This is a genomic window from Syntrophomonas curvata (genome assembly GCF_052976825.1).
The window spans coordinates 1,499,456-1,614,798 of record NZ_CM129641.1 but is presented as its reverse complement, the minus strand read 5'-3'; the positions used below and the strand labels follow the sequence as shown (position 1 = coordinate 1,614,798).

Annotated in this window: 105 protein-coding genes, 2 tRNA genes, 2 pseudogenes and 1 other annotated feature (2 of these 110 running past the window's edge); of the genes and pseudogenes, 34 read left to right on the top strand and 75 right to left on the bottom strand. The window is 46.8% G+C overall.

Annotated elements, in window-relative coordinates:
• From rlmD to ACU70B_RS07155, 13 genes are all read right to left on the bottom strand, one after another.
• On the bottom strand, window positions 1-624 hold the 5' end (the start) of the coding sequence (gene rlmD / locus ACU70B_RS07215; protein ID WP_447182898.1) for a 23S rRNA (uracil(1939)-C(5))-methyltransferase RlmD. It extends 642 nt beyond the left edge of the window; 624 of the gene's 1,266 nt are visible here — the first part of the coding sequence; its start codon is at window positions 622-624; its stop codon lies off the left edge, out of view.
• A 63-nt stretch (window positions 625-687) separates the two neighbouring features.
• Window positions 688-1,281 (bottom strand): indolepyruvate oxidoreductase subunit beta, encoded by a 594-nt coding sequence (locus tag ACU70B_RS07210; RefSeq protein WP_447185668.1) that lies wholly within the window; start codon window positions 1,279-1,281, stop codon window positions 688-690.
• Between the two features lie 2 nt (window positions 1,282-1,283).
• A complete protein-coding gene (gene iorA, locus ACU70B_RS07205) occupies window positions 1,284-3,026 on the bottom strand; it encodes an indolepyruvate ferredoxin oxidoreductase subunit alpha (RefSeq protein ID WP_447185667.1) in 1,743 nt (580 codons plus the stop codon).
• 206 nt (window positions 3,027-3,232) lie between these two features.
• Window positions 3,233-3,763, bottom strand: coding sequence for a spore protease YyaC (gene yyaC, locus ACU70B_RS07200; RefSeq protein WP_447185666.1), 531 nt, complete (start codon window positions 3,761-3,763; stop codon window positions 3,233-3,235).
• A 10-nt stretch (window positions 3,764-3,773) separates the two neighbouring features.
• Entirely contained in the window at window positions 3,774-4,877 is a 1,104-nt protein-coding gene (gene hisC, locus ACU70B_RS07195; protein ID WP_447185665.1) for a histidinol-phosphate transaminase, read from the bottom strand.
• Window positions 4,878-4,912: 35 nt separating this feature from the next.
• Window positions 4,913-5,746 (bottom strand): polyamine aminopropyltransferase, encoded by an 834-nt coding sequence (gene speE / locus ACU70B_RS07190; protein ID WP_447185664.1) that lies wholly within the window; start codon window positions 5,744-5,746, stop codon window positions 4,913-4,915.
• Between the two features lie 95 nt (window positions 5,747-5,841).
• Complete coding sequence (locus tag ACU70B_RS07185) at window positions 5,842-6,147, bottom strand: hypothetical protein (protein ID WP_447185663.1); 306 nt, start codon at window positions 6,145-6,147, stop codon at window positions 5,842-5,844.
• Window positions 6,147-7,502 carry a replicative DNA helicase gene (locus tag ACU70B_RS07180; protein ID WP_447185662.1) on the bottom strand — a complete coding sequence of 452 codons (1,356 nt, stop codon included), beginning with the start codon at window positions 7,500-7,502 and terminating at the stop codon, window positions 6,147-6,149. Before ACU70B_RS07180 ends, ACU70B_RS07185 begins: the two co-directional genes overlap by 1 nt.
• Window positions 7,503-7,552: 50 nt before the next feature.
• Window positions 7,553-8,734, bottom strand: coding sequence for a DnaD domain-containing protein (locus ACU70B_RS07175; RefSeq protein ID WP_447185661.1), 1,182 nt, complete (start codon window positions 8,732-8,734; stop codon window positions 7,553-7,555).
• 247 nt (window positions 8,735-8,981) lie between these two features.
• Window positions 8,982-10,556 (bottom strand): MBL fold metallo-hydrolase RNA specificity domain-containing protein, encoded by a 1,575-nt coding sequence (locus tag ACU70B_RS07170; RefSeq protein WP_447185660.1) that lies wholly within the window; start codon window positions 10,554-10,556, stop codon window positions 8,982-8,984.
• 34 nt (window positions 10,557-10,590) lie between these two features.
• Window positions 10,591-11,067: a hypothetical protein gene (locus ACU70B_RS07165; RefSeq protein ID WP_447185659.1), complete on the bottom strand. Its 477-nt coding sequence runs from the start codon at window positions 11,065-11,067 to the stop codon at window positions 10,591-10,593.
• A gap of 141 nt (window positions 11,068-11,208) precedes the next feature.
• Window positions 11,209-12,375 carry an aminotransferase class I/II-fold pyridoxal phosphate-dependent enzyme gene (locus ACU70B_RS07160; RefSeq protein ID WP_447185723.1) on the bottom strand — a complete coding sequence of 389 codons (1,167 nt, stop codon included), beginning with the start codon at window positions 12,373-12,375 and terminating at the stop codon, window positions 11,209-11,211.
• Between the two features lie 14 nt (window positions 12,376-12,389).
• Window positions 12,390-12,878, bottom strand: coding sequence for an Lrp/AsnC family transcriptional regulator (locus tag ACU70B_RS07155; RefSeq protein ID WP_447185658.1), 489 nt, complete (start codon window positions 12,876-12,878; stop codon window positions 12,390-12,392).
• A 171-nt stretch (window positions 12,879-13,049) separates the two neighbouring features.
• Window positions 13,050-13,249: a binding site (T-box leader), on the bottom strand.
• Between the two features lie 174 nt (window positions 13,250-13,423).
• On the opposite strand from ACU70B_RS07155, the gene ACU70B_RS07150 reads away from it, so the two are divergent.
• Window positions 13,424-13,645: a hypothetical protein gene (locus ACU70B_RS07150; RefSeq protein ID WP_447185657.1), complete on the top strand. Its 222-nt coding sequence runs from the start codon at window positions 13,424-13,426 to the stop codon at window positions 13,643-13,645.
• Between the two features lies 1 nt (window position 13,646).
• Here ACU70B_RS07150 and ACU70B_RS07145 read toward each other — a convergent pair whose 3' ends face one another.
• The 3 genes from ACU70B_RS07145 to ACU70B_RS07135 form a co-directional block, all read right to left on the bottom strand.
• Complete coding sequence (locus ACU70B_RS07145) at window positions 13,647-14,783, bottom strand: sulfatase-like hydrolase/transferase (protein WP_447185656.1); 1,137 nt, start codon at window positions 14,781-14,783, stop codon at window positions 13,647-13,649.
• 86 nt (window positions 14,784-14,869) lie between these two features.
• A complete protein-coding gene (locus tag ACU70B_RS07140; protein WP_447185655.1) occupies window positions 14,870-16,528 on the bottom strand; it encodes an ABC1 kinase family protein in 1,659 nt (552 codons plus the stop codon).
• A gap of 80 nt (window positions 16,529-16,608) precedes the next feature.
• Entirely contained in the window at window positions 16,609-16,899 is a 291-nt protein-coding gene (locus ACU70B_RS07135) for a phasin family protein (RefSeq protein WP_447185654.1), read from the bottom strand.
• 203 nt (window positions 16,900-17,102) lie between these two features.
• On the opposite strand from ACU70B_RS07135, the gene ACU70B_RS07130 reads away from it, so the two are divergent.
• Window positions 17,103-17,179: transfer RNA gene (locus tag ACU70B_RS07130), tRNA-Lys, on the top strand.
• Window positions 17,180-17,461: 282 nt separating this feature from the next.
• Here the strand turns inward: ACU70B_RS07130 and ACU70B_RS07125 are convergent.
• On the bottom strand, window positions 17,462-17,659 hold the full coding sequence (locus tag ACU70B_RS07125) for a hypothetical protein (RefSeq protein ID WP_447185653.1): 198 nt from the start codon (window positions 17,657-17,659) through the stop codon (window positions 17,462-17,464).
• A 149-nt stretch (window positions 17,660-17,808) separates the two neighbouring features.
• The gene (locus tag ACU70B_RS07120) at window positions 17,809-18,423 is read right to left on the bottom strand and encodes a hypothetical protein (protein ID WP_447185652.1); all 615 of its coding nucleotides are present in this window, start codon (window positions 18,421-18,423) and stop codon (window positions 17,809-17,811) included.
• 303 nt (window positions 18,424-18,726) lie between these two features.
• Between ACU70B_RS07120 and ACU70B_RS07115 the strand changes: the two genes are divergently transcribed.
• Both ACU70B_RS07115 and ACU70B_RS07110 read left to right on the top strand, forming a co-directional pair.
• Window positions 18,727-19,950: an IS110 family RNA-guided transposase gene (locus ACU70B_RS07115; protein WP_447182946.1), complete on the top strand. Its 1,224-nt coding sequence runs from the start codon at window positions 18,727-18,729 to the stop codon at window positions 19,948-19,950.
• A 345-nt stretch (window positions 19,951-20,295) separates the two neighbouring features.
• On the top strand, window positions 20,296-21,828 hold the full coding sequence (locus tag ACU70B_RS07110; protein WP_447185651.1) for an IS3 family transposase: 1,533 nt from the start codon (window positions 20,296-20,298) through the stop codon (window positions 21,826-21,828).
• Window positions 21,829-21,879: 51 nt separating this feature from the next.
• On the opposite strand, the gene ACU70B_RS07105 is transcribed toward ACU70B_RS07110, so the two are convergent.
• From ACU70B_RS07105 to ACU70B_RS07085, 5 genes and pseudogenes are all read right to left on the bottom strand, one after another.
• Window positions 21,880-21,972: a hypothetical protein gene (locus tag ACU70B_RS07105; protein ID WP_447185722.1), complete on the bottom strand. Its 93-nt coding sequence runs from the start codon at window positions 21,970-21,972 to the stop codon at window positions 21,880-21,882.
• A gap of 93 nt (window positions 21,973-22,065) precedes the next feature.
• Window positions 22,066-22,629: pseudogene (locus ACU70B_RS07100) on the bottom strand (IS3 family transposase); the annotation flags it as partial.
• Window positions 22,630-22,831: 202 nt separating this feature from the next.
• Window positions 22,832-23,035: a DUF1657 domain-containing protein gene (locus ACU70B_RS07095; RefSeq protein ID WP_447185650.1), complete on the bottom strand. Its 204-nt coding sequence runs from the start codon at window positions 23,033-23,035 to the stop codon at window positions 22,832-22,834.
• A gap of 63 nt (window positions 23,036-23,098) precedes the next feature.
• Window positions 23,099-23,263, bottom strand: coding sequence for a hypothetical protein (locus tag ACU70B_RS07090; protein WP_447185649.1), 165 nt, complete (start codon window positions 23,261-23,263; stop codon window positions 23,099-23,101).
• 124 nt (window positions 23,264-23,387) lie between these two features.
• A complete protein-coding gene (locus ACU70B_RS07085; RefSeq protein WP_447185648.1) occupies window positions 23,388-24,476 on the bottom strand; it encodes a mechanosensitive ion channel family protein in 1,089 nt (362 codons plus the stop codon).
• Window positions 24,477-24,582: 106 nt separating this feature from the next.
• Here ACU70B_RS07085 and ACU70B_RS07080 point away from each other — a divergent pair, with 106 nt between their 5' ends.
• Window positions 24,583-24,852 (top strand): hypothetical protein, encoded by a 270-nt coding sequence (locus tag ACU70B_RS07080; protein ID WP_447185647.1) that lies wholly within the window; start codon window positions 24,583-24,585, stop codon window positions 24,850-24,852.
• Window positions 24,853-24,927: 75 nt separating this feature from the next.
• On the opposite strand, the gene ACU70B_RS07075 is transcribed toward ACU70B_RS07080, so the two are convergent.
• From ACU70B_RS07075 to ACU70B_RS07045, 7 genes are all read right to left on the bottom strand, one after another.
• Entirely contained in the window at window positions 24,928-26,106 is a 1,179-nt protein-coding gene (locus tag ACU70B_RS07075) for a hypothetical protein (RefSeq protein ID WP_447185646.1), read from the bottom strand.
• A 295-nt stretch (window positions 26,107-26,401) separates the two neighbouring features.
• On the bottom strand, window positions 26,402-28,444 hold the full coding sequence (gene fusA / locus ACU70B_RS07070) for an elongation factor G (protein ID WP_447185645.1): 2,043 nt from the start codon (window positions 28,442-28,444) through the stop codon (window positions 26,402-26,404).
• Between the two features lie 74 nt (window positions 28,445-28,518).
• The gene (locus tag ACU70B_RS07065; protein ID WP_447185644.1) at window positions 28,519-28,782 is read right to left on the bottom strand and encodes a hypothetical protein; all 264 of its coding nucleotides are present in this window, start codon (window positions 28,780-28,782) and stop codon (window positions 28,519-28,521) included.
• Window positions 28,779-29,564 carry a 5'/3'-nucleotidase SurE gene (surE, locus tag ACU70B_RS07060; protein ID WP_447185643.1) on the bottom strand — a complete coding sequence of 262 codons (786 nt, stop codon included), beginning with the start codon at window positions 29,562-29,564 and terminating at the stop codon, window positions 28,779-28,781. Before surE ends, ACU70B_RS07065 begins: the two co-directional genes overlap by 4 nt.
• Window positions 29,561-30,106, bottom strand: coding sequence for a signal peptidase I (gene lepB, locus ACU70B_RS07055; protein WP_447185642.1), 546 nt, complete (start codon window positions 30,104-30,106; stop codon window positions 29,561-29,563). Before lepB ends, surE begins: the two co-directional genes overlap by 4 nt.
• Window positions 30,107-30,118: 12 nt before the next feature.
• The gene (locus ACU70B_RS07050; RefSeq protein ID WP_447185641.1) at window positions 30,119-30,295 is read right to left on the bottom strand and encodes a YpmA family protein; all 177 of its coding nucleotides are present in this window, start codon (window positions 30,293-30,295) and stop codon (window positions 30,119-30,121) included.
• A gap of 81 nt (window positions 30,296-30,376) precedes the next feature.
• Window positions 30,377-30,964 (bottom strand): DUF366 family protein, encoded by a 588-nt coding sequence (locus tag ACU70B_RS07045; RefSeq protein WP_447185640.1) that lies wholly within the window; start codon window positions 30,962-30,964, stop codon window positions 30,377-30,379.
• A 612-nt stretch (window positions 30,965-31,576) separates the two neighbouring features.
• On the opposite strand from ACU70B_RS07045, the gene ACU70B_RS07040 reads away from it, so the two are divergent.
• Window positions 31,577-32,944: an acetyl-CoA hydrolase/transferase family protein gene (locus ACU70B_RS07040; RefSeq protein WP_447185639.1), complete on the top strand. Its 1,368-nt coding sequence runs from the start codon at window positions 31,577-31,579 to the stop codon at window positions 32,942-32,944.
• A gap of 85 nt (window positions 32,945-33,029) precedes the next feature.
• Here the strand turns inward: ACU70B_RS07040 and ACU70B_RS07035 are convergent, their stop codons facing one another.
• Window positions 33,030-35,129 carry a sigma 54-interacting transcriptional regulator gene (locus ACU70B_RS07035; RefSeq protein ID WP_447185638.1) on the bottom strand — a complete coding sequence of 700 codons (2,100 nt, stop codon included), beginning with the start codon at window positions 35,127-35,129 and terminating at the stop codon, window positions 33,030-33,032.
• 124 nt (window positions 35,130-35,253) lie between these two features.
• On the opposite strand from ACU70B_RS07035, the gene ACU70B_RS07030 reads away from it, so the two are divergent.
• The gene (locus ACU70B_RS07030) at window positions 35,254-36,405 is read left to right on the top strand and encodes a DUF2225 domain-containing protein (protein WP_447185637.1); all 1,152 of its coding nucleotides are present in this window, start codon (window positions 35,254-35,256) and stop codon (window positions 36,403-36,405) included.
• A gap of 46 nt (window positions 36,406-36,451) precedes the next feature.
• Here the strand turns inward: ACU70B_RS07030 and addA are convergent, their stop codons facing one another.
• The gene (gene addA / locus ACU70B_RS07025; protein WP_447185636.1) at window positions 36,452-40,018 is read right to left on the bottom strand and encodes a helicase-exonuclease AddAB subunit AddA; all 3,567 of its coding nucleotides are present in this window, start codon (window positions 40,016-40,018) and stop codon (window positions 36,452-36,454) included.
• Window positions 40,005-43,409, bottom strand: coding sequence for a helicase-exonuclease AddAB subunit AddB (addB, locus tag ACU70B_RS07020; RefSeq protein ID WP_447185635.1), 3,405 nt, complete (start codon window positions 43,407-43,409; stop codon window positions 40,005-40,007). Before addB ends, addA begins: the two co-directional genes overlap by 14 nt.
• Before the next feature lie 128 nt (window positions 43,410-43,537).
• On the opposite strand from addB, the gene ACU70B_RS07015 reads away from it, so the two are divergent.
• Entirely contained in the window at window positions 43,538-43,774 is a 237-nt protein-coding gene (locus ACU70B_RS07015) for a hypothetical protein (protein ID WP_447185634.1), read from the top strand.
• 130 nt (window positions 43,775-43,904) lie between these two features.
• Here the strand turns inward: ACU70B_RS07015 and ACU70B_RS07010 are convergent, their stop codons facing one another.
• Window positions 43,905-44,789, bottom strand: coding sequence for an MBL fold metallo-hydrolase (locus ACU70B_RS07010; protein ID WP_447185633.1), 885 nt, complete (start codon window positions 44,787-44,789; stop codon window positions 43,905-43,907).
• A 229-nt stretch (window positions 44,790-45,018) separates the two neighbouring features.
• Here ACU70B_RS07010 and ACU70B_RS07005 point away from each other — a divergent pair, with 229 nt between their 5' ends.
• Genes ACU70B_RS07005 through ACU70B_RS06995 form a run of 3 tightly spaced genes read left to right on the top strand, consistent with a single transcriptional unit; the run spans window position 45,019 to window position 48,366 of the window.
• A complete protein-coding gene (locus ACU70B_RS07005; protein WP_447185632.1) occupies window positions 45,019-45,396 on the top strand; it encodes a GntR family transcriptional regulator in 378 nt (125 codons plus the stop codon).
• A gap of 5 nt (window positions 45,397-45,401) precedes the next feature.
• Window positions 45,402-46,301, top strand: a complete 900-nt coding sequence (locus ACU70B_RS07000) for an ABC transporter ATP-binding protein (protein WP_447185631.1) — start codon at window positions 45,402-45,404, stop codon at window positions 46,299-46,301.
• On the top strand, window positions 46,276-48,366 hold the full coding sequence (locus ACU70B_RS06995; RefSeq protein ID WP_447185630.1) for a DUF6449 domain-containing protein: 2,091 nt from the start codon (window positions 46,276-46,278) through the stop codon (window positions 48,364-48,366). Before ACU70B_RS07000 ends, ACU70B_RS06995 begins: the two co-directional genes overlap by 26 nt.
• A gap of 61 nt (window positions 48,367-48,427) precedes the next feature.
• Here the strand turns inward: ACU70B_RS06995 and ACU70B_RS06990 are convergent, their stop codons facing one another.
• From ACU70B_RS06990 to ACU70B_RS06980, 3 genes are all read right to left on the bottom strand, one after another.
• Window positions 48,428-52,102 carry an SbcC/MukB-like Walker B domain-containing protein gene (locus ACU70B_RS06990; protein WP_447185629.1) on the bottom strand — a complete coding sequence of 1,225 codons (3,675 nt, stop codon included), beginning with the start codon at window positions 52,100-52,102 and terminating at the stop codon, window positions 48,428-48,430.
• 10 nt (window positions 52,103-52,112) lie between these two features.
• On the bottom strand, window positions 52,113-53,342 hold the full coding sequence (locus ACU70B_RS06985; RefSeq protein WP_447185628.1) for an exonuclease SbcCD subunit D C-terminal domain-containing protein: 1,230 nt from the start codon (window positions 53,340-53,342) through the stop codon (window positions 52,113-52,115).
• 205 nt (window positions 53,343-53,547) lie between these two features.
• Window positions 53,548-53,943, bottom strand: a complete 396-nt coding sequence (locus ACU70B_RS06980; protein ID WP_447185721.1) for a DMT family transporter — start codon at window positions 53,941-53,943, stop codon at window positions 53,548-53,550.
• Window positions 53,944-54,248: 305 nt separating this feature from the next.
• Between ACU70B_RS06980 and ACU70B_RS06975 the strand changes: the two genes are divergently transcribed.
• A protein-coding gene (locus ACU70B_RS06975) for an IS3 family transposase (protein ID WP_447185627.1) occupies window positions 54,249-55,348 on the top strand; the annotation gives its coding sequence in 2 pieces (ribosomal slippage) (window positions 54,249-54,501 and window positions 54,501-55,348; 1,101 coding nt in all).
• Window positions 55,349-55,357: 9 nt separating this feature from the next.
• On the opposite strand, the gene ACU70B_RS06970 is transcribed toward ACU70B_RS06975, so the two are convergent.
• The 3 genes from ACU70B_RS06970 to relB form a co-directional block, all read right to left on the bottom strand.
• Window positions 55,358-56,023: an RHS repeat-associated core domain-containing protein gene (locus tag ACU70B_RS06970; RefSeq protein ID WP_447185626.1), complete on the bottom strand. Its 666-nt coding sequence runs from the start codon at window positions 56,021-56,023 to the stop codon at window positions 55,358-55,360.
• Between the two features lie 24 nt (window positions 56,024-56,047).
• Window positions 56,048-57,280 (bottom strand): IS110 family RNA-guided transposase, encoded by a 1,233-nt coding sequence (locus tag ACU70B_RS06965; RefSeq protein WP_447185625.1) that lies wholly within the window; start codon window positions 57,278-57,280, stop codon window positions 56,048-56,050.
• 628 nt (window positions 57,281-57,908) lie between these two features.
• Window positions 57,909-58,352: a type II toxin-antitoxin system RelB family anti-toxin gene (relB, locus tag ACU70B_RS06960; protein WP_447185624.1), complete on the bottom strand. Its 444-nt coding sequence runs from the start codon at window positions 58,350-58,352 to the stop codon at window positions 57,909-57,911.
• Between the two features lie 184 nt (window positions 58,353-58,536).
• Between relB and ACU70B_RS06955 the strand changes: the two genes are divergently transcribed.
• From ACU70B_RS06955 to ACU70B_RS06935, 5 genes are all read left to right on the top strand, one after another.
• Window positions 58,537-58,665, top strand: coding sequence for a hypothetical protein (locus ACU70B_RS06955; RefSeq protein ID WP_447185623.1), 129 nt, complete (start codon window positions 58,537-58,539; stop codon window positions 58,663-58,665).
• A gap of 72 nt (window positions 58,666-58,737) precedes the next feature.
• Entirely contained in the window at window positions 58,738-58,905 is a 168-nt protein-coding gene (locus tag ACU70B_RS06950; RefSeq protein WP_447185622.1) for a hypothetical protein, read from the top strand.
• Between the two features lie 39 nt (window positions 58,906-58,944).
• Window positions 58,945-61,263, top strand: a complete 2,319-nt coding sequence (locus ACU70B_RS06945; RefSeq protein WP_447185621.1) for a phage/plasmid primase, P4 family — start codon at window positions 58,945-58,947, stop codon at window positions 61,261-61,263.
• Between the two features lie 164 nt (window positions 61,264-61,427).
• Complete coding sequence (locus ACU70B_RS06940; protein ID WP_447185620.1) at window positions 61,428-61,718, top strand: hypothetical protein; 291 nt, start codon at window positions 61,428-61,430, stop codon at window positions 61,716-61,718.
• 122 nt (window positions 61,719-61,840) lie between these two features.
• Complete coding sequence (locus ACU70B_RS06935) at window positions 61,841-62,743, top strand: phage major capsid protein (protein WP_447185619.1); 903 nt, start codon at window positions 61,841-61,843, stop codon at window positions 62,741-62,743.
• 83 nt (window positions 62,744-62,826) lie between these two features.
• On the opposite strand, the gene ACU70B_RS06930 is transcribed toward ACU70B_RS06935, so the two are convergent.
• The 5 genes from ACU70B_RS06930 to ACU70B_RS06910 form a co-directional block, all read right to left on the bottom strand.
• On the bottom strand, window positions 62,827-63,486 hold the full coding sequence (locus ACU70B_RS06930; RefSeq protein WP_447185618.1) for a virulence protein: 660 nt from the start codon (window positions 63,484-63,486) through the stop codon (window positions 62,827-62,829).
• A gap of 113 nt (window positions 63,487-63,599) precedes the next feature.
• Window positions 63,600-64,106 (bottom strand): hypothetical protein, encoded by a 507-nt coding sequence (locus ACU70B_RS06925; RefSeq protein ID WP_447185617.1) that lies wholly within the window; start codon window positions 64,104-64,106, stop codon window positions 63,600-63,602.
• A gap of 490 nt (window positions 64,107-64,596) precedes the next feature.
• A complete protein-coding gene (locus ACU70B_RS06920; protein ID WP_447185616.1) occupies window positions 64,597-64,869 on the bottom strand; it encodes a hypothetical protein in 273 nt (90 codons plus the stop codon).
• A 17-nt stretch (window positions 64,870-64,886) separates the two neighbouring features.
• On the bottom strand, window positions 64,887-70,280 hold the full coding sequence (locus ACU70B_RS06915) for an RHS repeat-associated core domain-containing protein (RefSeq protein WP_447185615.1): 5,394 nt from the start codon (window positions 70,278-70,280) through the stop codon (window positions 64,887-64,889).
• 66 nt (window positions 70,281-70,346) lie between these two features.
• A complete protein-coding gene (locus ACU70B_RS06910; RefSeq protein ID WP_447185614.1) occupies window positions 70,347-70,949 on the bottom strand; it encodes an Ig-like domain-containing protein in 603 nt (200 codons plus the stop codon).
• A gap of 36 nt (window positions 70,950-70,985) precedes the next feature.
• On the opposite strand from ACU70B_RS06910, the gene ACU70B_RS06905 reads away from it, so the two are divergent.
• From ACU70B_RS06905 to ACU70B_RS06895, 3 genes are all read left to right on the top strand, one after another.
• Window positions 70,986-72,517 (top strand): IS3 family transposase gene (locus tag ACU70B_RS06905; RefSeq protein WP_447185613.1). Its coding sequence is split into 2 segments (ribosomal slippage): window positions 70,986-71,910 and window positions 71,910-72,517, totalling 1,533 coding nucleotides; the frame shifts between segments, so codons are not numbered across the junction.
• 1 nt (window position 72,518) lies between these two features.
• Entirely contained in the window at window positions 72,519-72,698 is a 180-nt protein-coding gene (locus tag ACU70B_RS06900; RefSeq protein ID WP_447185612.1) for a DUF4367 domain-containing protein, read from the top strand.
• A gap of 1 nt (window position 72,699) precedes the next feature.
• A complete protein-coding gene (locus tag ACU70B_RS06895) occupies window positions 72,700-73,134 on the top strand; it encodes a hypothetical protein (RefSeq protein ID WP_447185611.1) in 435 nt (144 codons plus the stop codon).
• Window positions 73,135-73,285: 151 nt separating this feature from the next.
• On the opposite strand, the gene ACU70B_RS06890 is transcribed toward ACU70B_RS06895, so the two are convergent.
• Window positions 73,286-73,999, bottom strand: coding sequence for a ZIP family metal transporter (locus tag ACU70B_RS06890; protein WP_447185610.1), 714 nt, complete (start codon window positions 73,997-73,999; stop codon window positions 73,286-73,288).
• Window positions 74,000-74,166: 167 nt separating this feature from the next.
• Here ACU70B_RS06890 and ACU70B_RS06885 point away from each other — a divergent pair, with 167 nt between their 5' ends.
• Window positions 74,167-74,538 carry a TIGR04086 family membrane protein gene (locus ACU70B_RS06885; RefSeq protein WP_447185609.1) on the top strand — a complete coding sequence of 124 codons (372 nt, stop codon included), beginning with the start codon at window positions 74,167-74,169 and terminating at the stop codon, window positions 74,536-74,538.
• A 481-nt stretch (window positions 74,539-75,019) separates the two neighbouring features.
• On the opposite strand, the gene ACU70B_RS06880 is transcribed toward ACU70B_RS06885, so the two are convergent.
• Together ACU70B_RS06880 and ACU70B_RS06875 are read right to left on the bottom strand one after the other, a co-directional pair.
• A complete protein-coding gene (locus tag ACU70B_RS06880) occupies window positions 75,020-77,101 on the bottom strand; it encodes an ATP-dependent DNA helicase (protein ID WP_447185608.1) in 2,082 nt (693 codons plus the stop codon).
• A gap of 104 nt (window positions 77,102-77,205) precedes the next feature.
• Window positions 77,206-77,493 (bottom strand): putative Se/S carrier protein, encoded by a 288-nt coding sequence (locus ACU70B_RS06875; protein ID WP_447185607.1) that lies wholly within the window; start codon window positions 77,491-77,493, stop codon window positions 77,206-77,208.
• 253 nt (window positions 77,494-77,746) lie between these two features.
• Here ACU70B_RS06875 and ACU70B_RS06870 point away from each other — a divergent pair, with 253 nt between their 5' ends.
• Together ACU70B_RS06870 and ACU70B_RS06865 are read left to right on the top strand one after the other, a co-directional pair.
• On the top strand, window positions 77,747-78,817 hold the full coding sequence (locus ACU70B_RS06870) for a pyridoxal-phosphate-dependent aminotransferase family protein (protein ID WP_447185606.1): 1,071 nt from the start codon (window positions 77,747-77,749) through the stop codon (window positions 78,815-78,817).
• A 26-nt stretch (window positions 78,818-78,843) separates the two neighbouring features.
• Window positions 78,844-80,085, top strand: a complete 1,242-nt coding sequence (locus tag ACU70B_RS06865) for a DUF1015 domain-containing protein (protein ID WP_447185605.1) — start codon at window positions 78,844-78,846, stop codon at window positions 80,083-80,085.
• 206 nt (window positions 80,086-80,291) lie between these two features.
• Here ACU70B_RS06865 and ACU70B_RS06860 read toward each other — a convergent pair whose 3' ends face one another.
• The 5 genes from ACU70B_RS06860 to ACU70B_RS06840 all read right to left on the bottom strand — a co-directional run bounded on the left by ACU70B_RS06860 (window position 80,292) and on the right by ACU70B_RS06840 (window position 85,827).
• Complete coding sequence (locus ACU70B_RS06860) at window positions 80,292-82,184, bottom strand: ABC transporter ATP-binding protein (protein ID WP_447185604.1); 1,893 nt, start codon at window positions 82,182-82,184, stop codon at window positions 80,292-80,294.
• A complete protein-coding gene (locus ACU70B_RS06855) occupies window positions 82,181-83,908 on the bottom strand; it encodes an ABC transporter ATP-binding protein (protein ID WP_447185603.1) in 1,728 nt (575 codons plus the stop codon). The genes ACU70B_RS06860 and ACU70B_RS06855 overlap by 4 nt, the downstream gene beginning before the upstream one ends.
• A gap of 3 nt (window positions 83,909-83,911) precedes the next feature.
• The gene (locus tag ACU70B_RS06850; protein ID WP_447185602.1) at window positions 83,912-84,379 is read right to left on the bottom strand and encodes a MarR family winged helix-turn-helix transcriptional regulator; all 468 of its coding nucleotides are present in this window, start codon (window positions 84,377-84,379) and stop codon (window positions 83,912-83,914) included.
• Window positions 84,380-84,715: 336 nt separating this feature from the next.
• A complete protein-coding gene (locus ACU70B_RS06845; RefSeq protein WP_447185720.1) occupies window positions 84,716-85,540 on the bottom strand; it encodes an MATE family efflux transporter in 825 nt (274 codons plus the stop codon).
• 71 nt (window positions 85,541-85,611) lie between these two features.
• A complete protein-coding gene (locus ACU70B_RS06840) occupies window positions 85,612-85,827 on the bottom strand; it encodes a hypothetical protein (RefSeq protein ID WP_447185601.1) in 216 nt (71 codons plus the stop codon).
• Between the two features lie 330 nt (window positions 85,828-86,157).
• Here ACU70B_RS06840 and ACU70B_RS06835 point away from each other — a divergent pair, with 330 nt between their 5' ends.
• Window positions 86,158-86,688, top strand: coding sequence for a DUF8837 domain-containing protein (locus ACU70B_RS06835; protein WP_447185600.1), 531 nt, complete (start codon window positions 86,158-86,160; stop codon window positions 86,686-86,688).
• Between the two features lies 1 nt (window position 86,689).
• Here the strand turns inward: ACU70B_RS06835 and ACU70B_RS06830 are convergent, their stop codons facing one another.
• Genes ACU70B_RS06830 through ACU70B_RS06810 form a run of 5 tightly spaced genes read right to left on the bottom strand, consistent with a single transcriptional unit; the run spans window position 86,690 to window position 93,979 of the window.
• A complete protein-coding gene (locus ACU70B_RS06830; protein WP_447185599.1) occupies window positions 86,690-87,376 on the bottom strand; it encodes an MBL fold metallo-hydrolase in 687 nt (228 codons plus the stop codon).
• Between the two features lie 27 nt (window positions 87,377-87,403).
• The gene (locus ACU70B_RS06825; RefSeq protein WP_447185598.1) at window positions 87,404-88,612 is read right to left on the bottom strand and encodes a class I SAM-dependent methyltransferase; all 1,209 of its coding nucleotides are present in this window, start codon (window positions 88,610-88,612) and stop codon (window positions 87,404-87,406) included.
• Between the two features lie 41 nt (window positions 88,613-88,653).
• The gene (locus tag ACU70B_RS06820) at window positions 88,654-91,173 is read right to left on the bottom strand and encodes a polysaccharide deacetylase family protein (RefSeq protein WP_447185597.1); all 2,520 of its coding nucleotides are present in this window, start codon (window positions 91,171-91,173) and stop codon (window positions 88,654-88,656) included.
• Window positions 91,170-92,747, bottom strand: a complete 1,578-nt coding sequence (locus ACU70B_RS06815; protein WP_447185596.1) for a 1,4-alpha-glucan branching protein domain-containing protein — start codon at window positions 92,745-92,747, stop codon at window positions 91,170-91,172. The genes ACU70B_RS06820 and ACU70B_RS06815 overlap by 4 nt, the downstream gene beginning before the upstream one ends.
• Before the next feature lie 44 nt (window positions 92,748-92,791).
• Window positions 92,792-93,979 carry a glycosyltransferase family 4 protein gene (locus tag ACU70B_RS06810; RefSeq protein ID WP_447185595.1) on the bottom strand — a complete coding sequence of 396 codons (1,188 nt, stop codon included), beginning with the start codon at window positions 93,977-93,979 and terminating at the stop codon, window positions 92,792-92,794.
• 144 nt (window positions 93,980-94,123) lie between these two features.
• On the opposite strand from ACU70B_RS06810, the gene ACU70B_RS06805 reads away from it, so the two are divergent.
• Together ACU70B_RS06805 and spoIIP are read left to right on the top strand one after the other, a co-directional pair.
• Window positions 94,124-95,407 (top strand): adenosylhomocysteinase, encoded by a 1,284-nt coding sequence (locus tag ACU70B_RS06805; RefSeq protein WP_447185594.1) that lies wholly within the window; start codon window positions 94,124-94,126, stop codon window positions 95,405-95,407.
• A 74-nt stretch (window positions 95,408-95,481) separates the two neighbouring features.
• Window positions 95,482-96,429, top strand: coding sequence for a stage II sporulation protein P (gene spoIIP, locus ACU70B_RS06800; RefSeq protein WP_447185593.1), 948 nt, complete (start codon window positions 95,482-95,484; stop codon window positions 96,427-96,429).
• Window position 96,430: 1 nt separating this feature from the next.
• On the opposite strand, the gene ACU70B_RS06795 is transcribed toward spoIIP, so the two are convergent.
• On the bottom strand, window positions 96,431-96,733 hold the full coding sequence (locus tag ACU70B_RS06795) for a hypothetical protein (protein ID WP_447185592.1): 303 nt from the start codon (window positions 96,731-96,733) through the stop codon (window positions 96,431-96,433).
• 212 nt (window positions 96,734-96,945) lie between these two features.
• Here ACU70B_RS06795 and ACU70B_RS06790 point away from each other — a divergent pair, with 212 nt between their 5' ends.
• Together ACU70B_RS06790 and ACU70B_RS06785 are read left to right on the top strand one after the other, a co-directional pair.
• Window positions 96,946-98,328, top strand: coding sequence for an MFS transporter (locus ACU70B_RS06790; protein ID WP_447185591.1), 1,383 nt, complete (start codon window positions 96,946-96,948; stop codon window positions 98,326-98,328).
• 51 nt (window positions 98,329-98,379) lie between these two features.
• A tRNA-Arg gene (locus ACU70B_RS06785) sits at window positions 98,380-98,454 on the top strand.
• A 176-nt stretch (window positions 98,455-98,630) separates the two neighbouring features.
• On the opposite strand, the gene ACU70B_RS06780 is transcribed toward ACU70B_RS06785, so the two are convergent.
• Window positions 98,631-99,275, bottom strand: a complete 645-nt coding sequence (locus tag ACU70B_RS06780; RefSeq protein ID WP_447185590.1) for a GNAT family N-acetyltransferase — start codon at window positions 99,273-99,275, stop codon at window positions 98,631-98,633.
• A gap of 344 nt (window positions 99,276-99,619) precedes the next feature.
• Window positions 99,620-99,778 (bottom strand): hypothetical protein, encoded by a 159-nt coding sequence (locus ACU70B_RS06775; protein ID WP_447185589.1) that lies wholly within the window; start codon window positions 99,776-99,778, stop codon window positions 99,620-99,622.
• On the opposite strand from ACU70B_RS06775, the gene ACU70B_RS06770 reads away from it, so the two are divergent.
• Window positions 99,765-100,049: a Mu transposase C-terminal domain-containing protein gene (locus ACU70B_RS06770; RefSeq protein ID WP_447185588.1), complete on the top strand. Its 285-nt coding sequence runs from the start codon at window positions 99,765-99,767 to the stop codon at window positions 100,047-100,049. The genes ACU70B_RS06775 and ACU70B_RS06770 overlap by 14 nt on opposite strands.
• A gap of 529 nt (window positions 100,050-100,578) precedes the next feature.
• Here ACU70B_RS06770 and ACU70B_RS15065 read toward each other — a convergent pair.
• A complete protein-coding gene (locus tag ACU70B_RS15065) occupies window positions 100,579-100,920 on the bottom strand; it encodes a four-helix bundle copper-binding protein (RefSeq protein WP_514393153.1) in 342 nt (113 codons plus the stop codon).
• Window positions 100,921-101,080: 160 nt separating this feature from the next.
• Window positions 101,081-101,332, bottom strand: a complete 252-nt coding sequence (locus tag ACU70B_RS06765) for a DUF2935 domain-containing protein (protein ID WP_447185587.1) — start codon at window positions 101,330-101,332, stop codon at window positions 101,081-101,083.
• 336 nt (window positions 101,333-101,668) lie between these two features.
• On the opposite strand from ACU70B_RS06765, the gene ACU70B_RS06760 reads away from it, so the two are divergent.
• From ACU70B_RS06760 to ACU70B_RS06745, 4 genes and pseudogenes are all read left to right on the top strand, one after another.
• A complete protein-coding gene (locus tag ACU70B_RS06760) occupies window positions 101,669-101,881 on the top strand; it encodes a spore coat associated protein CotJA (RefSeq protein WP_447185586.1) in 213 nt (70 codons plus the stop codon).
• Window positions 101,854-102,132, top strand: a complete 279-nt coding sequence (locus tag ACU70B_RS06755) for a spore coat protein CotJB (protein WP_447185585.1) — start codon at window positions 101,854-101,856, stop codon at window positions 102,130-102,132. Before ACU70B_RS06760 ends, ACU70B_RS06755 begins: the two co-directional genes overlap by 28 nt.
• The gene (locus tag ACU70B_RS06750) at window positions 102,133-102,720 is read left to right on the top strand and encodes a manganese catalase family protein (protein WP_447185584.1); all 588 of its coding nucleotides are present in this window, start codon (window positions 102,133-102,135) and stop codon (window positions 102,718-102,720) included.
• A 171-nt stretch (window positions 102,721-102,891) separates the two neighbouring features.
• Window positions 102,892-103,176: pseudogene (locus ACU70B_RS06745) on the top strand (IS66 family transposase); the annotation flags it as partial.
• Window positions 103,177-103,453: 277 nt separating this feature from the next.
• Here ACU70B_RS06745 and ACU70B_RS06740 read toward each other — a convergent pair.
• The 3 genes from ACU70B_RS06740 to ACU70B_RS06730 form a co-directional block, all read right to left on the bottom strand.
• Complete coding sequence (locus tag ACU70B_RS06740; protein ID WP_447185583.1) at window positions 103,454-104,203, bottom strand: N-acetyltransferase; 750 nt, start codon at window positions 104,201-104,203, stop codon at window positions 103,454-103,456.
• 67 nt (window positions 104,204-104,270) lie between these two features.
• Window positions 104,271-104,483, bottom strand: coding sequence for a WCX domain-containing protein (locus ACU70B_RS06735; protein WP_447185582.1), 213 nt, complete (start codon window positions 104,481-104,483; stop codon window positions 104,271-104,273).
• Window positions 104,484-104,672, bottom strand: a complete 189-nt coding sequence (locus ACU70B_RS06730; RefSeq protein WP_447185581.1) for a WYL domain-containing protein — start codon at window positions 104,670-104,672, stop codon at window positions 104,484-104,486.
• A 77-nt stretch (window positions 104,673-104,749) separates the two neighbouring features.
• Between ACU70B_RS06730 and ACU70B_RS06725 the strand changes: the two genes are divergently transcribed.
• Complete coding sequence (locus tag ACU70B_RS06725; RefSeq protein WP_447185580.1) at window positions 104,750-105,034, top strand: hypothetical protein; 285 nt, start codon at window positions 104,750-104,752, stop codon at window positions 105,032-105,034.
• Window positions 105,035-105,252: 218 nt separating this feature from the next.
• Here ACU70B_RS06725 and ACU70B_RS06720 read toward each other — a convergent pair whose 3' ends face one another.
• The 9 genes from ACU70B_RS06720 to ACU70B_RS06680 form a co-directional block, all read right to left on the bottom strand.
• The gene (locus ACU70B_RS06720; protein WP_447185579.1) at window positions 105,253-105,579 is read right to left on the bottom strand and encodes a DUF3870 domain-containing protein; all 327 of its coding nucleotides are present in this window, start codon (window positions 105,577-105,579) and stop codon (window positions 105,253-105,255) included.
• 522 nt (window positions 105,580-106,101) lie between these two features.
• Window positions 106,102-107,088, bottom strand: a complete 987-nt coding sequence (locus ACU70B_RS06715) for a xanthine dehydrogenase family protein molybdopterin-binding subunit (RefSeq protein WP_447185578.1) — start codon at window positions 107,086-107,088, stop codon at window positions 106,102-106,104.
• 17 nt (window positions 107,089-107,105) lie between these two features.
• A complete protein-coding gene (locus tag ACU70B_RS06710) occupies window positions 107,106-108,860 on the bottom strand; it encodes a molybdopterin cofactor-binding domain-containing protein (RefSeq protein ID WP_447185577.1) in 1,755 nt (584 codons plus the stop codon).
• Window positions 108,853-109,737, bottom strand: a complete 885-nt coding sequence (locus ACU70B_RS06705) for an FAD binding domain-containing protein (protein WP_447185576.1) — start codon at window positions 109,735-109,737, stop codon at window positions 108,853-108,855. Before ACU70B_RS06705 ends, ACU70B_RS06710 begins: the two co-directional genes overlap by 8 nt.
• 401 nt (window positions 109,738-110,138) lie before the next feature.
• Window positions 110,139-112,430: a xanthine dehydrogenase family protein molybdopterin-binding subunit gene (locus ACU70B_RS06700; protein ID WP_447185575.1), complete on the bottom strand. Its 2,292-nt coding sequence runs from the start codon at window positions 112,428-112,430 to the stop codon at window positions 110,139-110,141.
• The gene (locus tag ACU70B_RS06695) at window positions 112,430-112,915 is read right to left on the bottom strand and encodes a (2Fe-2S)-binding protein (RefSeq protein ID WP_447185574.1); all 486 of its coding nucleotides are present in this window, start codon (window positions 112,913-112,915) and stop codon (window positions 112,430-112,432) included. The genes ACU70B_RS06700 and ACU70B_RS06695 overlap by 1 nt, the downstream gene beginning before the upstream one ends.
• 66 nt (window positions 112,916-112,981) lie before the next feature.
• Window positions 112,982-114,250 (bottom strand): TRAP transporter large permease, encoded by a 1,269-nt coding sequence (locus ACU70B_RS06690; RefSeq protein WP_447185573.1) that lies wholly within the window; start codon window positions 114,248-114,250, stop codon window positions 112,982-112,984.
• Window positions 114,251-114,278: 28 nt separating this feature from the next.
• Window positions 114,279-114,782, bottom strand: coding sequence for a TRAP transporter small permease (locus tag ACU70B_RS06685; RefSeq protein ID WP_447185572.1), 504 nt, complete (start codon window positions 114,780-114,782; stop codon window positions 114,279-114,281).
• 67 nt (window positions 114,783-114,849) lie between these two features.
• Window positions 114,850-115,343, bottom strand: the 3' end of a protein-coding gene (locus ACU70B_RS06680; protein WP_447185571.1) for a TRAP transporter substrate-binding protein. 553 nt of this gene lie beyond the right edge of the window; 494 of the gene's 1,047 nt are visible here — the last part of the coding sequence; the start codon falls outside the window, past its right edge; the stop codon is at window positions 114,850-114,852.

Below are 115,343 nucleotides of genomic sequence, written 5' to 3'. Positions count from 1 at the left end.
GTCGATGGCCGAACTGGCAGGAGCAGCCTGAAGCCCATAAAGAATGAGCATGAGGCTGTGATCAACGGCTGATTGCCTTATTACAGCCGTTGCCCCCGGCTTGAATTGGATTTCGGGAAGTATTTGCTCCAGATAATGGCTGGCTTCCTGCATGCGACGGGAGATAATCCGGCAGTCATTGATTTTTACCCAATCGTGGCTGCTGCCCCGGTAGTAAGCAAGGCGAGGACGATCGCTGTCCCTGGTTATGTGCCAGCTTACTTTGTTGCGGTAGCGCCAGGGTGACTGCATACCCGCTACCGGTTTAACTTCTGTTTCAATATGGCCAATTCGAAGCAGATCATCCTGGACTACCTGTCTCTTAAGTTCCAGTTCCCGGCTGTATTCCACATGCTGATAGGCACAACCGCCGCAGTCATAGTAGTGAGGGCAGCAAGCCTCAGCCCGTTCCGGTGATCTTTCAATAATCCGCTGAATTCGCCCTCGGCTGTAGCGGGAACGTTCTTCCGTTATTTCTATTTCCAGTTCTTCACCGGGCAGGGCGTTGGGGATAAATACCGCCTTGCCACCGATGTGAGCTACCCCCTCGCCCTGGTGGCTGATTCCATCAACTGTGCAGCGCACCTTCTTCTCCTTTTTAAAAAAGCGGAAAGCATAAATACTTCCCGCCCCGTTTCTAAAATTAGATTAGGCAATATTGCTATACTTTTTTTGCCCTTCTTTAAAAGCCTTGATATTGATCTCCAATGCTTTGGCGGGAACCATTTCCCGGATAGCCTTTTCCACTTCGTCTCCCGGCAAGCCGGTGGCCGCTGCCAGAACTCCCACCAGCACTACATTAGCAGCCCGTACATTGCCGCATGCCACTGCTATATCGCTGGCATCCACGATCAGGGTACGCTCTACCAGCCCGGCCACACGCCGGTCAATATCCTGCGGATACTTGACCTTGCCGCTCATGACCGGGAGCGGGTCAACCCGGTCATTATTTATGATAACCATTCCCCCGGGTTTCAAGTAATCCAACCAGCGGGCCGCTTCCAGTTTTTCAAATGCCAGTATAATGTCGGCATCACCTTTTTTAATAATAGGTGAATATATCTTTTCACCATATCTGACCTCGGAAACTACACTCCCGCCGCGCTGGGCCATACCGTGTATCTCCGACACCTTTACATCATGTCCCAGCTGCACTGCTACCTGGGCCAGTATCCGGCTGGTAAGCAGCGTACCCTGACCACCAACACCAACAATAAGAATGTTCGTCACTTTGCCTGCCATAACTAACCCTCCATTATCTTAATCGCATCGAAGGTGCAAACCTGGGCGCAAAGGCCACAGTTAACACAGGTATTGGGATTGATAACCGCCAGTTTTGTATCTTCAACAAAATAGATACCGGTACAGCCAATACGGACGCAGAGCTTGCAACCCTTGCACAGTTCATTTTCAATAACCATTTTCTTGCCGGCGGGCGGTTTCTCAAGCAAGGCACAGGGGCGTTTGGCTATGATAACCGAGGGTTCCCGCCGCTGCAGTTCCTCTTCCAATGCCTGCTCCAATTCATCCAGTTGCAGCGGGTCAACCACCCGGACATTTTTTATTCCTATGGCCTTTACCAGTGCCTCCAAATCCAGTTTGGCGGTAGGCTCCCCCTTGATGGTAAACCCGGTGGCAGGGTGATCCTGGTGACCGGTCATGGCTGTGGTGCTGTTATCCAGTATCACTACCGTAGAAGTCCCCTGGTTGTATACGATGTCGATAAGCGGAGTTATCCCGGAATGGACAAAGGTAGAATCACCGATTACTGCCACTACTTTGCCGGCATACTCACTGCCCCGGGCCTTCTCCATTCCCATCGCGGTGCCAATACTGGCACCCATGCAAACACAGGCATCCATACCGTCCAGGGGACTTAAGGCACCCAGGGTATAGCAGCCTATATCACCCATTACCGTCAGACGCATTTTTTTCAAGGTATGGAAAACGCCGCGGTGGGGACAACCGGGGCACATCAGGGGAGGCCGCCCCGGAATCTCTTTATCCAGACCAAAGCCGGCATTTTGAACTGCCCCACCCAGTCGTTCTTCTATAAATTCGGGACTGTATTCGCCCAGGAGAGTAAACAGTTCCTTGCCTTCTACGGCAATTCCCCAGGATTTCACCTGTTCTTCGATTACTGGTTCCAGTTCCTCCACTATTACCAGGCGCTCAACCCCGGCGGCAAATTCACGGATAATTTTATCCGGCAGAGGGTTTACCATACCCAGTTTCAGCACTGATATATCAGGCAGAACCTCTTTAACATACTGGTAGCATACGCCGCTGGTAATAACGCCCAGGCTGCGATCGCCCCACTCTATCCGGTTTAGCTCACTGGTATGGGCATATTCCTTCAGCCGCAGCAGTCTTTTTTCGACTTCCACATGTCGCTCCCGGGCAAAACCCGGCAGCATAACATTCTTGGGAGCATTCTTTTTATAGTCCTTTATTCCAACTTCCTGACGCTCCCCTTCTTCCACCAGGGTCTGGGAATGAGCCAGGCGAGTGGTGATGCGCAGCATAACCGGGGTATCAAACTCTTCGCTGATAGCAAAGGCCAGACGGGTAAAATCCTTGGCTTCCTGGCTGTCGGAGGGCTCTATAACCGGCAGTTTGGCAAAGCGCCCATAGCCCCGGTTGTCCTGCTCGTTCTGCGACGAATGCATACCCGGGTCGTCAGCCGAGACGATAACCAGTCCACCGTTAACACCGGTATAGACGAAGGTATATAGCGGGTCAGCCGCAACATTGACCCCAACATGCTTCATAGCTACCAGGGTTCTGGCTCCACCCATCGACGCCCCGGCGCCGACTTCCATAGCCACCTTTTCATTAGGCGACCATTCGGCATAAACGCCGGGGTAACGGGCAAAACTGCTGACTATTTCCGTACTGGGTGTGCCAGGATAGGCGGTAGCCACAGTAGCGCCAGCTTCATAGGCCCCTCTGGCAATAGCATCATTGCCTATCATAAGTTTCTTCATAATAATTGTTCTTCCCTGCCCCTCATTTCAGAATAAACAAAGAGCCTTCCATCCTTAATAAGGACGAAAGGCTACACCATATACGAAATACGCATAACCTTTAAGTCGTCGTCCAATTAATCACGGCTATTTCACCAAGATAATAGCACATCTAGAGGGATTATGTAAACGGTTGAGTAATCCGGAACAAATGCTTGCCGCTTTTTTTAAAAGCGGGAGTTATGCCAAATACCTATGGCATCGCTGATCAATCGCGCCATATGGTATACATGGCTGATGCTCCCGAAGCTGCTTCTGCCCAGTTTGGGCTTGTCATCCTGACTTGCTACTATGCCGGTTATATAAAAATGGCCTACTGGTTCCAGCTTCCTTGCTACGGCCTTACCCGGCTGCAATGCTCCTCGAAAAAGCTTTACCATGCCTAAATCATCCGCAGCTGCCAGCGACGCATCAATGGCGATTTCCACACAGCCCGGGTGCTGCTGTCTGATTAACTCCATGCGGCTACCAAGATTTGTCGCATTCAGAGGCTCATCCAGGGTACCGTAGACCGGCAAGGAAGCAGCCTTCTCCTTTATCATGCTGCCGGTTAACGGACCCAGGCAGTCCAGTATGTGGCGTTCCGACCCGATACCCAAAAATACCGGCTTTTCCGCCAGGGTATCAAGGATGCCCAGTTGCGCTGCCATCTCCTCGCACAGTCCTTTATCGGAGTAATGCCCTTTTAAAATCAACATGAGCTGTTTGCTAAGCCCCCAGAACCTTCCTCAGGCCATCTATAAAACGCCTGTTCTCTTCCTCGTTGCCTACTGTCACCCGAATGAAAGTAGGATAGCCGAAAATATCGCCGGAACGTATGATAATACCCTGCCGGAGGAGTTTTTCGAACACATCTTTGCAATCCTTACCGGTATCGACAAAAATAAAGTTGGCTTCAGTGGGTACATAGTCAAGCTGCATTTTTTCAAACTCTTTATAGAGATAGTGTTTACCTTCCTGATTCACTTTCCTGCTCCTCTGTAAATGCTCCTTATCATCCAAAGCGGCAGCCGCAGCTACCTGGGCCAGCATATTTACGTTAAAAGGCTCAGTTACCGTTTCCACCGCAGCCGCTATATCCGGTGTAGTCAGGGCGTAACCTACCCGTAATGCAGCCAGTCCGTAAATCTTGGAAAAGGTCCGCAGCACTACTGCATGGCGCCCTGCGCGAACAAATCTCAATCCGCTGCCGTAAGCAGGATTTTGAGCATATTCGCTGTAAGCTTCGTCAAAGACTACCAGTACATCGTCCGGAATCTGCGCCATAAATGCATCTATTTCGGCCTCCGAAACCATGGTTCCGGTAGGATTGTTGGGATTGCATATATATACGATTTTGGTTTGTGGGGTTACTGCAGCCAGCATAGCCTTTAAATCATGTTTAAAATCAATCAAGGGAACCTTGATTGATTTTGTCCCCATTATGGTGGCGGTAAATTCATATTCAGAAAAGGAAGGCTGCCCATATACGACCTGGTCAGTAGGATTTAAAAAGGTTTCCGCCAACAGCTTCAGCAATTCATCCGAACCGTTACCCACGAGAATCCCGCGTATATCATAATTATAGGCTTCCGCAAGTTTTTGCTTGAGGTAAAAGCAATTGGCGTCCGGATAAACATGCATCTGGTCCAACATCCCGCCAACTGCCTGTCTGGCCATGGATGAAGGCCCCAGCGGGTTTTCATTGGAAGCTAACTTCATGATATTGTCTATCCCCAATTCCCGCTGAACTTCCTCTACCGGTTTACCCGGCACATAGGGCTTAAGGTCAAAAATCTCGTTACGGGCTCTTTTTTTAATAAAATCGGACATTATCCTTACCTCCCACTTTAGCTTGCTGCCCAATATTAATCCAGCAGCATATCCTTTATAAATCTTGGCAAAGCAAATGCTGCCGCATGTACCTGATCATTATAATATTTTAAATCATTAACAGCGCCTCTGTCACCTAGAGCTTGCTTAGGGTTATGTATCTTGCTGCCAATGGTAAAACTCCATGGACCGGAAACATAGGTGGGTATACAGGCCAGATAAACCTGGGCCATCGGGAAAACAGACCCTATATTACGATACACCGAGCTGAACACATCCTGGTAAAACAGGGGCGATTCAGACTGTACCACCATCATTCCGTCATCCTTCAGGCAATTATATATATTGATATAGAATTCACGCGTGAATAACTGCTGGGCCGGCCCCACCGGGTCGGATGAATCTACAATCACCAGATCATATCTCCGGGGAGGACTTTTAACGAACTCAATGCCATCCTGCAAATACAGGTTAAGCCTGGAATCATCAAAGGCTGATGCGATTAAAGGAAAATATTCCTTGCTGGTCTTAACCACCCGGGCGTCAATTTCCACCATATCAACACTTTGCAGGCATTTATGCTTGCAGACTTCCCTTAACGTCCCCCCGTCTCCTCCGCCAATAATTAAGACATCCTCCGGACTGGGGTGGGAATACATGGGAACATGGGCTATCATCTCGTGGTATATGAATTCATCCCTCTCGCTTACCTGCAGGGCATCATCCAGTATCAGGGCCTTACCCCATTCCCGGGTCTCCACCACTGCCAGTTCCTGATAAGGAGTCTTTTCCCGATGCAGTATTTTATTAATCTTCCATTTTACTTCGTATCCATCCGTGTTCTTTTCATGGAACCAGAAATCACCCATCAAATACCCCCTTTAAACATAAACAATTCACTTTTAATCCAAGTATAATTGCTCTCTATACCGCCCGCAGGGGGAAATAGTTTCCCCCTGCAAATTCATGGCCTATGTTCCATGAGCTCCGTAACTGCCTGCACGCATTGTTGTACTGATTCCTGGTCATTAAGATCAGCAGCGATTAAAGTAGCCTTGATTATAGCATCAATTTCACTGCCGCTGTAGTCTCGTATCCATTGGCGCAAGGCGGCTGTAAGTCCAGGATTATTTTTATGGACAAACACCGTGTCCAACAGGCTGAGCAAAAAATTCATCTCTTCAAAGCTGATGCGCTGCCTAAACCCCAGGTCGGCAATGAGGCTGACGCTTTCATCATAGACTTTTTTGCTCTGTTCTTCAAAATTCATTACCTGCTGATCCTTTCCGCATCCTTCATAGTCTGTTTTTGCAGGTCAAAGGTTACGGGTATGCGTACTCCGCTGCGGCCGTCCCGGTTTTTTTCAATTATGAGGTAATAATTGGGATTAAGGTATTTTTTAATTTCCTCATCCAGTTCAAAATCCTCTTTAGGTATGGGGGCGAGCTTCAGCATCAGGTCGCATTCATTTTTCATGCGCCGGGCTCCCTGCAGGGTACCGTCAGTATTGAGCTGAACCAGACACATGACCGCTATTTTAAGGTTTTGCGCCAGCATCTTTTGGGTCTTTACTATCTGCTCCAGTATCTGCCACTCAGACAGGCGCGGGTCAAACTTATCCATGCGGCCCACATAGTCTATAATCATCATCTCGATATTCTTCTGGGCCTTGAACTTCCTGGCTATAGATACAGTTTTTTCCGGGGTCAGGTTAGGACAGGGATATGAATAGAAACCACTGTCCCGCAGGCGTGAGTAAGCATTCAGAATTATAGACAATTCGGTTTCGTTTATATTGCCGCTGCGAATGCGGTCATGTTCAATCGACGACAGTATCGATCCCCAGCGCAGCGCTATCTGCTCCCGGCTCATTTCGGTATTTAAATATAACACACTCTTTTTACTGTCCACGGCAATAGCTTTAGCCGTATGTAAAGCAAAAGCAGTCTTGCCATGTCCCGTCTGGGCTCCCAGAATAACCAAATCCCCGGCCTTATAGCCCAGAGTCACATGATTCAAGTTGTCAAAACCGGTGGGCAGGCCATCCAGGGGAATTAGCCCCTTATTTACTTCACTGATTTCCTTGAAACGCAGAAAACGCCGCTCTACCTCGTCGTAACCCAGATTAGCCATTTCTGCCGGGGTATCGACGTGGTCATCTATCTCCAGGGCAGTAAGATTGGTCAGCTTGTCTTCGGCTGCCATTAATATCTGTTCCACGTCACTGCCCTGTTGTTCCATCAGAATCTCATAACTGGCCTTTAAGAATTCCACAAACTTGCGCAGCCGTGACTTATCTTTAATCTTTTTGATCCAGTATTTTATATTCTCGTCGTCAATGTAGTGTTCAGCTATATATTTTAACTCTTCGATATCGCGGGGATTGGTAAACAAACCTAATATATGGCCTTCCTTAAGCACTTCCACCAGAGTAGGCCGTACTTCCCGCAGGTACAGGCTGCTGCATAACTCAAATAACAGCCCATTACGAGGAGAATAAAAATCACCGGCGGCTAAAAGATTGTAGGCTTCTATGCAGGCATCTTCCGAGTGCAAAATGGCTGATAGGACTCTTTGTTCACTTTCCAGGTCAAAAAGGTATTCCTCGGGCAAATCGTTTAACACTTGAACCACCATCCCCAAAAATCAAAACGGGGTATTTATCCCCGTTTTTATTATACCTTAGTTTTAAATTCTTCCAAACTTCCCGGTGGTACATAAATCTCATATTCCGAGGAAGCTGTTCGGGTAATGCCCTTTTTCGAAGCTCCTGATCCCGCTATCCGCTCATTCTTGTTCTTTTGTTTATACTCCTGCAATTCTTTGTCCGCATCCTCCACCCGGCGAATCTCTTTACTCATCCAGTTGTTAAGAACGCTGTCTATGTACTCCAGACCGCCATTACGGGTGCGCTGGCACATGATCTCGCCCGCCTTCATAATCATGGCATGGGAAAAGCCCCAGTCATATCGCCATTTGTAATACACCCGTTTACGGGCGCTGGCACTCATATCGATACCAGTATTATTGCCAAAGTCAATAACATCGGGGTCAAACTGATTAAGGCGCAAGGCGGTAAATTTTTCGCTGTCGACATAGCTTTTAAAATACATCTCCAGTCCTTCAACCGTGCTGATAGAGTATTCCTTAAGATCACGCGCAATTTTACTTATGTCCCGGGGATTAAAGATTTGACGTTCAAAGCACAATTCCAGCATACACAACAGAAATTCCGGGGTAAAGCCCATCTCATCCAGCCATTTGTGCAATTCGTTGGACATTTTCACACTCATCAGATTGCCGGTTTTCTTGGAAATAAAGTCTGCTACCTTCTTAAAGGCATTACTTTTTTTACCTGATAGGTCAACCAGCTTCTTCTCTTTTTCTTCTTCCAGCTCTAATTCCAGTTGCACTATGCGCTCCCGGTACTCGTCCAGCAAATGTTCAGCCTGTTCCGACGTCTGCTGCATATCTGCATTATCGCGGTTCACATCAATGCGGGGATGATCCCGGGCCACCATTATCTCCAGCTTGTCCATTAAAGGTTCCAGACTAATCACCTTATCGGTAAAACTTCCGCTGCCCTTATGAACCTTGATAGCGCCCATTTGCTCCAGGCGGGTAAGCTTACGCGATAATTTTTGCTTGCTCAGTATCGGGCAAAACTGCAGAACCTGTCCTACGGTAATGCCACAACTGTACAGTGGATGGGATTGTTCCAAGGTATAGAATAAAGCTGTAAATATGCCGATATCTTCAATATCGAGTTCCAATTCCTGGGCATAGTTGAATATCACGCCAGGAAGACAGGCAAAGCTCCAACGATGCATCTCTATCCAAACAGATTTATTTTGCATATTTCTACCATCCTCCAGGGTATAACGTACATGCATTATAACACTTGCATTTCCGGCCGAACAAGGAATGAAAATTTGCGTTATATAGCAAAAACCCTGCATATAACCTTAAAACCAAGAGACATGAGGGAGTAAATGTCACCTACTGCTAAATATAAAACTTGACTGGTGAAGCCTGGCAGTAATCATTTTTATTAAGCAAAAATAAAGGAAGGCCGGGTCATTTCTACCTGGTCTTCCTATTAAACTAAACAATTGCTGAAATCTTTTGCAGCGATTCAATTATTTTGTCGTAATTACCTCTGCTCCAGTTCTCGCGGAACATATCATTAACCTTAAGGCAAAACTGCAGGTACGCCTGTTCTGCTTGCAGTGCCTGAGCAATATCGGCGCCGGTATAAACAAAGTGCGGGTGTATCTCTTCCGGAGTTACCAAATCAAATTCCTGCTGCCAATCAGGGATATAAACCGGTAAATTAAGTTCCTGCTGAATAGTTGCCGCAAAATCCAGCTGGGCTTCTTCTTCCCCGTGAACCACAAATATTCCCCGGGGCTTAACTACAAAACCCTTGAGCCATTCCAGCAGGCCGTTTTTATCAGCATGGGCGGAGTAAGCCTCAATCCTTCTTATGTCAGCCTTTACCGCTACCCTTTCGCCATGAATGGTTACTATCTCTTCACCGTTTAAAATCCGCCTTCCCAGAGTCCCCTCCGCCTGATAGCCCACAAAGAGGATAGTGGACTCCGGGCGCCACAGATTATGTTTAAGGTGGTGTTTTATCCTCCCCGCTTCACACATGCCGCTGGCTGATATGATTATGGTTTTATGGCGTACCTCATTCAATTCCATTGACTCTTCTTTAGTGCGGGAATACTTAAGATTGATATACTGCAAAGGGTCGCCGTCTTTAATAAACAACCGGGTAGCATCGTCGTACCAGTCTTGATGCTGCAGGAAAATCTCGGTGGCAGCTATAGCCAACGGGCTGTCAATATAAATATTGATGCCGGGATCAAGCTTGCCTTGGGAGCCCAGCAGAATCAAGTCATGCAGCAGATCCTGGGTACGTTCCACCGCAAAGGCGGGAATGACCAGGTTACCGCCTTTCTGCATAGTTTCATCAATAACTTTCAATAATTCGCCGGCCCGGCTGGGCGGATCATCATGCAGACGATTGCCATAGGTAGATTCTATTATCACATAATCGGCGCTTTCTATTATCGCCGGGTCTTTAACAATCGGCTGTTTGATATTGCCTAAATCCCCGCTGAAGACCAGTTTGCTTTTTTTGCCGTCTTCTTCCACCCAGAGCTCAATAATCGAGGCTCCCAGTATGTGCCCGGCAGTTCTAAGTCTTACCTCTATATTGGGACTCAGGCTGATAATCTCATCGGTATTCAGGGCGCGAAACTGGGCGAGGCACTGCAAGGCATCCTGGGAGGTATAGATCGGCTCCAGCAAATCTTTGCCGGATCTCTTAAGTTTGCGGTTCTTGCGCTCAATTTCCGATTCCTGTATATGCCCGGAATCAGGAAGCATGACCCGGCATAATGCTTCCGTCACCTGGCTGCAAAATATGGGGCCGGTAAAACCCTTTTTACACAGTTTGGGAATTAAACCGCTATGGTCTATATGGGCATGGGTCAATAGGAGAAAATCTATGCTGGCGGGATCAACCGGGAAATCATGATAATTACGTTCCTGCAGCGACTTGGGGCCCTGAAAAAGCCCGCAATCTATAGCAAAGCGGGCTTTTTGCGTTTCTATTAGAAAGAACGACCCGGTAACGGTTTTGGCGGCCCCGAGAAATTTAAGCTTCATATAATTCCACCGCTTTCAAAATTAGTTACTGTAATTATACAGCAACTATATTACGGGCGTCCTTCTTTTTAGACAATTTGTTAAATTCCTGGTAGAAATTTATTATTTCGTATCGAATCAGATCCGGGTTTTTACTTCTTATGGCACGATCCAAGTTGGCAAAACTATTACGGGCGAATTCTTTCACCACTTCATTACTGTCCAAATCCTCAACCAACTCACTGTATTTACAGTGTACCTGTTCAAATATAGCATAGTATAATTCCTTGATTTGCAGAACTCTTTTAGCCACCTGTTCCAGATTCAATTCTTCCTTTTCCATGATATGGAGCAGGCTGAGAAATAGGTTATGCAACAATTTATTATTAAACACGGCGGCCATTACTTCTCTTTTATACTGCTTGCAGAGAAGATAGCGGGTATAATCCTTGAATTCTCTTCGCGAAGCAGGGGAAAGAAGCTGATAGGCATTAAGGATCTCTACTTCATTAACAGTGATGTCTCCGAGCACGTAAAAACCCCCTTTAATTTAGTATTAAAGGAGGTTTCCACCTGATGCTCCATAAATCCTTTAGTTATTTATCGTATTATTCGCGGTTAATTCAATGTCATTCGATACAATTCATCATTGCGCCTTGATTATTATGGTAATTTATCCTTTTCTATGTCGACAAAGGAATTGCCCTATCCTGTCGACCGCCTCTTCGATGTTGCCGACACTGGCTGCATAGCAGCATCTGATGTATCCTTCGCCGCAATTGCCAAAAGCATTGCCGGGCACTACCGCTACCTGTTCTTCCTTTAAGAGCTGCTCACAGAAATCTTCACTGTTCATGCCGCTGCCGGCAATAGAAGGGAAGCAGTAGAATGCCCCCCGGGGTTCAAAACATGACAGTCCGATCTCCTTAAAACCGGCCAGCATAAGCTTGCGCCGATAGTTATAGTTCTCGATCATCTTTTTCATTTCCCCTTCCCCATGGCGCAGAGCTTCAATAGCCGCCTTCTGCGCCATAATGGGAGCGCACATTATCGTATACTGATGGATCTTATTCATAGCGCTTATAATTTCCGGATGCCCGCAGGCATATCCGATACGCCAGCCGGTCATGGCGAAAGACTTGGAAAAACCGTTAAATACAACGGTGCGGTCTTTCATGCCAGGAAAAGATGCAATAGATACGTGTTCACCCTCATAGGTCAGTTCGGAATAGATTTCATCTGATAATACGATTAAATCGTGCTTGATAATGATATCGACCAGGGCCTTGAGGTCGTCGTGCTTCATAATCCCGCCGGTAGGGTTGGTAGGATAGGGCAAAATAAGCACCTTGCTGCGCGGGGTTAGGGCTGCTTCCAGAATATCCGGGCGCAGGCGGTATTCATCAGCATCATAGGTCATCAGGGAGACCGGTTTGCCATATGCCAGCGTGGTTCCAGGCGAATAGGACACATAGGAAGGTTCAGGCACCAGCACCTCATCTCCCGGCTCGACCAAAGTCCTCAGGGCCAGGTCCACGGCTTCACTGACCCCGACTGTAACCAGTATCTCATCTTCCGGAGAATAGTTTACCCCGATCTTTCTGCTTTCATAGGCGGCGATTTCCTCCCGCAGTTCCGGCAGCCCCAGATTGGAGGTATACATGGTATACCCCTTTTCCAGGGAATATAAGCAGGCTTCCCGGATATGCCAGGGAGTCACAAAATCGGGCTCCCCCACCCCCAGGGAGATAACCCCTTCGGTTTGGGTAACCAGGTCAAAAAATTTTCTGATGCCGGAAGGGGGGATATCTCTTACCACCCTGGAAACATATTGATTCATATTGCCTTTGCTGCTCACGGACTAACCACCAGCCTTTTGTCCTGTTCCGGTTCTTCAAAAACAAAATTCTCCTGCTTATAGCGCTTGAGAATAAAATGGGTGGTGGTACTCTGCACCTGGTCCAGAGTGGACAGCTTATGGGAGACAAACCAGGAAATATCTTTCATGGTGTCTCCGCTCACTATTACGGAAAGGTCGTAGGTGCCGCTCATCAGATAGACGCAGCTCACCTCGGGAAACCGGCATATGCGCTCGGCAACATTATTGAAGCCGACTTCCCGTTCAGGCGTAACCTTTACGTCTATCATCGCGGTTACTCCATCATCTCCCAGGCGTTCCCAGTTTATGATGGTGTTATAGCCCAGGATATACTTTTCACGCTCCAGCTTTTTAATAACGGCAACGACTTTTTGTTCGTCTTCACCCAACATAGTTGCTATGGTTTTGGGATTTAGCTGGGCGTCATTCTCGATCAAGCGTAAAATTCGCTTTTCTAGTTCCATTCCTCTTGCCTCCTTGAAAATTATTGCTAAACCATGGATGATTAAGCTTTACACTGATTAACCCCCTCCTGCGGGGACAATTTTACTCCCATAACCCGCTAATATGCTGCTAACCTGGTTCATCTGTGGTTGCCGGCATGGGTTCCAAGGTATAAAAAAACTCTCATCCCCCAAAGGGACGAGAGCTCATTCTCCCGCGGTACCACCCTAATTGGCCAGTGCCCGGCTTAATTATGATAACGGTCTGTAACCGTCCGGCTCTTCACCGGCGCTCCCAGGTGGCATTCACCCGAATGCCGCTACCGGTTTCCAGCATACCCGGCTCTCTGCCAGCAGCAATTACAGGCTACTCTTCTGGTCATTGCTTTTGATTATTTTGTATTGTACTACATGCTATCATTACCCGTTGGCCGAGTCAATACCGGAACGCAAATTAATAGCCGTCAATACCATGCCAGTTATGCCCAGCAGGGGTAAAGTTTTTCTGAACTATTTTCCTTAGCGTTGCATATTATTACTCTAGATTTCTAAGGGAGGTATATATCATGGATAAATTATGGTCTCTTAACAATGAAGAACTACAGGTAGCCCGCAGGCTGGAAGACTACTTCAGCTCCAGCGATATGACCTTCCGGGAGAAGGTATTCCATGCAATTCTCATTGCCCGGCATGAATTGGAAGGCCATCACTTCAGCAATGAATTCGAGCGCCAGAGAATTCTGGAATTCGCCCGGGTTCTTGACCGCCTGCTGCAAAAAACTATTTAGTCTACTTAAAGAGCAAAAATTTCTTCTTTAACATCAGGTACTCAACTAAATAGGCCGCCAGCATGCAGATAAAGATGCCCAGGTAGATTAACCTCTCTGTTCTGATTTGGTTTTTCAGCCGGTTTATGGTATCTTCTTTTTCTCCCACAAAATTAAAAATACTTTGCTTTTCCTCCTTGATGGAGGTCATTTGATATATAGTCTGGTAAAGCTCACCCTGCAGCTGAAAATACTTGCTCCAGGCCGATATCCGATCTGATTTAAGGGAATCTGCCCACTTAAGTATGGTTTGTTGCTCCTCCTCCGGACTCAGCAGCAGGGCATCAACAGCCGTGATTCCGCGGCTGTTGGCCGGATGATCTGCTTTCAGGAGCTTGCAGATGGTCGGGGCAATATCAATAACCATACTGTTATTAATGCGGGTGTTGCTCTTTAAACCCGGGCCATGGATTATGAGCGGTACATTGTTGCTGGGAGAGGAACCTCGGGCAGAAGTAACTACTATCAGGGAATTGTAATAGTTATCTTCTTTCCTTAAATTGTTCACAAACATGCCCAGAGCCTGGTCGCAGTTTTTTACGGTTTCATAATAGGCCTTCTCATCCAGGCTGAGGAGGGCATTGCGGCAATCGTTTAAGTATATATAGCTTAAAAAAGGTCTTTCCTGCTTAAATGTTTTCAAGGCCTGTTCCAGCACCTTCTCATCGCTCTCGCAGCTGGCTACGCTGTAATAAGTTTTATCCCGTTCTTCATAGGCCTGCAGTTTCCCCCCCGATCCATCAATGACAGCAAATTTCTTGCCCATTTTGCGGACAATATCACACAAGGTCTCGGTTTGGACTTTGTCCTTTACCGTAATATGCTGGTGGTCCTGGGGGAAGCTGCCGGTCAGAAGTGAAGCCTCGGCTGCTTCCACCGTATCAACCTGCAATGCCATGGATTTCTCATCAAAAACCCCTTCGTCGGCCAGGTGCTTCATATTGTGTACCGGGGCGCTTACATAACCTTCATAATTCAAACCATCCACACTTATGATAAAAATCTGCTGCAAGGGTTGGGGCCCGGCATCAGCAGAACTAATGCCTGCCGCTAATGTGAAAACGAGTGCCAGCATCAGTCCGGGGAACCAATGCCTCATATTCAACCACCTCCCGCCTTATCTGATTAATTTATATTGACCGGAAGCGGTTAATATACCTCAAGGGTCAACTTAGAAGGCAATCGTTAATAGCGTCCGCTTTTGAATATGGAATAGACCAATCCCAGGCCCAGTAATATCCCCACTAAAAAACCGGCTTCAACCAGAGGAAAACGGCTCAATATATTGCTTCTGCTCTCTTCCGCTACCAATGAGGTTCCGATTATAATGCTGGCTAAAATTATAGCCAGAGCCAGGCGGTTGGAAAGGATGTCAACTTTGTTGGCCAATTTATAAAGGTTATGGTGCTCCATCTGCACCTTGATTTCACCGGCTTCCAGCATCCTAAGAACGTTGTCCACATCCCGGGGAAGGGTTTGGGCCAGTCCGGTGTAATCTATCAGCAAATTGCCCACCCTTTCCTTGATGTTTTCCATAGAAAACCTCTGCCGGATTACTTTTTTCCCGTAAGGTTCAGCAATATCCACTATGCTCAACTGCGGATCCAACTGGGATACCATATTCTCTACCGTCATGAGCATTTTGACCAGCAAAGACAGTTCAGCCGGTATCCGTACCTGATACTTGAATGATAATTCAACCAGTTCCGCCAAGGCCTCGCCTATGCTGATCTGGGAGAGCGGCAACCCATAGTATTTCTGCTGCAGGCGGGATATATCCCGCCGAAATTCAGCCTGATTGACAGACTGGGAACCTATGCCGATGTCAAGCAACGCTCTGGTTACGGCATTGACGTCATACCTCATCATGCCCACCAATAGATCCATCGCTTTTTCCCGGGTAGCCCGATCCATTACCCCTACCTGGCCAAAATCATAAAAGATGATTCCTTCCCCATCTACTACGGCCAGATTTCCAGGATGGGGGTCAGCGTGGAAAAATCCGTGCTCATACACCTGTTTGAACAGCGCATCAACCAGATTGGTAGCAATCCTGACCGGATCGTAGCCCGCTTTCTTCAGCCCCACCGGATCGGAAATCTTTATTCCTTCCAGATACTCCAAAGTCAAAACCTTCCCGGAAGAATAATCCCAGAAAACCCTGGGAACAACCACATGCTTTTCCTGCCTGAAGTTGCGGTAAAAAATATCGGCATTACGGGCTTCTTTGCGAAAATCCACTTCATTTAAAATAGCCTGCCCCAGTTCGTCCACTATCTCAGTGATGCGATACAAACGCCCCCAGTCAGTTCTGCGTTCCAGAATCCGGGCAATTTCCATTAAAATGTCCAGGTCGTTTTCAATCAGCCGGTCGATTCCGGGACGCTGGACTTTGACCACAACTTTTTGCCCATTTTTAAGCTCAGCCTTATGAACCTGAGCTATGGAGGCGGCGCCCAGAGGTTCATGATCGAAACAGGCAAAATCCCCATCGATGTCAATACCTTCTCCGGCGCAAACCGAACGTATATCAGCATATAAAATCGGCGGAACATTATCCTGAAGCTTTTCAAACTCCCGGATAAATTCCGGAGCCAATAAATCCGGCCTGGTACTCAGCAACTGACCTAATTTCACATAGGTAGGTCCCAGTTCCTCGAATGCCGCCCGGAGTTGCCGGGCAGCACTAATACCCCGCAATTCTTGCTCGGCGGGTTGTTCCCTTTTAAACTTCCACGGCGATATGCGGTCGAATAGAAATCCAAATCCATGCCTGATAAATATATTGGCCACTTCCCGGTAGCGGGGTATGTGAGCCAAGTGCTGGAAAGCTGTAAATCGCAACTATACTCCCTCCGGAAATGTTGTTAAAACAAACAACTGCCGGTTTTCCGGCAGTTGAAGACCTCTGATGCTGCAATGACTTAGGAAAGCTTCTGTTCCAGTTCTTTTACCCTTGCTTCCAAGGCTTCAAACTCGGAGCGGCTCACCACGGAGAAATCCTTTTTCAATTCCCCCATTTCCTCCCGGATAAAGTTCTTCATCTCTTTCCGCTCTTCTTCACCTTTTTTGATGGCATCTTCCACAAATTGACGAGCCTCTTCTTTACTCATATGTCCTTTTTCTATCATTTCATTATAATAACGTTCTGCCTTTTCCCGGGTTATGCTCATAGCCCCCAGCCCAAGAAGAAAAGCTTTTCTCATCATACCCATCAGCAACCTCCTTATCCAGTATTTACGGTTAGCATACCATAACTTGTCGCCATATACTATCTTATGCCATATCCAATATTCTATACGAAACTGCTCCTATAATAATACACTCCGATTCGGACCTGTAAAAATTGATTTTATCCTCACACAATATTGATTTTCGCTGCAAGTGATTGTATAATATCAATTGCGGCAAAAAATACGGGCCATTAGCTCAACTAGGCAGAGCAGCTGACTCTTAATCAGAAGGTTACAGGTTCGATTCCTGTATGGCCCACCATAAAAGAACAAAGAAATACAGGGCTTTTAACGGCCCTGTTGTTTTTATTTCTATCAAGTTTAATCCCTTTTCCTCCCAGCTTTTAAGGAGTTATTCATTTCAAAACATTATTATTTTTCCGCTGCTACAGCAAAATGCTCTGAACATCAAGCCAGTTCGAGTTTAATTGCTAACCTGGCAAAGCCAGTTAAAATAGATTTTCAATTATTAAGTATTCGCCAGATATTAAGAGTTTCCAATATTTAAGGGGTCAGTCCCCCCCCCCTGTTAGCCCTATTTTGATTAACTAGGTTTTTTCGAGGATAAATGATTAATAATCTTTTTATTTAATTGAATTATTTCATCTAATTTATTACTAATTTCCTCTTCCCGTTCAGCCTTTTCAATAAATTTTTTGTAGGCAGCAAATAAACAGTAAAAAATCAATATTATTAAAAATACATTAAATAATGTCCAAAGCAAAGGAGCGTTAACCCCCATAAAACAGCCTCCCCTTTTTTCGCTATTCCAAACATTATTGGCTTTTCTAAGCACAATTTTAAGATACGTTTTTATTGTGCTGCCTCACCTAGTTGCACGTACAATTAGGTGACGGACATATTTGCATGTTTACAAGATTTGAATTTTGCTTAGTGGAATACCATTATATATCCGTCCATTGATATAGGTTGTGAATACAGCTTAATTATACCATTTATCAATAAATAGTAATCAATTGTTCCATTAGTCCAAACATAAACATCCTTTTTGCTACTTGTTATTTCTGCATCTCCGCCTGATTGATGATATTCAACTCCTAAATGGAATCCAGTGGTTTGTGTGTATTCCGTTGCTTTAGTAACTTCATAACCATTGGTAGTTATACTTGCCCATAATTGGAGTTGTCCCATCGAAAAATCGCAGGAATTTGCAAGAACCTGCGATGTTCCGCGAGTTGCCATTACCTTTACATTTTCTTCACCAATATATGTAGTTGTAGTCTTTTGTTCTGTTGCGTGTACCTTAGCATTTTCTAATAATTCAACCAATTGTGTATCGCTGGTTATTTCTATAGGTTGAATGTATTCAGGAACTTCCGAAGGTGATATTGTCTTTAAGTTATATTCCGCATAAATATCATCGTATGATTTTGCTTCACTTGCACATGCAAGGGAAGCAAAAGATGCAAGACTCATAAAACATAATGTCAGCACTAAAAAAATAGTAGTTATAGTTTTATTGAAATTCGTAAATTTGATTGTCATTATACAGCCTCCTTGTACATTGTAGTTAGACGTACCTAAATCAAAAAGCTTAGTTCTTTTGACAATCACATAGGAATTCCGGGGTAACTCGGATAAATATTCTCGTAAAGGCAGGGGGCTTCGAAGGTCCTCCTTGGGAAGTATTGCTCTGTCCCGAAATTAAGAGTGAAGCCCCACCCGTACGAGAGGACTCGAATGAGCACGTTGTTGATGCGGCTTGCCGCATGCTGCGAGTTACGCGCAAGGTTGAGGCTCGTAGGGGCTAAAGGGAACCTGCCGTATTTTGTGAAAGTAGGGGTTAGTATGTTCTATGCAGGTATTGACATCGCCAAGCACCGTCACGAGCTTTGCCTGGTTGATGAGACAGGTAAACCGGTTTTGCAGATTTTTATCGAGAATACTCACAAGGGGTTTGAAAAGCTTTTGCAAGCGATCAATGGTTTAGAAGTTGCTCCTGATGGAGTTCGGTTCTGCATGGAAGCTACCGGGCATTACTGGTTAGCTCTCTATTGCCATCTTAAGGAGCTGGACTATAAGGTTAGCGTTATTAATCCTATTCAGTCTGATGCCCTGCGCAATCTCTACATTCGCAAAATCAAAACTGATGAGAAGGATGCTTTGCTCCTGGCTGAGATGCTGCGTCTTGGTCTTGCCCCTGAAGCCAATCTGGCTTCGGAAACGGTAATGAAGCTGCAAACCCTCTCTCGTATTCGAATTGAATTTGTGCACCAGATCGGCGCTTTAAAGAACAGGGTGCTTGGTATCCTCGACCGGATCTTTCCTGAATACCCCAAGTGCTTTTCTAATGTCTTTATTCGCACTTCCAAGGAATTGCTTAAGCGCTATTGTGAACCCGAGGAAATCGCCGAGTTGGATATCTCAGAATTGACTGGCTTTCTTAAGCAGCACTCCCGCGGCCGCCTCGGTGCAGAACGGGCTGAACAGATTCAGGCTTTGGCCAAGGGTACGTTTGGGATTAACCTGGCCTTGGACGCTTTTACTCTAGAACTCCGCCTTATGGTTGAACAGGTTGAATTCATTGAAGATCAGATCGCTGTCATTGAGGAAGCCATCAACCAGGTCATGGAGGAAATGCGCCCCAGCCCTGATACGCCTTACCGCCATGTTCTGGAGACCATTCCTGGCATCGGTCCTGTACTGGCTGCTGCCATCATTGGCGAGGTGGGCGATATTAGTCGATTCCCTAATGCCAAGGCTTTGGTGGCTTATGCCGGTATTGATGCTACGGTTCGCTCTTCGGGTCAGTTTGAGGGCACCCGTAATCGGATGTCTAAACGGGGCTCCCCTGTTTTACGCAACAGCCTATGGCTGGCTGCCGTTTCGGCCCGCAGATTCAATCCGGAACTGAAAGCTTTTTACGAATTGAAGTGCAGCCAGGGCAAGCATTCGAGTGTGGCTACCGGAGCTGTAGCGCGGCGTTTGGTGCATTTGATCTATTCTCTTTGGAAAGAAAATCGCCCCTTTGACCCGAATTATACCTGGTCGCCCACAAACCCCAATGGGTAACCGGAATCTCTATGTGATTGTCAAAGAACTTTTTTAAACCTATTGACTTTTCATAGCACGTCTTAATATGTTTGGGGATATCCCCCGATAATTGCGAATCACTCTGGTGATAATCTTAGTAATCAAAATATAGTAATTTATTCCCTCCCTAACAGCTGTAATTAGATTTCGTACGATGCATCTATAATACCACTTAAATCAGTCAATATCTATAATATTTTCCATTTATTACATCTGACAGCCTAAAAACTACATATATCGATCTGAATGACGCGATTCTGGGATTTGCAGCAGAGGAGGTGCGGACAAAATCTTGGACCCTGATAGAGACAGGAGGGTGTCCGTATGTATTCAAGAGAAGAGCGCATGAAGGCAATTGAGCTATACATCAAGTATGATAAAAGTATAGCTGCTGTAATTCATGAACTTGGCTATCCAAGCCGTGGATTATTGCCGAGATGGTATAAAGCATATCTAAAAGAACAAGAGACTGGGATCTTGTGGGATCGATATTCACGATGCTCGAAATATTCACTAGAGCAGAAGATAGCTGCTGTAGAACACTATTTTGAGCATGGTCGCAATTTATCAAGGACGGTAAGATTACTGGGGTACCCCTCTAAGGAGGCACTCAGATTATGGTGTGATGAGTTGGCACCAGGAAGTCGCAAAAAGCGTGTTGGAGGTGTACAATGCACTCAAGAGCAGAAGAAAGAAGCCGTAATTGCACTATGCACCAGAACCGGCAATGCTAAAGAAATCGCCAGGGAATATGGCGTCACCCGAGAGGCACTATACAACTGGAAAAACGATCTGCTCGGCAAGGAGGATAGCATAACGATGCCTGAGGCAGAGGACAAACCGCTCCCCGATAACAAGGATGCCCTTTTATCCGAAATCGAATCGCTGAAACGTCAGATTAAAGGACTGAAGCTTGAAAAGGCCATTTTGGAAAGGACAGCAGAGATTATAAAAAAAGATCCGGGCGTCGATCCGAAGAACCTAACAAACAAAGAGGAGGCTATTCTGGCCGACGCCCTGAGAAATGAGTATCCGTTGAAGGAAGTGCTTGCGTGTCTAGGAATGCCACGCAGCAGTTACTTTTACCATCGAAAGCTCGCGTCAATTCCAGGCAAATACGAAGAACTGAGGCGCCGTATCATAGAGTTGTTTGGGGAGAACGGTGGACGATATGGCTACCGACGAATCCATGCTTTGCTTGCGCGAGAAGAAACACGCGTTTCCGAAAAGGTTGTGCGACGTATAATGGGGGAATCCGAGCTTGTTGTTTTCCAAAAAAGGAGGCGGAAATACAGTTCGTACCAAGGCGAGAAGACTCCGGGCGCAGACAACTTAATCGAGCGCAATTTCCATGCGGATGGGCCGAAAGTCAAATGGCTCACGGACATAACGGAATTCGCTATCCCTGCTGGGAAAGTATATCTTTCCCCAATTGTGGATTGTTTTGATGGGTTGCTGCCAAGCTGGTCTATAGGGACTAGCCCTGATGCCGATTTGGTCAACAGCATGCTTGACCGCGCGACAGAAACCCTGAAAGAAGGTGAACATCCGCTGGTGCATTCAGATCGGGGCGGCCATTATCGTTGGCCTGGGTGGATATCACGAATGGAAAAAGCGGGTCTTCAACGCTCGATGTCAAAGAAGGGCTGCTCGCCCGACAACGCAGCTTGTGAGGGATTCTTCGGCAGGCTCAAGAACGAGATGTTCTACAATAGATCATGGACAGGGGTCAGCATAGAGGAATTCATGGATATCCTTGACGAATATTTGGTCTGGTATAATGAGAAGAGGATCAAACTTTCTTTGGGTGCGATGAGTCCGTTGGAATATAGGCGAAGCCTTGGTTTGGCCGCCTAAGGTGTCCAAAAAAACGTCCGCACCTCCAAAATGATAAATAACTTTGGACACCTAGTTGCTGCCAAAAATGGTTTGGCGGTGCTTTATCCGGTAACTGTCTCCGGTTAAGTAGATCACTTCAATTTTGTGGATAAGACGATCCACTATGGCAGTGGTAATAGGCGGATTACCCAGGATATCTCCCAATCTTCTGGACTTTTATTAGATGTAATAAATCTGTGGCATTAACTGCCGGATCTAATGCACTTCTTGAAGTATAGGCATTTCCTCTTTGTCGCTGAAATAGACTTCTGCCGGGGTTTGATACGTCAATGACTGATGTGGTCTATAATTGTTACATAAGTTCAGCCAAATTATTAATTCCTTTTCTGGCTTCTCGCGGCGTTGCTACTCTTTAATATAGATATCCTCATATTTGAGTGATCGTCAGAGACGTTCTAGGAAATTGTTATCGGTTGCGCGGCCTTTCCCGTCCATGCTGATAGTGATACCGGCTGACTCCAGCAGTTCTATATATTTTGGACTGGTAAAGTGGCTGCCCTGGTCGCTGTTCATTATTTCAGGTTTGGCTTTATTAAGCGCAGTTTGAACCGTTCTTAATACAAAGCCTATTTCCATACTCTGATCCATGTCCCAAGCTACAACATAACGGGAAAATAGATCAATAATAGCCACCAGGTACATCCAGCCGCCTTTAAGACGTATGTATGTAATATCAATACCCCAGATCTGGTTAGGATGATCAATTATTAAACCACGTAACAAATACGGATAGATACGATGTTCAAGATTACGTTTGCTTCGGTCTGTTCAAACAATGTATGATGTTATTTGAGGCTTATTTCAGCTGACTCTTAATCAGAAGGTTACAGGTTCGATTCCTGTATGGCCCACCATACTAAACCTATAATCGGCCATTTTAAAAGGAGAGAAATTTCATTTCTCTCCTTTTTCATTTTGGCCCCGCAGGTTTTACCGTGTATCAAACGAAACAGACGGAAAGTTACTCGTATGATTGTCCATAGCTGCTGCTCAAATATTGCAGACGGCTATTGAGATATTCCAGGTGCTTTTCGATGTCCGACGCCATTTGCTGGTATCTGTCCTTGGCCGACTGATCTTCAGTAGATTCAGCGTTCATCAGGTAGGTTCCCTTGGCCGATTGGGCTGATGCTATGGCTTTCTTCAAATCACTCTGAACAGTCACTTTTTAACACCTCACATGACATAATTTAATATTCCCGTATATTATGCCATATTATCATGGTTGCTATTCCATGTTTTCAGAGAAGTCCAGGCTCTGTTCCAAATCCTCCAGGCTATCCGCCAGGTAAACCAGCTCGTTAATGTCGCAATTGGCCATCGCTGATTCATATGAACTATACGGCATCGGCAAAACATAACCGTACTCACTTACAATATAGAATCCGGGCATACTATTCTCACCTTTATCAGCAAATCTCCTGATGATTAACTTTCCCACCTGCACCAATAATAATGTACCCATTTTTGAAAAACCGGTCTGGTATTAGCGGACCGCATCTACCTCTGCATATATTCTATTGCAGCTTATCCTGCTCCAGATAAATAGTGCGGCTGGGAAAGGCGATGGATACCCCTTCCTCTTCCAGAATCTCCATGATTTTAAGATTAATATCCTGTTTTACCTCCAGGTATTCTGCCCAAACCGTAGTATTGGTAAAGCAATATATCATAATATCCAGGCTGCTTTCATTGAATATTTCAAAATATACCAAAACCGTCTCCGGATGTATCCCATGGTGTTGTACCAACATTTGTTTAATACGTTGAATGCATGATTCTACTTTATTCCTGGGGGTATCATAGGTGATACCTAAATAAAAGTTTATCCGACGTTTGCCCATACGACTATGGTTGGTAATGGCCTCCCCCGCCAGCATGGAATTAGGTATGGTAATCAAGGACTGGGAAAATGACCGTATCTTGGTGCTGCGAAAGGATATGTTTTCAACCGTTCCTTCCACGCTGGAGGCAGCTATCCAGTCACCGATGACAAACGGTTTTTCCATGATGATTACGATCCCCCCGAAGATATTGGCCAAGGCATCCTTGGCTGCCAGGGCAAAGGCCAGCCCCCCCAGTCCCAGGCCGGCAATAAATCCATTAACATCATAGTTCCACTCCTGAGCCACGATTACTATTGCCAGGGCTAAAATTACGAAACGGACCACATTGGAGAAGAACGGGATCAGCATGCTGTCCAGGTTCAGTTTTTCTTTAAGTTCTTCCGATAACAGAGAATTGTTGCCGGTGAGGTCGTAAAAACCCCAGGCCAGGATTACCACCAGGCTCGAGCGGAAAAGCCGGTGAACAAAAGCATCCACCGCCAACGGCAGCGGAAGATACAACAGAGCCATATAAAGGCCCAGTATAATAATCAGTGCCTGGATGGGTCTTTTGAAGGCCAGCAACAGCTTGTCATCCAGGGTGTGGCCGGTGCGTTGACTGATCTTGAGCAGCCATTTGAACAGGTAGCAGGAAAACAACTTCTGCAAAAACAGAAAGGTTAAAAATATCAGCAATGCCATAACCGCATATTGCAGATTTTCATAGTTGAATACTCGGATGCTGAGATCGGTCATCTGGTTTGCATAATCAGCTAACATAGTTATCTCCTATTTAAAGTAATGATAGAGATCGTCTCTTGCGAAGGTATGGATTGGCCTTCATCCGTTAATAATCCAGTTAGTAGCTAACAGGAGGTCAAACCATTTGAAAACGATACGATGGCTTTTCACCTATTTATTATGCTCTATTTTGCTGCTTGAACTGGCAGTTTACGCATTGTTTTTAAGCGGTAAGCAGCTTTACCTGTTAACCGTATTTATATCTACAGCCAGTATCATATACATTATTTATCATCTCAGCAAGCCTTTTTACGAGTACCGGGAAGCAGCCAAAAGCTACCACTTCTATTGTATCAGCCCGGACCATCCGCGCGAGGATGATATTCTTTGGCGGCCAATCCATAAGCGTATGTGATGCAGCCGGGGAAGCATAAGCGCTAGATACCGGCAGGAGAAGGCCGCCAAAGGATTATACGGCTGCTTTCCCGGCCTATTCCTTAACTTGGAACAGTGCATACATCATATCGGCACGTGAATAAGACAAGGTGCCGAGAGTCCAGTCATAAACGTGAAGCAGGCCATACTCACCCGTGGCAAATTTGACCGCGTTATAGCTGTAATTCCCGGTTTCGGTAGCAACCGCCTCTTCCAGCGGCACCAATCGTCCAAACGGCTTTTGCAGCGGCTTATAGCCGGTTTCATACAGCTTGTTGTCAGCCACATCATAGAGATACATATTTTTGCTGTTCAGGGGATGCAACTGCACCGCATTGCCGTCCATACTGACGGCAACCTCACAGTAATTGTCGCCCTGGGTTGCATTGCATTTTATCGGCGCCAAATCCAAACTGCGGACAATTTGCAATTTATTTAAATCATAAACATAAAGCCCGAAGTATCCATGGAAAATTACAATGTCATCCGATGCGTAATCAAGAACAGCCATATCAGCGCCTACGCTTTGTTCCGGGCGCCATGCAGCTGCAGTCGGTTCCAGCCCCTTATACCGCGAAGCATTTTCTTGCAGCCCCTGCGCCCCACCGCCTGTACCGATGCTTACAATCTGATAGGCATTATTCCCCAAGCCCTTTATTCGAAATTCTTTGCCGTCGCCTTCACACCTGTATCCGCTATCAGTAGGCTCGAAATTACCGTTGGCACTCAGAAAGTGCAACCCCGGAGTAGAATAATCAGAGACGGTCCACACGCAGAATTCCTTTTCATCGCCTGCCACAAGGGAAATAGCGTTCAGCTTGAATTCGGTGATGCGGTATGGCTCAGGAATGTCATTACCCAGGTAGGAGGTATAGTAATGATTAAAAGCGGCTTCTCCAATTTTGAGCAGGTCGGTTTCGTCCGTTGAAAACCGCATGGCTTGAGCTTTTGTTCTTTCTAAATCGAAGGGCTTTTGAGGGTTGGCTGCAAATGCCAGCACCGCTACCGCAACTGTCAAAAAGACCGCGATGATCAGCCAAAATGCAGGTTTTTTATAATTCAATATGTTTTTGGTCCGGGTCTCTACATGGCTTTCACCAAAGGCAAGAGGATTTGCCCTCCAAAGTCCGGATTTTTTCAACAGCATGCACACAAGTATCACGCCGACGGCCGCATAGGATGCTGTGATGCTCATATTCAGGACGGCAGTAAACATTCCTTGCAAGGTGCTCATTTTACCGCCTCCTCAATAATACGCTTCAGTTCCTCCGCCTCCTTGGGGGAAATTCTCCTTGCATCAAGAAAAGCGGTACAGCTTATATCTTTCCATGTGTTGCACCCCTCTTCAGTCTATTGCAATAGAGCTTTCTTTCAGTTTACTGTTATAGACCTATTTGTCAACGCCGGGGAGAGGTTTTAGCAAAGGCTGTACTCCTTGGAGCTTGGGCCTTAATTTTAAGCACGGCGGTCTGGCATACCGCCATAAAAAAGAGGGCCTTGGGAAAACGGCCCTCTCTTGTGGTGTTTTTCTATTTCTCCTCTTTTTCCTGTTTGGCTTTCTGAATTATCTTTTCGGCGAACTGGGCCGGTACTTCCTCATAATGAGAGAATTCCATTTTGAACTTGCCCCGCCCCTGGGTCATGGACTTCAGGTCGATGGTGTAGCGGGCCATTTCCGCCAGCGGTACCTGCGCCTTTATCATCTGTTTGGTGCCCGCAGGCTCCATGCCCATTACCCGGCCGCGCTTGCTGTTCAAATCACCGATGATGTCTCCCATGTAAGTATCAGGCACTTCAATCTGCACATTGACAATAGGCTCCAGCAAAACCGGTTTGGCAGCCTCCACCCCTTTTTTGAAGGCCAGGCGGGCAGCCATTTTGAATGCCATTTCGGAGGAGTCCACCGAATGATAGGAACCATCATAAAGGGTTGCCTTGAGGTTGGTAACCGGGTAGCCGGCCAGAACCCCTTCCTCCATGGCCTCTATCAGGCCCTTCTCTACCGCCGGGAAGTAGTTGCGCGGTACGGACCCGCCGAATACATTTTCTTCGAAGATGAATTCGCCTTCTTCGGTCGGTTCAAACTTAATCCAGACATGCCCGTACTGCCCATGCCCGCCGGATTGCTTCTTATGCTTACCTTCGGCTTCGACTGTGCCCCTGATAGTCTCCCGATATGGTATCCGCATTTCCTTGCTGACCACATCGACCCCGAATTTACGGGCCAGTTTGTCAATTATTATATCGACATGGGTGTCGCCCATGGTCTTCATTATGGTCTGTTTGGTCTCGGCGTTTTTCTCCACCGAAATGGTAGGGTCTTCTTCCAGGAGACGCTGCAGAGCTCCGCTCAGTTTATCCTCATCGCCCTTGCTTTTCGGTTCAATGGCTATGCTGAGGGTCGGTTCGGGAAACTGGATGGGCTCCATTACTGCCGAGCCAGACTTTACCGTCAGGCTGTCCCCGGTACCGGTCGCTGCCAATTTGGCCACTGCAGCTATATCTCCGGCATATAATTCCGGCACTCCGGCCTGCTCTTTACCGGTCATTATTAAAAGCTGAGCAATTTTTTCTTCTTTTTCCTTGTTGGCGTTATAGACTACCGAGTCGGCCTTCATCTTACCGGTAAACACCCGGAACATATTCAGGCGGCCGATATAAGGGTCGGCGATGGTTTTGAAAACCTGAGCGGATAAAGGCGAATTATCAAGATCTTTCCCCTTTATCAGAGGATTGGTATCCGGGGCGGCTCCACAGTCGGCGATAAAATCCATAACTGGTTGAATGCCGACATTGTTCAGAGCGGAACCGCAGAATACGAAAACGGCTGAGCCCGTGGCAGCCGCAGCTTTAATACCTTCTATTATTTCCGCGTCACTCAGTTCCTCACCTTCCAGGTACTTGGCCAGCAGGTCGTCATCGGCCTCCGCAGCAGCTTCAATCAGGGTTTCTTTATAAGCCTGGACGTCGTCCAGCATATCTGCCGGTATATCCTGTTCGCTGATCTTGCCGGTTCCGGCTTCAAATATCAGCGCCTTCATCTTGACCAGGTCGACTACCCCCTTGAAACTGTCCTCAGCTCCAATCGGCAGTTGTATAGGAACAATGTTATCGGAAAAAGTATCTTGCAATTCGTTCAGGACTTTATAGAAATCGGCATTTTCCCGGTCCATTTTATTGATAAAAGCAATCTTGGGGACATCGGGGAAATCCTCCCAGATTACTTCGGTCTGAACCTCTACGCCGGCAGTTGCTGACAGCACCACCAAGATGGAATCCACCACCCGCAGAGCGCCTACCACTTCATAATAAAAATCTGCATAACCCGGGGTATCCAGTATATTTATCTTACACTCCCTGTATTCACAGGGAACCAATGCAGTACTAATGGTGATCTTTCTTTTTACCTCTTCCGGCAGATAATCTGCCGCGGAATTACCGTCATCTACCTTCCCCATCCGCTTGGTAGCTCCCGTATTATACAGCATCGCCTCTGCCAGGGAGGTTTTACCGGTACCTCCGTGGCCGACAAGAGCAATATTGCGAATTTTACTAGTAGGGTAAACCTTCATCCAATAACCTCCTCGTATTCAACTATAACTGTAAAAATGGTACTATACTTTGTATAAAGTAGCAAAAATTTTTTCTAATCCGGCTTTTTGCCAAGTACATAAAAAATCCAGTAAAGAAACAGCGCAGCCAACCCAAACAGAAGCATCTGGTAAATAAAAATGCCCTTGAACATGTCTATAATAAGGGTAAACACTATGCCCAGGGCCAGAGGAAAGAGTACCAGCTTGCTAAAGGGCTTATCTGGAAAATCAGGGTCGAGTCTTTTCTGTCTTAAATATGATAGGTTTAAAATTACGAAGAACAATAGGGTATTCAGAACAAGGCTCAGGAATATCATGGCATGTCTCCCGACAGATTGAGATAAGCAGCAAAAGATTGGCGGTACTCATCAATTAAGTGATAGTCGGTAAGATCCAGATGTATAGGGGTTATACTGATATAACCGTCCTGAACCGCAACCACGTCGCTTTCGGACTCCTGTTCCTCCTTGACAACTCCCCCTCCCAGCCAATAGTAAGTATTCCCGCGAGGGTCCTGCCGCTCCTCGAAGAGATTATCATAATTCCTGATCCCCAGCTTGGTGATTCTGACCCCTTTGATCTCTTTTTTCCCCAGGGCCGGTATATTAACGTTGATCAGCGTTTTTTTCTCCAACCCGCGTTTACTGGCCACCCTGATTATATTACGGGTAAACCGGGCTGCATAATCAAATTCCATGTCTTCCCGATAGGAATTAAGCGATACTGCCAGTGAAGGGATGCCCAGTATTACCCCCTCGGCGGCGGCAGAAACGGTACCCGAGTAAAGGACATCCGTGCCCAGATTAGGGCCGTGGTTGATTCCCGATACTACCAGGTCTATATCCTGCTTAACCAGAGTATTCAGAGCCAGTTTGACACAGTCGACCGGGGTGCCGCCTACTATCCAGGCAGCATTGGCTTCCGACATACTGGTCTTAATTACCCGGATGGGCTCAAAAACGGTAATGGAATGACCGGTTCCGCTTCTTTCCCGGTCCGGTGCTACTACAAATAGTTCGCCCAGGGAACTCAATTCCCGGGCCAGGCTGTGAATACCCCGGGCATGAATACCATCATCATTGGTCAGCAGGATTCTCATTCGAATGAAACCTCCCGCTCCAGAAGTTTTATGTGATTATAAGGCCAATAGGTAAAGAAAGCTTTGCCTTTTAACCTGTCCCGGGTAAGCCAGGCATTCCAGTAATGGCTGTCAAAGCTGTGATTGCGGTTATCGCCCAGAACCATCAGGCAGCCCTCCGGTACCTCCACCGGGCCATATTCATAGCTCAGGGCTTCAGCCAGATAGGGTTCTTTCAAGGGACGGTCATTTATGTAAACCTTGCCATTCTTCATTTCCACAATATCCCCGGGCAGACCGATTACCCTTTTGATATAGTCCTGATTGGTGTGCAAAGCTTCCGGCGGGGCAAACACCACAATATCCCCCCGCTCAGGTTCTTTAAAGCGATATATAAATTTATTTACCATAACCCTGTCCTTCAGTTGTATAGTTGGCAGCATAGATGCGGAAGGGATTATGCGCCCCTCAATAACAAAGGTCCTTAAAATCATAGCCAGAACAAAAGCAATAATTACTATGCTTAATAACTCTTTTACAAAATCCTTGATCTCCTTGCTCATATATACCCCCCGCTAAAACTCATATATATTTATGACCATCTCGTTCTTTTCCTTGTCTTTAGTAAGTCCAAACATTATTTTTTTTTCCTTCAGGCTCTTGTTTAAAAAATCAATGATATAAATCAACTCCGGATTACTGGCAAAGCTTTTAAAGGCAATCAGTTCCAACTTGCCGTTATCTTCGTTCACAATCTGGTCTCCTTTCCCTGTAATATTGTAGTTTAAGCGCTGCCACATTACAAGTTGGGCCCTATCTCTTTTTATTCTTTTTTAGATAAGGGAACCTCGGGGACTGTGTCCGGCGACTATACCGCGGATACGGCAGCGGGCTTCGTATATCTGCTCCAGTTCAATACGGTAGCGCCGCATTACATTTTCGGCAAAAGACTGGATATCGCTCACACCCAAATCCGCCAGTCCTGCGGCTTTGACCGGAGCGCCGTCGGCTCTGATATTGATCCCTATATGCAATAGGGTTGAAACATTGGAACTGGAAGCAACCCCAACCGTCAGCTTGCCATTATTGGCATATAGAGCTTCTCCCCTGCGCACCACCGCAAGACCAAGCTGCTCCAGTTCCTCTTTCATGCCGATCAAAAACAGGCGCTGGCGGTAAAGCCCCAGATTTAAGTCGTTATCAAAATGTTCGATAATGAAACTCAGCATTAGTGGTGAATATATATAGGTTTGATCCAATATATCAGTCTGATCCAGCATAAATGACTGGGGCACCCGGACTTCCCCGCAAAAAGCCACCACAGCGTCTCCCATAATATCAAAATTGCGATATATCCAGTGGGGCTCCAGTTCTTTTCCGCTGTAGCTTATGGATTGGTTTAAATAGAGTGTTTTCAGCATAAGTTTTCCTCGCCTTCCTATATTATTAACCTTATTGTTCTATCTCATGATATCTCATGGTTAAATCAATATAAATTTTACCATCAATTCTGATTTTTTAAAAACCAACGACGCTATCATCATATATAATGCAGTTTTGCAAGTATTAGATAGGGCAACCTGATAATACCGCTTTGTTTTATTGCAAATTCGCATGATTTAAATGCAAAATCGCAATAAATAGCTTGGGATACGGGGTTCAGCTTTGGTTTTTTCTGATATCTTCGACTGGATTTAACAAGTGTTAACAACTAAAATACCGAAGTTATATGTATTTACTTATTCTTCACATATATTATTTCTTCAAGCATTATTACAGACGTGGCATAATTTTTGCATTTTCAAAAGGCGAATCGGTATATAAATTACTTTAGTTTGAGTCGGGGGTGATTATAAGCAAGTAATTATTACCGGGGATGTGATGCTCATTTGCAGCTAAAAGCTATAGATAATAGATCTAAAGAAAATGGGACATCAGCTAATAGCTAATATCCCCATAGTAAAGTGGCTTATTTCCATTGTATGCCTTTTTAGAGCGATTTTCCACATTTAAATTTAGAAGGGGGTTATACTATGGCGGTGATTTTATCCCAAAATCTGCTGATGGATCAGTATAAAGAGAAACTGGTCAGCGCAGATGAAGCAGTTAAAATTGTTAAATCCGGCGATTGGGTTCAGTACGGTGAATTTGTGATGCAGCCCAAAGACCTTGATGCCGCATTGGCCCGGCGGGTAAACGAACTGGAAGATGTAAAAATCCGTGCTGTTACTATTACCATAATTCCGGAAGTGGTTAAGGCAGATCCGGACAGAAAACATTTTGTTTTTAACGATTGGCATTATTCCGGTATTTCCCGGGCGTTACAGGAGAAGGGGCTATGCAATTATATACCCGTTACCTATCATGAAGGCGGAAAATTATACGATGAATTCTGTGATGTGGATGTGGCCTTCGTTCCGGTAGCTCCGATGGATAATAACGGCTATTTCAACATAGGCACTTCCAACTCGCTTAGTTCCTATGTAACCGCTAAAGCCAAAAAAATTATCGTCGAGGTAAATAAATCAGTGCCTATATGCCTGGGCGGAAACGGTGAATCGGTTCATATTTCTCAGGTAGATTATATAGTCGAGAACAGTACCAATGCCAAATTATACAATTTGCCGGAAACTCCGGTAAGCGAAACTGACCGCAAAATAGCCAACATAGTAATGGGACTGATGGAAGATGGCGTTTGCCTGCAGCTGGGGATTGGGGCCATGCCCAATGTGGTAGGCTCACTTATTGCAGACTCCGATCTCAAGGACCTGGGGGTTCATACCGAAATGCTGGTGGATTCCTTTGTCGATATGCATGAATCCGGCCGGGTTAATGGTAAACGCAAGAGCATAGACAAAGGTAAAATGGTGTATACATTTGCTATGGGTACTGATAAGCTTTACAACTTCATGGATAATAATCCGGTTTGCGCCAGCTACCCGGTTGGATATACCAATGACCCCTTTATTATTGCCCAGAATGACAATGTTTTTGCTATCAATAATGCCCTGGAGGTTGACCTGTACGGTCAGGTAGCGTCTGAAGCCTCCGGTCCCCGGCAGATATCCGGTACCGGCGGGCAGTTTGATTTTATATTCGGGTCCTTCCGTTCCAAAGGCGGTAAGGGATTGATTTGCCTGAGTTCCACCGTTAAATTAAAAAACGGCGAAGTTGCTTCCCGCATTAAAGCCTCCTTTGCCCCCAAAACCATAATTACGGTACCACGCTCGATAAATTATTATGTGATAACCGAATTCGGCGTGGCCCTTATGAAAGGCCGGACTACGTGGCAGAGAGCCGAGGCCCTGATTAATATCGCTCACCCGGACTTCAGGGATGAACTGATAAAAGAAGCCGAAGCAGCCAATATATGGCTAAGAACCAATAAACAGGATGCATAATATAAAATGATTATTATCTAATTAGCTTTTAGCGTTCTTCTTTCTAGCAGGTGTCTAATTTATTCGGACACCTGCCTTTCTATTTCTAATTGCCCTTGTATTTAATGTTGTAGCGGGTAGCCTTACGCGAAACGGTTGAAGCATCCACTTCCAAAAGACGAGCTGCCTTGTAGCATGAACTGGTTACCGAAAAGGTCTTCTCCAGCAATTGTCTTTCCAAGCTCTCCACCGCTTTTTTCAGTGGTATTATGCTGTTAACGCTTATCGGCTGATGGGTGTTGCCTGTTCCCCTGCTGTCTGACTGCATGAAGTACACCGGCAGTTGATGAATATCAATCTCTTCCGTACTGGTAGTAACGACCAGCCTTTCGATCAGGTTTTCCAGCTGTCTGATATTGCCGGGCCACGAATAAGTCATCATCAATTCTATGGCTTCCGGGCTAATCGACTTTTTCAGGTTATAGCGTTCGTTAAACTTGGCCAGAAAATGCCGCACCAGAAGGGGGATATCTTCCCTTCTCTCCCTCAGAGCGGGCACATGGATAGGTACCACATTGAGCCGGTAGTACAAGTCTTCCCGGAACTCACCCTTCCTCACCATTTCTTCCAGGTCACGATTGGTTATGGCTATTATCCTTACATCAATGCTTATGGGTTTGGTTCCGCCTACCCTGAATATCTCCTTTTGCTGCAGGGCCCGCAATAGTTTTACCTGCAGGTGCAGGGGAACATCTCCGATTTCATCCAGCAGCATGGTTCCTTCGGTAGCTACTTCAAAAAGGCCGGGCTTCCCTTCCCTCCTGGCTCCGGTAAATGCCCCCGGTTCATAACCGAACAGCTCCGATTCCAGTAGATTCTCCGGTATGGCAGCACAGTTCAGCTTTACAAAAGGGCCTTTACTGCGTATGCTGTTGCGTTGAATTATTTCTCCAATGACCTCTTTGCCAACACCCGATTCACCGGAAATCAGTACGGTGGAATCGACTTCGGCAATTTTCATGGCCTGGTAAACAACCTTCTCCATTTCTTTGTTCTTGAAAATCAGATCTTCCGATAAACGGATTTTCATTTCATTCATCTGAAATTCGAAATGTTTTTTCAAACCTTCCAGTTGCTCTACCTTTTGCTTCAACATGTTAAGCTCGCTGATATCGCGCACACTGGTAACCACCCGGAATATATCGCCCTTTTCGTCAAAAACCGGGGTGGCACTTACCAGCAGGGTGGTTCCGGTAACCGTAACCAGGGTGGTCGTTATCGCTTCCTTGCGCTCCAGTACCAGCAGACTGGCAGATCGGGAAAGCACCCCGGTTTCCACCAGTTCACTCATGGTCTTGTTCACCAGGTCTTCTTCCCCCAGACCGGTCATCCTCCTGACGGCTTTGTTAATTCTTAAGGTCATGCCTGAACCATCGGTAATATATAATCCGTCGAAAGAGGAATCGATTATGGCATCCATTTCCGAGTTCAACGTTTTCACATATTCCAGTTCACGGGAAACGTTCTCCAATTCTGAGACATCATAGAGTACAGCAACGGCACCGGTAATCTCGCCGTTTTTAACAATCGGAGCCCGATTGGTTATAAACGATCTGCTGCCGATGCATAACCTGATGCCATATTCGCAGCGGCCGCTTTCAATAATATCGACAAGCTCGCTTTCAGGTATGATGTCGTTGATAAACCGGCCAATTATATCTTTTTTCTTGAGCCGGGTCAGATTCTCAGCAGCCTGATTCCAGATGGTTATGATGCCTTTACGGTCAATAGCCACGATAGGATTATAGGCTGAGTTTATGACTATCTCCAACTGCCCCGACATTTCCTCAATTATTTCGGTCAGGGCCACCATGATGTCAGACTTGGTGATAATGCCTACCAGTTTTCCATTTTCTACCACCGGATAGCGGCCGGTATACATTATATCGACCTCGTCGATAGGTTGTTCCGGAGGCAGGGTCTTTACCAGCCGGCTCATAAACTCTCTTACCGTGTGGTTCAAGGGTATCTCCTGGCTCATAGCGCGAATAAGATGGGTTTTAGTCAGAAGTCCCACTAATTGTCCATCCTCTACCACCGGTGCGCCATCTATTTTCTTGTCTAAAAACAGAGTGGCCACTTCCCCCAGAGTATCATCCGGTGATAGGAGGATGAGGTCGGTGCTCATAAAGCTCTTAACTCTCAAACTACTTCCTCCCCCCCTATGTCATTATCATCCCCTTAATGCAGTCTCGCTTTTTATAAGCTTAGCCTTTCACCCTAAGGCTTATGTTAATTATAAATATAATTAGAGGATTTATGGACACTTTGTGAGAATTATTTTTGATGAGGTGATTCTGGTGACTGAACATAGCCCCTTTTTTGCAAGACAGTATATTTGCCCGGTATGCAAAAGCAATTTTACTTCCCTGGCGGTTCGCAGTTCAGCTGTTTATGTCCAAGATAAGGAAGCCGACCTGCACGTAATTTACCGCGGGGTGAGCCCTTTACATTACTCAATAATTGTATGCCCGGGGTGTTATTACGCTGCTTCCAATAAAGGCTTTACGCAAGAGATAGACCCTAAACTGCTGGAAAAGCTTATCCCGGCGCTATATCAATTACGACCGGATAAACCCGTCGAATACACCGGGGAAAGGGATTTGCCCACTGCCCTGAGCTCATTTAAAACGGCTATTCGTTCGGCGCAGCTCAAACAGGTCAGAGCCGGCGAACTGGCAGGCCTGTTTATGGGTGCGGCCTGGATGGCAAGAGAGACAAATGACACCATATTGGAGACCGTTTATCTCAAGGAGGCGCTATCGCATTATCTGGAGGCGTATAACAAGGATTTTAAGTCTATCGGCAACATGAGTGATGTCCAGGCAGCGTACCTGATTGGCGAATTGTATCGCCGCAACAGTGATTGTAAGGAAGCAGTAAGCTGGTTCAACAAGGTAATAGTTCACAAGTACATAAAACAGTACCCCCATATTGAAAAAATGGCCCGGGAGCAGTGGGCCCTGGCCCGGGAGCAATCGAAGCTGAACCCCGATTCTTCTATTGAAGAAGGGACTATGCCGGAGGCTATCGGACAGAAGCAGCAGGCAGAGGGCTCGGCATTAGCCACTCCGAACCATAATGCCGATAAAGTTGCCTCCCCCCGGCGCAGGCCTATAATGCAGATGCCGGCTCATCTCTATGCCGACCAGATTGACTGGCTTACCCATATTGTCAATAACGGGTATAACAGCAGCAAAACCCTGGTCAGCAAAGAACAGGTTATCCGCGCCTTGCTGGATGCTGTAATGGAAAAACTGGGAGGCAATTTACCGGCACAGTTCGGCAACGAAGAGGAACTTAAAACCGTCTTCATCGAGGTTCTAACCGGACCCAGGAACGAGTCGTTTATTGTACACGGATACACAGAATCCATAAATGACCCTGCTGTTTCTGCTAAACGCCATGGTCCTAGGCCGTAATCAGGTATGAAAATAAAGCCGCTATAAAAACCGTAAAATTCTGAATTTATATGTCGAGCATCACAGCTTCATTTATTCCAAAGAAGTAGAGGAAGCTCTCCTTTACTTTTTTGCCCTGGATGGCTTCCAGGGCTTCTTTGTATAGTTTTAGCTGGGGCTGATAATAACTTATCAGTTCTTCCCGGTTATTTCCATTTATATAATCGGTTTTAAAGTCTACCAACACGATTTCATCGCCTTCATAAAAGAAGAGGTCGATTACGCCTTGAACCAGCAGTTTTTCATCAGGAGCAACAGCGCTCTCCGTTATATCCGCAGCCTGGCGCAACTGGTTAAAGGCTGCTTCCCTTTCCACTTCCTTCGCGTTCAGTATCCTTTGGCCCAGTGGTGTAAAGAAAAATCGAAGTATTTTAGCAGTGTCAACCGCAGCGGCTTCATCAGGCAGGAGTAATTCCCGGGCTACCATAGCTTCAACCTGTTTATCGATAGCCTTCTGACTTCCCACCTGGTCAAGCTCAATATGCTGCATGACAAAATGCATTATACTGCCTTTCTGAGCCGGGGATAAAGGCTTAACGCCTTCAACAAAACGAGGCCGGACCAATGAGGCCGGCAGGTGTATGCCCATTAAACCGGGTTGGCTTTTCCCTTCCTTGAGCAGAGATACCGATACCTTGGACGGAATCCTCTCTGCCGCTTGATATGGATATTGCCAGTTCAAGCGCTGCGATATCAGTTCCAAATCGTTGCCGGGCTCATGTTTTTCCACCTGCTCATGAAACGCGGTAAGCATTTCAGCCGCCCTGGCATCAGCAGTACCAGCCTCGCTGCGCTTAAGCAGTTCTATCTGCCATTGTGACGGGTCGTCATACAGTTCCTCCGGTATCCGGGACACCCCGGCCAATTCTCTCAGAACGCTTCCGTCCGGGTGGCGCATCAGCACCGGGCCCAACCAGTCCAGTTGGTTTTTCCCTTGAGCCAGGTTAAAGGGGGTGAGCGGCTGGCTCCACTTATGGGCGCTTCCTTGCAGATCACTTAAAGAACCCAGCAAAATCAGCTTGTGCTGCGGCCGCGTGCAGGCAACATAAAGAATACGCATTTCTTCTGACAGATTTTCCAGTTTTAATTTATTCTTGATGCATACGCGGGCGATAGTTTCGCTGTAACTGCGCAGTTCCGGGTTTACATAGCGGGGGCCCAAACCCAGGTCTTTGTGCAATAGGATTCCGGCGCTGCTGTCGCTCATATTAAACTGCTTGCCCAGCCCGGCTACTATTACTACCGGAAATTCCAGTCCTTTACTGCGGTGGATGCTCATAATCCGCACCAGATTTTCATTCTCTCCCAGAATCCGGGCTACGCCCATGTCACCGCTGCGGGCCTGGATCTTATCAATGTAGCGGATAAAGTTAAACAGGCCCTTGACAGAAGTATCTTGAAACTGACGAGCGCGATCCAGCAAGGCTTTCAGATTGGCCTGACGCTGCCGCCCCCCGGGCATGGCTCCGACATAATGGAAATAGCCGGTCTCATGCAGTATCTTCCAGATAAATTCATCCATAGGGAGATAACGAGCCTCTTTTTTCCATCGGCTCAAATTTTGCATAAAGCCCTGGAGTTTAGCCCCGATATCAGCGTCGTTTTCCACCGGGTATTTTTCCACCGCTTCATAATAGCTGCCGGCCTGGCTTTGCACCCGAATCTGAATCAGTTCCTCCAGGGTGAACCTGCCGATGGGAGAACGCATTACGCTTAAAAGAGGAATATCCTGACGGCGGTTATCGACTAAGCGGAGGAGGTTAAGAATTATCGTAATCTCACCGGCTTCAAAGTAACCGCTGCCCATATCCGCATAGACAGGAATTCCTTCGGCGGCAAACACCTCCCAGAAGGCTGTAATCCAATTACGGGTACTGCGCATTAGAACCACCACATCCCGGTATTCCAGAGCACGGAAGTCTTCCAATTTATGGTCATAAATCGGCCGCCCCAGCAATTCCTTGATTTTCTTTGCCGCTACAAGGGCTTCTATCTCTGCGTCCCCTGCCCGGGCCAATTCATCCTCTTCATCAGCGGCTCGGCTTTTATCAATCAGACAGAGACCAATAGCTGCTTCGGAGGTATCATGCGTTTTTAATCCAGGATAAAGGGATGCCCGGGCATCATAAGCTGTTTCGCCCAGATAAGGCGACATGATATGCTTGAAGATATAATTGACCCCATTAAGTATTTCCTCCCGGCTGCGGAAATTGATGCTTAAATCTATCCGCCGGTTGAGCTCCCCTTCCATTTCCTGAAATTGCTCCATCTTTTGAATAAATAAAGTGGGATCAGCCAGACGGAAACGGTAGATGCTCTGCTTGATATCGCCCACCAGAAACACGTTGTCATTCTGTTTGATGCAATTGATCAGGGTTTCCTGCACCTCATTGCTGTCCTGATATTCGTCCACAAATATATACTGGTATTTTTGCCGGTACTCAGCAGCCGCTTCGGGATGGCTCAATACGGTCAGGGCATAATGCTCCAAATCATTAAAATCGAGCAAGCTTTTATCCGCTTTGCGCTTCTGATATTCATGACCGAATTCCATAATCAGCGAACAGAATTCCTCCATCAGCGGATATATCTCTTGGAGGTCGCTTAATAAGCGCCCGGGTTCCTTGAACAGGTATTCGCTGCCCACCCGCCGGATAAGATTTTTAGCTTCATCCCGCAGGCCTTTAGCCTGCTCTTTCAGGTCGGCATCTACGTCTTTGCCCACCCGGGGCATACGGCCATAGTTTATACGGTTAAAAACGGCATAGACAGTAAAAATATCGCCCTGATTTATGGTTTGGCACAGCTCCTCTAACATTTTTATATCATCCCGCAAAACATCGGCGTATACCGCCGGCCCACCCGGGCGGTTGCAGAGCTGTAAGGCTTCCTCCAAAAGATCGCCTGCCGCCTGCACCGGTATGCTTAGTTGCTCCAACAACCCCCTCACCCACATGCAGCCGGCAAATTCTTCTTTTCCCAGGTCAAAATCGGATGCCCGGGCCTGAAGCCATTGCTGCGGATACGGCTTGCACTGGGCAAATTCATAAGTACGCAGGATAAGTTCCCGGAGGTTTTGGTCACTTTTGCTGCTGCCAAATGCCTCCACCAGATGTAAAAATCCGGGGATCTCCTTCTCATAAGCGGCCTCCAGAACATCCTCCAGGGTCTCCAGTTTTATCAAATCGCTTTCCATGCTGTCAGCGATGCGAAACCCCGGGTCTATTCCGGCCAGATAGAAATAACGGCGCAGGATATCGGCACAGAAGGCATGAATGGTACTGATGGAAGCCTGGTTCAAGAGCTTGAGCTGCCGGTGCAGCTCCCGTTTTTCTTCCGGGCTGTTTTCCAGTTCTGACTGCAGGGCTTGGCTTATTCTTTCCCTCATCTCGCCAGCCGCCGCCTGGGTAAAGGTTACTATCAGCATACGGTTAATATCTATCCCGTCATGCAGCACCAGTTGTATGATTCGTTCCACCAGCACTGCGGTTTTGCCGGAACCGGCAGCCGCTGCTACCAGCAGGTTGCATTCCCTGGCCTTAATCGCATCTTCCTGAGCCCTAGTCCAGCTCATTCGCACTACCTCCCCTGTTCTCTGCCCTAATTTTACGAATAGCTTCAACATCTTTTAAAGGCGGCAGATGCCGGTATCTGTTTTCAGGCAACTGCCGGTCGAACTGGCATATAGAGCTATAGATGCAGAAATCACAGGCGGTATGTTTCTCTAATTTATACGGTTCAATTTTCACTTTGCCTCCTGCCAGCTCAGCACCGGCTTTTACCAGCAGGTTATCTACATGGCGCAGCAGATAGTCAAAATCTTCTTCGCTCAAAACCGCCGAGTTGGAGTTAAAACTATCGTCCTGCTTTAAGCCGACCGGGATTATATCTGATGAGGCGGTGATGTCGCGGTCCATTTCCCGTACAATATGTACATCCTCCAGCGCCAGCCCCCTGAGCTTCAGTTCTTTGGCCAACTGCTGCTCGACTACTTCCAAAACTTCATGCTCAGTCTTAATCAGGGGGTCATCTATTTTAAAGTAGAAGATTCCGCCCGGTTTAAGAAGCGGGCGCTCCAGTTTCTGCTCACTGGCCAGTACGGCTCGCAAATAAATAAGAAGCTGCAGGCTCAAACCGTAATAGCAATCGGCCAGATTCAATCTCTTATCGCCGGTTTTATAATCGATTATTCTTACATAGCTGGCTGCATCGCCGTCCAGGATATCCACCCGGTCAATGCGGCCTTCAAGGTACATCCTCTCTCCGTTTTCCAGTTCTATCGCCAGAGCAGGGAGGGCCTGACCATTTCCGAAACGGATTTCATAACCCAAGGGAGTAAAACTGCCCCGGTTAATATGTTCACTCACAACCCAGGCAGCTCGACGGCCGATTCTTTTTAAGCGCCGGCTCAGGTAGCGATAGCGGTTGCTGCTGAAGAACACCCCGGCTTCCTGGGCAGCTAATATTCCATCCATAACTGTATCCATCATGGACTCGCATTCTTCGCGCTCTATGGCATGCCACTTTCCGGGCCGTTTCTCAACTTCCAGGGCAAAACCGAGCAGGGAGTTATGAAACAATTCCCCGATGTCGGGTGCTTTGACCGAAAATTCTTTTCTCTCCCGGGGGAAAAGTCCATAGCGGATAAAATGGGCAAAGGGACAGGCAATAAATTGCTCCAGACGGGTAATACTGCCTCGCAGGGGAAAATTATACAGCCGCCGGGCAAGCCCGGGGCTGATAGGTTCAACCTGGTTGCGGTGGAAAAAGGCCTCTGCCAGCATGCCGCAACGTTCCTGCCACTGGTCCTGGCGGCGGTACCAATCATAAACATCCCACCAAAAATCCTCCATCGTTTTTTTATCCAGATAAAACCGCAGATTCTCAATCAGATGTTTAAAACTGCTCCGGGGGCGGGATACCATCTGCAACTGCCGGCGGCGGTCGTTTACCAGACCGCTTTCACTTTGCAGCCCGGGAAAGAGATAACGGATACGCTCCAGCAGCAATGACGGGCGCAAGGCCCGACCCTCGCTGTCAGAGCCGGCATAGGATAAAAACAGCTTTTGCTGACACTTGCTAAAGGCGCCGTAAATCAGGAAATTTTCCTCAGCCACCTGCATTTCCAGGTTTTCGGAGATATCCACCCCCTGGTCGGCCAAGTAATCACTTTCATCAGAGGACAACACCCCTTCATTATGTTTAGCCGAGGGTATGATGCCGTCATTTACTCCCATAACAAACAGGGCTTTTATATTATGGCTTTTGGAGCGCTGGATATTTCCCACCAGCACTTGGTCCACCGTCGTAGGTATCATCCCCAGTTCGTGGGATGAGAATCCAGCCTCCAGTACCTTGATGTAATCTTTCAGGCTTCCCCGCTGTTCACCGAGAATCTCAACCATCTGGTCGAAAGTTTCGATTACCATATTCCAGATTTGGGTATACTCATGAACCACCTCGTAAAGCTCTTGCCCCCATAGTTCTTCTGCCCATCGCCCCAGTTTCTGCTGCACGCCCAGATTATCCAGGTAATCATACAGAGCCCGGGTAATACCGGCAAAGGTCTTTTCTTCTGCAAGAGCCGTTTTCATTTCCTCCAGCGGAGCTATTACCGCTTCCCGCCATAGATTTAAGTCCTCCAGTTTTTCCGCTTCCCCACGGGAGAAGGGTTCTTTCCAGCGGCCGCCCCGGATGCCGTAACTGAGCACATAATTCTCCAGCTTCTCACACGCTTCATCGTCCAAGGCTCCCAAACCGGTTTTAAGACCGCGAAAAACATCTTCAAAGAGGTAGCCCCGCTCCACGCTGTGCAATGAAGCCAGTATAAACTCGACAATAGGGTTGTCCATAACCCCCTTTTTTTGGTCCATGAAAAAGGGGATATCATGTTCCTGAAATATCCTTTTTAGCAGACCGCCATAGTTATCAAGATCATTGCAGATCACCGCGATATCCTTCCAGCGGTATCCCTCATCACGCACCAGGGTTATCAGCCTGGTAGCCAGGTCTTCAACTTCACTGTCCGGATTGGCGGCAGCAAAAATACTTATCCGGTTGATGGCGCCGGGGTATCGGCGACTGGGATAAGCAAACAATTCTCGTTCCAGGTGCAGGAGTTCTTTCCCCCTTAACCGGTCGGCGCCGACCCCATCAAGATTTATCACCCTGGTGGCGATACCCCGGGTTCGCGCCGTTTGCACCAATTTATGGTACGACCGGCGGGAAAGCGCAAACAGTTCCTCATCCCTGCTGCTTTTACCATTATCCATGGTAATACTGACGGTGGTTTCCGGGCAGACGCTGATGAGCTTTTCCAGAATCCTCAAACTCTGCGGGGAAAATGTAGCAAAGTTATCCACCCATATCCGGGCAGCGGGCAAGTAGCGGCTGAAGGACATTTTTTCGATAAACAGGTTAATATAATCTTCGCTGTCTATATAGTGCTGGTGCAGAAAGGTATTAAACTGGTCATAGATCAAAGCCAGGTCATGCAGTTTTCGCCTCAGCAGGGAATCCCCTTCAAGGTTAAGCCGCATCTCGTCTATGTCCCGGAGGTCAACCGCTCTCTGTTTCAAACCGGCGATAAAATCCATCAGTTCATTTACAAATCCGTTCTGGCGGCAGGAATTCTTGTAAACCAGCAACTGCCCTTCCAATTCTTCCATTACCCGGCGCAAAACCATGCTTTTTCCCTGTTCATTGATTATAATCCGGGTAAGACCTCCCGCCTCATCAAATACCCGCTGGGCCAAGCGGCTGAAGCTCAGTATCTCCAACTGCATAATGCCTTCCATTCCGGTCTTGTCCATAAAATCCCGCTCCGCCTGGAGAGTGTATTGCTCAGGCACCAGCAGTATCAGTTTCTCCTTACTGCTGGCTGTTTGAAGATGTTGTTTTATCTCACTATATATGTAATAGCTTTTGCCTTTGCCGGCCCGGCCGGCAATAAATCGTAAGGTCACGCCCATATCTCCTTCCCCGATCCGCCCCGGTGAATTTTTATCCTATAACCAGGCTTATTGCTTATCATGACCAGCAATCCTATAATAAAGGACATACCATAATAATTCTACCCGGGGGAGCGTTGGCTGTGACAGTTGGACTGATTCTTCTAGCAATCTCTATAATTCTTATAACCTGTGCCTGCCTGTCTTATAAGAAGGAGGCTCAAAGCCTGCTGCCATTGAAGCAGGAAGACCTGGTCAGCTATTATCTGGACTTGGCCTATCGGTTGCTGCCGGTTCCGTTTTGGTGTGCTCTTGTAGGTGTGGCCTTGCTTCTGGTTGCTATCATAATAATTTTAATCAGTTTACCATTTGCCTTTTAAAAAGGGGAACTGTCAAGCAGGCAGGGGGTGTTTGCCCCCCTGCCTGCCACCGATTATAAACACAGGGATAATAGCATAAACTGCTTGCGGCTGTCTCCGATTTATATCACCAGCGGTTATCAGTTGGTAATCATATCCGGGCTTTTACGTTTTTAACCATCATGTAAACGGAGCCTTCCATCAAATCCCGGGGATAATAAGACATGGCGCCTTTTATATACTTATTATATAGTTCCGTTACAATGGACTGCTCGCTTTGTCCGCTATTAAGCCGGGCTTTAATCAAGTCAAATGCCTCTACCGCGGCTTCCATGCTGCGGGTATAAAACCGGTTGACCCGGTCACTGCCAACTGGCACCCCACCGTGACCAACCCCCAAAATTTCGGTGGGATATTGCTGCAAACGCTTGATTGTTTCCCGGTAAAGGTCATAGTCCTGGAAAAAGACGGGGGACATCAAGCCATCCGGCGCCTGGTAGCCAGCAGCATCAGAAATAAACATGGCCTTAGCGGCGGAAAAATATGCGGCCAGAGAACAGGGGCTATGGCCAGGAGCCTCGATAATATCCAGTTTGAACCGATCATCTACTATGATGCTTTCCCCTTCGCCCAGAACAAAATCCACCTTGATCCGGTCAATATCAAGCTCACCCGGGACATCCGGCAAAAGTCCGTTTCTGGCATACGCATCAGCAACATAGCCATCGGCTTTGATTAGAACAGGTTTTAACTTAGCCAGCTCCAGTATTTTCCGGGCGGTTGGGCTGGCTGCTACCTGTGCTTCTGGGAACAGGTCTTTTAATAGAGGAAGGCCGCAGACATGGTCAAAGTGAGAGTGCATCACCAGTATATATTTTATCCGGGGCCTGTTTCCCATGGCCAACCATTGCCGGGCAAAAACATTCACCCCGGCACTGGTGCCACATTCTATAAGTACCGCCTCTTTTTGCCCTACTATATAGTAATTGAAATTGCCGTTGCCTAAAACCGTTACCCTGTCAGTCAACTGCGTCATTATAATCCCCCTCAGATGCTTTTGCATTTAATGTGTAGTTCTTGAAACCGATAGTGTATTCCTGCTGACATCCGGAAGATATCGAGATCTTTTTTAAATCAACAACACCGATATGTCTCCTTAATCCCCACCGTTTAATAGGTTTACAGATCCGGATTATGGGCATATAATTAAGTGTATCAACCGTACTATCTGTTATAGTACAGTTGAAATGGAAAGGAGGGGCTTTATGTTTGAACTGGACCTTCGCAGCCGCGCACCTATTTACGAACAACTGGCCAATAAGATTATCGAGCTTATCATCAGCAATGTCTTGAAACCAGACGAACAATTGCCGTCCGTTCGGATTTTGTCCAGTGAACTGACTATTAACCCTAATACCATTCAGAAAGCCTATCGCGAGCTGGAATATCGCGGCTATATTTATTCGCTGCCGGGGAAAGGCAGTTTTGTCAAACCCGCCGTATCAGAGAATAATTCGGCCCGCCTGCAAAGCCTGGAAAACGAGCTGAGTAGAATTATAGCGGAAATGCTTTACCTGGGCATGCACCCTGATGAAATCCTGACCAGGACTAAGAATCTGTTATCCAAAGCTAAAGGGAGGTAAGATTGATGATTGAAGTAGAAAGGGTCAGCAAACAGTTCGGGGATCTGGAAGCCCTTCAGGATGTTAGCCTGGCTGTACATCAAGGTTCCATTTACGGTCTGGTTGGTTCCAATGGTGCAGGGAAAACGACCTTGTTGAAGCTCCTGGCCGGGATTTATAAACCGGATGCCGGTGAGATTATGATTAATGCCCAACCTGTATTTGAAAATGAAGCCATAAAAGCACGCAGTGTTTTTATTCCTGATATCCTCTATTTTTTCCATAACTATACCATTCAAGATATAGCCAATTTCTATGCCCATATCTATCCCCAGTGGAATCACCAGCGCTATCTCAAACTGGCCGGGGTTTTCAATATCGAGGTAAAAAGGCGGATCAAAACATTGTCCAAGGGTATGCAACGGCAGGTGGCTTTCTGGATGGGCCTCTCCCTGATGCCTGATGTCATGATATTGGACGAGCCTCTGGATGGTTTGGACCCGGTAATGCGGCAGAAAGTAAAGAATCTCATTATCCAGGATGTGGCCGACCGGACCATGACTGTCATAATATCTTCCCATCATCTGCGTGAAATGGAGGATATCTGCGACTATATCGGCATTTTACACCAGGGTAAAATGCTTATCCAGAAGGATCTGGACGACCTCAAGGCCGACGTGCATAAAATTCAAGTCGCCTTCAGCACCGAAACCCCTCCGGCTCTAATTGAAGAGATGCAAGCCCTTTATCATGAACAACGGGGCAGTATAAACATTTTTATTGTACGCGGCAGCTATAATGAGATTGTGAGCCGTATTCAGGCCTATCATCCGGCCATTCTGGATGTTCTGCCCCTCACCCTGGAGGAAGTATTCATTTATGAAATGGGGGATAATGGTTATGAAATCAAAAACATCCTTTATTAATAGGGGGATATTGAGCAATGATTTTAAAAGATATACCTGGGTTGGTATAGTTTATCTGCTGGGGTTGCTGGCAACTGTCCCCTTGCAACTGGTAATGGCTTATACCCAGCCGGAAGAAATCAAGGCAGGGTACAATGCTTATACCTATCTGCGCGTACTCCAATTTGACTATTCACCGCTGCCTTTAATGCTGTTGTTAATCGTTCCGGTATTGACCGGGCTCCTGTTGTTCCGCTATTTGCAGTCCGGTAAAGCGGCGGATATGGAGCATGCTCTCCCCATCAAGCGGGAAACCCTTTATAATACTCACATTCTGGCAGGCCTGGTTTTTCTGTTGGTGCCGGTAATTATTACGGCGCTGGTCTCCTGGGCTCTGGTAGCCGGGCTGGGGATTGACTTTCTACAGGGCAAGGATATCCTGGCCTGGTTAAATGCCGCCCTCCTCATGAACCTGCTCCTTTTTATGAGCACCGTTGCTGTGGGTATGTTTACGGGTTTATCTGCCGTGCAGGGACTGTTGACATACATCCTGCTTCTGGTTCCCAGCGGGCTATCGTTTCTAATATTACATAACCTGAGTATGTATGTTTACGGTTTTCCCTATGATTACTATGGCTCAAATTTAGAGAAGCTTTCGCCCCTGCTGAGATTACCGGTTTCCAACCAGCCTCTGCAAACTGGTGAAATAGTATTCTATCTTTTAATCTGTGCCGTCCTGTATTTTTTGGGAAGATACCTTTATCAGCGGCGCAAGATTGAAGCCGCCGGTGACGCCATTACTTTTGAAGTGCTGCGCCCGATTTTTAAATATGCGGTAACCTTTTGCACCATGCTCTTGCTGGGGAGCTACTTTCATGACGCCCAGAGAAGCATATCCTGGACCTATTTCGGCTACCTCCTCGGTGCGGTCCTGGGCTATTTCCTGACCGAAATCCTGCTCAATAAATCCCTCTATGTCTTCCAATGGCAGCGGGTAAAAGGCCTGGGTATCTACGGTTTGGTAATCATAGGCTTGATCGGCCTGCTTTACACCGATTGCACCGGCTATGAAAAACGGCTACCCGAACTGAGCCAGATAGAAAATGTATATATGGACAGCTATTTTCATCCTTTGATATACGGAGATGAGATGTATGCCAGAGGCGGTTTCAAGCCGTCCAAAACAATATTTATCGACCAGGATAGTATTGCCCGTATCCATACCCTGCACCAGCAGATAATTGCTCATCGGGGGGAAGAAAAGGGTGCCGCCCTAGGTCATGCCAGACTTCACCCTGAACGAAGAGAAAGGGTATGTCTGGCTTATGAGCTGAAAAATGGCCGTCATATATACCGCAATTATGTTATATCTGCTGCAGCCTATAAGGAGCAGTTAAAACCCATTTATGAATCCCGGGAATACAAAATCCATCATTATGAAGTACTCAGGGCAAATCCGGATACTGTCAAGCTTATAGACCTTTATAGCTGTGAAGGCAATAAACATGTGCGTATAGTAGAGCCGGACCGGATTAAACAGGCGATCGCGGTTTTGCAGAAGGATGTTTTGGCGCAAAGTTTTGAAGAAATGACTATGAATGAGAGGCCTCCCTGGGCTAACATCAATATCATGTTAGCACTGCCTGATAGCCAGGATAATATGCCTGCCGTGGCTTCTGATGGGACTATGACCGTACCGCAGGATAATTATTACCAGATGGGTATGTCATGGCAAAAATCATATGTAAATTTCGAACGCTGGCTGCAGAGTGCGGGATTATATGATAAGGCCCGCGTGCTTCCGGGGGAAGATATTGTCCATGCCATTATCAACTATGCTCCTGGCGGTGTCGACGAGAACAGCTATCGCAAACTGATGGAAGCCCAAAATATGGAGGAAAAACCAGGGGTATTAAAGCTTACTGATCCGGATAAACTGGAACTGTGTCTGCGCAAATACCAGGGCGGATATACGAAAGGACCGGCATACACCGTTTTTTTTAAGGTCTACAGCGGCAATAACTTCTCTGGTACGATTCCGTCCGCCGAAGCCCCTGATTTCATCAGGCAGCATTTTGTCCGCTAAAAACAAGACGGGTGGGAAGAGCACCAGGCCTTCCCACCTGCCCCATTCTCATAATCCACATCTATTTTATTTCCATGCAGCCCGGGCCTTGGAGGCGGCTGTAGCCTCCGCTTTGGGGCACGACTTCTATCTGGGTGCTTATCCGCTCCTTGAGGGCGGGGACATGGGAGATGATGCCTATTATCTTTCCTTCCTGCTGCAGCCCGGCCAGAGTATCCAGAGCACTGTCGAGCACATCTTCATCAAGGCTGCCGAAACCTTCATCCAAAAAAAACGAATCAATGTTGACATTGCGGCTGGCCATTTGAGACAAACCCAAAGCCAAAGCCAGACTGACGATAAAGCTCTCGCCTCCGGACAAGTTCTTAGTGGAGCGGATCTCTCCCCCCTGGTAATTGTCGATAACATTGAGCTCCAGCGGCTGGACTTGATCCCTGATCAGCAGATACCTTTCGCTCATCTTCTGCAGTTGCCGGTTGGCATGGCCGACCAGAACTTCGAAAGTCAACCCTTGGGCAAAGTTGCGATATTTTTTGCCATCAGCCGAGCCAATTAATTCGTGCAGCAACTCCCATCGTGCACATTCTTTTTTTTGTCCTGCAATAATCTTAAGCAGCTCCTCCTGCTCAATCCGTCGTCTTTGGTTTTCCGTCAGACTATGTCTGACAGCGTATATTTCCTGCTGCAAATCGTTTTGGGCGGCAACAGCGGACTCAAGATGGTTTTGCAACCGCTCATAAGGCTCGTCGGTGAGCATCTTTTCCTTTTCCGCCTTAAGCCGGCTGTTTCTGTCCTCCCACCGGATAGCCAGCTCACTCTCCTGCCGCCGCAGGAGCTCGGCTTCCTGTTCGAGCCGCTTTTTTTCCTCCTCTTGGAGGATGGCAGCCTGGTAATCGGCTTCATCCTTAAAACCGGCCTCAAGCAATCGCAGCTGCCAGGCTTCCTCCTGCCGGGTCAATTCCTGAGCCCGTTTCTGCACACTGTCACTCCAGGAGGCCAGACGCACCTGCAGATGGTTCAATTCCTGCTCGGCCTGAGTCTTTTTCCGGCGGGCGCCCTCCAGATTCTCCCGGGCCTCTTCCACCGCTTCCAAGCAGCGTTTTTCCTCCCGGTCGGGGTCCTTGTCCCCATATAACTCCAGGCGCTGTAGCCTCAATGTATTGTACTCCCGGGCTAATTGTTCATACTCCTGAACCCCGTTTTGTATTTCCTGGTCCAGTTGGGCCAGCCGTACCTCCTGCCGCCCCCACTCGGCCTTTAAATCAGCGATATTTTTTTCCTCCCCGGCTTTGCCGGCCAGGGCCTCCTGCCATTTCCTCCGCCTTTGCCGAAGCTGGTCCAGCAGCAAAGCAAGGTCCGGCAAAAGCGGTTCTTTAATTCCCAAGGGCTCGGTTTCCTGCCCTAATAAATGCCGAATCCGGTTCAGTTCTTCCTCCCCGGTCTTTTTCTCTCTCAGCAGACGGGCATGCTCCTGTTCGGCGCTCTTTTGTTTGAAGCGCGCCTCCTGCAGCGACCGATCCAGTTCCAGATGGGCTCTGCGTATTTCCTCCCAGGCCTGGTAGGCGTTTTTTTCCGTCTTGTCCCCTGCTTCAACTTCAGCAATGACCTCTTTGCAGACTTCGGTTTGCTGCCGGTTAAGCTCCAGTTCCTCCCCCAGCTGTTCATAGGTCTCCGTAGCTGAGCCTTGATTTTTAAGGCTGGCGGTTACCTCCTGCCAGCGGCTAATCTCTGTTTCCAGCCTCCCCTGCTCATCATCAATGTCCCGACCGTTTTGCTTCCTGTCCTTATGCAATTCAGCCTGCTTAAGCTGCGCCTGCAGCAGCCGATTCCTGGCCTGGTTCAACCCTTCCTGGGCCTGCCGCAGAGCCAGCTCATTCTCCTGCAGGGCCGGAATGTTGCCCTGGGCAAACGGATGCTCGACAGCGCCGCAGAGGGGGCAGGCCTCGCCGTCCCTTAAAAGCCGGCGCTCTTCCTCCAGGCTCTGGATACGGTTCAGCAGCGCCAGTTCTTTATTCAGATGGCTTATCTCCTGCTCCCGGAAAGCAACTTCCCTCTCATAGTCGGCAATATCTCCGCTGATCTTTATAATCTCCTGCTGTAACAAATCCGCCTGCTGGCGCAGCCCGGCCAGTTTTTCCCGGGAAAGGGCAATCAGTTCCCTGCTGGATTGGTCCTGCTGCAGCCACAGGCACTTTTGCTGCAAAGCTTCCAGTTCCTTGCGCCAGGTGTTAAGCTCGCGTCCCTTGAGCCTGGTCCGAACCAGATCTTTTATTTGCCGGTATTCCAACTCCGCCCGGTCTACGCCGGCGCTGGAAATTTCATAAGCTGCGGCCAGCTCCTGGCAGGCGGACTGCAGTGATTGCATCCCGGCAGCTGCCGCCGTCAGTTCTCTGCATTTATGACGATAGCTGTTGTCCTTTTCCTGCAGGGTGGCAGACAGCCGCTCAATTACCGCTAATTTCTCGACCAGCCCCGCATCGGCAGCGTGTTGCTCCAGATAAGTCTCCAGTTCCAGCCTGAGAGCATCTGATTTCCGGAGCGTTTTTTCTATTACCGCCAGGCTTTGCCGACAGTCCCGATGCTGCTTGCGGCTCCCGGCCATTGAGGTCTGCACCTGTTCCATCCGCCTCTGCCGCTCAGATAATCTGATGTCCAGGACGCGGACGGTTTTGGCCTTTTCGGCTTCGCTTTTCTGCCCGGCTTGGGCGGTTTCCTCTTGCCCCACCAGGACCTGGCTGAGGGCCGCTGTCTTTTGCACTTCGGCTTCCCGCTCAGGAAGCTCCTGCTTGGCCGCTTCCCATAGGCTGGTTTCCCGCCGCTGCTGCTCCCGCAGAGCAAAAACCCTTTCATAATCAACTTCCACCGCCCGGGCTCGGTCCGCCCGGTTCAACCGGATTAAATCCGGGGAAAAACGCTGCCGCCGTTCCTGCCACTCCTGCCGTTCGGTCTCCAGGAGGGCAATTTCCCGGGTCAGAGCATCTATCCCTTCCAGCCAGACCAGGGCGCGCTTCAGGCACCCGATCCGCTTTTCCGCTTCAGCGGCCCGGCTCAGTTTCTTTTGTAAATCATTATTTAATCCCTGCTCTTCCTCCGGACTCAGCAACTGGGTGTAAGCCATCCCGACCTCCAAGTCTTCCAGGATTTTTCTCTCTTCACCCCGGCGCTGATGGACTTTTATGGAAATCCGGCTGTAGATCTCGGTGCCCGTAATCTGTTCCAGGATCGGCGCCCGTTCATCAGCTTGAGCCTGCAGAAAGGCGGCGAACCCGCCCTGGGCCAGGAGCATGGAACGGGTAAAGCGGCCAAAATCCATACCGGTCACTTTTTCAACAGTAAGAGCCACATCACGAAGCTTTGATTCCAGAACCTCACCGGTGTCCTCATTAACAATCTCATGGTGTGGATTCTGCAGTTCCCCGTCCGGCTTCTTGCGAGCCCGATGCTGGCCCCAGTGGCAGCGGAAACGTCCCGCCCGGGTCTCAAAACAAGCCTCGGCCCAGCACTCGCCCGTGTGCCGCGCCATAATCTCGTTGTCATTTTTGTTAACCCTCTCCAGGCGAGGAGTGCGGCCATAGAGGGCCAGGCAGACGGCATCCAGTATAGTCGTTTTTCCTGCCCCGGTGGGACCGGTTATGGCAAATATGCCGTCGGCCGTATAGGCCGGATGAGTAAAATCAATCCTCCACTCACCCGCCAGGGAGTTCAGATTTTTAAATCTCACTTCCAGTATCCGCATGCTCTCTCCCCTATTCTGCCCGCTGCTCCCCCTCATAAAGGGACTTCAAGGCTTCATTATAAGTCGTAAACAGCTCATCAACCTGAGCGGGGGGAACCTGGTGAGCATCCAGGCAGCGCTGAAAAACCTCATTGACATTAAGGTCACCCAGTGTTTCCTCACTCTCCGCGCAGTGCATAATCTTATCCACCGCCCGTTTGTTTTTTGCCCGCAGAACTTCCAGCTTGCTGCCGGCGATTATCGCCTCCAGCCGCCGGCGCAAGTCGCCTATTACTTCATCCCCGTCATAGATTATTTCCAGCCATATGCTCTTATCCCAGGATTTAAGTTTTTCCAGATGCCCGCTGATGGCGGTCCAATCACCCTGGACAACCTTCAGAACCTGAAAACACGGTACGGGAATAGCTGTCACCACCGGCTGCCCATTGCCCAGTTCAACCAGATAAACGCTTTTGCTGCGGCCGGCTTCTCCAAATCCCATAACCAGCGGAGAACCGGAATAACGCCTATGTTCTGCCCCCCCTACCTTCTGGGGCTGGTGCAGATGCCCCAGAGCCAGGTAGTCGATAGCGGCCGGGAACATTTTTGCTCCTATATGAGCCAGTGAGCCGACGTAGAGGTTGCGTACTCCGTCCCCATCAAGCGTCTGGCCTCCGGCAGTAAATAAATGCCCCATCGCAACAATGGGCAAAGGTTTGCCCAACTCTGTCCTGATACGCTCCGCTTCGGCAAGAACCTGCCGGTAATGCTCACCGATTCCCTCCACCAGCTTGCGTTCTTTATCCTCCATGCTTTCCCCGGCCTCAGCCCTGCGGATATCCCGGTCGCGCAGATAAGGAACGGCACAGACAATCATTTCCGGCTCAGCCTCCTCATTGCTTAGAACCAGAACTTCATCACCCGCAATAGCTCCAAGGGAGCCTACCACATGAATATTTAAAAACCGCAGCAATTCCCGGGGAGCACTTAAAAAGGAGGGGGAATCATGGTTGCCGGCAGTTATTACCACATCGCGGCAGGGCGAAGCGGCTATGCGGCACAAGAACTGGTAATATATCTCCTGGGCCCGGTTGCTGGGAGCGGTGTTGTCAAAGATATCTCCGGCAACCAGCAGAGCTTCAACTTTTTCGCAGGTTATATAATCAGCCAGCCAGTTTAAAAAAGCCTCATACTCTTCATATCTCTTCCGCCCATAGAGGGATCTCCCTATATGCCAGTCGGACGTATGTATAAATTTCATAGTCTGCTCCTTCACCGGTGTTCTTTTAATTCAGTATAGCTGAAACTCCTTCCTTTTCGGTACCGGATACCGGAATTCCTTTTATAACAGATGACAGAGCAACAACTAATGCATATAGAAAAGGCACCGCCGGATACATAGCGGTACCTGCAAGTGCGCATATACTGGGTTTTCAGCCAGGTGATTCAAGTAAAACGGGTTCCGGTTATTCCAGCAGCAGTATACGGGCTCCGACTGCCAGCAGCGCGATTCCCAGCAAATCAAGGTATTGAAACTCCATTTTTTTCATACCGAACGCTCCCAGGCTGTCTACCAATACCGCAGTCAATATCTGGGCCACTATAATCGCGGTGGTGGCGTTGCCCACTCCGACTTTGGGTATGGTCCGCACCACCAGGTATATGATCAGGACATTCAATATCCCTCCCAGAAACCCGTACCAGGGTACAGAGCTTAATTTGTCAAAGTTGTTAAAACCCACACCGAGTATAATAATAATTAAAAGTGCCGCGACACTGCCGATGAGATGAACCAGTAAAGTGGACTCCCACAATCCGATGATCTTTCCCAGAGCAGCATTGAACGTACCCTGTAAAGCCATGGCCGCCCCGGATAAAGCCGCCAGCAATAAGTAAAGCCAGTTCACAAACGATTCTCCTTCGTTTTCTCCTTAGTGTCCGATAAAGGCAGCGCTTTTATTCTCCGCTAAAAAAGCTTTGTCCTGGTTTGGAGGTTAACTGTTGCGGCCAACTTAAAACGTCAAAAAGCTGACTGAATTAATAATGGGGATATTATTCGGTTTAGGAAATTTTATAAACGTTGGTCCTAATAAGTGACCTGCTCCCCAAAAACTGATCCACCTGTAATGTTAGTTTGAAGTAAAATTAACACACAGGAGTGATTGAGATGAAGAAGGGACGTTTTACCGAGGAACAGATTATTGGCATTTTGAAACTGCATGAAAATGGCGTCAAGGTTACTGATATCATCCGCCAGTATGGCATCAGCGAACAGACTTTTTACCGCTGGAAATCAAAGTATGGCGGCATGGAAGTCAGCGATGCCAAACGCCTTAAACAGCTTGAAGATGAAAACCGCCGCCTCAAGCAGCTAGTTGGAGAACTCTCACTAGACAACCAGGCGCTGAAGTACATAATAGAAAAAAACCGATAGAACCTGCACGCGGACGCCATCTGGTTCAGGGCCTCCAAGACACATTGGGGCTTAGTGAACGCAGAGCGTGCAGGTTGGTTGGCATAGGACGTTCTACATATCGTTATCAAAGTCAGGCCTCAACTGAGAACGAAGAGATTAAAAACCGTTTAACTGAGTTAGCATTAACATGGCGCCGTTTCGGTTATCGTCGCTTACACGTCCTGATGCAGCGGGAAGGCCGGCAAGTCAATCATAAGCGTATTTACCGTCTGTACCGCAATGCAGGGTTATCTGTGCGCCGCCGTAAGAGAAAAAGAGTATATCTTGATCGAGGGAAACCTGAGGTCGTCCTGGCCATTCCTAATCAGCGATGGTCTATGGATTTTGTTACTGATACCACCTCATCGGGACAGCGTTTTCGTATCCTGGTAGTCCTTGATGAAGGTACCCGTGAATGTCTAGCCTGTGAAGTAGATACCTCCTTGACTGGTGAAAGAGTCGCCAGGGTTTTAGATCGCTTGGCAAATGATCGTGTTTATCCTAAAGAAATCCTGTCTGATAATGGACCCGAATTTACTGGATTAGTACTGAATCAGTGGGCTTACTCCCATCGTGTGGCTCAGTTGTTCATTCAACCCGGTAAACCTATGCAAAATGGCTATGTCGAAAGCTTTAATGGCAAACTTCGCGATGAATGCCTAAACGAGCACTGGTTCAGGTCTGTTGGTGAAGCCAGACGGCTGATAGAGTCATGGCGGATGTCTTACAATCATTATCGACCACATAGTGCTCTGAATAATATGACTCCAACTGAGTTTTGTACCAACCTAAATCGGAAAAAGGCTTCATAAAACTAACATTTACAGTGGTACAGTACCTGGGGGCAGGTCATTTATATCACCATTATCTTTTGCATTAGTCCAGGTTGCTGATAGCCCGACACCTCCTGCTGGCGTAGTTCCCATTCCTCCACCGGCTGCATATAAAGATATACCCTGATTACTAATACAAATTCCCGCTTCCCCCTGCGCTCCTACACCGGCTCCCAAAGAACCGCCTGCTCCAATTTGTAATGTATAAGCTAATGCATTAGATAAATTAATTCTTGATGTATTACTATTACTGATAGATTTACCACTACCGCTACTACTGCTGCTTCCTGCATCAGTACTAGTTGCAGCAGCCGACGTACCTGTTACCCATGAACCTAACGGATCGATTCCCGGAATTATTGACGGTCCTGAGTACCATACAGTACTACTACCACCTGTCCAGGGTATTTTCGCCTGGGCACCTCCGCCATTCGTATTTGTTGCCGCTTGACTGTAATCCGTGTAATCACGTCCTGGTGCCGTACCTATCTTCTCCCCAAAACGGTTCCATACATCATGTCCGGTAGGGTCAAAATAAATAACCGGATTATTGTAACAATACGTATACAAATTCAAACTAAGCGGATTGGTCAATGCTCCAGAATAACTATCCTCCGTAATAAAGCTGAGCCTGTAAAAAATATATGATGGCAATCTATACCAGTTATTAGTATTGTATTACACAGCTTCCTTTTCAGGAATAGCTGGAAGCATATATTCAGTTTTGTTTTTCATCATCCCGTAGATAATATTCACCAACCGTCGCATAACACAGATTAATGCCTGTCCTTTGGTCTTGCCCTCGGCCACTTTCCTGGTATAGTAGCTGTAAAATGCTTCGTTCCTGGGGTTCTTGGTGGTTCTGTCTACCCCTATCTGCCTTACAGCCAGGAAGTATATGATGCTGTGCAATTCCCGATTACCCTGCTTGCTCTTGATGTTCTTGCTCTTACCCCCAGAACCAAAGGATACCGGGGCGATACCGGCAAAACGGGCCAGTTTGTCAGCACTGGAGAACCTTCGGATATCACCAATTTCCGTAACCAACTCGGCAGCGGTTACGGTACTGATGCCCGGCATGGTTTCTAATTTGTAGTCCAGCTCGGCCATAACCGTCTTTAATTCGGCTTCTACACAGCCTATCTCCTGCTTTTTGAACTGGATATCTCTGACTATGCTTCTAACCAGAAAATCTCTGCTTATTTGGTAGTCCCGTTTGGTGTCTCCGTCTTTTTCTATTAGCTCCAGTATTTGTTTGGCTTTACGGGTTGAACAGGCATTATTGCTGCAACCACGCAGGAAAACAGTCAGTTCATCTGTGGTTACTCCTGCCAAGTGATGGGGAGCCGGGTATTTCTCCCAGAACAATAGTGCTGTCTTGCCATCTACCTCTGAGAAAAACTGCTTGTAGCTGGGGTAGGCACAGGTTAGCTGGCCGTGCAACTGGTTGGTTATTATAATTATGGCCTTAACCAGTGCTCGTCTGCGCAGGACCAATTGGCCGATCGTCCAGTAGAGATCCTGGGGATTGGCATCAGGTAAGGTATCCAATTTATCCAGCAGAGTATTGGCGATACATTCGGCATCCCAGCTATCTGATTTATGGATAGTCGGTCTGCTTACTCTTAATGAATGAGCAAGTGCGGCATTGACTTCCTTCACTCTTTGATTTTGTTCAGTAAGATATACCGCCAATGACCGGCCATGACCGCCGACATCCTCCAAACCATAAACCGGGGTTAGTCTTTTGCTGTGCATTTTTACAGCTTTAATGAGTTCTGCGAATGCTGACGGTTTATTGGCAAACTGAATTTCACCCAGTTTTTCGTGCCAGCAGTTAATGATAACTGCGGTATGGGTGTCTTTGTGCAGGTCTACTCCTACATAGATAAATTTTTCCTTGTAGTGCATAGTCTCACCTACCTCACTGAGCATATCCATTCAATGCCAATAAGGTTTAAAGAATGTCAGCACCCTCCGACCAAGCGTTAGGCATTACTGCCCCGCAACGATAGTTAAGCTAGTCCATTCCCTGGCCTTACGATGGATTCAATTGCTCAATTTTAAATATTGATTGCTCCCGGTTCCCATACGGCTTAACCAGCTTGCAGAAGGTGACCTGGAGCGTTCTTATCGGTGTGCTAATTGCGTAATACTTCTATTTATATGGACCTCCTTTCGTTATGACATATTCGCTCTGAAAGCCCATATTATCAAGCGTTGTTGCGATATATACTGCAGGAAGAAAGCCCGTATTTATCGGCTATCATTATTTCGAATGCAACCAGTTCTGATATATACCACAGGAGGAGAGATAACCGGACGGTATAACAGCGTAAATTTTAAATATGGATTCGGGGACAACGCTTTACCGCAATCACCTCTCACCGATATGCGAGAAATCTGCAGAATTCGAACCCCTGACAAAAAGAAACCGCTGGTAGAACAAATTAATGTGCTCTACCAGCGGTTTCTTTTGGACTGTACATATTTTACAGGCTCTTAACCCAGGCTGGCTATAATACAGGCGTTTCCGCTCTTAGTTGCGCTCGGCATTGTCCTTGACATCCTTTTTCAGGCGAATGCTTACCGAGAAGTCGGTGGCCGGTAAAAGCGTGTCCTGCTCCCGGCATCTGGCCATTTCAGAGCGGATAAGACCCTCGACCGCATCCTTGCCAAATTCATCAAGTCTGAGGTAGGCTGTGACCGTCTCCTGGAAGCTTTCCTCCGCTGCCCATAGACCAAGCTGCTCAATGTCCTCCTCGGTCATTTTTGGAGAGGAATCGTCATTTGAGTACCCCAGTATATAGTCGATACGTTTATCGAAAATCTCTGACAGTTCGTTTAAAGTTTCAAAGTTCGGCTCCCGCTTGCCAGTCTCCCACATAGCGATGGTACCTTTGGAAACGCCGAGGGCTTCGGCCAGCTGCACCTGGGTCATGCCTTTTTCGGCCCGGACTTTCTTTAATCTGTCTGCAAACATTTTTATCACCTCGCACTGCCATAATATCACCATCTGTTAACATCGTCAAGGCTTATATAACATTATGTTAGATAGTTGTGTTTCGCATCCTGTTCAAGGGTAACGATGCGTGAGATTATCTATTTACATGTCTCACTAATTGTTGTATCATAAATTATAGAATCTCACAGAAGGAGGGAATTTCATGGAAGCAAAGCAACCAAAGATGATGACCATCCGGGAAATAGCGGCAACGGGACTTCTTCCTGAACATGCCCTGCGCCTGATGCTGAAGGCAGGCCGATTGCCATCTTTATCGGCAACAAAGCCTTGATCAACTATGACCGCCTGTGTGAACAGCTGGCGGCTCTGGGTGACAGTAACTTATATGAAGGGAGGTGCGGAAATGAAGGTTAATATCGAATGCGCTAACTGTGGTGCACAGACCAAAGCTGATATCGTGGGGATTATCAGAACGCTGGTGGATTGCTCCCAGCGGGATTCCATTTACGGTGGTTTTCTTTGTAGTGATTGCGGTGGTCAGGAAAACGATGAAACCATATCTGAGGACTAATAACCACAGGCCGATTGATGCCGGGGAGGAGGTGCACCTTTGACGACATATGATAACCTGCCGCAGCGGATTAAAGATGAGAATCGTTTCTGCTGCTTTAAATTTGAACAGCGCAACGGCAAAAAGACCAAGGTACCTTATGACCCGGCAGCCGGCAGACGGGCCAAAGCCAACCGGCCTGATACCTTCCGGGACTATGCTGCTGCGTTAGCTGCTGTGGTTAATTACGACGGTATCGGCTTCCTGGTCGGCAATGACATCCATTTTCTCGATCTGGACCATTGTTTTACGCCAGCCGGTCTGTTAAAGCCGGAGGCTAAAGATATAGTCGAGCGTATGGATGGCTGTTATATGGAGAAAACCCCATCCGGCGATGGATTGCGGATTGCCTGTGCTGCTACTGACTTCATATATGATAAGAATCGCTACTATATCAATAACCGGAAGCTGGGCCTGGAGGTTTATGTGTCTGGAGCCACCAACCGCTTTGTAACCCTGACCGGCGATGTCTACCGCGAGGGCGATGTGCTGGAAAAAGGCGCTGCCCTGCAAGGCATACTGGATAAATATATGAAGCGTCCGGTGCAGGTACAGACAATCCCGGATTCTGCGTCAGGTGAATCTTACCTATACGATGATACCGTCATTGAAAAGGCATTCTCCTCGGCCCAGGGCAAGAAGTTCAAGCCGCTGTGGAAGGGGGACATTTCCGGCTATGCTTCCGCCAGTGAGGCGGATTTGGCATTATGCTCCATGCTGGCCTTCTGGTGCGGAGGTGACATAGAGCAGATCGACCGGCTGTTTCGCAGGAGTGCTCTTATGCGGGACAAGTGGGACAGGGCACAGTCCGGCAGCACCTACGGGATGCTGACCATCCAGAAAGCCCTGACCAACGTTAGCGGTTTCTACAAACCCTATGGCAATCGCTCCTCTATTGTGGAGGATTTTGCGCCGGGTGAATTTACCCTGGCTGACCTGCATCCGGAGAGCAATGAGCTCTATCCCTGGACTGACATTGGAGCCAGTAGGCTCTTTGCCGACTATTTCAGGCCAGTGGCCCGCTATGTGCCGGAGCGCAAGCTGTGGTACTGCTATGAGGGCGGGATATGGGTTCCCGATGTCGGCAATCTGAAAGCCATGGAATTCTGCAAGTCTCTGGCCAACCAGCTGCTCATCTATGCTGTCAACATCAAGGACGAGAACCGGCGCAATGATTATATCGATTACTGCCGCAAGTGGCAGGTAAGGCGCTACCGGGAGACTGTGCTAAAAGACGCACAGAGCGTTTACCCCATAGACATGGCCGAGTTCGACCAAGACCCCTTTGTGTTCAATTGCGCCAACGGCACCCTGTTCCTCAAGACCATGGAGTTCAAGCCCCACAGCAGCGAGGACAAACTAACCAAGATATCCGGCGTGAAATATGACCCGGTAGCGACAAGCCCGCGCTGGGAAGCCTTTATACATGAGATCATGGGCGGAGATCATGAAAAGGCAAGGTTCCTGCAAAAGGCTCTAGGATATGGCATCAGCGGTGATACCAGCTATGAGTGTCTGTTCATCCTGTACGGTGCAACCACCAGAAACGGTAAGGGGACGCTGTGTGAGAGTGTTCTGAAGCTATTGGGCAGCTATGGCTGTACCGCCCGCCCGGAAACTATCAGCATGAAGAACAACAATAACAGTTCCGGCCCTACTGAGGATATCGCCCGGCTGGCCGGTGTGCGCTTTGCCAATATCTCTGAGCCCAGCCGGGGACTGGTGCTAAACGCCGCCCAGGTTAAATCAATGACGGGCGGGGACAGTATCAATGCCCGCTTCCTGCATGAGAATTCCTTTGACTTCTCTCCCCGTTTCAAGCTGTACATCAACACCAATTACCTGCCGGTGATCAACGATATGTCCTTGTTTACCAGTGGTCGAGTGGTGATCATACCCTTTGAACGGCATTTTGAAGAGGACGAGCAGGATAAAACCTTGAAGCGGGAATTCACCAGGGCCAGGAACCAGAGCGCCATACTCAACTGGCTGATCGAGGGCTACCGGATGCTGCATAAGGATGGGCTTACCCAGCCGGAATCGGTCAGGGCGGCTATTGATGCATACCGTCATGACAGCGACAAGATCGCACTGTTTTTCGAAGATGCCCTGGAAGCCAGTCCTGACAGCGAGGAGAGAACGGCGGAGGTCTACTACCGCTACCAGAACTGGTGCCGGGAGAACGGCTGCTACTCGGAAAACGCCAGGAATTTTAAACAGGCGCTATCAGCTTTTGCTCGGGTAGAACGCAAACGGCCACGTGCAGGTGGAGGATTAACCACAGTGCTGATCGGCTACAAGCTGTTGAGTGAGTTCTGATTTTATACCTTGTAGCAGGTAAAAACGGTTGTTTCAAAAAACGCTCTCGTATAGAGACTTTACTTTTTACTTGCTACATCCTGCTACAAAGGCTCTACAACCTTGGTATATTGGGAGTCTCGCCCCTGTGTTTAAAAACAGGCAAAAAGGAAGGAGTGATGGTTATGTTAAAAAACTACGTTCTTGTCCCGGATAAAAACAATGTACTTTGCCCCCGGAATTACACCGGTAATGTTTTCTTAATCCGGGATAGAGGAGAGCCCTACCGGTACTATCTGGTGGAGAATGAAGACGGCTCTTTTGATCTCCATAACACTGATCCGAATGACAAGATTATTTACCGCAAGGTTCGGTGTCCCCGATGTGCTTCTCAAATGCTGACGGCTCGGAATAGAGCCAACAAGTACCGCTGCCTGATCTGCGATGAGAGACCGAATGGCATGCCCAGACGCTGACCCCCAGGGGGGATTAAATACCTACAGCTTTTGCCAGAAGAACGGGCCGCCCCCTTCGCGCGAAAAAATTGCGGTTCAAACGGGGGATTAACCCCTAAAAAATAGAAATGGAGGAGTATACTATGACGAATACTTACAGACAAAGCTTCTGGAACGCAATGCGGGGAAAGAATACCAACCTCTCCGCACTGTCGGACAAGATGGACAACAACGGAGGCTACCAGGTGCCGGATGAGTCAAAGGCCAAGCTTGACCAGTCCCTGGCCAGGGACAATGTATTCCGCAGATTGGGTACGCTGGTCAGAACCACATCGCCGGAAGGGACTATTCAAGCAGTGGCATCCACCGGGACAGCGGACTGGATTGAGGATGGCCAAGCCTATATCGAAAGTTCCGATACCATCACACAGTTCCCGGTCAATTCCTACAAGCTGGCTAGCTTGGTCAGACTCAAGGAGTCTTTCGTGGGTGATACCTCTTTTGACATTGAGAATTACCTGCTGAACGCCTTTGCCAGACGCTTCGGCAGAGCGGAGGAGGCTATGTTCCTGACCGGTACTGGCGTTGACCAGCCCACCGGCCTTTTGGGTAATAATGGAGCACAGGTAGGGATAACGGCAGCGAGTGAAACCGTTATTACCTATGACGATGTAGTGAAACTGTATTTCTCACTGAAGCCTGATTACCGAGTTAATGCAGTTTTCCTCATGCATGATGATACGGCGATGGCGCTCCGAACTATAAAGGACAGCGCCGGGAATCCTATCTGGAATTCACAGAATGACACTATCTTCAGCAAGCCGGTCATTACCACACCATCAATGCCGATAGCGGCGTCAGGAACCAAGCCTATCGTCTTTGGCGAGCTCTCCTATTACTGGGTGGTTGAACGCCAGGCGCTGGCCATCAAGCGGCTGAAAGAACTGTATGCTGTCCAGGGACAGATTGGCTTTACCGCCCATGAGCGTCTGGATGGCAAGCTTATTCTGCCGGAGGCGGTCAAAGCGTTGAAGATGGCTGAATAACCGCAATATTAGCTATAGTCACTGAGCCAGATTTTGGGCTCAGTGACTATAGCTTTCTTTGCCGATGATGGCTGCTGGCTGTATTACTTCTTACCATGCCGGAATGCAGGATCGCCGGTGAGGTTGCGGAGCAGTATTTTTCGTACAGTTTTGTACTCGGTGCCGATGAAACTCAGTCGCAGGAGGAAGCAGCGGAAAGCGTATTTTCCATTGTCGGTCTCCAAGACCTGGGCCAGCACTCGTTTCTGATTTCTCGACATTTCACACAGCTTGTGAACGAACTGGGTATAGGCGTTGATTTCCTCCGGCTCTGTGGTAGCGGGAAACCAGGGAAAGCTTACTGTATCCTCGGTGATAACGGGTGCTGGGGAATCGGTGCCAAAGGCATTTTTTAGCAGGTTGCTCTTGCTTGCTGCCAGCCTGATAAGGTTATCCAGTGCCTGGTCGCTGAAGGTATCCCTGGGCATGGAAATCACCAGTCCGCTATCCTCCTTGGTGGATGTATCTGCGGCATCGGTGAATCCACGCTCCTCCAGATAAGCCAGCAGGCTGCTGACAGTTTCGCTATCAAGGCTGCTACCGATCAGGAGGGTGCCCTGCCGGTCTACTAGGCAATCACCAATCTCGTAGGCGCAGCTTGGCACTCCTTTATATACCGGAGCCGTTTGCAGTGCTTCACCCACAGCCCGGGCCAGTTCTTGGCGTTCCTTCCCTTTGACGTTGTACTCGATCTTTATTTCCATATGCAGTACCACCTTTCAGTTTTGGTAGTACATACATCACTCTGTGCAGGTCAGATAGCAAGTCTTTTCTGTGGCTTTAGTGCCATGGTATCACCAGAAATCGGGCCAATTCCTTATCCTATATGCTGATTTAAAACCAAGCCTTCTTTTATCCCATTGGGATATATATAAATCAGGCGCTTTCTATCAAACACCGGGTTTACATCATGAATAATGCTATGATGGTTCGGACATACAATAAGTTGGTTATTGGAATCGTTATTAAGGCTGTGTACGAAATAGTCGATATGGTGCGCCTCTACAACCTGCGAATCATATTTTTCGCCAATGCTCTTGCCACATATTTGGCACCGGTAGTCATACAGCAATTTTAAATTATCACCAATCTTCTTATTAAGCTTGCGGATCTTTACTATTCGCTCTGTCCCAAATAATGTAGATCCCTGTTCAGCCACATCATAATTAAAATTTTCTTCAAATAGGCGTTCTGACTGGTTCTGAACAATATTTTTCAGAACATAAATATCGGCGGCTACAATCGCTTCAAGTAAATATGTATCTTCATACTCCGTCGTATAAATTGCCAGGTACTCTTTGTAATCATCCGGCAAACGAATCATAGTTCTGTTACCAGGTTCCCGGATTTTCCTTTTCTCAGAAATAAATTGATAGCTCTTGAAAAAATACGTCTTTAATGCATTGGAGAGTTCACTATTAGGAGAATACCTGATTTGCAGTGTATCCTTCTTACGATTATGTTTTGGATCAAAGTTTACATTTGTTATCTAGGCTCTATAGCTTTTTCCATCCAGATACAATATTATGTTTTTCGATTCACCTCTGTGCAAGTACTTGCCCATACTCCGACCAAATACTACCTGGTTTTCAACAGGTAACGTAAGACCTTCATGTAACAATTACCAGTCAACCTCTTTTTTATATATGTAGTGTTCTGCAGTTTCCATGAAAGTCCACCTCTTATAGGCCGGTTGTTGTGACTATGCGTATTCCAACCCGCTTTATGTCGCGGCCTTGCTCGGTCGCTCCGTCCCCTTTGCCTGACGCTGGCTAACTGAACAAACTTGCTATTTGTATTTCGCAACGAATTGGCTATCTTCTAGGTGAAAACGCCTTGTCAATGGCGTCAATTGCCTGCACAACGCCTGTCCTATATTTATCTGGCGAAAGCAAGGTCTTTAATAACAACACCTGGCGAAGAACAATCCTAAACTCGCCCAAATACTCAGTGGTTGTAGTAAATGTGTTTCGGTCAAATTTTCCAACCTCATCCGCCAAATCTGGCTCCCCTAATTGACGTAAGTGATCAGATAATGCAGTCGCAAACTGCTTCATTTGATTTAGATCATTGAAATTCCAGCTCAAGAAAATCCCTCCTATTCCTATGGCATATGGAAGAAGTCTAACATGACTGAATACGGATTTGTCACAACTTCAATAGCACCACCCTGATTTGCACCCAACCCCGGAGCAGCCCTAGTCACAAATGGTGCTCCTTCTTTAACGCTTCCCCCAATTACGAAATCCACTTTGCTGAAATCAACACCGTATCTACCGGCATAACCAGGATTGAACGGGCTTTCAGGTGCCCAAAACTGTCCTTCCGAGGCTCCTGACCGACCAAATTCACCAGCCCTAAACACTTTACCACCATTGGCGACTTCCTGCCGCACTCTCAAGGCCGCTTGTGTTGTTCCCTGAGCTACTACGCTTTCATAAGGAGTTGCAATAGTAGCTGCCCTCGCTGCCTTTATACCCGTATATGCAGCCCTTCCGCCTTGGATAATTTGTCCAAGATGAGATGTGCCAACTGCTACCGCTGTTTGGACATATGCGGTTTTGGCTTTGTCCGAACTTAGATATGTGGTTGTTTGATTAATAGTTCTTCTGGCCTCAACCCCGAATTGACTTACTCCAAAGGTCTTTGCAAACTGGGACGAATCAATCATGATGCGTCCATTACTGACAGTGTAGTTGTTGATATTGAAAGTTTGGGTCTTCCCATTTACGGTTGCGGTTGCGGTTCTAGTTTTATCGTTCCAACTTATGCTGCCGCCCCATTGACTAACTGTATCCCGTAATCCGATAGAGACATGCCCGCTCGGATCCACATAGTTTATCGGATTATTCTGCACATATGTATAAAGATTCAAACTTAGCGGATTTGTAATCTCCCCTTCAACACTATCCTTCGATACAAACCTTCCTGCTCTTGGATCATAATACCTGGCCCTTAAATAGTAAAGACCGCTTTCTGTATCATAGCTTTGTCCGGCGTATTTGAATTCATTTTGTACAGTTTCGCTTTGATTCAGGATATTTCCCCATTCATCATACCGGTAACGGTTGACAATGTTACCACTGGTGTCAACTATCTGCACTACATCACCATGACCGTTGTAGAGATAGTAATAAAGATTGCCTGCTACGTCCTTTTTAGCGATTAGCTCTCCCGGTCCCCATATGTAACTGGCAATCAGGTTATTACTGCCGTCTACTTCGGCGATTATCCTGCCGGATGTGTCGTAAACATATCTGGTGGTTCCACCGGCGGTTATTTTTTTGCTGCGCAATCCCTGCGGATTGTACTGATAAGTGGTTTGAGACGTTCCCACAGTAGTGCTTGTAAGCTGGTTCCAGGGATTATAGGTAAAGGATATATCGGTCGGCAGATCCGGCACTGTTCCGGTCACTGTGCTCCGGTTGCCACGGGCGTCGTATTGGTATTCAGAAGTGGTTCCGTCATCTCTGGTAGTCTTGATCAGCCGGTTTAATTCGTCGTAGTCATAAGTCTCATTGTAGGTTGTGTCTCCGTAGGTACTCCGGCTGGTTTTCATATTGCCGTCTTTATCATAAGTGTACTCGAATTGGGAAAGAACGGTGGAGTCTTTTGCATTGACTACCTTCGTAAGCCGGTTGAATTCATCATATTCACGACTGGTTTTTACCCCGCCCGTCAGAGTGACGGATTTGTTTTGCCCGTCGGCATAGTATTCGTAGCTTACGCTGCTGCTGCCGAAGGTAACCTGATTTAACCTGGTTCCGGTATATTGGTAGCCGGTCTGGTTGTTATTGGGGTCGGTGATACTGGTGATCCTGTCCAGTTGATCATAAGTGTAGGCGGCACTCTGGGCCAGACCGTTTTCGGTTTGGGATGTTAACCTTCCGTATTGGTCATAGGCATAGTTTATGCTGTCGCCATTGGAAGATGTAATTGAAACGGCTCCCCATGGTTTATTGTCATAGCCGTAAGTATAGGTTTTATCTCCAATACATCCTTGGGTTATCATTCTGCCCCAACTGTCATATGTATAGGTGAAGCTATGGTTACCGGGATCGGTAAAACCTGTTACTTGTCCTTTGGCGTTATGGACCATGGTGTCGATGGCATTCCCGGGATCCTTCCTTTGCTTTAATAAGCCCATTTCATTGTAATCATAGGAGGTAATGAAAGTATTGCCAGCGTCACTCTGGGTAATAGTATTCAGTAATCCTAACTTGCTATATGTATAATCAGTGGCCTGGTTTTTAGCGTCGGTTACTTTGATCAGTCGATTTAACTGGTCATAAGCCAATGTGGTGGTTTTCTGTTCAGGGTCGGTATAACTGGTCAGATTGCCCATCAGGTCGTATTGATAGGTTTCGTTGTTGCCGGAGGGAAGAGCTATTTCCTTTATTACCCGGCCGAAAGAGTCATAATCTGTTTCTACCTTATGCTCGGGATCAGCCCCTTCACTGGCTATAAAGTAATTAACCTGTTTTCTGGCTCCCGGATAATATTCAGTTACATTAATATGTGCCAATGAATCTATGTATTTGACCGGATTGTCCCAATTGTCATACTGGCATTGATCGGTATTGTTCAGAGCGTCGGTGGCTTTAATACAGCGGCCTTCATTGTCATAGTAGTTTTGAATGACCTGCTGCCAGGCTGAGGTTGTTTCATCATACCGGCATTTTAGTACAAGCTGGCCATAGGCGTTAAAATAATCCTGCACTTTTTGATACTGGTGCTCGGCACCGGTGGTTTTGTCCTTATAAAGGATATACGATTCGATCCTGGTGGTCAAAAGGCCAGTGTTGGTATCATTAAACAGCGTACTGGTAACACCGGGGGTGTAGCTCACTTTCTGATAAACCTCAGAGTTATCGGCATCGGGAAGTCTGATACTAATGACCCTTCCCAGATTGTCATAGGTATAATAAGTTGATTGGTTCAAGGGATCGGTCGAGGATACCGCCAAACCATGAAGCATGTCATAGCTCTTGCTAATGATTGAATTCTGGGTACTGCCATTTTCATCAGTGTAAGTTGTGCTTATCTCAGTTGGATAAGCGTAACAGCTATTGCTTCCATAAGTGATGGTGCTCCGAGCCTGACCGGTCTCTAACGGTTTGGTTACAGTCATGGCAGTAATCTTATGACTATTGGTTGAATCAGGCGTATAACTATACGTGGTAGACTCACCTTTTGAGTCGGTATGGGTAAGGATTCTGCCGTCACCATTATAGGTCCAGGTCTCACTCAGCGTAACGCTGCTGCTTTGAGTGTATTGTTTCTGCGTAACCATGAATTTGTTATTGGTGTCAGTATAGCTGTAGATAGTGTTTAAACCATCTTTGGTTTCCTGAGTTACTCCGCCCCAGTCATTGAAGGCTCTGGTTGTATTGCTAGTGGCAGTTTCACTGGAATCGGTATCGTAATCTACTGTAGTTATGGTCTGGGGCTTCATTTTGAAGCGGGAGTCAAAATCTTTATAATAGACGTAGGTCGTCTTAACTCCGTCTGTGGCACAGCTCTCCAGTTGCCGGCCGGTCTGATCAAAGGTGTTCTGAGTGGTCAAGCCTTCTGTCTGCTTATCGCTGGCATAGTTTTTTATGGTGTTGATATAGGTTTTGGTAGGCTGGAAGTAGTATTGATTGGTGTGGTCACCGTTGATTATGAAGGTTTCCCGGTTCATATGGGCGCTTTCACCCAGGCTAGTCTTGTTGGTATCGTAGCGTTCGGAAACCACATAGTCTTCACTGCGTCCAGACGGGCTCATCAACAGCCGTAGCTTCGAGGCGTAGCTGTAGTAAGTATTGCTTTCGGGATATTCTACTTTGTTCAGTAAAAGCATAGTGTCCTGTGGCTTATTGTCGCCACTGGCAAAAGACTGGCTACCGTAATCAAATTTTACGTTAGCCGCAGTATAGGCGAATTTATCGCTGTTGTTCATCGGATCTATATATTCTACAAGCCGGGGTTCCTGCCGGGTTTGCTGGGTTAAGGATCCGCTGGCGGAGTCCCTGTGGGTATATGTATAGGTAATATAGTCCTTTTTGTATTTCAGGGTTAGATTTTTTGCCGCATTATTGGGATCAGTGACGGTGACGCTTATTTCATTTTCATTGCTGTAATCGAAGGTCACAGTTCTACCAACTGAGTCGTAGATATGGCTGATAAAGGGATAGGCGGTTCCATTTATAGTACGACTGACATGATCAAACTTTATTTCATTGCCGCAGCGGTCCTTCATTCCTAATAGTCTTCCATCATCAGCAAAATAGGTTTCATTTTGGTCGCAGTCGATAAACACATAAGCAGCAGTCAATTGTCCATTGCTGTAGCTCTTATTAAGCTTTCCTACTTCACCGAAGATAACGTCTTTGCCCTGATAATCCTTTAGGTTGCCGTAAACCGGGTTGTCAAGTGACTGCACTTCGAATGCTGCTCCGTCTCCGTCAAAATAGGTAAGATAGGTTTTATCATTGTCGGAGTCGGTTTGTTTTTCGACGGAGGGGAAAGCGAATGACCAGCCAGTACCCAGATCATACCGTGATCTCAAGTAGTTTACGTTATCAGCATCAAGATAGCTGGTAACGCTCATAGTATGGCAGTACTCGCCACCCTGAGCGGTTCCGGCCGCAACTAAATATCCGGTACAGCCGGTGTCATCGGCATAGCCCGCTGCGGTAAGGTTTGCTGATCGGCTATCGGCAAAGGGTCCATAGGTTTTGGTCGTGTTATCATTGTAGGCCAATATGGCGTAATATACTGTTGTTCCTGCCGCTGTCTCCAACTCTGCGGTTTCCAGATTGAGGATTACTTTTTTCTGTCCCAGTATGGTCTGGGAGGTTGTAAAATACCTGCCTAGACTCAGATCAAAGCCATCGCGGCCAGGTAAGGTAAGGTCATCATAGCTCAGGTAGAGAGTACCGGATTGGGGATCAATGCTCTCGGATACTCCACTGCGGTCTGCCAAAAAGGGCTTATCGCTTTGCGTACCGGGGCGTTTTCCGGCCAGTCCATTAACAAAGCCCTGTATTTTACCCTTATCAGGTGCCTGAGCGCTTGATGCACCAGACTCTAAGAGGTTTAAAAGAGAACTGCTGCCTGAAGATGCGCTGGCAGCCCTTAGTCCCATCGGGGCGTTCTGTTCTATATTTGATATAGTCTCTTCGTGGTATACTACTTCACCGACCATACCTAAAACCTGAAAACGGCCTACGGTTATCAGAGGCTCAGGATTTTCCTCGTTGCTATATACATAATTGCTCACCGTGCTTTCCTCGATGTTGGTTCCCCCAGTCGACTGGGCGCTATTAGAACCTTCCACCTGGTCATTCGTGATGCTTTTGCCTTGATCAATATTCTGACTGGTCGTATCGGGCACACTTGATTGAACGGGAGGGCTTGTTTCCTCATCGGCTTCAACCTGACCTGGATAGGCATATATCATGCCTACCATCATGGTTAAACAAAGCAGCACGGCGATCCATTTATTCCTTCTCATTTTTCCTCTTCCTCCCTGAATTTTTCGACCTTTTTGTATACCTCCGCGCCCTACATTCATGAATGATTAAGGGTTTTGCCACATATGAACAAGGTTGCCGTTACTGTCATACTCAAAGCTGTATGTCTTTCCAGAAGCAGTGGTCACATTTACTATCTTGTTACCCGGTCCGTACTGGTAAGTATGTTTATCTCCGTTTTTGTTGGTTACTGCTTGATTGCTCAGAGCTTCCGCGTTAGCTCCGTTGGTATTTTTAACGGGATTAGTCCCTGGGGTATAGGTCAGTGTCACTGTGTCTCCAGTCTGTATAGATGTAGATAGAGACAATACAACAGTCTTATTATTGATAGCTACTGCAGTGGGTGCGGTGCTGCTCTGGTTTATCTTGACCACGTAACTGCTGGTATCCGGCACGGAAGAGGTATCCAGCGGATCAGAGTATTCGATAGATAATACTGTTCCGTTTACTGTCGCTTTAACTATTCTCGGAGGAGGATTAGGGGTGACTGTAACAGTGCAGGTATCGGTAAAATTGCCGTCTTCCGTGGTTACCGTTATGACTGCTGTTCCAGCCGAAACCGGGGTAACTACCCCGTTATTTACAGTGGCTACGGCAGTATTGTTGGAACTCCAGGTTACGTTCTTGTTGGTGGCAGGAGGTGCGGACAAAATCTTGGACCCTGATAGAGACAGGAGGGTGTCCGTATGTATTCAAGAGAAGAGCGCATGAAGGCAATTGAGCTATACATCAAGTATGATAAAAGTATAGCTGCTGTAATTCATGAACTTGGCTATCCAAGCCGTGGATTATTGCCGAGATGGTATAAAGCATATCTAAAAGAACAAGAGACTGGGATCTTGTGGGATCGATATTCACGATGCTCGAAATATTCACTAGAGCAGAAGATAGCTGCTGTAGAACACTATTTTGAGCATGGTCGCAATTTATCAAGGACGGTAATATTACTGGGGTACCCCTCTAAGGAGGCACTCAGATTATGGTGTGATGAGTTGGCACCAGGAAGTCGCAAAAAGCGTGTTGGAGGTGTACAATGCACTCAAGAGCAGAAGAAAGAAGCCGTAATTGCACTATGCACCAGAACCGGCAATGCTAAAGAAATCGCCAGGGAATATGGCGTCACCCGAGAGGCACTATACAACTGGAAAAACGATCTGCTCGGCAAGGAGGATAGCATAACGATGCCTGAGGCAGAGGACAAACCGCTCCCCGATAACAAGGATGCCCTTTTATCCGAAATCGAATCGCTGAAACGTCAGATTAAAGGACTGAAGCTTGAAAAGGCCATTTTGGAAGGGACAGCAGAGATTATAAAAAAAGATCCGGGCGTCGATCCGAAGAACCTAACAAACAAAGAGAAGGCGATTCTGGCCGACGCCCTGAGAAATGAGTATCCGTTGAAGGAAGTGCTTGCATGTCTAGGAATGCCACGCAGCAGTTACTTTTACCATCGAAAGCTCGCGTCAATTCCAGGCAAATACGAAGAACTGAGGCGCCGTATCATAGAGTTGTTTGGGGAGAACGGTGGACGATATGGCTACCGACGAATCCATGCTTTGCTTGCGCGAGAAGAAACACGCGTTTCCGAAAAGGTTGTGCGACGTATAATGGGGAATCCGAGCTTGTTGTTTTCCAAAAAAGGAGGCGGAAATACAGTTCGTACCAAGGCGAGAAGACTCCGGGCGCAGACAACTTAATCGAGCGCAATTTCCATGCGGATGGGCCGAAAGTCAAATGGCTCACGGACATAACGGAATTCGCTATCCCTGCTGAGAAAGTATATCTTTCCCCAATTGTGGATTGTTTTGATGGGTTGCTGCCAAGCTGGTCTATAGGGACTAGCCCTGATGCCGATTTGGTCAACAGCATGCTTGACCGCGCGACAGAAACCCTGAAAGAAGGTGAACATCCGCTGGTGCATTCAGATCGGGGCGGCCATTATCGTTGGCCTGGGTGGATATCACGAATGGAAAAAGCGGGTCTTCAACGCTCGATGTCAAAGAAGGGCTGCTCGCCCGACAACGCAGCTTGTGAGGGATTCTTCGGCAGGCTCAAGAACGAGATGTTCTACAATAGATCATGGACAGGGGTCAGCATAGAGGAATTCATGGATATCCTTGACGAATATTTGGTCTGGTATAATGAGAAGAGGATCAAACTTTCTTTGGGTGCGATGAGTCCGTTGGAATATAGGCGAAGCCTTGGTTTGGCCGCCTAAGGTGTCCAAAAAAACGTCCGCACCTCCTTACGATAAAAACAACATCCCACATTACATCTTTCAAAACCTGGACCAGATGCAAGCCGTATGGGTCAACGCCAATATTATATACAATGTTACCGGTGATGTTTCGGCAGATGAAATGAAAAAGATTATAGGTTCTATGAATGGAGGTACATGATATGCTTAAAAAGAATATATTTTTGATAATTTTGGCCGGTATGCTACATATGCTGGTTTCTCCCCTGGCCGTTTATGCCAACACGGATTATCCTCATTTTCCTCAAGCCAGTGAATATATTCGCTCTGTAAGGGCAGAAATAACCCCGCAAGGAAACGGAAAAATTTTAGTACAAAACCAGTTGGGAGCGACAAGAACAGTTGATAAATTAGGAATTAAAACCCTGAAAATTCAAATCTTAAAAAATGGCTCCTGGCAGACCATTGATACCCCGGTGAAAAACGATTATCTTTACAATACCGGTACCTATGTTTATGACTGCTATTATTATGGAACATCCGGAACCCAATACCGAAGCTATGTTGAATTTTATGTTGAAGATGACGGAGGATCAGAAACTAAAATTGTTGCTTCCTCTCCTAAAGTTGCAAATTAAAGTGGGGAATGGATGGCAACTTCAGTATGTCAGCCATGATGGCGGTTCAATGATATAAAGCGAAAACCGAATAAATGTCTATTAAAGCAATGAGAGGCAATACATAACTCCGGCTCATTGCTTTGTTTTGGTTATGGAGAGTAGGATTCTATCATATATAAGTAGCGGCCAGGATTATGATCATCCCCAGCCAGAACCCCCACCAGCGGCTGCGGCGGCCTTTCGCCCGGGCCTGGGGCCAAAGCTGGAAAAGCACCAGGTAAATCATGATCCCGGAAGATAAACCGAGCAGAAGAGGCAGAAGCCGGGGCAGAAATGTTACCGCCAGTAAACCGATAACCGTACCCAGAGGGGTGATCAGTCCCACCAGCAGAATCTGACCCAGGATGCGAAGCTGTTTTACGCCGGCCATGAGCAAAGGCGCGGCAATAGCCATTCCCTCGGGGACATTATGTATCCCGATACCCAGCGCTATAACCATTCCGGTACGGTCTTTCATTTCGCCCCCCAGGGCAATGGCCATCCCCTCGGGAAGGTCGTGCATGGCTATGCCCAGCATAATCATATACCCCAGAGCCGCCAGCGAATTGCGGGCAGCCGAGCGGTCGAACAACTGCCGGTCACAAATAGCCAGGATAAGCAGACCCAGCAGCACCCCAACCACAGCTTTGAACCAGCCGCCGAAAACCAGGGCCGAGGGCAGCATGTCAAATAGCACTACGGCTGCCATCACCCCGGAAGCCAGACCTAAAAAAACCGCCAGACTGCTGTTGTCCCAGTACCTCTTAATAAAAAGCATTATTGCCCCCAGAGCAGTACATGCCCCGGCAGCCACACTAATGCCTAAAACCTGATGTAAACCCATACCTCGCCCTCCAACACTATCCTGTTGTGTTAAGTCTATGAAGGGCAAAAGAATTTTAGGTTATTAAATAATCTTATCTTATAAACTTCTTTTCTAATTCACTTATTTATCATAACAGGCATAATTCCAGGACACCTTTCATAATCTGCAGAAAGGGAGGTGTTTATATGAAGCTGCCAATAGAATTAAAAGGCTTGGGCAAGGGTTTGCTGGTATCGCTGGTTCTCTGCCTGCTGTCGGCTCCAGTGATATATTTCACCGGACTGGAGGAAACCATCATGCCCACCCTGGGTAACTTGATTCTGGCCGCAGGTATATTCTGGTGCGGGTGCTATGTCAGCAAATCTTATGGCAGTAAGGGGCTGGTACGCGGAATAACTATGGGGTTAACCTTCTTTATTTTAATGCTTATTGCCACATTTGCCCTTAACTCTTCCCTGATTGGCTTAAAAACCTTCCTCTATAATCTGGTGTTATGCCTGGCCGCAGGCGGATTGGGAGGCATACTGGGAATCGGTCTCAGTGATAAAGCCATTTAGCAGCAGTTGGGGGTCGATATCAGGCCGGGAAAGTAAGCCTTCCCCGGCTTGTTTACTGTTGTATTTACTTGCAAAGCAAACTCAGACACCACAATGCCAATCCACCAAGCAGAAACAAACAACCTAGTATAACTCGCAGATTGGGCATGGCACAACCTCCTGCTGGATAATCCAGCCATCCATTCCGGAGGGGTTACTGTAATCGGCTTGCTGACAACAGCGGCTTCCTCTCTCCTACAACTACTTTATAATCTTCGCCAAGATGTTTCTCAAAAAGCCAGGGATTCTGAGATAATAAACCCGCATCAGTATCCCCCCTTCATCGGAAATTAGATTTCACTGTATTTTATGTAGGGGATAGAAAAAAGGTTACATTGTGTATGCAGTATCAACAAAAAAGATCGGCTTATGTTTATCATTCAGGTGACAGGTTGAAAAGGGGATAAACAAAACGGCAACATTATAAGCGAGTGGTATAATTTCAGGAATCAGCCGGCTTAGCCGGAAGAAGCTTCATATAAGCGGGTAATTGCTTCCTGACCAATAAATTAGTGTTTTTAATAGGTATACTGTTTTTAAATACCTTGCCGTAAGCTTTCTTCTCCAGGCGGGAATCAAGCACCACCACCAGACCCCGATCCTCTTCGCTGCGAATCAGCCTTCCGATCCCCTGTTTAAAACGCACGGTAGCGTCTGGCAGCATAAAATGCTGGAAACTGTTTTTGTTTTCCAAACGGCAGGAACGGTCGGCAGCAGTAGAATAAGGGTCCGAGGGAGGCCGGAAAGGCAGCCTGACGATGACCACGCATTTAAGTACTTCTCCCTTTAAATCGATTCCCTCCCAAAAGGTCTCTACCCCCATAAGTACAGCATTAGAGCTATGTATGAACTCATCTATCAAGTGATTAAACTCGCCATCCTCATACTGCACCAGCAGCTTGACCCCATTCAGGTCACAGTCAGGTCGAAGCAAGGCTGTTACTTCCTTGAGCTGGCTGCGGGCTGTAAATAAAACCAGCACCTGCCCCCCCATGGTCAGAAACAGGGTTTCCAGAACCCCGGCTACGGTTTCAGCAAACCCTGTTTCTGAGGGCTCGGGGATATCATTTATAATGAGCAAGCGCGCCTGTTTTTCATAATCAAACGGAGACTGCTGCAGCAGAGTGTTGACCCGGTCATCAGCCATCAGGGGAGTCAGCCCGGTTCGGGTCAGGAAATAATCGAAACGCTCTTCAATAGCCAGGGTTGCCGATACCATAACCAGGCTCTCCAGTTTATGATAAAGCCGCTCGTTAAGGATGCTGCCGGCATCCAGTGATGAAGATGCCATTGCTGCCGCCCGGCCTTTTTCATATTCCAGCCAGGTGATTTTATCTTCCTGCTCCAGATTTTCTCCCATGATTATGGCCGCAGTGCCGGCGTATTCAGAGATAGTCTGCATAAGCATTTCCAATTCATTGTTTTCCTCGGGTTCTTGTATTTCCTCTTTGATCGCAGTGAGTTTTGCGTATAGCAGTTTAGTGCTCTCCTGCCATTCCCGGTGCAGGTCGACGGCCTGATTCAGCCATGTAGTGTCATGATCCTGCCACTGGATTACCCGGGCATAGTTGTAGTCCTGGGCCACCATGCCCTGGCTTAAAGCCGTAAATAAATCTTTGAGGATCGTCAGACCACGCCCCAGTATGGCGGCGGTTTCAGTACAAAGCGCTTGTAAATGCGGGTATTTTCCCTTTAATAACTGTAAATAGCCCCGCTCATAACCTTTTTCCCGAATATGTAAAAGCTGCATGGTTTCGCTTATTTCCGGGAAGGAAAAACGCAGGGAGAGATGATCAAAAGCCAAACGTTCGAAAGTATGCGCTTCATCCACTATTAAATAGCTATAGGAAGGTAAAATGCTGTTTTCCACCAGCATGTCGGAAAGCAGCAGAGCATGATTGGTAATGATCAAGTCGGCCTTTTCCAGACTTTTCAGCATCTTCAGGCGGAAACATCTATCATGGTAAGGACAATTATCCCGCAAACAGGATTTACGGTCGGCTGCAACTATTCCCCATTTGCTCATCAACGAGCTGTCCAAATCCAGTTCTTTGCGGTCACCGCTCCTGGTAGCCTCGGCCCAGCGCAAAATGGCCTCAATAAAGCGTTCCTCTCCCGGTTCAAACTTTCTCCTGCCGGCCAGGATGCGCATGTATTTGTTCCAGCAAAGATAATTTTCCCGGCCCTTGGCTTCAACTGCAATAAATTCGCAGTCAAGCACCTTTTTTATATCCGGCAGATCTTTTTCGGTCAACTGCTGCTGCAGAGCCCGGGTACGGGTGGATATAACCACCCTTTCCTTCTTTTCCAGCGCCCATAGAACCGCCGGGACCAGATAGGCATAGGTCTTGCCTACCCCGGTACCGGCTTCGGAAACCAGAAATTCCTGATTCAAAAAGTTGGCGGCGATACTCTCCGCCAATCGAACTTGTTCCTCACGGTACCTGTATCCGGGAATCAGTTGGGCCATCCGGCCGTGAGGAGCAAAATACTCTGCTATCCGCCCGGGGCTGAAGCTCTCCATACGACTATCATCCTCATTACTCCATAATGGCATAATCCAAGTATATTATATACTTAACCCGGTTCATAAAAAAAGCTGCCCTTTGGCAGCCGTGCAGATTCTATCTATGACAAGTCGATTTTGGTAACCAGATTCTTTTTGCCCTCTTTGGCTATCCGGTAAACCCCTTCCACCGCCACCCGGTTTTCCACCAGGTCTTGAAAATAGCGATTCAGGTTGTCCGGACTAAGCTTTACCGACAAACCGCAACTGGTGGAAATCTCCCTTAAGGTAGGAATAACCAGGAAATCAGCGTCTATATTCTTTAAAATTTTTTCTGCCTTTAAAGCATGAGCGGTAGCGGCAAAGGTAAATACGCAATAGTTGTCACTATGAAAAAGTTCTGTTGCCAATGTCTTCAACTCCCCCGATGGTTTCAATCAAGCCTGATCTTTAGCAAATCGATTGCAATAAAACCCTGGACCTTTTATATTATATCATAAGGCCGCACTTGATTATCTATAATTTTTTGTTATACTTCCATCATGAATTGCCTGGCCTTTGGTTCAATATTTTTGCAGCGGGACTGTAAAACTAACCTTTTTGCTGATAAAATGTTTAAATATATATCGAATTGTTCAGAAAAGGTGTCTGGAGGTTGGAACCGTGCATAAAAAATTATTTATTCCCGGACCGGTAGAGGTGAAAGCAGATGTCCTTGAAAAAATGGCCGCTGCTATGATTGGTCACCGGAGCAAAGATGCTTCGGAATTACAAAAAAGAATCAGTCACAAACTGCAGCAATTATTCTATACCCGGGAAGCTGTTCTGCTCTCCACCAGTTCCGGCAGCGGACTCATGGAGGGAGCCATACGTTCCTGCACCCTGAAAAGGGCCGCGGTATTTTCCGTAGGTGCATTTGGGACAAGATGGTATGAGATGGCGGCCGGCAATAATGTTCCCGCCGACCTTTTTGAGTCGGAATGGGGCTCTCCCACTACTCCGGAAATGATAGAGGAAGTACTCTCTACCGGCAAGTATGACCTTATTGCCATTACTCATAATGAAACCTCCACCGGGCTTATGAACCCGCTGCAAGCTATTGCTGAAGCAGTAAGGAATTATCCTGATATGGTATTCTGCGTTGATGCAGTCAGCTCTGCCGGTGGTTCTAAAATAGAGGTCGATGATCTGGGAATTGACATATGTATAACCTCCACCCAGAAGGCTCTGGGGCTGCCACCAGGAATGGCGGTCTGCACTTTTTCCAGGAAAGCTGTCGAACGGGCTCAGCAGGTACCCTGCCGGGGCTACTATCTGGATTTATTGTCATTATATGACTACATCCGGAAAAAGGATTATCAGTATCCATCCACACCTTCGCTGTCCCACATGTTTGCCCTGGACTACCAGTTGGATTGCATACTGGCCGAGGGTTTGGATGAGCGTTTTGCCCGTCACATCGAAATGGCTCAATATGTCAGGGCATGGGCGCAAAATTATTTTGAACTGTTTGCTGACGGGCGTTACCTTTCCAACACCCTGACCACCGTTAAAAACTCCCGCAACATTGATGTATCCGCCTTAAACCGGGAACTGGGGATCAGGGGGTATCAGATATCCAACGGTTATGGTAAACTTAAGGACAAAACCTTCCGCATCGCCCATATGGCAGATTGCACCCTGGATGAGGTCAAAGACCTTATAGCAAATATTAATGACATACTCAAGCTGTAATATATTTTTAGTTGATGGAGGATTCTATGGCCATAATCAGACCTTTTGAGGCAATTAGACCGGTACCGGACCTGGCAGCAAAAGTTGCCGCCCTTCCCTATGATGTCATGGATAGTGATGAAGCCCGGGAAATGGTTAAAGACAATCCCTATTCTTTTCTGCATGTGGACAAAGCTGAGATAGATTTGGAACCGGGTATCGATTTATACGACCCCCAGGTCTATGATAAAGCCCGGGAGAACCTGGAGCAGATGATAGCTAAAGGGATTCTGCAGGCCGAGCCTCGCGCCAATCTTTATATTTATCGTCAGATTATGAACGGCCGTTCCCAGACTGGCATCGTAGCCTGCGCTTCGATCGATGATTATCTATACAATATAATCAAAAAGCATGAGCTTACCCGCAAGGATAAGGAACAGGACCGTACCCGCCACGTGGATCATTGCAACGCCCAGACCGGTCCCATATTCCTTACTTACCGGGCCCAAGCGGAGATTAATCAGCTGGTTTACGCCTGGACCCAAAAGCCGCCTTTATATGACATAGTGTCTGAAGATGGCGTAGCCCATATTATCTGGAGTATTGATGATGACCAGACTATTCAGGCATTGGTAAATCAGTTCAGGCAGGTCGACTACCTCTATATTGCTGACGGACACCATCGCTGTGCATCCGCTGTCAATGTGGGCCAGTTGCGGCGTCAGCAAAACCCTGGATTTGCCGGGGATGAGGAGTACAACTATTTCCTGGCGGTTATCTTTCCGGATGAAGACCTGCATATCATGGACTACAACCGGGTAGTAAAAGACCTAAACGGACTAACCTCGCAGGAGTTTCTCAAGCAGCTTGAAGAGAAATTTGCCATCAGCCCCCACACTGGTTCGGGGCCTTATAAGCCAGAGCAAACACACTCTTTTGGTATGTACCTGGATGGTCAATGGTACCGTCTGCAGGCCCTGCCCGGCAGTTTTAATGAAAAAGACCCGGTAGCCAGTCTGGATGTTTCCATCCTTCAGGAAAACGTCCTGGCTCCCCTGCTGGATATAAAGGACCCCAGGACTGATAAACGCATTGATTTTGTGGGAGGCATCAGAGGGTTAAAGGAACTGGAGAGACGGGTTAATTCTGATATGAAAGTGGCTTTTTCCATGTATCCCACCAGTATCCAGGAATTAATGTCCATAGCCGATGCCGGGCAGATTATGCCCCCCAAATCCACCTGGTTTGAGCCCAAGTTACGCAGCGGCTTTTTCATTCACCGAATATAAATTTTCAAGGGCCATCGCTAAAAGTCTGAACCGCCCCCTGTCAAGCAGACAGTTTCAAGGATTCCGGGAAGGTTTGAAGGCCTTTGGGGAACGGCGCGAACCCAATTTTACCGATGAATAGGAATTGTCAGACAGGTGCAACGGAAAACCGCTTCCGTTGCACCTGTTTCGTTGCTTATTCACGACCCTTCAGTCCTGCCGGAGTCTCAGACCGCCTGCTCGTCGATATTCCCGCCGCTAAACTGGCTCTTGTAGAGATCTGCATAAAAGCCGCCCTGAGCCAGGAGGTCGTTATGAGTACCTTTTTCAACAACACTGCCGTTATCCATGACCAGTATCAGGTCAGCATCGCGAATGGTGGATAACCTGTGGGCGATGACGAAGCTGGTTCGCTTTTTCATCAGGGCAATCATGGCCCTTTGGATATAAACCTCGGTTCTGCTATCAACACTGCTGGTAGCTTCATCCAGGATGAGTATGGCCGGGTCGGCCAGTATCGCCCGGGCAATAGTCAATAGCTGTTTTTGGCCCTGCGAGATATTGGAGGCCTCTTCATTGAGTATGGTGTTGTAACCTTCGGGCAGGGTTCTGATAAAATGGTCGGCATGGGCGGTTTTGGCTGCCCGGATAATTTCAGCTTCGCTGGCGCCCTCACGGCCGTAGGCGATATTATCCCGTATGCTGCCGTTAAAAAGCCAGGTATCCTGCAGTACCATCCCGAAAATGCTGCGTAATGCGGTCCGTTTTATATCCCTGATATCAACCCCGTCGACCGTGATTTTTCCGCCGTCTATTTCATAAAAACGCATCAACAGGTTCACCAGGGTGGTTTTACCCGCTCCGGTCGGCCCTACAACAGCGACGGTCTGCCCCGCCTTGACTTCAATGCTCAAGTCCTCGATCAGAGGAACATTTTCCTGATATCTAAACTTAACGTTTTGCAGATTTACATTCCCCCGGGGGAAGTCGATATGCTGAGCATCATCACTATCCGCGACTTCTTCAGTCTCATCCAGGATTTCGAAAACTCTCTCCGCCGAGGCAATAGTAGATTGAATGATGTTAACTATATTGGCGGTCTGTACTATGGGCTGGGTAAACTGCCGGGAGTATTGGATGAATGCCTGAACATCACCGATAGTAATAGTCCGGTTGATTACAAAGATACCCCCCACGACACTGACCAGCACATAGCCGATATTGTTGATCAGGCTCAAAAGCGGAACAATGATGCCGGACATAAACTGGGCTTTCCAGCCGACTTCATACAGTTCCTCATTAATTTGGTTAAACCTGGCGATGGATCCTTCTTCCCGTCCAAAGGCTTTTATTATTTGATGCCCGGTGTACATCTCCTCGACATGGCCGTTAAGTTCCCCCAGAACTTTTTGCTGCCCGGCGAAAAATTTCTGCGAACGGGAGGCTACTGCTTTGGTTACCAGAGCAGAAAGGGGCAGGACCACCAGGAATATAAGCGTAAGCCAGGGGCTTATAGTCAGCATCATAATGAGAATGCCCAGCAGGGTTACTACAGCTGTAATAAGCTGGGTAAGACTCTGCTGCAGGGTAGTGGCGATATTATCAATGTCGTTGCTGACCCGGCTCAAGATATCACCGTGGGTATGGGAATCAAAAAATTTCAAAGGCAACCGGGAGAGCTTCAGGTTGACATCGCGGCGCATATCATAGACGGTTTGCTGAGCTACGCCAGCCATAATGTATTGCTGAATATACATGAAAATTGCACTGATAATATATAGCCCGGCCAGGATAAACAATATGTTTAATATATAATTAAAATCTACTGTTGCCCCCGGCACGTGTTTTAGTTTCGTCATAAGGCCTTCAAATAATTCGGTTGTGGCCTTGCCCATAATTCTGGGGCTGGCAATGCTGAAAACAGTGCTCAGGACGGCAAAGAGAAGCACGACCAGCAGCCGGAAGCGGCGCGGTTTTAAATAGCCCATCAGCCTTTTGAAGGTGCCTTTGAAATCCTTAGCCTTTTCTGCCGGTCTTCCCATCGGGCCCAGCGGGCCTCCGCGAGGACCGCCGCCATGACCACCCATGGGTGAGGCTGGGGTTTTACGTTCCGTACTCATGCCAACTCCTCCTCGGAAAGCTGGGAATAGACTATCTCACGGTATACGTCACAGGAATTCAGTAGGTCTTTATGGGCACCCCTACCCACCATCCGGCCATCCTCCAGAACAATTATCTGGCCGGCGTCCATAACCGTAGTAACCCGCTGGGCAATAACAATAACCGTGGCATCGGCCGTCTCGTTTTTAAGTGCCGACCGCAGCCTGGCATCGGTTTTGAAATCCAGGGCGGAAAAACTGTCATCAAAAATGTATATTTCCGGCCTTCTGACCAGAGCACGGGCAATGGACAGGCGTTGTTTCTGTCCCCCCGAAACATTGCTTCCTCCCTGTTCAATCACGGCATCAAAGCCGCCCGGCATGCCGGAGATAAACTCCATGGCCTGGGATATTTCTGCCGCCCGCCGGACTTCTTCATTACTGGCATCTTGCTTGCCGTAGCGGATGTTATCATTGATGCTGCCGGTAAATAAAACCGATTTTTGAGGAATCAGGGCTATTTTGGCCCGCAGGCTTTTTTGCGACATTTCCCTGACATCCACTCCGTCAACCAGAACGCTGCCCTCGTCAACATCATAGAAACGCGGTATAAGGTTTATCAGAGATGTTTTGCCGGAACCGGTGCCGCCGATGATAGCAGTTGTTTCACCAGGCCGGGCAGTAAAGGAAATATTACTGATAGCCGGCTCTTCTGCGCCCGGAAAACTGAAGCTGACATTTTTAAACTCCACCATACCCTGGGCCTTATCAAGGCTATGCGGCTCTTCCGGGTCCTTGATTTCGGGATTCGTTTCCAGCACTTCATTGATTCTTATGGCGGAAGCTGAGGCGCGGGGTACCATAATAAACATCATAGCCACCATGACCAGTGATATCATAATCTGCATGGCATATTGAATAAAAGCCATTAACGACCCCACCTGCATATCACCATTATCGATGCGGATGCTGCCAAACCAGATAATGGCTATAATAGTAAAGTTCATAACCAGCATCATGGAGGGCATTAAAGAAGCCATCAATTTGTTGACCCGGATAGCATTCTGGCTGAGATCGTAGTTGGCCTCGGCAAAGCGCTGCTGTTCCCGCCCGATACGGTTAAACGCGCGAATTACTCTGATGCCGGTAAGATTCTCGCGCAGGACCAGATTGATTTTATCCAGTTTGATTTGCATCAGTTTGAAGAGGGGCATGGCTTTACTGATGATAACGGCGATAATCGCAATAATTACCGGAATAGCGACAACAATGCATAGGGACAGCGGCCTGTCTTTGGAAACAGCCATGATAATACCGCCAATACACATCATCGGGGCACTGACCATCATGCGCAATATCATGAAGGTTACGGTCTGCATCTGGTTGATGTCATTGGTAGTACGGGTAATCAGTGTAGCTGTACCGATTTCATTAAACTCCTGCAATGAGAAGTCCTCAACCCGGGAAAATACTTTGCTGCGCAGTATTGTGCCAAATCCAACCGAGGTCCGGGCGGATAAAAAGCTGGCCGCAATCGCGCAGAGGGTACCCAGCGCAGTAATGAGCAGCATCATCCCCCCGATTTTCATGATGTAGCCGGTGTCGCCGTTGACTATGCCGGTATCAACGATATCTGACATCAGGGTGGGCAAATACAACTCCGCCAGGGTTTGTAAAAATACCAGCAGAAGGACCGCCACTATCGAAATTGTAAATGGTTTCATGAACCGGTACAGCTTAATCATTGCTTATTGTCTCCTCTTGCCTTCGCAGCCGTTTTCCTCTATACGGACTTTATCCAATGCTTCAATTATCTCTCTTAAACCCTGAATCAGGTCTTCGGCCCTTTGCTCGGTAATATCCGCCACCAGGGCATTAATATTATGCCGGATGTCTATTCGGAGCAGCTCCAGATGCGCACTGGCCGCTTCATTGAGATAGAGGCGCAAAACCCGATGGTCGCTGCTGTCTGTTCTTTTCCGAACCCAGCCTTTTTGCTCAAGTTCCCGGATTATATTGGATATATGCGATTTGGCCATGCCGGTTCGGCGAGCCAGTTCGCTGACAGTAATACCTGCTTCGCCTTTAAGCTGTTTGCATATGATCACGGCAGGAACAGAAATATCGTGCTCAGCCAGTACATTCTTTACATATTTGCCCATGCCCCGGTTTACTTCCCGCAGCAATTCAACCAGCAGTTCATGTTTCTCCGACAATTTAGAACACCTCTGGATTTATTTTCCGGGTTGACCACGAGGATAAAATCGTTCTGTACAGAACAAATTATATGTTTAGTTTTTCAAATAAGCAATAGTAAATAAACATAAGCATAGATGCCAGGCACCGGAGTTATTGACTTATTGAGCTGCACCCTCCTTTATAGCGAAGGCTTTTTTCAACGGGTCCTGAAGTAAAAAAGGTGATGCGGCTGGGCGGGGAAATGCAAAATGTGAGATTTATATATCTGTTATTTTAGGCTCCATAATCGACTGTTTACATACAGGTCCTGCAGCCAATTAAAGAACGTAATCAAGCCTGTGCAAGTTTACCAGTTACCTGTAGTTTATTAAAATAATTTGACGCCCAAATAAGCGAGACCGCAAAAGAAACCAGGTTGCCTCTCCTACGCATAAAAAGATGGGATTCATATGTGTGATGGCAAAATGACTTAACGATAATGCCAGCGGTACTGATAAAATCAATACGCGAATAATATCACACGCCAAGTTCGGCATCGGTCTCCCGGTTGCCTGGAAGGCCAGACCGGTAACAAGTAACCCGGTAGTTGCAACGGTGGTCAAGGTCAAAAGCCTGACCTGCCTTACACTATTTACTATTACATCCGGTACAGAGGAGAGATGCGAAAATATCTGCGGTGCAAATATCATATACAATGCTCCCAGGAATAACCCTATTATTAAAGACAATCCTACGTTAACGCGAAATATCTCCCTGCATCTCGCAAGGTTCCCCTGTCCGTAATTCTGTCCGATCATCGGGATTGTGGTAAGTCCGATAGCCGCACCCGGAATTGTAATCAATTGGTCCAGCCTAACAGCCAACACCCAGGCATTCATGGACACCTCGCTAATCGAACCTACTAGGTTATTCAAAACGATAAAGGCCATGTTGACCAACACCATTCCGGTGGCAGCAGGAACCCCAATATATATGATTTCTTTTATAATCTTGGCATTTGTTTTAAATATCCTCCATTGAATCTGTATTATTGTCTCTTTTTTAATAAAAAGGGACAGATAATATAATAGTTGAATTAATATAGAAATTGATGTCGCCAACGCTGAACCTTTAACTCCCATTTTCAGTCCAAATATTAATATTGGGTTTAAAACGATATTAATGATCCATGAAGCCATCACGCCCAAGCCAACTTCCTTGGCCCTGCCTTCCCCCTGCAGTATTCCGCTTAGGGTCATTGCGATCAAGACTAGGCCCATACCGGGAAGCAGATAGCAAATGCCACCAATTGACTGATGAATATTGGAATACTCAGTTTAATTGTCGTACTAACGATAGAGCCGCCGGAAATATCCAGAATCTTCTGATCCGGTTCTTGTTTACTTATACCTGTTGTTCCCAACTCAACAGTGGTGCTTTCGTTTCTTATTACCTTCAAATCTGCAGTAGTTTTTGCGTCTGTCATTTTCATCCCCTCCACAAAACTTCTATCCTTGTTCAATATCCCCTTATTGGCAGACCTCCGATAATTCCAATGCGATTAAAACCTGAGCAGAGCAGAATTGCGATGTTTCCACCCCAACCACTGTATTAAATAGTAGCTTGCATTATTAGAAATATCTGTTAAATATTGTCGACGATGGCTCTATGCCAAATGCGGATAACCGGAGTTATTGACTTACTGAGTTGGAATCATCCTCCTTCTCTTTTAAATTTTACAGCGAAGGTCTTTTTCTTAAAAACAATAAAAAAACCGCCTTCTACGCAAATTATGGCTAGAAGGAGGTGTCTTGCCATGCAATTAACCAAACAAAACCTGCGCTTGCTGGCTTCGGTAGTGATCGGCGTCATTTTAATTGCTCTATTCTTTTTAATTATTCCTAAAAAATCTCCTCAGCGCTCCCCGCGTCCAGTTCAGCCGGTTGAAAAAGAAAGTCAATGGTATATCCAGTTTTCGGTTAAAAATCAAAAGTCTACTGCCTACACAGAAGAGAGCGGGGCCCCGGTAGCAGCCGATGGGAAATCGTATTTTATCGGCGGTATTGCCGTCCACCCTCGCTATCCGGTCAATAGCGGCGGAAATCCGCGGGAACCGTTAATTCCCTTCGGTACGGAAATCTACCTGGAAAAGCCAATCAAGGCCCGGGGCCAGGAATTCACCACCCTCAAGGTGATGGACACCGGTGATGTCAACTACCGCCTCTGGCCTGATTACCCCTACTGGTTTGACATATATTACGGCACCGGCAACTATTACAACACTAAAGAAGCCAAGAATTACGGGGCACCCCTGATAAACTATACCTGGTATGAGAAGTGGAGGTGAATCATCCCCGGAATCGGCGCAGGTACCCCTCTATATATTCCCTTACTTCACCGGCCGGGGAATAGATGCCAAAATGGCCCTCGCAAAGTATATCGGCCTCAAGGTCCAGCAATTTACGCATGGATCTAGCCCACTCTTTGCGGTCGGAACCCCACTCGGGGGCGAAGGGCCCGTGGATGTCCTGCCCGAACAGCACCCGCTGTCCTTGTATATCCGCATATACCGATATGCTTCCCGGAGTATGCCCGGGGGTGTGCACTAAACTCAGGGTAAGCTCTCCCAATTCCAGCTTATCATCGCCGGTTAAGACTTTATCCACCTTTACCCCCTCATACTGCACTCCGTAATAAGGGGCTGCAGTTAGCTCCGGTCTGCCCTCCTCAATTGCCGCAAGGTCAAGCCGGTGCGCTATCACCTCTGCCTTGAGCCTGTCCTTAAAGGTCTTCATCCCCCCGATATGGTCGATATGCCCGTGGGTGATGATAATATGGCGTATTTCCGCCAATTTAAAGCCGGAATATTCGATATTGTCCAGAATATCATCGGCACTGGCTCCGGCTCCAGTATCAATGATAGCTCCCTGACCCGAGCTCTCCACCAAATATACACAACAGTCTTCTCCCCGGGAAAGATTATCTCCCCCCACCTGGTATACATGAGGGCAGATTTCGGGAACGCGACGCTTCATCCTGATGACCTCCTTGTATTCTGTGCTCTATGCTTTTTCATATACGGCAAATAATTGCAAGGCTACCTGGTCGAACGGATGGGCTCTCAGTTCGTCAGCCAGTTCCCGGTCCGGTGATTTGCCTGCTATATCCAGGAATTCATCCCAGCTCATAAAGTCAAAAGGCACTATCTCCACCTCTCTGAATCCATTTACCTCGAACATCTGGGTCAGTGATGCCGGATCAAAATGGTGCATGTGCAGCATAGCTGGGAAAATAGTACCTTCGATACCCTCCCAGATGCGTTGCTCCACTTCCCCGTAACGGGTGGGAGCCGTAATGAACACCCGTCCCCCCGGTTTAAGTACCCGGGCGAATTCCTTTACGATGGTTTCCGGAGAAAAGGTATGCTCCAGCACATCCAGGCAGTTGATGCTTTGAAAATAACCATCCGGATACGGCAGGCTGTCGATGCTTCCTTCCGAAAATACCACTTCCCGGGAAGTCCCGTCAAGAAGGTCTTCGGCACTGGGAAATTCACATTGCACTGCGATACTGCCCAGTTCTTCCTCGATAAGCTTGATAACCCGGGGGAATATTTTTTTCTCTCCCCTTTTCATCATGGAAGATAAAGCCATAGCCCTTTCCAGCCTGGCTTTACAAGCATCTACGGAATGCACATGCAGGAATTGACTCATCACCAGAGAAGCAAAACCTGCTCCGCAACCGGCGTCCAGAACCTTGCCCTGCATTTTCTGCACCAGCGGGTAGACGTATTTGAGGAAGGAATACTCCCCTCCCGAAGAAAAGTTCTGCAGGGCAATGATCTCATTAAGGGTAAACAAATCCTGCTGGCTCAGCGATGAACCAATTTCCTGCCGGAACCAGTTGCGCAAATCGCGATCTTCCTGTAATTTGCAGGTAATCCCTTCCAGGCTCGGGCTGCCTGACGAACGTATGACTTGATTCCGTTCCCCTTCGCCGATAACCTCCCAGATGTATTCTATAAAGAAAGGAAAGCAAACATTGTTATGCACATTGAACAGGATGGCCTGTTCGGGCTTATTTTGGCGAATGCCCGCCGTAAGATCATGAAAATCAAGCAGGAAAGCAATTGCCTCCTCATCGCTGCGGGAGAACAATTCTGCGTAAGCTGCGGCCAGATTATCGGCACCGGGCAAAAGTTGGCGGTATTGCTCTAACGTGTCCCTATCAATAGCCCGAAAATAGTAATTAAAGAACCTCTCCAAAATCATGTGCTTACCCCCATTCATTAATACTGACCCAAGAACAAATCCTATCTGTTGTCAGTACCTTTCTCACCTACCAGCCAAAAAACCTCCTCATAGTCTCCCGTCCGCGCCGAACTGTCCATCTCCCAACCTATGGCAATGCTACAGTTCGCTTCCCCATTGCGAAATCCTATTACCGGCCGAATCATCAAACCCGCACTATGGTAACCTTGCCTGCTCTGTTCGGGAAAAACGTAGTTTTTATAATAATGCCTTACGGCAGGCTGTATATAGAGATAAGGCAAAGGATTATCCGAATCCAGGCTTATCATTATCCGGTTGCTGAAACAACTGCTGTCGGCACTTCGGATCTGGAATATATAATCTATCTGTTCCGGGCGTTTTACCACGGTTCGATGATTATGAAACTCAATGCCGCTTTCGCTGCTGCGGGAAATATCCTGAATAACACATTCGCTTCCCTCTTCGCCTTTACCGGCAATAAGCCCCAGCCAGGCCTGAGGCCTGAATTCAACCTCGTCTGACGGCGCTGCCGTACTGACTATCTGCGGTACCAGAACCAGCTTATGCCTGTCCGGTACCGGACGGCACCAGGCCTGCAGTTTTATCTCCAGGGCGCCGGCCTGCAGTTTAAAGGATTTCTCCAAATCTATAGTGACCTTGGAATTACCAATAGCAACTACCTTGGAACAGCACATTTTAGCCACGCGGTCAGGCCCTTCACTTACAACGTCTGCGATTTGAAATGATGCCAGATCAAAATCCCCCAGGGCAAAAAACTCATTATTATTCTGAAGCAATACCTCACAGCGAAGAGAATTACGGCACTGCTCCCGGCGCCCCCCTTCTTCATAAAACATCCGGGTCAGGCTGCTGTCCGTTTCAGAAAAAATCAGGGGGTAGGAATAACGAAAAACCGAGTTATAGGCTGGCACCCTATTCAAATCGCGGGCCACAATCTCCCTTATTCGGCAGTGATCCCCTTTAAGGGAAGGGGCCAGGACATGGTGATAGCTGATACATCCGCCTTCATTATCCAGAACCAGGGTCTGTACCTCATTCTCCAGCACAACCTCGTCCTGGCCGTCAAAATCCCAATCCCTGACGGCCGAATCCCTGTGATTACTGAAATGCATGGATTCCAACCCCAAGGTCAGTATTTTTAGTACCATCTCCAAATAGGCCAATCCCTGCACATCGTAATAAGGGGATGAGCCATAAACCGGATGGCGGCTGGCCCACTTGGGATCCTCCTGGTATAACAGGTTCCTGACCCGATTCAGCAGTTGATAATCTTCATCCATCTGGGGCGGGTAATAATCCTTGAGAATAGCGCTTACCAATTCATGCCTTTCCGCCGATTCCAACAGAGCCCGCTTAAACATACGCTCCAGTTCAGGGGCAACCTCTATTCCCATGTGCTGCCCCAATGTGTCCAGTACAGCCTTGTCCAGCTTATCCTGCAGATGCTCGGCATCGCGCAAGCGGCAAACGATCCGGCGCAGCCTCTCATCGCCAAAGGCTACACCCCGTATTCCCCGGCAGGCAGTCCAGTTCTCCCACTCGGTATAGCTATGACTGCTGGCTACCGGGTAGCTGTCAAGGTAACCCTGAGCAGCCAGATAATCCTTGAGCCCGGTGAAACTGATGTCCGGATCCTTATCAACCAGCTCAAAGAACTCCATCAGCCACTGCCCGTCACCTTCGGGGTCTTTGCTCCATTGCCCGAATTTCTCGGCGTCCTCAAAGATAAGCAGCACCGGTTCCATATCCCGGCCATAGCTTCGGACCAGCTCATAAGCCTTTTCCAGGGCGTCTTTGATATAAAAATAATAGTGCGCCGGTTTAATCTTTACCGAATCGCCCGGGGCAAAACTGTTTCTTTTTAATAATTGGTAGCGGAACTGGCTATGTATGGGAAGAACGTGAAAGGCCTGTCCCCCGATTTCATCGCGCAAGGCGTAAAAAAGCATTTCCGGAGGAATATGGCTGATGGTAGTAATCGAAACCGGGTCATTAAAGCCAAAATGCTTCCGGCAGTAATCACTGTCTGAGCCCGGGTAGGAAAAGTGGGACCGGTAAAAAGTTTCCACGTCCAGATAATAAACGGCCGGGGCTTGAATCAGGGCTGCCGCCCGGGTAAGTTCCCGCAGCATGCTTTCGCCGCATTCACGCTCCACCAGGTGGATACCCTGCCACTGGGATGAATCTATGCCTATGGTCTCGGTTAACAATCGGTCATACAGTTTGAGCTGATAAAGGTAATCATCGACCCGGGAGGATAATTGAATAAAGGGCTCATCGGCCAGTCCCCCAATGATACCGATCTTGCCGCTGTCCAGCAGGCGGGTGAACCGGCTCAGATATTCCTTTTTCTGGTCCCTGATCCAGTATAAAAAGGGGCCGGAAAAATGGAGGTTAACATAAAAAGAATCCAGGTCGACCGCTTTCTGGAGCAGCTTTAACCAGGGTAAATAGGAATTATTATATGCTTCCTCTCTGGTTTTATATAGCTGAAAATGAGGCTGGTGGAAATGAGGGCAAAATGCAATATGACCTTTCATATTAAACCTCCTGGCGAAATCTGATTAAAAAAATCATCCTCATACTGAATACGCTCCAACCATTGACCGAACTCGGTATCGGTTTTATGGTTGCGCAGGCTGTTGCTTATGCGCAGAAGTTTGGTATAGTGCTCAAAAAATCGTTTCATGGCATAATCCCGGGTAAGATTGTTGCTGACCATAAAAAGCCAGTCACTGCTTTGAATCAGCATCAGTTCCTTAAGAGCCTGGCAGACAGCCCGGTTATGCATTTCACTGCCGTTGGCAAACATCTTCAGAGCTTCATACTCCTTGCCTGCCTTTTTTATAATCTCCCACATCCAGGTGGTCTCGTTATTATCCCAGACATAATGCTTTCCTCCCATCCCCCAAGATGATTCAAAAATCTGAGCCTCATGCTTGGCCGGGCCTATATCGTAAGGCAGAGCCAATTCCAGTTCGTTGCCGCTCCCTATTTCCCTTATCACTTCTTCCAGCCAGCTAACCCCTTCCCACCACCAATGGCCAAACAGTTCGGTATCATAACAGCCCACGATTGAGGGGTTGGCAAAGCCCAGTTTCTTTGCTTCCCGGCTGTTATCTTCCAGGCTCCTGACGAAATGCAGTGCGTGCTGCTTAACCTTTACAGCCGCCTGATCGGGATCATAAACCTGCTTGGAATCCAGATTCCTGCGGTCGGTAACTTTCCAGTATTTAAAGCCGGAACGGGGATCCTGCTTGTGAAATTCACGATAGTCGGCATCGCCGGGGTAGCCATAGTCAGCCGACCATACCTGATGGCTGACCATGGAGTTGCGGCCATATACCGTAATATCCTTGTCCTTTATCCGGTAGGGCCGGTAGGTGCTAAGTCCGGTTCGGGCAAAAGTAGCGATTTCAATTTCCTCTTCCCCGCTCCCCCCGCTGAATGCCTCTATAGGTTTGCCTCCCTCGATAGCATGGCTGTCAACGTATAAATATTTAAAACCATTATCAATGAGAATATCTTCGATGCCATCGAAATACCCGCACTCCGGTAACCAGAAGCCCTTCGGCTCACGCTCGAAATAGTACTCGTAAACTTTTTTTCCCCACAGCACCTGATATTTGAGCCCTCGGGTGTCCAGCAGGGGCAAATAGGCATGGGTAGCAGCAGTGGTTATGATTTCCACCTGCCCCTGATCCTGTATTTGCTTGATCGTCCCCACAATATCCTTATTAAAATCAACTATAAAATCGCGCCGGCTATCCCGGTAAAAACGGCGATAAAAAGATGCCATCCGGCCAATATTCTTCTCCCCCCGGGACATGTAATAGCGTTCATCCTCTATAGCCAGCGCTTCCCGCCCCTGCAGGTAGGAAATAAACTCCTGCTGAATATATTTGGAACTAAGCTGTTCCAGCAAGGTAGGACTGAAACTAAACGACAGGGCGTTATTGATGCCGGCATCTTTCAATCGAAGCCAGGACTGCAAAAGCGGGATATAGGTTTCCGCCATGGCTTCAAAAAGCCACACTTCCCCAAAAGGCCACCTGCCCTGCCGCTTGACATAAGGAATATGGCTATGTAAAACGACCAATAATCTGGAACTCACCTGGCCCACTTCCTCCACCCTAAAATAGACCCCAAGACCAGTAACTAACCTAAATTAAGCAGCTTGTTCCCCCTTTGTTCCAGAATCTCTTTATAAACCTTAATCGTAGATTGGGCAATAACATCCCAGTTATAAACCGAAGCAATCATGTGGCTGGCATTGTCGCACAGGGAATCGGCCAGATTATCATCGCTCAGTATCCTGATAATGGCCTGAGCCAGTTCATCCTCGTTAGCCGGGCGTACTTTTATGCCGGTAACCTCGCTTTCAACTATCTCGGCCAGTCCTCCCACATCCCCCACGATTACCGGCGTTCTGGTGGCCATGGCTTCCAGCGCCACAATGCCAAAAGGCTCATAAAGGCTTGGAAATACCGCCACCCGGGCTTTATTGTAAATGAAGTTGCGTTCTTCGTGGTAAATAAAGCCGGTAAATACCACCTTGTCTTCCAGGTTCAATTTATGGGTCAATCTCTTCAGTTCAGGCAGCATCGGACCCTTTCCCCCAATATACAGACGAGCCTGCGGTACCTCCGCCAGTACCCGAGGCAAGGTGTTAAGCAAAAACCAGATTCCTTTTTCCGGTACCAGTCGGCCCAGAAAAAAAATAATCCTATCCTGGGCAGATATATTAAATCTCGGACTATCAGGCATGAGTTCAAAAAGACCGGGGTCAACTCCATTGGGTATTATGGTGATATCTTTTCGGGGACGGCCAAACAGGGTGCTGATCTCATCCTGCATATACTGGCTGCAGCATATTACCCGGTCAGCCTCCAGAGCAAGATTCTTTTCAATCTCATTAATCTCCAGCTGCATACGATTATGCAGCCCCAGATTGCGCCCATGCTCAGTGGCGTGGATGGTAGTTACCAGAGGTATTTCAAATATCTTGGCAACTGCCCGGCCGGGGTAAGCTACCAGCCAATCGTGGGCATGGATAAGGTCAAAGCCGCCGATGCGGGTATTAATATTTACCGCCTCTCGAATGGCATCACTGTTAAACCGGAAGGTCCAGGATTTAAAGTTCTCTCCCTCCAGATAAGAGCTGCCTACCCGATGAATATGTACTCCGTTTTCTTCCTGGTAATCCGGGTGGCTCTGCACCCGGGGGGTAATAATATGCACCTCTATCCCCTGTTTCACCAAAAAACGGCTCAAATCGAAAACGTGCTGGCCCAATCCGCCCACCATATGAGGTGGATATTCCCAGCTGAATAGTAAAACCTTCACCCAATATTCCCTCATTCAATTACCAGTTATTAAATAATTTTACCAGATAATTTATTTTCTTTGTACGGTTTTTTGCTATAATGTTCTATAAGTACAATAAGTTCGTAATTTACTGTAAATTATTTCCATTATGGAGGTTAATGCATGAACAGCATTGCAAAAGCAAGTCCCCGCAGACAATCTGTAATCAAGGACTTATCACTCGCCCCTTATGGGCACAAAAAACTGGAATGGGTTCAACAATTCATGCCGGTTCTAAACATCCTGCGGCAAGAGTTTGAAGAAACTCAGCCTCTGGCCAACAAGACCATTGCCTGCTGTTTGCATCTGGAGGCCAAAACCGGTTATCTCCTGCAGACTTTGAAGGGCGCCGGAGCCGATGTAATAGCCTGTGCCAGCAATCCTCTGTCCACTCAGGACGACGTAGTCGCCGCCCTGGTTGATTCAGGTATTACCGTATATGCTATCCACGGTGAGAGCACTGAGGAATATGAACGCTTCCTGTCCATGATGTTGGACTGTCAGCCTGATGCCATAATTGATGACGGGGCCGATGTGGTCACCACTCTGCACAAGGACCGGCCTGAGCAGGCCAAAAAAATCATCGGCGGCTGTGAAGAGACTACTACCGGGATCGTGCGTCTCAAGTCCATGGATCAGGACCAGGCTCTGCAATTCCCCATGATGGCCGTAAATGATGCCTACATGAAACACCTGTTTGATAATCGCTATGGCACCGGTCAGTCTGTCTGGGACGGAATCAACCGTACCACCAACCTGGTGGCAGCGGGAAAAGACGTAGTAGTGGTTGGTTATGGCTGGTGCGGCAAGGGGGTTTCCATGCGTGCCCGGGGTCTGGGCGCCCGGGTCATTGTCACGGAGATCGACCCGATTAAGGCCAATGAAGCCATCATGGACGGATTTCGGGTAATGCCCATGGCCGAAGCCGCCCGCCGGGGTGATATTTTCGTTACCGTCACCGGTAATGTTAATGTTATTCGCAAAGAGCATATGGAAATAATGAAAGATAATGCGATTATGGCCAATGCCGGGCATTTCGATGTGGAAATCAGCAAAGGCGACTTATCTGCCCTGGCCGTTAGCAGCAGAGTGCTGAAGAACAATATCGAAGAATTTGTCATGGCTGATGGCCGTCGGCTGTATCTGCTGGCCGAAGGCCGGCTGGTAAACCTGGCCGCCGGCGACGGCCATCCGGCTGAAGTTATGGATCTGAGTTTCTCCCTGCAGGCCCTGTCTCTGCTCTACGTCATTCAAAACCGGGAATGCCTGGGCAATCACGTCTACAATGTACCGGCGGAAATCGACCAGCGGGTGGCCCGCCTGAAATTGCAGGCGGACGGAGTGCAGATAGACGAGCTGACCGGTGAACAGGAAGCCTACCTGGCCAGTTGGGATACCAATTTATAATATTTTTTAACCCGTATAGCTATACCGCCTTTTTCACAAAATACAAACAATAACGGTGAAAAGGCGGTTTTATTATGGGCAGCATTAGCAGAAAACATATTGTACTCTTCTTTGCAATATTGATTACGGTAATGGCGGGGGCATATATTGTAAATGTTGTTTCAGCTCCTGAAACTGCTCCATTAAAGCCGGTTCAAGAAGCCAGTCCTGCCGCTTATATTACGGTACGGGACAGTAAAGGGAATGTAATACTGGAAACGGGCATACCGGTTTATGAAAATGATGAATATATCAGTGACACCAATGTTCATTATGTAATTATCAGTGTTTCCGGCAATCAGGCCGTTGCCCGGGTAAAAGAAAAGCAATCGTCGTTAAAATCGGATGACTCCTCATATCCGCTGAACCCCTCGGCAGCCGCTGTCCCGGCTCAAGGGTTTTTGCGGGGCAATTTAAGACATATGGTAGTATACCATACCCATAGTGATGAAAGTTACGTACCCACCTCGGGTACCCCTTCCAAACCCGGAAACGGTGATATCTACGCAGTCGGTTCATCCTTTGCCGATGCGCTGGAAATGGGGGGAATAACTACTTATCACAGCTTTAACCAGCATGATCCCCATGATATTAATGCTTATCACCGTTCCCGGCGGACTGCTGTGCAACTCTTAAAACAAAGACCGGATGCCGCTTTTGACGTACACCGGGATTCAGCCCCCCGGGAATCCTACCTTACCTTGGTAAATGGTGTGTTAACCGGGCGGGTGATGATTGTTGTCGGGCGCTCCAACCCCAGTATGCAGGCCAACCTGGAATATGCCAAACGGATTAAAGCCAAGGCGGACGAATTGCACCCGGGCCTGATGAGAGGGATTTTCCTGGGTCAGGGTGACTATAATCAGGATCTGTATCCTACCGCATTGCTTTTTGAAGTGGGAACCGAAGGAATTACCCTGGATGAAGCCAATAAAGCAGTTCGCTGCCTGGCCGACTCAGTTATCCGGGTACCGTTGAAATAAGCTATATCTTACTTTTTACCTTAACCCCTTCCGCAATCTTAAATAAATCGTGAAGAAAATTTGCCCCCCGGGAAGCAATAATTCCGGTGAGGATAGACCCTGCAAACGGAATAAGCAGGGGCAGTCCTACCATCTTAAAAAAGTCTATTCCCGTTCCCATGGCAATAACTATTGTAATCAGAATGGATCCCAGCCGGTCAACATTTATTTTATCTTTTTCCCAAACCATTTTGAGCGTTTCCCAAATACTCTCCGCCAAGGCTGCCAGCAGCAGCAACTGCATATAATTCAGATTTACGTCCATACTCAATTATCCCCCCATCCCCCCAGTTTTCATGGATTACACTTCTGGGGTCACAATTCACAAAATTATTAATTCACTACCCCGACCTTGCAAAACCAGGTATTTTATGTGCCTTGCAGAATATCTGTATTAATATGTATTTACTTGAATCTTTAACATACTTATTGAAGGGAAAGCATTTTTATTATCATATTATGTGTGGGGATATCTAAATGGTTAAGCTGGAACAGAAGTGGCAGGTCTTAACAGTGATATGTATCGGAATCTTCATGTCGACCCTGGATGGAAGCATACTGAACATTGCCAACCCCACAATTGCCAATGATATGTCCGTTTCGATGCAAGAGGTGCAGTGGGTGGTAACTGCTTATATGCTGGTTATTACCGCAACTCTGCTTTTTTTTGGCAAACTGGGTGATCAGAAGGGAAGCAGCCAGATATATACTTACGGGTTTCTTATCTTTACCCTCGGTTCCTTGCTGTGCAGCCTTTCATCCACTCTGCAATTGCTGGTTAGCGCAAGGATATTCCAGGGCGTGGGCGCAAGCATGATGATGGCCACCGGCATAGGCATAGTATCCAATATCTTTCCCGCCCAGGAACGGGGAAAAGCCCTGGGCATCACCGGCAGCATAGTCGGTATCGGGAATCTTAGCGGCCCCAGTATCGGCGGGATACTGGTAGCGAAATTCTCCTGGCCGGCAATATTTCTTTTAAACATTCCCATAGGCCTGGCGGGCTTTGTCCTGGCCTCGAGTTTTTTACCCCATGATTACCGAAAAGAGGAACGGTTTAAATTTGACTTCTGGGGCAACCTGCTTTTCGCCCTGGCTGCCACCCTGTTATTGTTCGGCCTATCCCAGGAACAAGCGGTAAATTCTAATCTTTTTGTTTTGGGGCTCATATTTTTGCTGCTGTTTTACCTGGTAGAAAGAAAAAACCCTTGTCCCCTGCTTGATATCGGGCTTTTTAAGGTGAAGACATTTACCTACGGCAATATTATGTCTTTTGCTTCATATGCCACCCAGACTGCGGCTATCTTTTTAATGCCCTTTTATATGGAAAAAATTCTGCAGCTCTCCCCGGCTGCTTCCGGTTTAATGATGACCATTACCCCGGTATCCATGGCTATAACCGCACCTCTGGCCGGCAATCTCTCCGACCGGATGGGCGCTTCCCGCCTGACCTCTTTTGCTTTTCTGTTAATGAGCGGCGGGCACTTCATGCTGTCAACCATAAATGGGCATTATGATCTCCTCCGTATAGCCACGGGCCTGCTCCTGTTAGGAGTGGGTATGGGGAGCTTCGGTTCTCCCAACAGCAGTTCCATTCTAGGCTCCATCTCCAGAGATAAAGCAGGCTATGCCGGAGGGTTTATCTCCACGGTGAGAAACTTTGCCTTTGCCCTGGGCATAGCCGCTTCGGTAAGTATCTTTACCCTGCTTTTTAACCGTAACATGCAGGGTTTACCCTATATGACCGCGTATGTTTTTGCCAACGCCTGGTTATATCGTATTACCGCCGCCATCTGTCTGGGCGGATTGTTGCTTTCTGTCTTAAGCAAACAGCACCGTCAGCTAACCCGAAATTCTTAAGCTTAGTTTTGACCATTGCTTTATATTCTGTTATAATCATTTATGCGATATGCGCCCGTAGCTCAGTGGATAGAGCACCGGCCTCCGGAGCCGGGTGCGGAGGTTCGATTCCTCTCGGGCGTACCATGTAGAGAATTGGCACTTCTAACGATTATTGGAAGTGCTTTTTTGATGGTTTGACAAGTTGAGATTTAAAAAAGGCGCTGATTTCTCAACGTCTTTAGCCAAGTTCCCATTATGCTCATTACGGGCAACCCAACGTGCTCGCAGAATTGGAAGCTGTAGCTTACACTAAAGGAAACTCACTGTATTATAGAATGGCTGTGAATATAAAACTCTTCCTGACTTGGCTGGTGTTTTTTCTCCAGGCTTTCCAAACTCTCGTCAAAGCGCCCAGCTTCTTGTTCATCTATCTCAAATACTGGACTTTGATGGTAAACCCATTTTCTCCCGTCCAGTGCATCTGGTTTGAGTTCTTTTACCATCATTGCCGCCGGATATGTCCCATTCGCAAGACAGACATTGTACTTTTTGCAACTCTTGAAACCACGGCTTACATAATTACCCGGGTTTCCAAATATTACAATTACATCATAACCAAGCGCGGCCGCCTGCTCAAAGGAGTACTCCATTAGTTTTTTCCCATACCCCTTTCTCTGATATTCTGGCAAAATGCAAACCGGACCGAACGTAAGGATGTCTTTTTCTTCCCCAGACTCATCAATTAGTTTTGTTTTCGTATACATAATATTCCCGATGATTTGATTATCAACTTCAATCACCAAATCCAACTCCGGCAGAAAATCTTTGTGGGGCCGCATAACATGAACTAAATAGTGTTCAATGCACCCCGGAATATATAAATTCCAAAAAGCTTTCCTGGTGATTTCTTCTACTCTCTCATAATCTGTTTCTTCTTCATTTCTAATCTTAATCATTTTGTTCATTTATAAACCTCCGATAATTTACCTAAGATCAATTTTTTGAGCTTTTTATTATGGCTTCTGCTCAATAAATTCCAATTTATTTGTGAGTCCTCATTATATAAGTAATGGGAAAGTTTTTTAGCGAACATACCTGCTTGTAGAATTTCTGTGCATGAATTCATTATAAATATATCCTTGCTCTGGCGTTATTCCGATAAGCTCCGGACGCTCCTTATAATTCCACTGCATGATATTGGTTCTTGGCAAAAACAATGCTGTTGACGCTATCCTAAACCGTCCAAAAGCTGACGGAATTGCCTGACCAGGAATTGCTGAATATAATAACACATACAAACCAAATTGTCTTACCAGAACTGCGGTTCCCCGTCTACGCTCTGCACCTGGCAGACGCTTACAATATGATGAGCTCCGTCCGGATAGCGTTTGATGAAAACCAGCAGATCAACCACTTCGGCAATCATAGCGCGCAGATCTTCCGGCGCTACCATCTTGGCCTGGGCCATCGCCCCTAGTCCGGCAGTGGCATACCAGAGTGACCGTAAGACCTTGAAATACCTTGATCCGGAAATACTAGCCAGCGCATTTATGCACTGTGGGGAAAGGAAGGTAGATAAATCAGGCTGTATCAGCTTTGAGGGCATAAAATACGAAGTAGGTCTGACTTTTATCGGCTGCAAAGTCGATGTCATCTTCGATCCGGCAGATATTAGTGAACTTACCATCGAATATGAAGGACACCAGCCCTTTAAAGCCCGGCAACTGGTGATTGGATAACGGGCGGGTAAGAGACCGCCCTTACCCGAATTTCTGCAGAAAGAACCCACTGATTCATCAAGGCTGCTCCAAGCAGCAGCTATTAAGCACCAGGAGCGCAAAGACAACTATACCCCCGCCGTTTCCTATCGTTCAGTAAGCAAGGAGGGTGAAGGGCATGTTTGAAAGCTTCTATGGTCTCCAAAAGACGCTTTGTCTGCTCTATGGAGCTCAGAACAAGCGTAGCATTATTGATGATCATATGGTTAAGCTAGTTGTTCAGGGAGAATTGGGTTAGTTCTCCCTGCCCCTTAAGGGGCTGACCAAACGGTCAACACATCCGTCAATTTTTGGACAAATTACACCGCCTATTGCCGGACATTATGAGGTAGCAGTAATACTAACTCTCCGTTTTCAATCTCCTTTACTACTTTAATACGAACCTCGCGGCAATACTTAGCCATACAAAAAGTGCACCTCCAAACATTGAACTTTTTGTCCAACATTTGGGGTGCACTTCAAGGTGAGGCCCTATTTTACAAATCTGTTTCTACATCATTTTGGCGCATTCGTTAGCACATTGGTGACAAATATCAGCGCACTGCTGGCAGTGTTGATCTTTAAACATCATACATTCTGTAGCACAGGTATCGCAGATAGTCCTGCACATATTGCAAATAAATTTTGCATCTGGATGATCAATTGTCATTGCTTCAACTGCTAAATTGCAGACATCTGCGCACAATCTAAGGGTTTTGATACAGTTTGCCCGTGCATGGGCATCGGGTTCCTGCAAACAAGAATTGAAGCATTGGTTGCATATCTGTAAGCATTTGGCACATGCGTCGATACATGCCTGATACTTACTGACTGATGTTTGGATACTTGTCATGGTATCCTCCCTTTCTAAATAAAAATCAATAATATTTTGCTCAAAGGAAAAATAACTATTCATCAGCCTAAAAGTCATGATAAATCCTAAATTGAAAATAGACTACAGCTGAAATGAAGAACGATTTTAACAGATGATGTTTTTGTATGATTAACCATATTTAGTATTCCCGCAGTTCCCTTAAAAAGTGGTAGGCTTCTCTCACCACATGATCCGGCCATATAGGCAAGAACAATGCCTGAACCTTGCACTGCTGATACGCGTCTGCAATAGTATCTTTTAGTTTTACCAATGAATTGGTCGCTTTAATTTCATCTTGGATCAGTATCCTTAAGTTTTTATTTATGATTCCTTTGTCCTGGGCTTTATCAGCTCGTGCTTCCAGCTTATCAAACCGTGGAGCTAAAGCCATGGCCTTTGCTATGCTCTTTCATGATACGAAGGAAGAATAGGTTTAGGCCTAGCGACTCACTTACAAACTCGGCAGGGGTTAATTGGCTTGGCATCCCATCACCCTTTCATTTTTATTTAAAAATATGAAAAACAGATATAAAATGTTCTCTTTTTTGGAGTGAAGGAAGGGGTAGCTCACATAAAGGGTTGGAATTTGTCCAATAGCTTTTTGATTTTTTCATCGGCAATAAATTTTTAAAGGCCAGCCTCATTACCATATTGTGGCTTATGTCCCATGTATTACATATGATATATAGCCGGTGGTAACAATCATAAACAGAAGGGAGGATTTTCTTTGGATCACAGACAAATTTGCAATCCAAAACTGGCGCGGGCTTTTTTTGTAATTCAGAGATTAGGTGATATGTTCCCTCCGATGGAAGGACTGTGTAAAGGCACTATTTTCCCGGAATTGTATTGTCCTTATGAACCCAAACATCATCAACATGATTACGACCGAAGAGAAGGGAGGAATAGAAATTGCGTCCTGAAAGAAGACAGTTGTTAATTAAAATTATGGCAGAAGAATTTACCGCTATAGAGTTAAATCTTTACCTTGATACACACCCAGAAAGTAAAAAAGCCCTTCATCTTTATAATGAAACAGTCGAAAGGCTTGAGCATCTTAAGCATCGTTACGAAGATGAATTTGGTCCTTTAACCAACTTTGGTTATGCTCCCAGTGATTTTCCCTGGCAATGGGTAAATGAACCCTGGCCATGGGAAATTAATTTTGCCAAAGAGAAAGGAGCAAGGTAAATGTGGGTTTATGAGAAAAAGTTGGAGTTCCCAATTAAAGTTACCACGACAAATCCTAAACTAGCCAAGGTTATCATTACTCAGTACGGAGGGCCAGACGGCGAGCTGGCAGCCTCCTTGAGATATTTGACCCAACGTTATACTATGCCTACTGGAAGGTCCAAAGCTATTCTCAATGATATAGGCACGGAAGAGCTTGCCCATATGGAGATCGTAGCCTCCCTTGTTTACAATCTGGTTAAAGATGCCTCGATTCAAGAAATCAAAGCTGCAGGTATGGACGGTTATTATGCGGACCATGACAAAGCCCTTTATTTTGTGGATGCTACCGGGAATCCCTGGACGGCAACTTATATTCAATCCAAGGGGGATCCGGTGGCAGATCTTAATGAGGATCTGGCAGCAGAACAAAAAGCTCGGGCAACATATGAATATCTTATCCAATTATCTGACGATCCAGGGGTTACGGAAACTTTAAGATGGCTAAGGGAACGTGAAATTGTCCATTATCAAAGGTTTGGAGAAACCCTAGAGCATATTCTCGATCACTATAGTAAGAATCATTATTATTTCATGAAACAGGACTAGTATTTATTTTGCTCTTTTCATCCCCCTAAATTGGCTTAAGGACTTTGGTTTCAGGAATCTTGGCTTACTCACAGAATATGCTCATAAAGCCTATTGCCCCGGGACAAATGGTTGCTTTTTACGGAAAAGGAGCACGTGAAAGATGGCGTTGCTCCTTTCTCCTTATAACTTTTGAACCAGTGGGATGCTCTAAACCACTTCCTGCTGGATGGCAGGTTGGAGATAGATAATAATCGGGCGGAGCGTTCGATTAAGCCGTTTGTTATTGGCCGGGAAAACTTTCTGTTCTCTAACACCCCCAGGGGTGCTAAGGGCAGCGCAATCATATACAGCATTATCGAAACGGCTAAGGAGAATATTCTCAAGCCTTATAGCTTTGAGCAGGTCTATATCCCGCAGCACCCGATCCGATTTTGTTATCAAAGTAAACCCAAAGCCATATTGGTGCGCCAATAACAAGGCTTTCCTGAGATTGCAGATCTCGTTCTCGATCGGAGTATAAGGGTCTGTCATAGAGCCGGTGCCTAACATACATTTTGATCGCTTTCGCTTGAGGGCGTTTTCTAATAATTCAATGGCATTTGCTTTGACCTCAATATCTTCAAAATCATGTTCTTAACATCTGCTTCTTGAATCACAGTATATACACCCATGAGAACAGCCACGGTATAAATTCATTCCGTTATGAACTGATAAAATCCCTTTTGCTTTTACAAAGTGCATAGTGAGTACCTTACAAATGAAGCAGCTTCTTCAAATATGTTTCATTCAGTAAATGCGCGGTTTCAAAAGCGCCATTATAAAAAACCGCATAGTTGTTAAAAATACAGGGGACGTTTTTCGCTTTTTCAAGAGTATCGACCGCAACTAAGTTCAGAGGAATGTTGTTTTTATCACAATAATTTTGTACTTGCTCGATGCAGTTCGGAATATACGGACATTGCAGGCCATAGTAGATCGTCAGGGATTTATCGTCGATCTTCATTGCTTTTGCATTTTCGGAAAAATGGGGTTTCTGTCCATCAAAAGACAAAGCCAACAGCTCGTAATCGTTTCCGGCGGTATCTGCCACCTCAAAGCCGTACTTGAGCAGAAATTTTTTCTCAGACAAAAAAGGCTTTTTCTTTTTTGAGCTGAGTGCGCATACACCGGATTTTCTTTTTTCCTTTGCGTCATTGATACAATACTCGATAAGATCTCCTGCATGTCCTTTTCCTTTGAACGAGCCGGACACCCACAAGCAATAGATGTATATATAGTTTTCTCCGCAAACGGGAACCCACGATGATTCCAAAGGCGCATATTCAATGAACACCTTTCCTTTTTCATCAAGTTTACGAAAAACATGTCCTTCCGGTATTCGTTCTTTAAGCCATTGTTTTTTAACTGTCACGCCGTCCTGATGTTTTTTATCTGCGATCGCGCAGCACAGATGCTCTGTGTCTGCATTATCGATCGTCAAGTTCACATATTCTCTATCCATCTCTTTTTCTCCTTACATTATCTCTATCTTAATTACCATTATAGCCGCGCAACCCGGACAACATATGTCATGGTTTGTTTTTTTCATATATTTTTTTTGCCTTGTCAAACAGTATTCCTTTTAGATAGGCGGGTTCTATAACTTCAACCTGTGTTCCGAAAGATAAAAGATATCCGATGAGCCAATCGTCTTCCGGCATTTCCGCAGACGTTACCAGGTCACCATTCTCCTGTTCTGTAATCTCACTTGTTTCAAACTCGTCATAGACACGGTATGCCATTTATTTTGGAAAACGAAGCGAAATTGTATTATACGTTTTTGGTGAAGGTTCCTCTGCTTTTGGATATTCCATAGGCGGGAACTTCTCATCCAATAATTCGATTTTGACGATACGATTAAATTTGAAAATACGAAAGGCAGATGTCTTGACACAGTATGCTTTGAGATACCACGCCTTTGCCTTATACACTATTTTAAGCGGATAGACGACATTACCTTTTTTATGGAACTGATGAGGAACAGCGGTTTGATGAAGCAGAAAAAGAGATGAAGCGCAAACGTCGGGAAGTCAGAGAGGCGAAAAAATGGATTGCGGAACTTGACCGGATTTTCAAGCGGATTTACGAGGATGATGTAAGCGGCACGATCAGCGAGCGGTTTTTGAAGCTGCCCGCAGAGTATGAAGCGGAGCAGAGGGAACTGACAGAAAAGGTAAACGGGAAGCGTTTTCAGAAAGTGGATATTATGTTTAACTTTGTCGGAGAAATTCACTTCCCTACTGAACCGCAGAGCAAGCAAGAAGCAACTAGCGGGCAGGAAAAGGCGGCGTAGCCCTTGTAATGGGGCTACGCCGCCTTTTCAGAAATTTCTTCCTTGTGACCGAAAACCTAGCATATATACCGGGTTTTGTATGTTTATTGTGCAAAATTGCATAAGGTAATCAGGAGTTCTTAGTACTATTAAAATAACACAGGGGATTGGGATTTTTTACTTTTTAAACTCAAAGTATCTTAACGTGATCGTAATCCATATCTTTTTTGTCCACTGTCCTAAGAATTATTATCCTCTATATATGCCTGATAATGCTCATATGCAATCATTATGGCTTTACAAAAAGCGCGGATGCTATTAAGATGAGCACGGCCCTCGACTTCTTTGATTAAAGGCTCTATCCCCTGGGAGAGATCATATCCTTCCGCAATAGCAGACAAAAAATCGCTGGTGTGAGGAAGTACGGTAATAAAAGAAGCCTTAACAACTATATGTTTCTCCAAATCCACCTCTAGCATAGCTGTCGCTCTATCGAGGTGATCCCGCATAGGTATGCCTTTTGGCAGCACGGCATGCCCACTGAAAAGGTGTGTTTTTCCTTTCACTTTAAAGCCTCCCATGCAAATCATATTCCCACATAATAATACGGTTATCCTGCAAAATCTACGGTCTATAGGGATTTATATATGCAATATTGATACCAATAAAATTAATAATTTATAATCTCACCTTAACACATACCAGGCTGATTGCCAGCAACAACTCAAATATTATTCTGTTTCCAGGATATCAAAAAAACCCAAAAAGATTTTCCAATCAAAGTCTGGTTAAATATCTTGGAGGCAAAATACCATTTTTTGCAATCATTATGATAGTTATTTTTAAATATTGAGAAAAATTATGATGAGGTATATTTTAAGGTTTTCTGGACTCTAAACACGCATATCCTTGACAAAAAACAAAATCGATAACCAGATACCCTGTAAAGAGGATGCATAAAGAATTGCTTGAGATTTCGTTATAAGGAAAAACATGAAAGCCTGGAACAGCAGTCTTGTGGGTTTGTTACTTTTCAAATACTGCCGCCAGGCTTTCATTTTATAATGATCTAAGACATATTCATTTTTTTAATTACCGCCTTGCTGCAGTATATTAAAAAGCCTTTCGGCAGTACAGGGGAGTTCTTTGGCTCTGCATCCCACAGCATCAGCTATAGCATTTAAAATTGAAGCTGCTACAGGCACATTGGACGGCTCACCTACACCGTTGGCTCCAAAAGGACCTATAGGTTCCGGACATTCAACAATAATAGGGTCAATATCAGGCATGTCAAGGGCTGTTGGCAGTAAATACTCGTTGAAATTCGGATTTTTGATCATCCCTTTTTCCAAAAAGATTTCCTCGGACAGGCAAAAACCTAACCCAATACCAATGCCGCCTTCGATTTGTCCTTCTACATTCAATGGGTTGATTGCTTTTCCGGCATCCTGGGCAGCAGTTATTTTTAATACAGCTACTTGTCCGGTCTCAGTATCGACCTCAACCTCTGACACCATAGTACCGTAAGAGTAAACCGCATAGGGTACTCCCTGGCCGGTTTCATCATCCAAGGGGACAATGGGTGGATTAAAGCTCGCCCTTCCGATCACAACTTTGCCCGTTTTATAAAGCTTGGTGACAACTTCCCCGACTGTAGTTTTCCTTTCAGGGTAATTTTCAACATAAATATATCCTTTTTTGGCAGCGAGTCTTTCTGTGCCGGCCTCTAGAACTTTAGCAGCTTCTTTAAATAATTGCTCCTTGGCGTCCTGGGCCGCCAGGCGCACTGCGTTTCCCGAAATAAAGGTCTGCCGGCAGGCAGAAGTTACTCCTGCTTCAGGTGTTACCCCGGTGTCTGCAGAAGTGAATGCAACCATCTCAAAGGGGATCCCTAATTCCTGGGCAGCTATTTGCGTCATTACTGTGCTTGAACCCTGGCCTATATCGGCAACTCCGCAAAAAACGTTGGCGGAACCATCCTGCGCTACTTCTACATAAGCGCTGGAGGGGTTTGGTTTACCTGTATTACCCATACCGTAAAAAAAGCATGCAATACCTTTTCCACGCAATTTCATTTTATCACTTCCTTACTTTATCTATTAAATCCGCTTTTTTCCACAACATTTTCAAAGGTTTCCATAAAACCTACGCCATCAGTTAGTACCTGACCAGTCGGAATTACAGAGCCTTTTCTGTATCCGTTGATCCTGCGTATTTCCACGGCAGAGATTCCAAGTTTTTGAGCCAATTCGTCCATCAAAGCTTCATAGGCAATGGAGGCCTGGGGCGACCCAAAGGCCCGCATGGCTCCGGCAGTGGGATTATTCGTATAGACGCAATAGGCGTCGACTTTTATATTGTCTACTTCGTAAGGGCCGACGACAGAGGCTGCTGTTCTGGTCAAAACTCCCGGTCCATGAGAGCTGTAAGCTCCGGTATCGCCATAGATTTCCGCTTGGACGGCGGTGAGCTTTCCATCACTGCGTGCTCCGATCTTATAGTGCATATAATAGGGATGCCTCTTTGTGGAGGTAAGCATGGATTCTTCCCTGGAATAAGCCATTTTTACCGGTCTACCGGTCTTAAAAGCTGCCAGTGCAACAAGAACTTGCAGGGAAACGTCAATTTTCCCTCCAAATCCGCCGCCGGTAGTGGTTTGAATAACTCTTACCTTAGTTACGGGAAGTTTGAGGTTTACGGCAATTTCCCCGCGATGGTAATGTGCCCCCTGGGTTATCGTGTAAACCTTTAATATTCCGCCCTCGTATAAAGCGACCCCTGCTTCAGGCTCAATATAAGCGTGTTCGTTCATCCGGGTTTTAAAGCTATCCTCAACGATTACAGCGGCTTCACTAAACCCTTTTTCAATATCGCCCCGGTACATTTTTCTGTGTAAAAGGAGGTTTCCTCCTTCATGCACTTTAGGGGCATCTTCTTTCATTGCGTCTTCCACTGAGAAAACCCCTGGCAGCGGTTCATAATCCACATTAATCAGACTTAAAGCTTCTTCAGCGATCTCGGCGCTTTCTGCCACAACCAGAGCCACAGCATCACCATAGTGACGAACTTTATCGCCTGCCAATACGGGGGTGTCTTTTATATGGGGCATAATACCGACTATGTTGGGGCCGGGAACGTCCTTGCTGGTATACACACCCACAACTCCAGGATGAGCCAGTGCTTTTTCAGTGTCAACGTTTTTGATAAGAGCATGAGGATGAGCGCTGAGGAGCGGTTTTGCATAAGCCATATGGGGGAAATAAATATCATTGGCAAACTTGGATTCACCAGTCACTTTGGGAATACCGTCAACTCTTGTTACGGGTGAACCAATGACATCCTCACCTGTTGTTACCGGCCACTTTACCTCCTGTTCTCCTCTTAATTCTGCTGCAGCGGCCATGATGGCATCAACAATTTTCTTATACCCGGTACATCTGCAGAGATTTCCTGAAATAGAAACTCGAATATCCTGCTCTGTTGGATTGAGGTTTTTATCCAATAATGCCTTGGCGCTCATCAGCATGCCCGGTGTGCAGAATCCACACTGAACTGCACCGTAAGCTAAAAATGCTTTCTGCAACGGATGGAGATTTTGAGCAGTTCCTAATCCTTCCACAGTGATGATATTTTTCCCATGAGCTTTAAAGGCCGGCATCATACAAGACGCCACCGGTTCACCTTCCAACAGGATCGTGCAGGCTCCGCATTCACCGTTATTGCACCCTATCTTGGTTCCTGTTAAGCCTATCTTCTCCCTGATTAATTCAGCCAGTTTTATATCGGGCTCAACTAATAATTCATATGGTTTACCATTAACATTTAAGTTTATTGTTTTTTTAACCATCGATTTTACCTCCTAAGTCGCTGACAGCCTCAGCAATAGCGCGTGCCAAAAACACCTTGGCCATCTCTGTTTTGTAAGAAGCGCTTCCCTGAAAACTATCCCGGGGTTTTATCTCCTTAATGATTGTCTCCTGAGCTGTTTTAACGGTTTTTTCTGTTAGAGGCTGGCCTTTAAGTATATTTTCGGTTTCCAGAGCCCTTAAAGGTTTATAATCCATCGGTCCTAATGCAATACGTACATCTTCAATAATATTTTTACTGCTGTTTGTTTTCAGCCAAACGCCTAAATTAAGTATCGGCAGCGCCAGAGCTTTCCTCTTTGCGTGACGCATAAAAGCAGTAGCTTCATTTTCACCCGGAGTTTCAAAAACAAATTCCGTGATGATTTCTTTGGTGGGGTCCACAAAAGATTTACCGACTCCCGTGTATAATTCGGAAAGCGGCTTTTCCTCTTCATGTTTCGATCCTTTGATCCGGGCCTGCGCGTTTAACGCAGTCAGGGCGACAGCAGTATCTGCCGCAGAATGGGCGTTCACGATATTCCCGCCTATGGTGCCAAGGTTTCTGATCTGGGGTGAACCTACACTGCCCGCAGCCAGAGCAAGTACCTTGGCTTTCTTTTTCAATAATGCTGATTCGGCCAACTGCGAATGGGTAGTGAGAGCGCCGATTTTAATTGATTTTCCTTCTTCTCTGATGTACTTAAGCTCCTTGATATTGCCAATATCAATAATTCCCTCGGTTTTAACAATACCTTTCCTCACCATCATCATCAGGTCGGTTCCGCCTGCCATTATGCGGGCATTTCCATTGCTGTCCTTTAGATGCTTGAGGACATCCTCAACTGTTTCAGGTAAATAATAATTTTCCCAATACAATATCTGTCCCTCCTTATAAATAAATAGTCTATCGGAATTATCCGATTTAAGTGAGACAGCGCTTGGCTTGACCCACCTTAATTGCTTTACTCCTACTGCTGTAGGAAAATTCTTATTCAAGATAGCAGAACTAGAAATTCTCCTCTTGTCTTTAAAATAATTTCCACTTGTTTAATGTCATTCCAGCCTATAGGTACTTCTATTATTCCGGGAGGCTATACAAAATAAAAACCCCAGCAACCTTACCTTTCCAAAGAAAGATAACTGGTGCTGGGGTTTTTCCATTTCCATAAAGAGTGTAAGCCCTTTACCATGTAAAAATACAGCATACCTTATATATAATATCATTGGCTATTTATACTATAGCTTTGAAAGGCCTATGTGTCAAGGGTATTTAGCAGCTAGCCCTGCTTGTTTTTTTCCTTAAGGGCGGCCAGTACTTTTTCAGGTGTCATAGGCAACTCTTTTAATCTTATCCCCACAGCATTGTAAATGGCATTGGCTATAGCAGGTGCTGTGGGTGTAAGGGCAGGCTCGGCAAGGCCTTTGGCTCCATATGGGCCATTGGGGTCCTCAGTTTCAACAAAAGTAATGTCAATATCAGGCATATCTGTTGCTTTGGCAATACGGTATTGGCGGAAATTACTTTCCGTGCTGCCGTTTTCCAATTTCAAATCCTCAAATAAAGCATAGCCAATTCCCTGAGCTATAGCTCCTTGAATCTGTCCTTCTGCCAACAAAGGATTTATAACCTTGCCCAAGTCATGGGCTGCCGATAAATAAATTACTTTTACCTCCCCCGTTTCCTTATTAACCTCTATCTCTGCCACCTGGGCAACAAAAGGATAAGCGCAGGATATATTGCCGTGTTTGGTTTGAGGATGAACTACGGTGACATCCTGGGGTATAAAAATTCCTGTCACCTGTATCGTTCCGCCGCCCCGGTCATATGATGCCATTTGGGATATCTCTTTGAATGATATTTTGAGATCGGACTTGCCCCTGGCCGTTATAAGTCCGTCTTCGATCTCAATTTCTTCTTGGGGTACATTTAGCTTTTCTGCAGCATACTTAAAGATAACTTCCTTTGCTTTTATACTCGCATCTCTCACTGCATTGCCGGCCAAGGTGGTGACCCTGTCACCAAAGGTGCCCAGGCCGTGGGGTGAAACTGCAGTATCTACATTGGTAACGGTTATTGTATCGGGTTTAATTCCCAGCTCATCTGCTGCCATCTGAGCTAATACTGTCTTGGAACCCTGACCGATATCCGGCTCTCCCACCTGAATGATAACCCGGCCTTCTTCATCAATGCGCAAAAAAGCTGCTGCCCCGTCAAAAAAAGGCAGGAAAGTACGATTACCGGATACATGCAGACAACACGCCAGGCCTATACCCCGGACAACATCTCCTGTCTTTTCTTCTTGCCTCTTTTGCTGCCAGCCTGCTTTGGCGGTGGCTTTCTCGATGCATTCACTTAAGCCGCAGCTGCCTATCTTCCATCCGTACGGGGTAACGTCTCCTGTTTGGGTAGCATTTTTCAGCCTCAATTCAGCCGGATCCATGTTTAATTTATCAGCCAGAATGTCTAATAACGATTCAAAAGCAAAGTGACTTTGAGGATTGCCAAACCCGCGAAAAGCATTAGTAGCCGGTTTATTGGTATAGACTAAATCAGAAGTGGTTTTAATATTTTTTATTCGATAAAGGTTGTCATGCCTGGTGATTGCGCTTACCATGATGCCGATTCCATAGTTGGTATAAGCGCCGTTATCTCCAATAAACTTGCTCTCTTTAGCTAAAAGTATGCCATCTTTTGTAGCTCCTATCTTCATGCGGATTTTCATAGGCATGCGGGGGAAGGTGGCCATAAACTCTTCTTCCCGGGTATTCACTATTTTAACCGGTTTCCCGGAATATTTGGAGAGCAAGGCGGCAATGGGGTGAATTTTACATTCCTGTTTGGCGCCAAAACCACCTCCCACATTACATTGAATTATTCTTACGTGTTCCGGCTTTATACCAAGAGCACGGGCATAAGAGTATCTTAACGATTGCGGGACCTGCACCGGCGCCCAAATTGTTACTTGCCCAGTATATTCCCATGTAGCAACTACGGACTGAGGTTCCAGGTAAGCTTGATGAACCATGCCGGAATAAAACTCGTCTTCCACAATTACATCAGATTGTGCAAAGGCCTTTTCAACATCGCCTATTTCATATTCGATGTGATCGGCAATGTTTGATGGTAAGTGGTCGTGCATCTTAGGAGCACCGGGCTGCATTGCTTCCTCTGGGGAAAACAGCGCGGGAAGCTCCCTGTATTCGACCTCGATTAACTTTATGGCCTCAAGTGCGGTCTCCTCGTCTACAGCAGCCACAGCTGCTACCTCATCACCGATATAGTGCACTTTGTCTTTTACCATGACACGGTCGTCGTCGATTCTCTGCCCTCTTGCTGTAAATAAAGGAAGATCCAATTCCGGGCCGGCAATAACCGCAGCTACTCCCGGTAAGCGGCGTGCCTTGCTGGTATCAATTTTTGCAATACGGCCATGGGGGATAGGACTGCGCAAGACCTTTCCATAAAGAGCTCCAGGAAGAGTAAAATCAGCGCCAAAACACATTGTTCCCGTAACCTTTTCTACTGCGTTTAACATGGGTATACCTTGTCCAACATATTTTTTTGCCATTATTGCTCACTCCTTTCTGCTGTACGCAGTAATTTTGCAGCCGATTGAATGGCTTCAACAATTTTGACATAGCCTGTGCAGCGGCATAAGTTACCGGATATGGCCTTTTTAATTTCCGGCTCGGTTGGGTCAGGATTACGATCTAAAAGAGCTTTAGCGGTTAAAATCATTCCCGGAGTACAATATCCGCATTGGACAGCCCCTGCTTCGATAAAAGCTTGTTGGATTGGATGGAGCCCGTCAGGGCCAGCTAACCCTTCAATGGTCAATACATCTTTTCCATCAGCCTTTATAATCGGTAAAGCACAAGATTTAACCAGTTTTCCATCCACTAAAACGTTGCATGATCCGCAGTGGCCTTTGTTGCAGGCAATCTTTGTTCCGATCAGGTTTAAATCTTTTCTCAAAAAGTCAGCCAAGCTGCTTTTTTCATTTACAAGCAATGAATATTCGGTTCCATTAACTGTTATTTGAATATTTTTCAAAACAAATCACCTCATTTTCCCTTTTAATTCCAGCTTGCTTTTCATCAAAGTATATCTGCAGCAGGCTTACCACAACCGATTAGGCAGCCACAGTGATATTTCCGGGGCAAAAGCTATAACAAACAAGAAAATGACCCCTATTACTATAAATGGGATACATGATAAGGCAACACTTGCAAAGTCTTCCTTATATGTTGCCATACCAACAAATAGATTTAACCCAAAGGGAGGTGTATACATGCCGATAGCGCCACCGGCTACCATGATAATGCCTAAATGAATCAAGTCCAAACCGATCATATTGGCAATGGGGGCAAAGAGTGGCGCCAGAAGTAACACGAAGGGAGTTGGGTCGATAAACATACCGAAAATAATCAGGATTATAATCATTATTATTAATACCATAGTGGGAGAACCAAGAAATGGCTCCAATATATTGGTGAATAGTAATTGTGCCTGGGCAAGACTCAGCATCCAGGAAAGTACAGCAGCGCTGGCACATAATATCATAACTTGTCCTGTAAGCAACGCGGAGCTTATACATGTTTGGTAAAGCGTCTTCAGGTTTAACTCTTTATAAACAACCAAGCCAACCATTATAGCGTATGTTGCTGCAACACTTGCCGACTCGGTAGGCGTAAAAACACCAGCATAAATCCCTCCGAGAATAATGACTGGCACCCCTAAAGCCCACGATGCATCCTTAAATGCATCCCATATCTGTCTGCCGGTAATTTCAGAAGTGATGCGAATTTTGTATTTATACGAGTACCAAACCGAATACAAAATAAATCCGATCGCCAATACGATTCCGGGCCCGACACCAGCCATAAACAGCTGACCTACTGAGGTGCCGGTTGATGATGCGTAAACTATCATGGTTATGCTTGGGGGTATCAATAGAGCCAGAGATGAGGCGGATGTGACCAATCCCATGGAAAACTTCTTACTATAATTATTTCCAACTAACATAGGATAAGTGATCCCCCCCACGGCGACCACCGTTGCCGGTGACGATCCTGAGAGAGCGCCAAAAAACAAACAGGATAAAACCGTTCCGACCGCTGTTCCGCCATAAAAACGCCCTACCAAAGCATCTGCCAGAACCAGTATTCTTCGTGCCATACCTCCTTTACCCATCAAAGTGGCAGCAAAAATAAACAAAGGTATAGCCATTAGGGCAAATTTATCAATCCCGCCAAACATTCTCTGGGCAAAAACAAGAGGCTCAACTCCATTAATAGCTAGAGTAATCAGAGCTGGTAGTGCCAATGCAATATATATCGGTGCACCTAATGCTAAAAGAAGAAGGAGTAGAATTATCAATAACATCATATGATTAACCTCCAATATAAAGAGATTTTTACAATTCTTCCGTGTTTAGAGGTATATCTTTTGGCTCACCCAGTATAATAAACTCTAAATATTCTAATGCCATGAATACCCCGCTTAAAGGTAATACTGAATAAGGGATATACATGGGAACCATCATTGCCGGACTAACCTGGCCGGTTGACCAGGCCATCACCGTTAATTTAAAACCTAACCAAACTATTATGAGTGAGAATACCAGGCCTATTGAGTTAGTTATCCTTTTCACGATGTCTTGCATGGAACCATTAAGTTGTAATACCAAAGCATCCATGGAAATTTGCATACCTTTACGCAAACAATTTACCCCAGCTAAAAAAGTAATCCAGATGATTATATAATTGGTACACTCTTCTGCCCACTTAAGCGAGTAGCCAAACACATACCTTCCAATAACGTTTGCAGTAAGGAGCAGCGTAATAAACAACAAAAGACTTGCAACTATTGGGAGTATTGCTTTTTCTGCCGTACGATTAATCTTTGAAAGAGTAAACATAAGAACCTCCCATAAAAAATTTCTACTGGCAGTAATTCTATACTGCCAGTAGATTATTTTGATTCAGTTACTGCAGTTCTGCTATTTTATCATCTACTCTTTTTAATAAGCCTTTACCCTCATCACCAGTTAATTGATAAAATTTTGCCCGGGTAGGCTCTTGAATAATAGCGGCAAATTTTGCCCGGGTTTCTTCATCAAACTCTGTAACCTGAACACCAAATTCTTTCATTGTCGGCAGGAACTTCTCAAACTCTCGATGTTTTACCTCGTCGCGCAGCCATTTATCCATTTCCTTACCAGCTGTTATAAGAGCTTGCTGATGTACCTCGGGTAAGCTGTCAAACCAATCTTTATTAAACGCAAAAATATTGGGCAGATAAGCATGGTCAGAAATTGCCATATATTTCTGAACTTCATAAAATTTCATTTCGTGACAAGTAACGATGGGGTTTTCTTGACCATCAACAACGTTCTGTTGTAAAGCATTATATAGTTCACCAAAATTTATAGGAATAGCGCTTGCCCCGAGAGCCTGAAACTGTGCTATGAGAATAGGGT

What these genes read in the sequence shown, in the direction of transcription:
- ACU70B_RS06715 (WP_447185578.1), bottom strand. Translation starts at nt 107,088, where the DNA reads ATGAAATTGCGTGGAAAAGGTATTGCATGCTTTTTTTACGGTATGGGT.
- ACU70B_RS06805 (WP_447185594.1), top strand. Translation starts at nt 94,124, where the DNA reads ATGAACAGCATTGCAAAAGCAAGTCCCCGCAGACAATCTGTAATCAAG.
- ACU70B_RS06735 (WP_447185582.1), bottom strand. Translation starts at nt 104,483, where the DNA reads ATGGCATACCGTGTCTATGACGAGTTTGAAACAAGTGAGATTACAGAA.
- ACU70B_RS06935 (WP_447185619.1), top strand. Translation starts at nt 61,841, where the DNA reads ATGACGAATACTTACAGACAAAGCTTCTGGAACGCAATGCGGGGAAAG.
- surE (WP_447185643.1), bottom strand. Translation starts at nt 29,564, where the DNA reads ATGAGAATCCTGCTGACCAATGATGATGGTATTCATGCCCGGGGTATT.
- ACU70B_RS07010 (WP_447185633.1), bottom strand. Translation starts at nt 44,789, where the DNA reads ATGACGCAGTTGACTGACAGGGTAACGGTTTTAGGCAACGGCAATTTC.
- ACU70B_RS06965 (WP_447185625.1), bottom strand. Translation starts at nt 57,280, where the DNA reads ATGCACTACAAGGAAAAATTTATCTATGTAGGAGTAGACCTGCACAAA.
- ACU70B_RS06855 (WP_447185603.1), bottom strand. Translation starts at nt 83,908, where the DNA reads ATGATTAAGCTGTACCGGTTCATGAAACCATTTACAATTTCGATAGTG.
- ACU70B_RS06790 (WP_447185591.1), top strand. Translation starts at nt 96,946, where the DNA reads ATGGTTAAGCTGGAACAGAAGTGGCAGGTCTTAACAGTGATATGTATC.
- ACU70B_RS06940 (WP_447185620.1), top strand. Translation starts at nt 61,428, where the DNA reads ATGTTAAAAAACTACGTTCTTGTCCCGGATAAAAACAATGTACTTTGC.
- ACU70B_RS07170 (WP_447185660.1), bottom strand. Translation starts at nt 10,556, where the DNA reads ATGAAGCTTAAATTTCTCGGGGCCGCCAAAACCGTTACCGGGTCGTTC.
- ACU70B_RS06895 (WP_447185611.1), top strand. Translation starts at nt 72,700, where the DNA reads ATGCTTAAAAAGAATATATTTTTGATAATTTTGGCCGGTATGCTACAT.
- ACU70B_RS07040 (WP_447185639.1), top strand. Translation starts at nt 31,577, where the DNA reads ATGGCGGTGATTTTATCCCAAAATCTGCTGATGGATCAGTATAAAGAG.
- fusA (WP_447185645.1), bottom strand. Translation starts at nt 28,444, where the DNA reads ATGAAGGTTTACCCTACTAGTAAAATTCGCAATATTGCTCTTGTCGGC.
- ACU70B_RS07155 (WP_447185658.1), bottom strand. Translation starts at nt 12,878, where the DNA reads ATGGAACTAGAAAAGCGAATTTTACGCTTGATCGAGAATGACGCCCAG.
- ACU70B_RS06840 (WP_447185601.1), bottom strand. Translation starts at nt 85,827, where the DNA reads ATGACAGACGCAAAAACTACTGCAGATTTGAAGGTAATAAGAAACGAA.
- ACU70B_RS06955 (WP_447185623.1), top strand. Translation starts at nt 58,537, where the DNA reads ATGGAAGCAAAGCAACCAAAGATGATGACCATCCGGGAAATAGCGGCA.
- ACU70B_RS06860 (WP_447185604.1), bottom strand. Translation starts at nt 82,184, where the DNA reads ATGAGTACGGAACGTAAAACCCCAGCCTCACCCATGGGTGGTCATGGC.
- relB (WP_447185624.1), bottom strand. Translation starts at nt 58,352, where the DNA reads ATGTTTGCAGACAGATTAAAGAAAGTCCGGGCCGAAAAAGGCATGACC.
- ACU70B_RS07065 (WP_447185644.1), bottom strand. Translation starts at nt 28,782, where the DNA reads ATGATATTCCTGAGCCTTGTTCTGAATACCCTATTGTTCTTCGTAATT.
- iorA (WP_447185667.1), bottom strand. Translation starts at nt 3,026, where the DNA reads ATGAAGAAACTTATGATAGGCAATGATGCTATTGCCAGAGGGGCCTAT.
- ACU70B_RS06690 (WP_447185573.1), bottom strand. Translation starts at nt 114,250, where the DNA reads ATGATGTTATTGATAATTCTACTCCTTCTTCTTTTAGCATTAGGTGCA.
- ACU70B_RS07110 (WP_447185651.1), top strand. Translation starts at nt 20,296, where the DNA reads ATGTATTCAAGAGAAGAGCGCATGAAGGCAATTGAGCTATACATCAAG.
- hisC (WP_447185665.1), bottom strand. Translation starts at nt 4,877, where the DNA reads ATGTCCGATTTTATTAAAAAAAGAGCCCGTAACGAGATTTTTGACCTT.
- ACU70B_RS06750 (WP_447185584.1), top strand. Translation starts at nt 102,133, where the DNA reads ATGTGGGTTTATGAGAAAAAGTTGGAGTTCCCAATTAAAGTTACCACG.
- ACU70B_RS06880 (WP_447185608.1), bottom strand. Translation starts at nt 77,101, where the DNA reads ATGGAGAGCTTCAGCCCCGGGCGGATAGCAGAGTATTTTGCTCCTCAC.
- ACU70B_RS07175 (WP_447185661.1), bottom strand. Translation starts at nt 8,734, where the DNA reads ATGCAAAATAAATCTGTTTGGATAGAGATGCATCGTTGGAGCTTTGCC.
- ACU70B_RS07125 (WP_447185653.1), bottom strand. Translation starts at nt 17,659, where the DNA reads ATGGGGGTTAACGCTCCTTTGCTTTGGACATTATTTAATGTATTTTTA.
- ACU70B_RS06890 (WP_447185610.1), bottom strand. Translation starts at nt 73,999, where the DNA reads ATGGGTTTACATCAGGTTTTAGGCATTAGTGTGGCTGCCGGGGCATGT.
- ACU70B_RS06985 (WP_447185628.1), bottom strand. Translation starts at nt 53,342, where the DNA reads ATGAAATTTATACATACGTCCGACTGGCATATAGGGAGATCCCTCTAT.
- ACU70B_RS06915 (WP_447185615.1), bottom strand. Translation starts at nt 70,280, where the DNA reads ATGAGAAGGAATAAATGGATCGCCGTGCTGCTTTGTTTAACCATGATG.
- ACU70B_RS06710 (WP_447185577.1), bottom strand. Translation starts at nt 108,860, where the DNA reads ATGGTTAAAAAAACAATAAACTTAAATGTTAATGGTAAACCATATGAA.
- ACU70B_RS06925 (WP_447185617.1), bottom strand. Translation starts at nt 64,106, where the DNA reads ATGATTCGTTTGCCGGATGATTACAAAGAGTACCTGGCAATTTATACG.
- ACU70B_RS06950 (WP_447185622.1), top strand. Translation starts at nt 58,738, where the DNA reads ATGAAGGTTAATATCGAATGCGCTAACTGTGGTGCACAGACCAAAGCT.
- ACU70B_RS06845 (WP_447185720.1), bottom strand. Translation starts at nt 85,540, where the DNA reads ATGGCTTCATGGATCATTAATATCGTTTTAAACCCAATATTAATATTT.
- ACU70B_RS07160 (WP_447185723.1), bottom strand. Translation starts at nt 12,375, where the DNA reads ATGAATCAATATGTTTCCAGGGTGGTAAGAGATATCCCCCCTTCCGGC.
- ACU70B_RS06725 (WP_447185580.1), top strand. Translation starts at nt 104,750, where the DNA reads ATGAAGCGCAAACGTCGGGAAGTCAGAGAGGCGAAAAAATGGATTGCG.
- ACU70B_RS07085 (WP_447185648.1), bottom strand. Translation starts at nt 24,476, where the DNA reads ATGTTAGCTGATTATGCAAACCAGATGACCGATCTCAGCATCCGAGTA.
- ACU70B_RS06820 (WP_447185597.1), bottom strand. Translation starts at nt 91,173, where the DNA reads ATGAAAGGTCATATTGCATTTTGCCCTCATTTCCACCAGCCTCATTTT.
- addA (WP_447185636.1), bottom strand. Translation starts at nt 40,018, where the DNA reads ATGAGCTGGACTAGGGCTCAGGAAGATGCGATTAAGGCCAGGGAATGC.
- ACU70B_RS06700 (WP_447185575.1), bottom strand. Translation starts at nt 112,430, where the DNA reads ATGGCAAAAAAATATGTTGGACAAGGTATACCCATGTTAAACGCAGTA.
- ACU70B_RS06995 (WP_447185630.1), top strand. Translation starts at nt 46,276, where the DNA reads ATGAAATCAAAAACATCCTTTATTAATAGGGGGATATTGAGCAATGAT.
- ACU70B_RS07075 (WP_447185646.1), bottom strand. Translation starts at nt 26,106, where the DNA reads ATGAGCACCTTGCAAGGAATGTTTACTGCCGTCCTGAATATGAGCATC.
- speE (WP_447185664.1), bottom strand. Translation starts at nt 5,746, where the DNA reads ATGGGTGATTTCTGGTTCCATGAAAAGAACACGGATGGATACGAAGTA.
- spoIIP (WP_447185593.1), top strand. Translation starts at nt 95,482, where the DNA reads ATGGGCAGCATTAGCAGAAAACATATTGTACTCTTCTTTGCAATATTG.
- ACU70B_RS06835 (WP_447185600.1), top strand. Translation starts at nt 86,158, where the DNA reads ATGCAATTAACCAAACAAAACCTGCGCTTGCTGGCTTCGGTAGTGATC.
- ACU70B_RS06885 (WP_447185609.1), top strand. Translation starts at nt 74,167, where the DNA reads ATGAAGCTGCCAATAGAATTAAAAGGCTTGGGCAAGGGTTTGCTGGTA.
- ACU70B_RS07210 (WP_447185668.1), bottom strand. Translation starts at nt 1,281, where the DNA reads ATGGCAGGCAAAGTGACGAACATTCTTATTGTTGGTGTTGGTGGTCAG.
- ACU70B_RS06685 (WP_447185572.1), bottom strand. Translation starts at nt 114,782, where the DNA reads ATGTTTACTCTTTCAAAGATTAATCGTACGGCAGAAAAAGCAATACTC.
- lepB (WP_447185642.1), bottom strand. Translation starts at nt 30,106, where the DNA reads ATGAGCAAGGAGATCAAGGATTTTGTAAAAGAGTTATTAAGCATAGTA.
- ACU70B_RS15065 (WP_514393153.1), bottom strand. Translation starts at nt 100,920, where the DNA reads ATGACAAGTATCCAAACATCAGTCAGTAAGTATCAGGCATGTATCGAC.
- ACU70B_RS06765 (WP_447185587.1), bottom strand. Translation starts at nt 101,332, where the DNA reads ATGGCTTTAGCTCCACGGTTTGATAAGCTGGAAGCACGAGCTGATAAA.
- ACU70B_RS06865 (WP_447185605.1), top strand. Translation starts at nt 78,844, where the DNA reads ATGGCCATAATCAGACCTTTTGAGGCAATTAGACCGGTACCGGACCTG.
- ACU70B_RS06780 (WP_447185590.1), bottom strand. Translation starts at nt 99,275, where the DNA reads ATGAACAAAATGATTAAGATTAGAAATGAAGAAGAAACAGATTATGAG.
- ACU70B_RS07145 (WP_447185656.1), bottom strand. Translation starts at nt 14,783, where the DNA reads ATGAGGCATTGGTTCCCCGGACTGATGCTGGCACTCGTTTTCACATTA.
- ACU70B_RS07150 (WP_447185657.1), top strand. Translation starts at nt 13,424, where the DNA reads ATGGATAAATTATGGTCTCTTAACAATGAAGAACTACAGGTAGCCCGC.
- ACU70B_RS07045 (WP_447185640.1), bottom strand. Translation starts at nt 30,964, where the DNA reads ATGCTGAAAACACTCTATTTAAACCAATCCATAAGCTACAGCGGAAAA.
- ACU70B_RS07120 (WP_447185652.1), bottom strand. Translation starts at nt 18,423, where the DNA reads ATGACAATCAAATTTACGAATTTCAATAAAACTATAACTACTATTTTT.
- ACU70B_RS06930 (WP_447185618.1), bottom strand. Translation starts at nt 63,486, where the DNA reads ATGGAAATAAAGATCGAGTACAACGTCAAAGGGAAGGAACGCCAAGAA.
- ACU70B_RS07000 (WP_447185631.1), top strand. Translation starts at nt 45,402, where the DNA reads ATGATTGAAGTAGAAAGGGTCAGCAAACAGTTCGGGGATCTGGAAGCC.
- ACU70B_RS07005 (WP_447185632.1), top strand. Translation starts at nt 45,019, where the DNA reads ATGTTTGAACTGGACCTTCGCAGCCGCGCACCTATTTACGAACAACTG.
- yyaC (WP_447185666.1), bottom strand. Translation starts at nt 3,763, where the DNA reads ATGTTGATTTTAAAAGGGCATTACTCCGATAAAGGACTGTGCGAGGAG.
- ACU70B_RS07185 (WP_447185663.1), bottom strand. Translation starts at nt 6,147, where the DNA reads ATGAATTTTGAAGAACAGAGCAAAAAAGTCTATGATGAAAGCGTCAGC.
- ACU70B_RS06795 (WP_447185592.1), bottom strand. Translation starts at nt 96,733, where the DNA reads ATGGACGTAAATCTGAATTATATGCAGTTGCTGCTGCTGGCAGCCTTG.
- ACU70B_RS07135 (WP_447185654.1), bottom strand. Translation starts at nt 16,899, where the DNA reads ATGGGTATGATGAGAAAAGCTTTTCTTCTTGGGCTGGGGGCTATGAGC.
- ACU70B_RS06830 (WP_447185599.1), bottom strand. Translation starts at nt 87,376, where the DNA reads ATGAAGCGTCGCGTTCCCGAAATCTGCCCTCATGTATACCAGGTGGGG.
- ACU70B_RS06740 (WP_447185583.1), bottom strand. Translation starts at nt 104,203, where the DNA reads ATGGATAGAGAATATGTGAACTTGACGATCGATAATGCAGACACAGAG.
- ACU70B_RS06980 (WP_447185721.1), bottom strand. Translation starts at nt 53,943, where the DNA reads ATGGCTTTACAGGGTACGTTCAATGCTGCTCTGGGAAAGATCATCGGA.
- ACU70B_RS06825 (WP_447185598.1), bottom strand. Translation starts at nt 88,612, where the DNA reads ATGATTTTGGAGAGGTTCTTTAATTACTATTTTCGGGCTATTGATAGG.
- ACU70B_RS07115 (WP_447182946.1), top strand. Translation starts at nt 18,727, where the DNA reads ATGTTCTATGCAGGTATTGACATCGCCAAGCACCGTCACGAGCTTTGC.
- ACU70B_RS06990 (WP_447185629.1), bottom strand. Translation starts at nt 52,102, where the DNA reads ATGCGGATACTGGAAGTGAGATTTAAAAATCTGAACTCCCTGGCGGGT.
- ACU70B_RS07090 (WP_447185649.1), bottom strand. Translation starts at nt 23,263, where the DNA reads ATGCCCGGATTCTATATTGTAAGTGAGTACGGTTATGTTTTGCCGATG.
- ACU70B_RS06775 (WP_447185589.1), bottom strand. Translation starts at nt 99,778, where the DNA reads ATGGCCCAGGCCAAGATGGTAGCGCCGGAAGATCTGCGCGCTATGATT.